We start from the raw sequence: 115,343 nt of genomic DNA, 5'->3' as shown, positions 1-115,343 counted from the left end.
ACAATCCGCCCGTCACCCGGGCGCATGTCGCGCGCCATCGACAGGGCCTGCCGCGCGCCCTCCACGTCCCCCAGCGCCATGAGGGTCAGGCCAAGGTTATTGAGGCAGTCCGCGTTCGGCATGACATCGGCACATCGCCGCAGCCATGGCAGGGCGCCCGCGAAATCGCGCTGCGCGAACAGCACCGCGCCAAGGTTTCCCGCCGCCAGCGCGTCATCGGGCAGATGCCGCAGCCATGCCTCGAGGCTAAGGCGCGCCTCCCCCAGATGGCCGCAGCCCAGCAGCATCTCCACCAGTTCGTGAAACATCGCCGTGTCTTCCAGCGGGGAAAGGCGATAGGCCTCGCGCATCCATGACAGGGCATCGTCGCGCCGGTCGCGCCGCCACAGGAAACGCGCCATGTCGGCGCGGGGCCGCCATGCCGCGCCACCGGCGGCGGCAATCGCCTGGGCGCAGGCGGACTCGGCGGTGGCAAAATCGCCGCATGCCTCGGCAATGCGGGCCTGCGCGGCACAGGCCATCGGGTCGCGCGGGGCCTTGAGGATCGCGATGTTCACCGCCGCGCGCGCCTGCGCCAGATGACCGCGCGCCATCAGCGCGAGGGCAAGCGTCACGTAATAATGCGCTGCCCCCTCGATTTCGATCGCGCGTCCCGCCAGCCCGATCGCAAGGTCATCGCGCCCGCAGGCCCGCACCACGCACGCCATCCCGTGCAACGCCCCGGCATTATGCCCGTCACGGCGCAGCACCCGGCGGAAATGTCCCGCCGCCGCCACCGTCTGGCCACGCGCCAGCATCCACATGCCCTGATCGATCGCGTTGGCTGCGTTTCCCGGCATGGATCAAGGCCACTCCTGCTTGTGCTTGCGTGTTGCGTCTGACGCCGCCACGCTAGGGCGCAATGAATAACGACTCCTTTACGCCGGAAAATCGCCCCATGCCTGATGCCGCCCCCACCACCGCCGCGCTGGCCGCGTATGAAACCCTGACCCGCCGCTTTGCGCAGATGGGCCATATCACCAACGCGCTGGGCATCCTTGGGTGGGACAGGGCCACCATGATGCCGTCAGGGGCGGCGCACAGCCGCGCCGAAAGCATCGCGACGCTGTCGGTCCTGCAGCACGGGATCATGACGGACCCGGAAATGGCCGGACTTCTGGACGCGGCGGATGTCGCGGATGATCCGTGGAAGGTCGCGAACCTGCATGAAATGCACAGGGTCCACGCCCATGCGGTCGCCGTGCCGTCGCGGCTGGTGGAGGCGATGTCGCGCGCGTCCTCCCGCTGCGAAATGGCATGGCGCACGGCGCGGCGCGACAATGATTTCGCCTCCCTCCTGCCCCTGCTGACGGAGGTGTTGGACCTTACCCGCGAAGCCGCGCAGGCCAAGGGGGCGGCGCTGGGCCTGTCGCCCTATGACGCGCTGCTGGACCAGTATGATCCCGGCACGCGGCAGGACGATATCGACCCGGTCTTTCACCGCCTGTCCACCGAACTGCCCGGCCTGATCGCCGGCGCCCTCGATCATCAGCGCGGATACCACGTCCCTGCCCTGCCCGGGGGACCATTCGATACGGCGGCGCAGGCGGCGCTGGGACACACGATGATGCGCACGGTGGGATTCGACATGTCGCGCGGGCGGCTTGACGTCAGCCTGCATCCCTTCTGCGGCGGGGCGGAAGACGACGTCCGCATCACCACCCGTTACGAGGATGGCGACTTCCTCAACGCCCTGATGGGCGTCCTGCATGAAAGCGGGCATGCCCTGTATGAACAGGGACTGCCGCGCGAATGGCATGCGCAGCCGGTTGGCGCCGCGCGCGGGATGAGCCTGCATGAAAGCCAGTCGCTGCTGATGGAAATGCAGATCTGCCGGTCGCATGAATTCATGACATGGGCCGCGCCCGTCGTGGCGCGGGCGCTGGGCGGGAACGTGGATGATCCCGCATGGTCGGCCGACACGCTGTACCGGCAGGTTACGCGCGTGCATCCCGGTTTCATCAGGGTGGATGCGGATGAAATCACCTATCCGGCCCATATCCTTGTCCGTTACGAGATGGAGACCGCGCTGATCAACGGACAGATGTCCCTGCGCGACCTGCCCGCGGCCTTCAATGAACGCATCCACGACCTGCTGGGCCTGACGGTGAAGGAAGACCGTCTGGGCTGCCTGCAGGACATTCACTGGCCTTCGGGGGCGTGGGGCTATTTCCCGACCTATACGCTGGGCGCGATGATCGCGGCACAGCTGCGCGAGGCGGCGCAACGCGACAATCCCGCCCTGATGGAGGAAATCGGGCGCGGGGATTTCACGTCGCTACTGTCATGGCTGCGCACGCATGTCCATCATCGCGCCAGCAGCGCATCCACGCGCGACATCGTGGCCGACGCCACGGGCGCGCCACCGGGACCGGACGCCTACCTGCGGCACCTGCGCGGCCGGTATTGCGGGGAATAGGATCGCAGCCCTTTCCCGGGAGAGGGTTTGAAATCAACCCTTTGATAAAAACCGATAAATGTTTTCGGGATGTCGCCTTTTTCCAGACAGGCGACGTCTTACGAAGCTTTTTGCAAAAAGCTTCACCAAAAACTTTCATGATCTGAGGGTATCATCGGCCTGGTCCTTTCAAACAGTCTTCTCAAACAGTCTTCCGCCTGTCCCCCAACGGCCTTGCGCGTGACATCCCCTGTGGCGATGCCCGTCATTCCTTCGCCCCCCTTGCCTTCCGGGGCGGTTCATGGCGACATGCGCACGATGTCCAGCCATGCTTCCATACCGTCGCGTCCGCACCGCGCCTGCCGTGCGGGCGTCGCCTTCGCCCTTGTCGGGGCGCTTGCCATGATGAACGCCACCGCCGCGCGGGCGGCCAAGCCGGCGCCGCCGCTTGATCCCTCCGCCCCGATGGAGGAGGTTGCGACATCGACGGCCGCGACATGGGACCGCGTGGTCGTCCTTCCCGACAGGCGGATCATCGCCGAAGCCCCCGCATGGACTGGCGTGAAGCAGGGCGGGCTTGTCATCCTCGATTCCGCGAAACAGCCCCATCCCTATCCCGACGCGGCATGGAACGATCCCGCCACGCCGGAAGGACAGCGCCTGATAGCGCCCGCGGACATCCAGCTGCAGGACGACGGAACGTTATGGGTGCTGGACAGCGGCATCCCCGCCGATGGCGCGCGCGGCCAGCCGAAGGTCGTGCGGATCGACACCCGCACCGCGCAGGTCACGGCCACGTGGAACGTCGATGCCGCCGCCCTGCGTCCCGACAGCCGCCTTGCGGCCATGCGGGTGGGCAATGGCCATGCCTATATCGGTGACGAAGGCGTGCCCGCGATCATCGTGGCGGACCTTGACGGCCATGCGCAGCGCCGGCTGATGGAACACAACCCGGCGCTTACGGCCGGGCGGCCCATCATCGGCCCCGACGGACGGGTGATGAAGAACGCGGCAGGCCACACCGCCATCGTCAATGTCAGCCAGATGGCAATCAGCCCGGATGAAAAATGGCTGTATTTCGAACCGCTCAGCGGACCGATCTACAAGCTGGGAACCGATGTGCTGATCGATCCCAAGGTCACCCCGATCGAGCTGGAGGACAGTCCCACCCTGTGGTACAAATCCCCCCCCTATGGCGGGATCGCGGTAGGGCCTGACGGGACGCTCTACCTCAATGACGTATCGACCGGCAGCATCTTCCGCCTTACCCCCGGACGCATCTATCAACGCATCGTGATGGATGCGCGCCTGCAGTGGCCCGCCGGTTCCCACGTAACCCCGCAGGGGATGCTGTATGTTCCCGCGGCCCAGCTTGACCGCACCCCCGCGCTCAATGGCGGCCAGATGCAGGTGGCGTGGCCGGTCCATGTCTATCGCATCAACGTGGCGGCCCTGCCCGAGGCGAAATTCTGACACACCTTCGGCAAAATCGTTCAGGATAGGGCAATCGAACCCCACGCGCCCCCTTCGCGCGGTGGGATGATGGCATTATGATCGGATCCATGCGTTACATTTCCACCCGGGGACAAGCCCCTGTCCGCGATTTTTCGTCCGTGCTCCTGGCTGGCCTGGCCGAGGATGGCGGCCTTTTCATGCCCGAAAGCTGGCCGACATTTTCCGTCCAGCAGTGGCGGGAACTGCGCGGGCTTGCGTATCCCGAACTGGCCGCGCGCGTCATCGCGCCGTTCACCGAAGGCTCCATCGCGCCGGACGTGCTGCTGGGCCTGTGCCGGGACGCCTATGCCCATTTCGACCATGCCGCCATCGTGCCCCTGACGCAGCTGGAGGACGGACTGTTCGTCCAGGAACTGTTCCATGGCCCGACGCTGGCGTTCAAGGACATGGCGATGCAGCTGCTGGGCCGCCTGTTCGACCATGTCCTGACGCAGCGTGACGGGCATGTGACCATCGTGGGCGCGACCTCGGGCGATACCGGATCGGCCGCGATCGAGGCCTGTCGCGGGCGCGAACGCCTGCGCGTGGTCATCCTGCATCCCGAAGGCCGCACATCGGACGTGCAGCGCCGGCAGATGACCACCGTGCTGGAACCCAACGTCACCAACCTTGCGGTGCAGGGGACGTTCGACGATTGCCAGGACATGGTAAAGGCCATGTTCGCGGATGCCACGTTCCGCGCGGACATGCATCTGTCCGCCGTCAATTCCATCAACTGGGCGCGGATCGCGGCACAGGTTCCCTATTACGTCTATTCCGCCCTGGCGCTCGGCGCGCCCGACCGGGAGGTCGCGTTCGCCGTGCCCACGGGCAATTTCGGCAACGTGCTGGCCGCATGGGTGGCGCGCCAGATGGGGCTGCCGGTCCGCGCGCTGTGCGTGGGGTCGAACCGCAACGACATCCTGACGCGCTTCCTCAACGAAAACGACATGAGCATCCATGGCGTCGTGCCCAGCCTGTCGCCATCGATGGATATCCAGGTGTCGTCGAATTTCGAACGGCTGCTGTTCGAACTCCTCGACCGCGACGCGGGCGCATGCGCACGGATCATGACGGAGTTCCGAAAGACCGGGCGCATGCACGTTTCCACCCCCGTATGGGACCGGGCGAACGCCCTGTTCCACGGCGTGGCACTGGATGACGATGCGACAATGGCCGAAATCCGGCGCATTCATGCCGAAAGCCATTACATGGCGGACCCGCATACGGCCATCGGCATCGCCGCCGGACATGCCTTCCGCGAACCGGGCATCCCCATGGTGGCCATGGCGACGGCGCATCCGGCCAAATTCCCCGATGCGATGGAAAAGGCCATCGGGATCCGCCCGGCGCTGCCCGATGCGCTGGCGGACCTGTTCGACCGGCCGGAGCGTTACGAGGTCGTCCCCGCCGACCTTGGCGCGATCGAGGACAGGGTTCGCGCCGCCGTGCTGAAAAACGGCTGACTCCTTCGCGCGTTCTCCTTTTTCATGATTTCTTAAAATGGCCCCGCCGGCACGGATGCCGGCCGGCCCCGCAGGATCCGAATGACTGACCTCATCAATGTTACCCGCCTGCCTTCCGGGCTGACCGTCGTCACCGAACGGATGGAGCGCGTCGAGACCGTTTCGTTCGGGGCGTATGTCGCCGCCGGCACCTGCAACGAAGCCGCGAGCGAGAACGGGGTTTCCCATTTCCTCGAACACATGGCCTTCAAGGGCACGGCAACGCGCACGGCGGCGGGCATCGCGGAAGAGATCGAGAATGTCGGCGGCCACATCAACGCCTATACCGCCCGCGAACACACGGCCTATTACGTCAAGCTGCTGAAGGAGGACCTTCCGCTTGGCGTGGACATCATCGGCGACATCCTGACCCACAGCAGCTTCGCCCCCGAGGAGCTGGAGCGCGAACGCGGCGTGATCCTGCAGGAAATCGGGCAGGCGAATGACACGCCCGACGACATCGTGTTTGACCATTTCCAGGAAACGGCCTTTCCGGACCAGCCGATGGGCCGCCCCACCCTGGGGACCGAGGACGGCATCCGCGAAATGAGCCGCGAGACGCTGGTGACCTACATGCGCGCGCATTACACCGCGCGCAACACCATCATCGCGGCGGCGGGCAACCTGCATCACCACAAGGTGGTGGCGCTGGTTGAAAAATATTTCCAGGACCTGCCGCAGACAGACGTCCCCCCGCGTCCCGCCGTGACCTATGTCGGGGGCGATTTCGCGCAGCAGCGCGACCTTGACCAGACGCATATCGTGCTCGGCTTCCCCTCCGTCGGGTATGGCGATCCGGACTACTACCCTACCCTGCTGCTTTCGACCCTGCTGGGCGGTGGCATGTCGTCGCGCCTGTTCCAGGAAATCCGCGAGAAGCGTGGACTGGTCTATTCCGTCTATTCCTTCAACGCCCCGTTCCGCCAGGGCGGCCTGTTCGGCATTTACGCCGGCACGGGCGAGGCGCAGGTGGCCGACCTGATTCCCGTAACCCTGGAGGAACTGCGCAAGGTGCAGGGACAGGTGGCGCAGAATGAGCTTGACCGCGCGCGCGCGCAGCTGAAATCATCGCTGCTGATGTCACTGGAAAGCACCGGCAGCCGATGCGAACAGCTGGCGCGGCAGCTGCAGATTTTCGACCGCCTGATCCCCACCCATGAAACGGTGAAACGGATCGACGCCGTCACCATCGCCGACGTGCAGCGCGTGGCCGCGCGGATTTTCCATGGCACGCCCACCCTGACGTCGCTGGGACCGGTCCGGCACATGCCCCCCGTCGCCACCGTCGCGGAGATCCTTGCCCGATGAATGCACAGCCGCTCGACCTCGTCTCGACCCTGCTCAGCCGGGCACGCGCCGCCGGCGCGGATGCGGCCGATGCGGTTTACATCACCCGGACCGCCCATGCGGCGCAGGTGCGCAATGGCAAGGCGGAGGATCTGGAACGTTCCGAGACATGCGACCTTGGCCTGCGTGTTTTCGTGGGACAGCGTTCGGCCATCGTTTCGGCCACCAGCCTTGACCCCGCGCGCTTCGACCCGCTGGTGACACAGGCGCTTGCCATGGCGCGCGTCGTGCCCGAGGACCGCTTCGCCGGGCTGTGCGACCAGGCGGCGCAGGGACGCCTCGACGCGGCGGGGCTGGACCTTGTGGATACGGCAGCACCTTCGACGGCGGACCTGATCGAACGCGCCCGTGTGGCCGAGGCCGCGGCACTTGCGGTCAAAGGCGTGACCAACACCAACGGCGCGTCCGCCAGCGCGGGACATACCGACATCGTCCTGATGACCTCCGCCGGGTTTGCGGGCGAATATTCACGCACCAGCCACTCCGTCTCCGCCAGCGTGGTGGCGGGCCAGGGCACCGCGATGCAGCGTGATTACGATTATCATTCGGCGGTGCACCTGTCGGACCTGGAGGACGCGGCGACCATCGGGCGGCGGGCGGGCGAACGCACCGTGGCGCGCCTGAACCCGACACGGCCGCGTACCGGCCGCCTGCCCATCGTGCTGGACCCGCGCATCTCCACCAGCCTGCTTGGCCATCTGTCGGGCGCGGTCAACGGGATTTCCATCGCGCGGGGGACCTCCTTCCTCAAGGACCGGCTGGACCGGAAGATCATGGAATCCGGCATCACGATCATCGACGATCCCCTGCGCCGGCGCGGTCTGGGCGCGCATCCGTTTGATGGCGAGGGAATGCGCACGCGTCCCCTGACGATCGTGGAAAACGGGGTGCTCAGGACATGGGCGCTCGACGCGCGCAGTGCGCGGCAGCTGGGGCTGGCATCGAACGGATGCGCCAGCCGGGGCGCCTCCTCCCCGCCGTCGCCGTCGCTGGGCAATCTGTACATGCAGCCCGGGCAGGTGACGCCGCGAGACCTGATGGCGGATATCGGCGAAGGGATTTACATCACCGAGATGATGGGATCGGCCATCAACGGCATCACGGGCGATTACAGTCGCGGGGCCGCCGGTTTCATGATCCGTAACGGGGAACTGGCGGAACCTGTGGCGGAACTGACGGTGGCGGGCAACCTGCTGGAAATGTTCGGCCGCATGCAGGTCGCCAGTGACCTGGAATTCCGTCGCGCGACCAACGCCCCGACCGTGCGGATCGATGACATGATGATTGCCGGGGCATGAAATCCACGTCAGAAGGCAGGATAATACGGCCCGCCCCCTGTTTATCCGCCCACCGATACCCCATATCTGGATAAACTCTGGTCCGGTCGGTCATCGACGGGATCGCCCTATCGCAGGATACCAGATACCCTGACGCAGATGAAACAGACCCATACGCGACAGATGCCACGTAAACGCATCATCCTGAGCCTCAGTGCCGCACTCGCAGTGCTGCCGTTGCTTGTCCATTCCGTGCCCGCCGATGCGCGGGCCGGCGGTGGCATGTCGATGGGCAGCCGGGGGTCACGCACATATAGCGCGCCTCCCCGGTCGGCCACGGCCCCGTATGGCGCGACCCCGTTCCAGCAGACGATGACGCCACGCAGCAGCCCGTCAGCACCCTATGGCACGGCCACACGCATGCCTTATGGCGCAGGGGCGGCGGCGATGATGGGACGGCCCCGCCACCCCTTCCTCAGCGGCTTTGCCGGTGGCCTGCTGGGCGCGGGCCTGTTTGGCATGATGTTTGGTCATGGGATGTTCGGTGGCGGCATGGGGGGCAGCGGAATCTTCGGCCTGCTTATCCAGCTTCTGCTGATCTTCTTCGTGGTGCGCTGGCTGGTCCGCCGCTTTGCCGGGAATGGCGCCTCCGGCGGTCCGGTGAGCATGCCGGGCCTGTCCAGCCTGACGGGCAGCAGCCCCGCGCAGCCGATGGGGGCCAGCCCCGCCACCAGTCCGCAGCCCGTCATAACGGCAGCGGATTATCAGGCGTTCGAGCAGGCGCTGATCAATGTGCAGACCGCATGGAGCCAGCAGAATCTGGGCGCGCTGCAGCACATGGCCACGCCTGAGATGGTCAATTACTTCAGCAACCAGCTGAACGAACTGGCCAGCCGGGGGGCGCGCAACGTCGTATCGGACGTACGCTTCGAACGGGGTGACCTGACGGAAAGCTGGCGGGAAAACGGCATGGATTACGCCACGGTGGCCATGCGGTATTCCCTGATCGACATCACCACCGACATGACCGGCCGTGTGATTGACGGCAGCTCCACCGAGCGCACGACGGTCACGGAACTCTGGACCTTTGTTCGCAGCGCGCGTGGCGGCACGTGGCTGGTGGCGGCCATACAGCAGGCCGCCCGCTAACGAACTCGGACATGACAGGGCAGTAAAAAGGGTGGCGGGACATAATGTTCCGCCACCCTTTTTCATATGTCGTGATCGGGATTCCTGCCTGAAAGGGAAGTTGCCCTCAGGGATCCGGAAAGTCATGAAAGTTTTTGGGTGCCGCCTTTTTTCAAAAAGGTGGCGTCTCTTCGAAGCTTTTTGGAAAAAGCTTCACCAAAAACTTTCCTATGATTACATCAGATCCTGATAAGGCTCAGCACATACAGGATCGTTGCCAGCGCCCCCAGCGTCAGGGCGACACCATAGATGCGTCCTTTGTGACGGCGGGCGGTTTCCTCGGCCTCGGTCCGTAAGACGGGGGCATTATCCGATGACATTGCGCGATCCCTTGCAAGACGTGGCGAAAGCGGAAAGCGACAAACGCCCCCTCACCTTCGCGCCGTCGGATTTCATTTCAGTGCATGATCAGGAAATGATCGGCCAGCAGCCCACAGAACAGCAGGAACAGATACGCAAGGGAATAGCGGAACGCCTTGCGCGCCGGCAGGTCGCCTGTCTGGCTTACGCCCTGCGCATCCTGCCTGTCACGCAGCACCCCGATGGCGCGATAGATGAATCCCAGCCCCAGCACCGTGGCCGTCAGGGTATAGAGCCATCCGGCCAGATGCATCACGGAGGGCACCAATGTTACGGCCATCAGGATGATGGTGTACCACAGGATCTGCCAGCGTGTATGCCGTGCGCCCCGCACCACCGGCAGCATCGGGATCCCCGCCCGCCCGTAATCCTTGCACGCGTAAAGCGACAGCGACCAGAAATGCGGCGGCGTCCACAGGAAAATGATGCCGAACATGACAATCGGCAGGACCGACAGCGACCCCGTCGCCGCCGCCCATCCGATCATGGGGGGAAAGGCACCCGCCGCGCCGCCGATGACGATATTCTGCGGCGTGGAGCGTTTCAGCCACATCGTATAGACAACGGCATAGAAAAAGATCGAGAAAGCCAGGATGCCCGCCGCCAGCGCATTCGTCGCCAGCCACATCAGGATGACCGACGCGACCGACAGGCCGATGCCAAAGCCAAGCACCTCGTCCGGGGCCATGCGTCCATCGGGGATGGGACGGGTGGCCGTCCGCTTCATCACGGCGTCAATGTCACGGTCATACCACATGTTGATCGCGCCCGCCGCACCCGACGCCATGCAGATGCACAGGATGCTGATGGCCGCGATCACGGGATGAATCGACCCCGGCGCCATCGCGAGGCCCGCGGCCCCGGTAAAGACCACAAGAGAAATCACCCGTGGCTTGAGCAGCACGAACCAGTCACGCGCCTGCGTTCCCACGACAGAAAGGCGATAGGCCGGCTTTTCGCCGGCAGATGCGACCGAGCCACTCATGACCGGTTCCCTTTCGCGTCCATGTTCAACGCGGTCCCGACAGGCGAAGGCAGGCTCCATTCCAGCGTCCGCGCCCCGGCACCCCAGTAATTGGCGGCGACATGGCCCTGTCCGCGCATGCAGGTCGCGACAAGCACGCCCGCGAAGACAAGGATGGAAACCCCCATCATCACCGCGCCCGCAACGGCCAGCGGTCCCTGATGCGTCATCAGGGAAACGGCCGTGCCCACCGCCGTCAGGGCGAAATGGATATTCCCGGCCATCCGCGGGACAAGATGACCGCTCATCTTGCCAATCCAGTAATAAAAGCCGGCAAAGGTCGCGAAAACCGCGGCGAACACGGTGGCCGCATGCACATCACCCGTTCCACCGGACAGCAGCGACATCACGCCGCCGACCACCAGCAGGACGGCGCATCCCCCGGCCCAGGCCATCGGCAGGCGGAAAGATACCTGCCCGGCCGCGCCAAGGGTCGCCCCCCATGCCGCCATCACGACCACGACAGGGGCAAGAATAACGATCAGTTCCCCCGTCGTCCGGAACGCATCCGCCGTGTTCAGCAGGCCATCGAACAGGTCATGGGTCCAGATGGAGGCCCCGCCCACGGACATGACCGTCAGCGCCATGACAACCGGCATGCGCCAGCGCAGGGAAACGCCGCAGAAGGTTTCGACGACCTGACTGACGATCCCCATGGACGGCAGCAGCAGCAGCGCCACCTCGGGACCGGAAAAGGCATGCAGCACCGTATCGACATGGGCAAGGACATCGCCGCCATCCAGCACGATGCGCGTCAATGCGGCCGCCAGCACCGGCACGACCATGACCAGCATGAACGCCGTCAGCACCTGAGCCCAGACAAAGACCGGCATGTCGCGAAGCCGCATGGCGGGCGCGCGCATGTTCAGGACGGACGCCACCATGTTGATGCCCATCCCCAGCATGCCGACGCACCACAGCAGCAGGGCGGCAACGGACACCAGCGGCGACGTCGCCACCGACAGGCCGACCAGCGCCATCACGAAACTGCCCGCGACCGCGCACCAGCAGGCCATGTTGAACCGGGGGAAGGCCATGTCGCGCGCGCCGGTCAGCAGCGGCACGAACCAGTTGCCGAACCCGCCGGACAGGGCGGGCAGCACGCAGAAAAAGACCATCATCATGCCGTGGCGCGTGGCGATGCGTTCCCACATTCCGGCAGGGTCGCCCCCGCCCCAGCGCGCCAGCACGTCATGGGGCAGCAGCCCGGCCTGCAGCGCAACCGCAAGCATGCCGCCCACGATCCCCGCCACGACCGAGAGGGAGAGATACAGCGTTCCCACCTTCCGGTGGCCATCCGCATGGCCCCGCTGTCCCGCCAGCCGCGCAGGCAGGCCAGCGTTTCCGCCATCGATCCGGTCCTGACCGACTGTCGGCATATATGTCTACTCCCCTCGTGACGCGGGGATTGCGCCACTGCCCTGATATAGCATTTCAGGCGGCAATATATCGCGGCATATCCGCAAAAACGACCCCGTGATCGGGCCTGTCGGTCGCGCGAATGTCATTACAGCCCTGCCGTCAGGACAGGGCTGCATGCAGGTCCGGCATCCCGATCAGGGATGTTCAGGCCACCAGCGACTCAGTTTTCTCATCCAGCCGGTCGAGCGTGACAAGCGTGAACAGGCCTGCGGGCGGCACGGGACGGATCACCGCGCGCGCCATGTCCTCAGGCGGGAGAAGGCTTTCCATCGCGAAATCCGGATGCCAGCCCAACGAGCGCGAGGCCCGCGCCATGCCGCGCTCCACAGCCAGCCGCACGCCGCCGGTCGCAAGGAAATGGTTGACGAACAGGATATGCCCGCCCGGCTTGACCACGCGCTTGAGCTCGCTGAGCAGGCGACGCGGATGCGGCACGACGGACGCCACGAACATCGCCACCGCGATATCGAACGACGCATCGGGGAACTTCGTTTCCTCCGCATCCATTTCCAGCAGCGCATCGACGTTCGTAAGGTGCATCTTCGCCACGCGCTGACGCGCGCGTTCCAGCATGTCTTCCGACAGGTCGATCCCCGTGATCTGCTTGTCACGGCGGTAATAGGGCAGCGCCAGCCCCGTGCCGACCCCGACCTCCAGCACCTGCTGGCCCGGCAGGGCATTCACCGCCTCGACCGCCCGCTTGCGCGCAAGGGCCGATATGCCACCGAAAAGGGTGTCATACACCGCCGCCCAGCGACGATAGGCGACCCTGACGGCATCGGCGTCCAGGGCGGAACGCGGCGACGGAATCTCGACCACTTTTTCGGCAGTGGCATTGCGCAGAACGTCACTCATCAGATGCTACCCATCCCCTTGATGCAAACCATCTTCAGGGTCCGGCCCTGCCGTTGCGCGTCTGGCATAATCAAACCTGTCCCGTTCTGCTGCATTAGATTCCCATCCTGTATCCCGGAACGGCGCCCGGAATCTTCCCTGTGCAATTACGCCAGACGGCATACGTCACGGCAAGGGCGCGCAACGGCATAGCATGTTCATCCGCCAGCCGATACGTTCCGTCCGCATTCCCCGATCCCATCATCCGTTGCCGCCAAGGCGGGCAAGAATGCAGTCCCACAGCAGCCCTGCGGTATTGACGCCGTCGAAACGATCGATTTCCTGCAGGCCCGTCGGCGATGTCACATTGATTTCCGTCAACCATTCGCCAATGACATCGATGCCGACGAAAATCAGCCCCTGTTCACGCAGCATCGGTCCGATGGCGGCGCAGATTTCCATATCACGCGGCGTCAGGGACGCCTTTACCGCCCTGCCCCCGACATGCATGTTCGAACGCGCCTCCCCTTCGGCGGGGACGCGGTCGATCGCGCCGATCGGCTTTCCGTCCGCCAGGATGATCCGCTTGTCCCCCTGGCGCACGGCGGGTTCATAGCGCTGGATCATCAGCGGTTCGCGCGAACGGGCGAAATGCATTTCCAGCAGCGCGTTGAGGTTGGGGTCATCCTCGCGGATGCGAAAGACCCCCGCCCCGCCATTGCCGAACAGCGGCTTGACGATAATGTCGCGCCACCGGGCGCGGAAATCATGGATGGCGCGGATGTCCCATGTCACCAGCGTCGGCGGCATCAGGTCGGGATAGTGCGTCACCAGCAGCTTTTCCGGGGCGTTGCGCACGGCGGCCGGGTCATTGACCACCAGCGCGCGTCCCGGCCCGACGCCATGGACATGTTCCAGCATATGGGTGGCGGTGATATAGGCCATGTCGAAGGGCGGATCCTGGCGCATCAGGATCACATCCATCCCCCCGAGGTCGAGGACCTGTTCTTCCCCGAAGGTGGCGTGTGCGCCCTTCACGCGCTGCACATGGACGCGCCGCGCGCGCGCGACAAGCCGTTCCAGACGCGAACCATCGGGGGAAACACGCCCCTCGCTCAGCGTCAGCGTCTCAACCTGATAGACGAACAGTTCGTATCCACGGGCCTCGGCTTCCAGCATCATGGCAAAGGTGGAATCGCCGTTGATGTCTATGGCACCAAGCGGGTCCATCTGGACCGCTACTTTCAATGGGCGCGACATGACTGGACCTCCGGACGGCACACAGAGCGGATACTCCGACCGTGTAATAATACGAAATACCGCTTTTGAAAAACGTCATAATGTGTAAACGGCCCGGCAGCCACCGTCACCGGGCTTTTTTCATGGACGCGCATCGACGGCCGGCGGATATGAAATGGAAATGATTTCAAGCATTTCGTCCCCGCGCGGCGTCCGCAGCCGGACCTCGTCACCCACCTGCGCGCGCATCAGGGCACGCGCCACAGGCGACAGCAGGCTGATCTCGCCCCGCGCGGTATCGGCCTCGTCCACGCCCATGATGGTGACGACGCGCGTTTCATCGCGTTCCGTAAGATAGGTGACGCTGGCCCCGAAAAAGACGCGGTCGCGCCGGGGCTGTGCCCCCGGATCGACGACAATGGCCTTCTCGATGCGTTTCGTCAGGAAACGCACCCTGCGATCGATTTCCCGCAGGCGCTTCTTGCCATAAAGGTAGTCCCCGTTTTCCGAACGATCGCCATTGCCCGCCGCCCATGACACGATTTCCACGATGCGGGGGCGTTCATCACGCAAAAGGGTATTGAGTTCGCGGCGCAGCGTCTCCATCCCGACGGGGGAGATATAGCGCGCCAGATCGCCCCCGCGCCCGGCATCGGCGGCTGGCCGCGCCTGCGTCAGCATGTGGCGACGGTCATGCGGACATGTCCCTCCAGCTTTTCGCCGGGATGCAGGACATGCACGCCGCCATCGCCCACCCCCGGCCGGTTGAAGGCGTCATTCATGTTGGACACCGGTTCCACCGCGATGAAAGGCTGCTGCCTAGGGGTATAGAGGACAAGGTGGCTGAAGATTTCGCTGGCCTCCAGCGTCAGGGACATACCCAGGCGCGGCCAGCGCAGGAAGGCGCTGCGGGACCATCCGGCATAGCAGTTGTCGATGTTGATATCCTCCACATCGCGCATCCTCTCGAACGACCAATCGCCCTGCGCCGGCACGCGCAGCAGCGGCAGGTGGCTGTCGTCGTTGGTCCAGACGGAGTCCGCCGAAAACCCCAGCCGCAGGCCATTATGCCGTGGGAAATAGGGATGGAACCCCAATCCCACCGGCTGGTCGCGCGTATCGGTATTCTCGATCATCATCCCGATCGACAGGCTGCATTCACGCAGGTCGAAACGCAGCAGCGCGCGATAGGAAAACGGCCATTGCGCCACCGGGTCGCCGGGGGGCATGTGGTCCAGTTCCAGCGTCGCGCTGTCATCCGACAGCAGGTCGAGCCGCCAGCGCCGTTCCCACCCGTTGCCATGGATGGTGTTGTCCTCGCCCGCGAAATTATGTTCCAGCTGGTAATCCTGTCCCTCGAACCGGAACTGCCCGTCGGCGATGCGGTTGGAAAACGGCAGCAGAGGATATCCGCCCACCGCCCGTCCCCGCTGCGCCACCAGATGCGGATCGGCGACGGGATGCAGGAACGACATGTTCCCCCGTCGCCAGAAGGAGATCGCCCCACCCACTTCAGGCAGAAGGCCCAGGCGTGCCTCGCCCGCCTTAAGTTCGATCATCCCCGCTCCTCTTGTCGCTGCTGGCATCCGTAACGATCCTGCCCGTTTTTGCAGCGTACGGAAAGGGATACCCCGATCAGGCCGGATGGAACGTCAGCGCCCCCTGCGCCGTCCGCCCCGGCGGGCGGCGGGATCATACCCCCCGCCACCGGGACCCAGCGGCTCTGGCGTGCGGGCGCGCCGGGCATCCGCGCGCGAATTGCCGCCCGCGCGTCCCGCCACGGACTGCGGCAGTGGCGGTGGCTCCAGCCCCAGCTCCAGCGCCTCCAGCCTGCGGATTTCGTCGCGAAGCCGCGCCGCCGTCTCGAACTCGAGGTCGGCGGACGCCGCGCGCATGCGTTTTTCCAGATCGGCGATCGCCCCCTTCAGGTCCTTGCCCACCATTTCGGTGATTTCGCCGTCATTGGTCGGGGCGACGGTCACGTAATCCTGTTCGAACACGGACGACAGGACCTCGCCGATATGCTTGCGCACCGAACGCGGGGTGATGCCATGTTCCTCGTTCCACAGGGTCTGCTTTTCACGACGCCGGGCCGTTTCCTCGATGGCGTAGGCAAGGCTGTCGGTCATCTTGTCGGCATACAGCAGGACGCGCCCGTCCACGTTGCGCGCCGCGCGCCCGATGGTCTGGATCAGGGAGGTGCGCGAACGCAGGAACCCTTCCTTGTCGGCATCAAGGATCGCCACCAGCGAACATTCGGGGATATCCAGCCCCTCACGCAGCAGGTTGATGCCGATCAGCACGTCAAACGCGCCAAGGCGCAGGTCGCGGATGATTTCGATGCGTTCCAGCGTATCGACGTCCGAATGCAGGTAACGCACCTTGATCCCGGCTTCGTTCATGTATTCGGTCAGGTCTTCGGCCATGCGCTTGGTCAGGGTCGTCACCAGCACGCGCCCGCCACTGGCGATGGCCTGCCGGCATTCCGCCAGAAGGTCGTCCACCTGATGGGCGACGGGACGCATGTCGGTCACCGGATCGATCAGCCCGGTGGGACGGATCACCTGTTCCGCGAACACGCCGCCCGTCCGCTGCAGCTCCCACGGTCCCGGCGTCGCGCTGACGAAGATGCTCTGCGGGCGATAGGCGTCCCATTCACCGAATTTCAGCGGACGGTTGTCCAGGCACGACGGCAGGCGGAAACCGAATTCCGCCAGCACCGACTTACGCGCGTAATCCCCCCGTTCCATGCCGCCGATCTGCGGCACGGTCACGTGGCTTTCATCCACGATCAGCAGCGCATCCTCGGGCAGGTATTCGAACAGGGTTGGCGGCGGCTCCCCCGGCTGGCGTCCCGACAGGTAGCGTGAATAGTTCTCGATCCCCTTGCACACCCCTGTCGTCTCGATCATTTCCAGATCAAAGGTCGTGCGCTGCTGCAGCCGTTCCGCCTCCAGCAGCTTGCCTTCCTTCGTCAGATGCTCAAGCTGCGTGCGCAGCTCCGCCTTGATGCCGCTGACCGCCTGGTTGAGGGTGGGGCGCGGGGTGACATAGTGACTGTTGGCGTAAATGCTGATTTCCGCCAGATCGGCGGTCTTTTCCCCGGTCAGCGGATCGAATTCCACGATCTCGTCAATCTCGTCGCCGAACAGGGTGACACGCCACGCGCGGTCCTCGTTCTGGACGGGAAAGATGTCCACGCTTTCGCCACGGACACGGAAGGTGCCGCGCTGAAAGGCCGCGTCGTTGCGGCGGTACTGCAGTTCCACCAGCGCCTTGACCAGTTGGTCGCGGTCGATTTCCCCACCGCTTTCCAGCCGGACCACCATGCGCGAATATGTCTCGACCGAGCCGATACCATAGATGCACGAGACCGACGCGACGATGATGACATCGTTGCGTTCCAGCAGCGCCTGCGTCGCGGCGTGGCGCATGCGGTCGATCTGTTCGTTGATCTGGCTGTCTTTTTCGATATAGGTGTCGGAGCGCGGGACGTAGGCCTCGGGCTGGTAGTAATCGTAATAGCTGACGAAATATTCCACCGCGTTGTCGGGGAAGAATTCCTTCATCTCCGCATAAAGCTGCGCGGCCAGCGTCTTGTTCGGCGCGAGGACAAGGGTGGGTTTCTGCGTCGCCTCGATGACCTTGGCCATCGTGAAGGTCTTGCCCGACCCGGTAACGCCCAGAAGGACCTGATCGCGTTCCCCCGCCTCTATCCCGGAGACCAGTTCCCGGATTGCCGTCGGCTGGTCGCCTGCCGGTTCATAGGGGGAGTGTATCTTGAACTGCCGGGTCTTGGGCTTGGCCGGCTGGCGTTCGGGCTGAAAGACGACCGGCCCCTCGACACGATCGGTAATCCGTTTTTTCTTACGCGGTGCTGCTGCCATGATGTGATGACAGTGGGGAGCACGGGCAGGCGGCGCAAGGGCGCGCGCCAAAGATATTACGCATCCCGTCGCATCCGCCCGCCCCGGCGACCGGCGGGAAAGCCGTCACCCGTTCCCCAGCGGCGGGGGCACGCGTGCCTCCCGCAGGGCCTGCGCCTGGCGTTCCGCCAGCCTGGCGCGATCGAAATCCTCGATCATTTCCTGGAACAGGCGATACCAGTTCAGCCGCGCCTTGAGCCGCAGGAAAACGCTGCCCAGCCCGATGGCCGAACGGTCCACCAGCACGAACGGACGCGGCGGCCGCACCCCGCCGGTGCGCTTCAGCCCGGCATAGACCCGTTCCGCCACCGCGCGGCCATATTGCGGGTCGTTGTCTTCCTGAATGGCCCGCACGCGATCCTGCATCAGCGGTTCATAGATGAAACGCGCCCATTCGTTGAGCACCCGCATCGTCTCGCGCGACATGCCGGTGAACCCCCACCCCTGATAGGCGTGATAGGCCAGGTCCTCGTCATTGGTTTCCAGCGCGCGGTACAGGTCGATGATGCCCTGGACGAAGGAAGGCGGGAAAACGCGGATCGCCCCGAAATCCAGCAGGTTGATGCCGTAATCGTCGCGCACGGTGAAATTGCCCATGTGCGGGTCGCCATGGATGACGCCGTAACGGTACAGCGGGATGTACCATGCATGGAATAGCGAACGCGCCATCATGTTGCGCTGTTCCTGATCGGGATCGGTGTCCAGCACCTTCTGTATGCCGCGACCCGTCACCCATTCCATCGTCAGCAGCCGCTTCGTGCATAACGGCTCGATCGGGGCGGGAACCGTCACGTCCGGCGATCCCGCCAGCATGATACGGTAGAGCCGCATGTTCGCGGCCTCACGCGTGTAATCGAGTTCCTCGTACAGCCGGGCCTCAAGCTCCTCCAGCACGTCGTCCTGCTGGATGGTGCTGTCGATGCGATAGAACAGGCCCACGGCCATGCGGAACTGGCGCAGGTCGGATTCGACCGTCGCCTTCATGTCCGGATACTGCAGCTTGCACGCGACCACCCGGCCATCGGGCAGGACGGCGCGATGCACCTGCCCCAGGCTGGCCGCCGCCGCCGCCTCGCGCCCGAAACTGCGGAAATTGCGTTCCCAGTTCGGGCCAAGTTCGCTCGCCATGCGGCGGCGGACGAAATTCCATCCCATCGCCGGGGCATTCGCCTGCAGCTGCGCCAGTTCTACGGCATATTCCTCGGGCAGGGCGCCGGGAATGGTGGACAGAAGCTGCGCGCCCTTCATCAGCGGCCCTTTCAGCCCGCCCAGCGCGGTCTTCAGGTCGCCCGCGTGCATCGTCCTGTCGGAGCGGAAGCCCATCTTGTGCCCGGCGATCCGGGCCGCGATTCCCCCCATCGTGCCGGAGGTGCGGACCATGCGGCGAAATTCGCCAAACAGTCCGCTGTTATCGAGATCCCGTTCTTCCGCCACGTCAGGTACGCTCCAGTTCATCAATAAATCCGGCGATCACATCCAGCCCGCGATTCCAGAAACCGGGGTCGGCCGCATCCAGCCCGAAGGGCGCCAGCAGTTCGCGATGCCGTTTCGTCCCGCCCGCGCGCAGCATGTCCAGGTACTTGTCCTGGAACCCCGGATGCCCGGACTGAAACACATCATACAGGGCGTTCACAAGACAGTCTCCAAACGCATAGGCATAGACGTAGAACGGCGAATGGATGAAATGCGGCACGTATGTCCAGTAAACATCATACTCCGGCGCGAATTCGAACGCCGGACCAAGGCTTTCTGCCTGCGTCTGTCGCCAGATTTCGCCGATGCGCTCCGGCAGGAGTTCCCCTTCGCGGCGTTCGTCATGGACCAGCGTCTCGAACCGGTAGAACGCGATCTGGCGCACGACGGTATTGAGCATGTCCTCCACCTTCGCCGCAAGCATCAGCCGCCGGCGCGTGGGATCGGTCTGGGCGTCCAGCAGCGCGCGGAAGGTCAGCATCTCGCCAAACACGCTGGCGGTTTCGGCCAGCGTCAGCGGCGTGCCTGACATCAGGTAACCCTGCTGCCCCGCCAGCACCTGATGCACGCCATGGCCCAGCTCATGCGCCAGCGTCATCACGTCGCGCGTGCGCCCGCGATAGTTGAGCAGGAGGTAAGGATGCGCCGATGGCACGGTCGGATGGGCGAACGCGCCGGACGCCTTGCCCGGAACCGGCGGCGCGTCGATCCACGGATTGTCGAAAAACCGGCGCCCGATTTCCCCCATGCGCGGGTCGAATCCCTCATACGCGCCCAGCACCTGCGCGGTTGCGTCCTTCCACGGGATAAGGGGTTCCGCCTGCGTGGTCAGCGGCGCGTTGCGGTCCCAGTACTGCAGCTTTTCCACGCCCAGCCATTTCGCCTTGAGCGCGTAATAGCGGTGCGACAGACGTGGGTAGGAGGTCGTGACGGCCTGCACCAGGGCGTCGACCACCGCGTCCTCCACCATATTGGCGCAGTTGCGGGCCGATGTCGGGCGCGGGTAATGGCGCAGCGTATCGGTGATGGCCTTGTCCTTGGCCAGGGTGTTCGTCACCAGCGAAAACAGCCGCAGCCGTTCCGTCAGGGTTTCGCCCACCGCCTTCGCCGCGCGCGCGCGCGCGTTGCCGTCGGGCGAGGACATGCGGTCCAGCGCCGTGCCCAGCGTCAGGTCCTCCCCGTCCAGCGATACGCGCAGGCTGGCCATCGTCTCGTCAAACAGGCGGTTCCACGCGGCCGCCCCCGTGACGGATTTTTCATGCAGGACCGATTCGACCTCATCGGACAGCTGATAGGGACGGAAAACCCGCAGGTCGCGGATAAACGGTTCCCAATGGGCCAGCGCCGGGTCGGAAAGCTGCCGGGCGAGGACATCATCGGGGATGCGGTTCATCTCCAGCGTGAAAAACAGCAGGTGGGTGGAAATGGCCGTCAGGCGCTCGTTCACCGACTGGCTGAAGCGCGCGATCCGGACATCGGCCGAATTGGCGGCGAACAGAAGCTGGGCATAGGACGCGGCCCGGCCCAGCACCTCGTCAATGCGCTGGTATTCCGCGATGGCCGAGGCCACCGCCGCGCCGTCCGCCTGCGCCAGTTTCCCGCGCCATGCCTGCGCGAAGGCACGCGAATCCTCGTCCGCCTGCTCAAGATCCGTCTGCAAGCGTGGCGATTCGGGGCTTTCATACAGGTCACGCAGGTCCCATCGCGGCAGGGCCTCGTCCCACGCCGACGCGGCGGCCCCATCCGCCCCTTCGTGCGCGGGGGATTGCGCGTGCGCGCCGCGCGTGAGGAAACGGGAAAAATACAGATCGGACATCGGACCAACACCAGTCATCACAAGCGGCCTTCCGCGAACGGGTCACGGAAATCCCGGGTTCCAGTAATGGGAATCTAGTCCCTCTGCCCCGCCAGTGCGACCCCCTGATGCCACATTCCGTGAAAACGGACAGGGCCGGGGACAAAACCCCCGGCCCTGTCACAATGTTTCCCGATGACGAAGCAGACGACACCCCGGCGGAACCCCGGCAGCGTGCCCGGCTGCGCGTCAGGCGCTGCGGGGCAGTTCAACCGGGGCAAAGCCGATGACCCTGGCATATTCGCGCGGCACGACATGCCAGAAACGCGGCAGCACCTTGTCCCAGTTATGCAGCAGCAGTTCGGCATAGCGGCTGCTGGTCTCACGCACATGGGTTTCCACCTGCTCACGCAGCGCGGCCTCCCATTTCGGGTCCTCGACACGGCTCCATGTCAGGGTGTCGGGATTGACCCGCTCCTCGAACGTGCCGCTTGCGTCATAGACAAAGGCCATGCCGCCGGTGAAGCCCGCGCCGAAATTGTCCCCGATTTCCCCCAGGATCACGACAAGGCCGCCCGTCATGTATTCGCACCCGTTGGAGCCACATCCCTCCACCACGCCGATCGCGCCGGAATTGCGCACGGCAAAGCGTTCGCCCGCCTGCCCCGCCGCATACAGCGCGCCTGCGGTTGCGCCATACAGCACGGTGTTGCCGATGATGGCATTTTCGTTGGACACCAGGTTGGACGAAGGCGACTGCCGCACGATGATCGTCGCGCCCGACAGGCCCTTGCCGACATAATCGTTAGCATCGCCCAGCACCTCGAGCTTGAGGCCCTGCACCGCGAACGCGCCCAGCGACTGCCCCGCCGAGCCGCGCAGGCGCACCGTCAGGTGCCCCGGCACCAGCCGGTCCATGCCGAACTGCCGCACGATCAGCGAGGAAATGCGCGTGCCGATCGCGCGATGCGTGTTCTGCACGTTGTACTGCAGCTGCATCTTCTCCCCATGATCGAACAGGGGACGCGCATCGGCGATCATCTGCGCATCCAGCGTCTCCGGCACCTCGTTGCGGCCTTCGCGCGTGCAGTAACGCGCATGCGGCCCCGGATCGGCCTGCGCCAGCAGGGAATTGAGGTCGAGGTCATCGAGGTAGTCCGCCCCGCGCAGCACCTGATGCAGGAGGTCGGTGCGGCCGATCACCTCGTTAAGCGTCGCAAAGCCGAGGGATGCGAGGATGTTGCGCACGTCCTCCGCGATGAAGGAGAACAGGTTGATGACCTTCTCCGGCGTGCCCTCGAATTTTTTGCGCAGGTCCTCGTCCTGCGTGCACACGCCCACCGGACAGGTGTTGGAATGGCACTGCCGCACCATGATGCAGCCCATCGCGACAAGGCTCGCGGTGCCGATTCCGAATTCCTCCGCCCCCAGCATGGCGGCGATCACCACGTCGCGCCCGGTCTTCAGCCCGCCATCTGTGCGCAGCTTCACCCGGTGGCGCAGGCGGTTGAGCATCAGCACCTGATGCGCCTCCGCCAGGCCAAGTTCCCACGGCATGCCGGCATACTTGACCGAACTCTGCGGGCTTGCGCCCGTGCCCCCGCTATGCCCGGAAATCAGGATCGCGTCCGCCTTGGCCTTCGCCACGCCCGCCGCGATCGTGCCGATGCCCGAACGCGCCACCAGCTTGACGGTCACGGTGGCCTCCGGATTGATCTGCTTGAGATCGTAGATCAGCTGGGCCAGGTCCTCGATGGAATAGATGTCGTGGTGCGGCGGCGGCGAGATCAGCGTCACACCCGGCGTCGCGTGGCGCAACTTCGCGATCAGGCCCGTCACCTTGAAGCCGGGAAGCTGCCCGCCCTCGCCCGGTTTCGCACCCTGCGCCATCTTGATCTCGATCTCGCGGCAGTCATTGAGGTACTGCGCGGTCACGCCGAACCGGCCCGATGCAATCTGCTTGATCGCGGACGACGCGTTATCGCCGTTGGAACGCGGCTTCGCACGGGCGGGATCCTCCCCCCCTTCGCCTGAATCGGACTTTGCCCCGATGCGGTTCATCGCGATCGACAGCGTCTCGTGCGCTTCGGGCGACAGCGCGCCAAGCGAAATCCCCGGCGCGATCAGGCGTTTGCGCAGTTCGGTGATGCTTTCGACCGATTCCACCGCGATGGGCGTGCGGCCGCCCCGGAAATCGAGCAGGTCGCGCAACGCCACCGGCGGCTGGCGCCGCACCGCGTCGGCATAACGCTGATAGATGGAGAAGCTGTCGGTCGCCACCGCCGTCTGCAGCATGTGGATCAGCGTGCCGTCAAAGGCATGCACCTCCCCCGTGCGGCGCAGCTTGTAACGTCCCCCCACCGGCAGGGATTCGATCTGGCGGTCCCATGCCTTTTCATGGAAGCTCAGCACATTGCGCGCGATGCCCAGCAGGCCGATGCCCGAAATGCGCGAGGGCATGCCGGGGAAGAATTCCGCCGTCAGGGCGCGCGACAGGCCGATCGCCTCGAAATTGTAGCCTCCGCGATAGGCCGCGACGACGGAAATGCCCATCTTGGACATGATCTTCAGCAGGCCCTTGTTGACGGCCTTGCGGTAACGCTCCACCGCCTCGCCAAAGGACATGTCGCCAAACAGGCCGCGACGGTGCCGATCGGCGATGCTTTCCTGCGCCAGGTACGGGTTGACCGTCGTGGCCCCCACCCCGATCGTCACCGCGATGGCATGGACATCCAGCGCCCCGGCCGACCGCACGTTCAGCGAGGTGAAGGTACGCAGCGACTGCCGCACGAGATGCGTATGCACCGCCGCCGTCGCAAGGATCATGGGGATATAGGCGCGTTCCGCCGACTGGTGTTCGTCGGTCAGGAAGACATGCGTGCATCCGCGCCGCACATGATCCTCCGCCTCCGTGCGGATGCGCGCAATCGCCTCGCGCAGGCCGGCCTCCCCATCCGCCGCGGGGAAGGTGCAGTCGATGACGCAGGCATTGTCGCCACAGAACTCCCTCAGCGCCTGGAACTCGCCCGTCGTCAGCACCGGCGTCGGAAGCTGGAGCAGGTCGCACTGCGTCTCGCTTTCCTCAAGGATGTTGCCAAGGTTGCCCAGACGGGTCACGAGGCTCATCACCCGGGTTTCGCGCAGGCTGTCGATGGGGGGGTTGGTAACCTGGCTGAAGGCCTGGCGGAAATAATGCGCAAGCCCGCGATAGCGCGTGGACAGCACCGCAAGCGGCGTATCATCGCCCATGGAGCCTATGGCCTCGGCCGCATTTTCAACCATGGGCTGGAGAATGACCTCCAGTTCCTCCAGCGTGGTGCCGACCGCAAGCTGCCGGCGGCGCAGGTTCTCGCCCTCGTACAGGCTCAGCTCCCGGCTGCCCGCGCGCACGAGGCAGGAGATGTCGCGCGTGCGCTTCACCCAGCCCGAAAAGTCCTGCCGCGCGGAAAGCATGTCCAGAAGCTGGTCATTGTTGTAAAGCCGCGCCTCTTTGAGGTCGAGCGCCAGCGACTGCCCCGGCCCGAGGCGGCCACGACTGACGATGTCGGCCTCCGGCACCTTCACCATGCCGGTTTCCGAACCCACGATCAGCAGCCCGCCCGACGTGATGGTATAGCGCAGGGGACGCAGGCCGCTGCGGTCCAGCCCGGCCAGCATCCACCGCCCGTCCGTCGCGCAGATCGCGGCCGGCCCATCCCACGGTTCCATCACCGCGTTGCAGTACGAATACATGTCCTTGTGCCGCTGCGGCATGGCGGAATTGCCGCCGATGCTGGCGGGCACCATCAGGCAGCGCGCCATCGGCGCGTCACGCCCCGCGAAGGTCAGCAGTTCAAAGACATTGTCAAAGCACGCCGTGTCCGACCCCTGCGCCTGCACCACGGGCTTGAGGTCATCCATGTACGCATCCAGCGCCGGATCGGCCAGCCGCGTCTCGTGGCTTTTCATCCAGTTGACGTTGCCCGAAATGGTGTTGATTTCGCCATTATGGGCAAGGCGGCGGAACGGCTGCGCCAGCTTCCATGTCGGGAAGGTATTGGTGGAATAACGCTGGTGATAGATCGCAAAGCGGCTGACGAAACGCGGGTCCAGCAGATCGGGATAGAACTCCGTCAGGTGCTCCGCCAGGAACATGCCCTTGTAGATCAGCGAACGGCACGACAGCGAACAGACATACAGGTCAACCTGGTTGGCGATCGCGCTTTTCTCGATCCGGCGGCGGATGACATACAGGTCGCGCTCGAACGCGTCCTCCTGCGTGCCGGGCGTGTTGCGGATCAGGATCTGTTCGATTTCCGGCCGCGTGGCGTTCGCCTTGTCCCCAATGCAGTCGGTGTTGATCGGCACCTGACGCCAGCCATAGATCGCATAGCCGAAGGCAAGGATCTCGCTCTCGATGATCTGGCGGCAGCGTTCCTGGGCCGCGATGTCGGTCTTGGGCAGGAAGATCATGCCCACCGCGATCTGGCTGTCCACGCTGGCGTCGCCGCCGATATGGATGGCATCGGCAAAGAAATCCTGCGGGATTTCGACATGGATGCCCGCACCGTCGCCGGTCTTGCCATCCGCGTCGACCGCGCCACGGTGCCATACGGCCTTCAGCGCGGCGATCCCCGCCTCCACCACGTCGCGACGTGGTTTGCCGTCAAGGGCGGCGACCATGCCGACGCCGCACGCGTCATGTTCCTGCGCGGGATCGTACAGGCCCGAAATCGCCTGGGCATTGTCATGCCATTCGCGCACGAAATCGTCCGAAGGGGCCGTGTGCTGTGCTGTGTGCTGGTCCATTGTCGTTACTCCGCCGCTTCGGCGCGCACGGCCGCCACGGTCTCAAGCCAGCGGTGCATCTGCGCCGCCGCGTCCCGTCCATCGCGGATGGCCCACACCACAAGGCTGGCCCCCCGCACGATATCGCCCGCGGCGAACACGCCGGGCAGGCTGGTCATGAATGTCTGCCGGTCCACCATCAGGGTGCCCCAGCGCGAAACCTCGAGATCCGGCTGCCCCCACAGGGTCGGCAGCGGTTCGGGATCGAAGCCGAGGGCCTTGACCACGAGGTCGGCCTCCAGCGTGAAGGCGCTGCCTTCCACCGGCTCCACCGACTGCCGCCCGCTGGCGTCTGGCAGGCCGAGCTTCATGCGCACGGCGCGCACGCCGGTGACATGCCCGTCGCCCAGGAAGGCCTCCGGCCCGGCGAGCCAGACGAACTCCACGCCCTCTTCTTCCGCGTTCTTCACCTCCCGCACCGAGCCGGGCATGTTGGCGCGGTCGCGGCGATACAGGCATTTCACCGACCGCGCGCCCTGCCGGATGGCGGTGCGCACGCAGTCCATCGCCGTGTCGCCGCCGCCGATCACGACCACGGACTTGCCCGCCGCGTTCAGCGCGCCGGATTCGTACTCCGCCACGCTGTCGCCAAGGGAGACACGGTTCGACGCGGTCAGGTAATCCAGCGCCCGCACGATCCCGCCAAGCCCCGCGCCGGGACCGCCGATATCGCGCGATTTGTACACACCCGTCGCGATCAGCACCGCGTCATGGCGGTTATGCAGGGTGGAAAATGCGATGGTATCGTCACCATCCACATCCGCGACCCCTTTGCCCAGATGGAAGGTGACGCCGGAATCCTCCAGAAGGCGATGGCGGCGCAGGACGATGTCCTTTTCCAGCTTGAAGCCGGGAATGCCATACATCATCAGACCGCCGATCCGGTCGTAACGGTCATAGACATGGACCTGAAAGCCGAGTTCGCGCAGCTGCACCGCCGCGGCAAGGCCACCGGGACCGGCCCCGATGATGCCCACCGTCTGCGTGCGCTCGGCCACGGGACGGACCGGCCTGACCCAGCCCTGCTCGAACGCGGTGTCGGTGATGAAACGCTCCACCGCACCGATGGTAACGCTTTCGAATCCCGGCTCGATCACGCAGTTGCCTTCGCACAGGCGGTCCTGCGGGCAGATGCGGCCACAGATTTCGGGAAAGTTGTTGGTGGCGGAGGAGACTTCATACGCCTCCTCCAGCCGTCCGGCCGCCGTCATCATCAGCCAGTCGGGAATGTTGTTGCCCAGCGGACAGTGCACCGAACAGAACGGCACCCCGCACTGTGAACAGCGCGAGGACTGGGTCTGCGCCTGCGTGAGGGGCAGTTCGTCATAGATTTCGTTGAAATCCCTACGCCGTGCCTCGGCAGGCCGTTTTTCGGGCTGCTCCTGCGCAACAGAGACGAATTTCAGCATGCGCTCGGTCATCGGGCTGCCCCTCGGGTCTGGAAATCATGCGAACGCACCCCTGTGCGCCTTTGGTGGGTCACACCTACGCAAGGCGGGGGAGGAATAAAAGACAGCATTGCTGTCATTTTTACAAAAAATACGCAAAATGACGCCGCATGTCTTCTGAAACATCCTCAGCCGGAGCGAAAACGCGCCAGATATTGCGCGGCCATCATTTCCAGTGACACGGGCGTGATCCCCAGCAGGTCGAAGCCACGCATCCCCTCCCCCACCACATTGTCGGAACAGAGCATCGAAAGCTGGTCGCGCGTCAGCACCCGTCCGGGCAGGTGTTCGAGGAACAGCGCCTGGATCCGCGCCAGCCACATCGGCACCGGCAGGACGGGACGCGGATGTCCCGCGGCATCCGCGATCCAGCGCACCATGTCCTCCATGCGCCACACGCGCGGGCCGCCAAGCTCGAAAATGTCGCCCGCCGTATGGCTGTCGCGCGCGATGCGGCGAATCGCCTCGGCCACGTCGCCCACGTATACGGGCTGGAAACGCGTCGCGGCGCCATAGACAGGCAGGACCGGAAGATAGCGCGCCATGCGCCCGAACATGTTGGTGAAATGGTCCTCCGCCCCGAAGATGATGGAAGGACGCACGATCACGGCCTCCGCCATGTGACGGATGACCTCCGCCTCCCCCAGTCCCTTGCTGCGGCCATAGGCGGAAACGGACCCCGCCGCCGCGCCGATGGCCGACATGTGGACCAGCGCCCCCACCCCGGCGGACGCGCACAGGCGCGCGACGCGCCCGGCACCCTCGACATGCACGGCGGTGAACGAGGCATGGCGCCCGGGGGCGAGGATGCCGACCAGATTGACCACCAGATCGCTTCCCTCGATGGCCGCCACGCTCGAACGCTCCTCCAGCACGGAGGCATAGATGGGAACGATCTGCCCCACGTCGCCCATCGGGCGCATCTGCGCCGCGCGGTCCGGGCGGCGCGACGCGACGCGCACCACGTAACCGTCGCGCGCAAGGCGACCGACCAGATGCCGTCCCACAAATCCGGTCCCGCCAAAGACCGTTGCGACCCTGCGAATCCCCATCTGGCGCCTCTCCCCCTGTTTTTTCGTTCCAGTTTTTCGCCCCGGCTTTCACACCGGCGTTTCAGGCCGGATTTCCGTGCCGGTCCGCGATCATGACGCACCCACGCCACGCATGCACCTCATTCCGGCGGGATCGCCAATCATGCCGCAAAAGGGCCGTCTGCCGCGGGGGCGCAAAAAAAACGTCATCGAATTCAAAAAAATACACCAACACCTGTTGACCGCGCGATGGGCTCAGACTAGAAACCGCTTCACACCACCCCGGCAACGGGGAGCCTCTGAGCCCAGATGGCGGAATTGGTAGACGCGCAGGTTTCAGGTACCTGTGGCCGCAAGGTCGTGGAAGTTCGAGTCTTCTTCTGGGCACCAGATTTTTCCAAAAAAAAGTCAGGCTGAAAATCCTACCGGACTGTTGTCCGGCCGGTTTTCCCGGCACGCCGGAAGGCCAATGCCGCCAAATAGTGGCGCATTCGCATCAATCCCCCCTGTTCCCGATACGAATTTGGTGTAAACCGCGACAATGTTCACACCGTCGGCATATCGCCGTCTGGATGCTGGCAAAGTGGCATGGTGCGCGCCCCGGCCTGGATTTCGCGATCCCGACCGCGTGGAATCGTCTTTTGCATCCTGTCGCTCCATACCACATGCCACGGACCGACACCGTTACGGAGCATGACGCACGATGCCTGAGACCGCCGTCCCCGACACAATCCATTTCCATCGTGGCGACCTGCCCGCCGCCGTGGGCTTTTCGGGCATGGTGGCCGTCGATACGGAGACAATGGGCCTTAACCCGCATCGTGACCGCCTGTGCCTGGTGCAGCTGTCGGGCGGTGACGGGCATGCCCATCTGGTGCAGATCCCCGCAGGCGCGAAGGCGGCGGACTTTCCCAACCTGATCCGCGTGCTGTGCGATGCAACGGTGCCGAAACTGATGCATTTCGCCCGCTTTGACGTTGGCATCCTGCAATATACCTTCGACATCACGGTGGCACCCGTCATCTGCACCAAGATCGCCTCGAAGCTCGTGCGGACCTATACCGACCGTCACGGGCTTGCGAACCTGTGCCGGGAACTTCTGGGCATCGAACTGAGCAAGCAGCAGCAGAGTTCCGACTGGGGCGCGCCATGCCTGACCCCGCAGCAGCAGATCTATGCCGCCTCCGACGTGCTTTACCTGCATGCGCTGTGGGCGAAGCTGGAGGCCCTGCTTGTGCGCGAGGGACGCCGCGAACTGGCGCAGGCGTGCTATGACTTCATGCCCACGCGCGCGCGTCTGGACATCCTTGGCTATGATGAACCGGACCTGTTCGCCCACCGGGCGGCGTGACACACCTTTCCCACCAGTTTCCCGGCATGCGCGGGAACGCTTTACATAACGATACAGAAAAAACCGGCATGACCCACAGCCTTCCGTCCCTCTCGAACGCGTGTCCCGTCACCGCGGACCAGGCTGCCATGATCGAAGGCGCCTGCAAGGTGCTGCAGACCGAACGTAACGGCCTGACGCTGCTGATGGAGGCACTGCGCCAGGCGCTGGGGGACAGGGGGGACGCCACCATCGCGGCCTCGGGGCTGGGGGATGCCTTCATCCGCACGATAGAAGTACTTTCCACCCCGGCACGGCGTGTCGTGGTGACCGGCATCGGGAAATCCGGCCATATCGGGCGCAAGATCCAGTCCACGCTGGCCTCGACCGGCACGCCGTCGATTTTCGTGCACCCTGCCGAGGCCTCGCATGGGGATCTGGGCATGCTCCAGCCCGGGGACGCGATCCTTGCGCTATCGAATTCGGGCGAGACATCGGAACTGGCGGACATCGTCTCGCACGCGCGGCGCTTCGGGCTGCTGCTGATCGCCATGACAGCGCGTGCCGAATCGACACTGGCGCGGGCTGCCGACATTTCGCTGGTCCTTCCCCACGCGTCAGAGGCCTGCCCCATGGGGCTGGCGCCGACCACCAGTTCGACCATGCAGCTTGCGCTGGGCGATGCCCTGGCCATCGTGCTGCTGACGCGCCGTGGTTTCGGGGCGGACGATTTCGGCGTCTTTCATCCCGGCGGCCGTCTGGGCGCGCAACTGCGCAGCGTGCGTGAACTGATGCATACCGGACCAGGAATGCCCCTGGGCGCGCCCGACCTGCCGCTGCGCCAGGTCATCATGGAAATGACGCGCAAGGCCTTTGGCTGCATGGGGGTGGTGGGGGCCGATGGCGCGCTGGTGGGCCTGATTACCGATGGCGACCTGCGCCGCGCGCTGGAACAGGATATCGACGGGACCCGCGCCGCCGACATCATGAATACGAATCCGCAGACCATCAACCCTGACGCCCTGGCCGTCGATGCGCTGCGGATCATGAATGACCGTCCGCGCCCGATCACCAGCCTGTTTGTCCTTAATGCGGAACACCAGCCCATCGGCATCCTGCATATCCATGACCTGTTGCGTGCCGGGGTTGCATGACCGGAACAGCGCCAGACGATCCGGACTTCCCCCCTTCGGATGACGATGATCAGCGCGACCGGCCCGTACAGCGCGAGGATTATGCCCGTTCGGCCGAGGATGTCGCACGTCAGCGCAGCATCTTTAACAACCGCACCATCAGGCAGCGGCTGCTGCCCAATGAAAACGACCTGGCGCGACGGCGCGCGATCATGCGGTCGGCCAAATGGGCGCTTCCGCTGACGGCGCTGGTCCTGCTGGGATCCATCGCCGCGTGGCCCGCGGTGGAACGCGCGGTCATCATGCATCGCGGCACGATGGCGCAGATGTCGCGCGTGCACGTCAAGAGCGGCAGCATGCTCAACGCGACCTATCGCGGGCTGGACGATCACGGCCATCCCTTCATGGTCACCGCCGATGAGGCCCGCCAGATTTCCCCCGAACGCATCGACCTGACCACGCCGCAGGCCGACAGCCTGCTGGGACCGGGAAACTGGGTCTATGTCACCGCCCGCAATGGGGTCTATATCCAGCACAGCCAGCTTCTGGACCTGACACAGGACGTGATGCTTTATCGTAGCGACGGAACCACCATGTACAGCCCAACCGCGGATATCGACATGAAACACGGCATCATCGTGTCGGACAGCTGGATCCATTCCGAAGGTCCGTTCGGCGTCCTCGACGCGCAGGGGGCGATGCTGCTGATCCGTGACGGCATCATGCAGTTCCGGGGGCCGGGGCGGATGCTCCTCAATACCGGCCATGACGGACGGACGGGCGCGCAACCACCTTCCCCCACAGCCCCGTCCGGGGGGAAACGCTGATGCGCAGGCATGTATCCGCCCTCCTGCTGCTGGCGGGGGGGACGACCGGCGTTGCCTGTCACCACGATGCCCGCGCGCAGGGGCTGGACATGTCGCAGGGCGGTCAGGTGAGCGTGACGGCGGCGGGCGGTTTCGACTGGGACCAGAACAGCCAGACCGTCACGGCCTATGACCGGGCGCAGGCCGTGCGCGGCAATGTCACGGTCCGCGCGGACAGGCTGATCGCCTATTATCGCAAGAAAAATCCCACGGCGCATCCCGCGCAGTCCGCCCCGCCATCCGCCTCCGCGACCGGGAATGCCCCCGCCGCGCCGCAGGCTGCAACACGGCAGGAGGCGCCGGTTCCGGCTGCCACCGCGACGCCTGCGCCCACCCCCGCCACACAGTCCCAGGCCACACAGTCAGCCGCGCAGTCACAGGCCGCCGACGCGGTCCCGGACGCCTCGATACAGGCGCCACGCACGTCCCCCGCAAAACCGGGGGCGGCTTCCACGCCATCGTCACAGCCAGCCACCCGATCCACGGCGCAGGCCGCCACGAACAAGCCCGCGCCATCCCCCGCCGCGGCGAACCCTCCGCCGGCTCCCGTCCCGGCCGTACCGCCATCCCCGGCTGCCAGAGGACCGATCCCCCCGACGACGACGGCGGCAGCCGGGGGCGATCCGGACGTGGATACGAGCCTTGCGACCCATTCCGACACCCTGCCCGAGGATCTGCCCCCGCCCGACCGGCCCATGCCGCAGTCATCGGGACATGCGGCCGGACCGGGCGGCGAGGGATCCGGGGGCAATGGTGGCAGCGAGGTCTATCGGCTTGAAGCGGTGGGTCATGTCCACATCTTCACCAACACCGATCAGGCATGGGGGGATCGTGCCGTTTACGACATGGACCAGGCCGTCCTTGTGATGACCGGCACGAACATGAAGATGACCACCCCGCAGGACATCCTGACGGCGCGTGACACCATGGAATACCATTCGCGCGAACACATGTCCGTCAGCCGGGGCAATGCCACCCTGACCACCAATGACGGACGCCAGATGCGCGCGGATATCCTGGTGGGATATGACAGGCCGAAGAATTCCCGCACGCCCCGTTCGACGACCGGCCATGACGCCAGTCCCGGCGCGGGGGCGATCGATCGCGTCGATGCCTTTGGCCATATCCTGATCCGCACACAAAGCGAGGCCGTGACAGGTGATCGTGGCGTATATGTTCCCGACAGCGCGATCGCGCGGATTGTGGGCAATGTCCACATTTCGCGTGGCCTGAACCAGATCAGCGGCGCCGCCGCGATCGTGAACATGCGCACGGGAATCGCCACCCTGACCGATACGCCGGGATCGCGCGTCAGCGGGCTTGTCGTGCCCAACCAGGCCGGAAACGGCAACAAGGGAACCACGAAATGAATACGTCTGCCGTCCCGAAGGACGCATCCGTGCAACAGCCCCCCGCCGCCGGACCGGCAACGGGCGGCCTGATCGCCAGCGGCATCGGCAAGAGCTATCGCAAGCGCTCGGTCGTGCGTGATGTCTCGCTCCAGGTGCAGCGGGGCGAGGCCGTGGGCCTGCTGGGACCCAATGGCGCGGGCAAGACCACCAGCTTTTACATGATCGTGGGGCTGGTGCGGCCCGACATCGGCACCATCACACTGGATGGCGCGGACATCACGCAGTTGCCGATGTATCGCCGCGCGCGCATGGGCATCGGCTACCTGCCGCAGGAATCCAGCATCTTTCGCGGCCTCAATGTCGAACAGAACATCATGGCCGCGCTGGAAATCGTGGAACCGGACCCCGACCGCCGCCAGACGATGCTTGACGGTCTGCTGGGGGAATTCGGGATCACGCGGCTGCGCCACTCCCCCTCCCTCGCCCTGTCGGGCGGTGAGCGGCGACGCCTTGAAATCGCGCGCGCACTGGCCAGCCAGCCGCATTACATCCTGCTGGACGAACCGCTGGCGGGGATCGATCCCATCGCGGTGGGCGAAATCCGCGACCTTGTCGCCCATCTGAAGGATCGCGGCATCGGGGTGCTGATTACCGACCATAACGTGCGTGAGACGCTGGAGGTGATCGACCGCGCCTACATCATGCACAGCGGGCAGGTCCTGACGGAGGGACGGCCCGAGGAAATCGTCGCAAACGAGGACGTGCGCCGCGTCTATCTGGGTGAGAAATTCACCCTCTGACGCCCTTTGCGCCGCCTGCGGAAAGGTTGCATGGAAAATCCTGATGCCCTTCATGCAAAGAAGGAATGGACAGAAGCGACCCAAGCATGTCCAATGGTCTTTCCGGCTTTCCCGTGGAGGGGGCCGGAACTGGTGCAACAGAGTGAACCTGAAGCCACAGCAGGCCGTGCATGCGGAACGGGGCAGTTCCTGACCTCAGACGATAATGGCCCATCGCTTCCGTCATTGCGCACGGCTCCTTTGGCGATAAGAAGGAGTGGTCCCTTATGCACATCAGCGTTTCTGGCAAGCAGCTTGACCTGTCCGATGCCCTGAAATACCGCGTGACCGATCATCTGGACCGCATTTCGGAAAAATATTTCGGACAGGCGATGGAGGCGCGCGTCACCTTTGGACGCGCACGTTCCTTTTTTACCTGTGACATCAACCTCCATGCCTCACGCGGGCTGACCCTGCGTGGCGAGGGCGAGGCCGCGGATGCCCATGGCGCGTTCGACGATGCCGCCGAACATATCGCCAAGCGGCTGCGCCGCTATCACCGCAAGGCCACCAACCACGGCCATCTGCGCGGCGCCCGCGCCGTCCCGACAGAAACCGGCCGCAGCTATGTCCTGCGGCCCGGAAGCGACATGCCGGAACGCGACACCGCGTCGTCCCCGTCACAGGCGGCCACCGCCGACGGGATGGACGAGGATACGGACCCAGCCATACCGGAGGCCGGTCCCTATGCCACCGTCATCGCCGAACGTCCGGCGGATATCGCGACGCTGAGCGTGAGCGAGGCCGTCATGCGGCTTGACCTTGCGAATACGGCGCTGATGATGTTCCGCAACAGCTGCAATGACGAAATCAACGTCATCTATCGCCGCGACGACGGCAATATCGGATGGCTTGACCCGTCGCCACGCCCCTGAAAACAACATATGCCCAATAAAAAACCGCCCCGTCGATGAACGGGGCGGTCCTCAGGCAGGGCAGGACGGCTTCGCGCGCGGTCCTGTCCGGTCAGACCCCGGTTCAGTGGACCAGGGCTGGCACCATTTCATGTTCCAGCACGGCGGTGATCGCCATGTCACGGTCCGGTGTCAGGGCCATGGGCGTGCCATCGGCGGCGTGGATGGCGAACGCCTCCTCCCCATCGACCACGACTTCCTTGATATAGGCGACATATTCCATTCCCAGCGCACGCATCTGGCTGTCGCTCAGCGTGCGCACATCCATCGGCAGGCTGTTGCCCGGCTCGCATGGCACAATCCGCCCGTTACGGAGTGTTGTCCTCAATTGCATGCCCTCCAGCAGCCGGGAGATCCGTCCACAGGGACGTCTCCCGCATTCATATGATAACATGGGTGGGCGGCATTCCCCCTATTCGTCATCAATGACCCTGACGACATGCTGCTTGCGCATGCCGGGAACATCGACGACCGGGGCCGCGCGATCGCGGATCGACGGTCCTTTCGTAATCTCGATCTTGCGCACGCGCACTTCGGGCTGGGGCCGGTGCAGTTCTATGTGCAGCAGGCCGTTATCCATCCATGCGCCGCCAATCTCGATCCCTTCGGCCATGACAAAGGCTTTCTGGAACTGCCGCGCGGCGATACCGCGATGCAGGAACACCCGTCCCTGTCCGTCGTCGTTCTGGCGCCCCCGGATCACAAGCTGGTTGTCCTCCTGCGTGATATGCAGGTCTTCCATCATGAACCCTGCCACCGCCAGCGTGATGCGCAGTGTCGTGGGGCTGACCTGTTCTATGTTGTATGGCGGATATCCGTCGGACGCATTCTTTGACGCGCGTTCCAGCATCTGTTCCAGATGATCAAAACCAAGAAACATGGGGGATCCGAACACTCTTCCCGACACTCAGGCCTCCTCAATTCTCGAGCGAGACGACAATGAAAGACGGACCCATCATGGCATCCGCCCCCTTTGACGATATGGGACATTGGCCGCGATACGCAAGGGAACCCCCGCCCGCCCGCATGACGCAGCGTTCGCCAGGGCCGGGAAAATGGCATGCGGAAGGTAAAAAACACGTATCCCGGCGCACGGAACCTCTGGCATCCGGGGCGCAGGATCGCTAAATCGCGAACATGATTGATCAAGACGTCATTTCCACGGCCACCCCGATGCCGATCCTTGTCGCCCCGCAGGCGATCCTGCGCCAGAAAACGCGCCTTGTCCGTCCCGAGGATGTCGCCGGACTGCGTGAAACCATCCCGCGCATGTTCGCGGCGATGTACAAGGCCCCCGGAATCGGGCTGGCCGCGCCGCAGGTGGGTCTTGGCCTGCGTTTCGCCATCGTCGATGTCGCCGACAAGGACGAGGCCCGCAACCCGATGGTGCTGATCAATCCCGACGTCATTGCGGAAACGGAAACCATGTCGGTGCGGGAGGAAGGCTGCCTGTCGCTTCCCAACCAGTATGCCGAGGTCGTGCGCCCCGAAAGCGTCCGGGTGCGTTACCAGGACCTTGAGGGCAAGCGTCACGAGATCGAGGTCGATGGCCTGCTGGCGACCTGCATCCAGCATGAAATCGACCATCTGGAGGGGATTCTCTTCGTCGATCACCTCTCCGCGCTCAAGCGCAACATGATCATGCGCCGGCTGGCCAAGGAACAGCGCCAGAAACACTGATCCGCAGCCACGCCTGTCCCTGCAGTCCATGAAAGCCCGCAGGGACAGGTGGGCACGCCGCCCCCCTCCCCATGCCATCGCGCGCCCGCAGGCTGTTTTTCGCGCCCGGCGCGCCCCATTCCCGACGGACCGACATCATGCGCCTTGCCTTCATGGGAACGCCCGACTTTTCCGTACCGGCCCTTCATGCCCTGCATGAAGCGGGGCATGAAATCGCCGTCGCCTATACCCAGCCCCCACGTCCCGCCGGACGGGGCAAGGCCCTGCGTCCCTCCCCCGTGCAGGTCGCGGCGCAGGAACTGGGGATCGAGGTCCGCACCCCGCTTTCCCTGCGTCGCAACACGGCGGAACATGAATATTTCACGGGCCTGAAACTCGATGCCGCCGTGGTCGCCGCCTATGGGCTGATCCTGCCTTCGGCCATGCTCGATGCCCCGGCGCATGGCTGCCTGAACATCCATGCCAGCCTGCTGCCGCGCTGGCGCGGCGCGGCACCGATCCAGGCCGCGATACTGGCGGGCGACAGCGAAAGCGGCGTGACCATCATGCAGATGGACGCGGGACTGGATACGGGCGCGATGCTGACGCGCGATCGCGTCGCCATCACGCCCCGCACCACGGCATCAAGCCTGCATGACGACCTTGCCGCCATGGGCGCGCGCCTGATTGTCGAAACCCTGCGCGACATCCCGCCCCCCCGCCCACAGCCAGAAGAGGGCGTGACCTATGCCGCGCGCCTGACGCGCGAGGACGGGCGCCTGGACTGGAACCGACCGGCCGACGCACTCGACCGGCAGGTGCGCGCCATGACTCCATGGCCCGGCACGTTCACCATGCTTGGCGGACAGACGATCAAGGTCGGGGCGGTCGCGGTGGAAAAAGCCACAGGCAGCAGCGGCACCGTGGCTGGCGCCACGCTGGATGACCGGCTGCTGGTGGCATGCGGGGATGGCACGGCGCTGCGCATCACCCGCCTGCAGCGTCCCGGTCGCGGGATGATGGAGGCCGAAGCCTTCCTGCGGGGACAGCCCGTGCCGGCCGGAACCCGATTCGACGTGGCCGGGGCATGATCGGCGGTCTGCCCCCCGGCGTGGTGCCCCCACACGCCGAAGCCCCGAAAAACATACGTCGCTGGGCCGTCAGGATCGAATATGACGGGCGCGGCTTTGTCGGCTGGCAACGTCAGGCGACGGGTCTGGTCTCGGTCCAGAGCGTGCTGGAGGCCGCGGCGACACGCCTGACGGGTGGCCGCCCCGTCAGCAGCATCACCGCCGGACGCACCGATTCGGGCGTGCATGCGACCGGACAGGTCGCCCATCTTGATTTCCCCGATGACATCCCGCTCAGCAGTTCGGCCGTCCGCGATGCGCTGAATTACCATATGAAGCCACATCTGGTGGCGATCCTGATCGCGCGGCCCGTCCTGCCGACATGGAGCGCGCGATTTTCCGCCATCCGCCGGTCCTATCGCTACCGCATCCTGAACCGCCCCGCGCGCCCGACGCTCGACGAAGGACGCGTGTGGCATGTCCGCCAGCCGCTGGATGTCGAACTGATGCAGAAGGCCGCACAATGCCTGCTGGGACGCCACGACTTCACCACCTTCCGTGCCTCCGCCTGTCAGGCCAGAAGTCCCGTCCGCACGCTCGACCGGCTGGATATCCATCGGGAAGGCGATGAAATCGTGCTTGTCACCGAAGCCCGCGCCTTCCTGCACCATCAGGTGCGCAACATGACCGGGACGCTGAAGATGGTCGGGGAAGGCAGCTGGTCCGTCGAACGGGTGGCACAGGCACTGGCGGCATGTGACCGCCGCGCCGGTGGCCCCACCGCCCCGTCGGAAGGGCTTTACCTGACGGGCGTCGGGTATAACGAGGACCCGTTCGTCAAATAGGGGCAGCTTGATCCGGCCCGCCTTCGGGAAGGCCAGAAAAATCAGGAAATTTCAGGAAAGGCCGCCTTTTTGAAAAAAGGCGGCCCCGGAAACGTCTGTCATTTTTACCGGGGGGCAGTTTTCAGATGCTCCCCCCTGCCCGGCATGACAGGACGCGGGGGATCAATGTTTCGCCGCAGGTCCCGATCCCGGCAGGGACATGAAGTCGTGCCATGGCACGTAATGCGGTGGCAGGAGGGCGGTGATTTCCGCCATGAGCGCAAGACTGGCCAGCACCGCGCCAACCAGTATCAGCGCACGTCCCGGCCGCAGCCCCAGCCCGATGCGCGCGATGAACCACGTCATCCACAGGCTGTAGGCAAAGCCGACCAAGTTGACGATCAGGCCGCCATAAAACGTCTCGAGCAGGGCAGGCGATCCCAGCGCCATCAGCAGCGCCACGCCCAGCATGACGAACGGCGAAAGCCAGTCCGTCCACCAGGCCGCCGTGATATAGCGGTACCACAATGCCGCGCGCTCCCACCGTTTCGCCAGCGCATAGGTCACCGCCGCGGGCAGCAGGATCATGCACAGCGAAAACAGCAGGCGTGTCACGCTGGTGGTATCGGGCGCATGCAGGCAGGTCAGGAGTCCCCCCACCAGCCACAGCGCGATACGCGGCGCCAGCGCCGTCAGGACCGCATCGCGCGTGTTGCCGAAAAAGGCGATCCCTTCGGCCCGTCCCCGTCCCAGCAGCAGCATCCCGCGAATGATATTGCCGAACCCGGCGGGCGAGGATCGGGGCGTCATGCCGTTATCCGCCATCAGCCCATCAGCCTTTCCAGAAATGAGTCATAAATCCGCGTCAGCTGCGCCAGATCCGCAACCGCCACATGTTCGTCAACCTTGTGCATGCTGGCCCCCACCAGACCGAATTCCGCAACCGGGCAATAACGGCTGATGAAACGGGCGTCGGATGTGCCGCCCCCCGTATCCAGCCGTGGTTCGTGGCCCGTCACGTCGGCAACCGCCTGACGCAGCGCCTCCACCCCCGCCGTGGGCTGCGTCAGGAAGGATTCGCCACTGATATTGACGGTGACTTCCGCCCCCGGGGCATGCCGGGCGCATACGGTGCGTATCCACCCCGCCAGGTCTGCGCCCGAATGCAGGTCGTTGAAACGGATGTTCAGCCGCGCACGGGCCGTGGCGGGGATGACGTTCGTCGCCATGTTCCCCACGTCGATGCTGGTGACCTGAAGGCTGGAGGGTTCGAACCAGTCGCTGCCCGCATCCAGCGGACTGGCGGTCAGTTCATGCAGGATCGCCAGCAGGCGATGCACCGGATTGTCGGCCCGATGGGGATAGGCCACATGTCCCTGCACCCCGTTGACCGAAATCGTGGCATTCAGGCTGCCGCGCCGCCCGATCTTTATGACCTCGCCCATCGCCTGGGGATTCGTCGGCTCCCCCACCACGCAGAAATCGGGGATCTGCGCGTGTTCGTCCATCCATTGCAGCACGCGCACCGTGCCGTTCGTCGCCGGGCCTTCCTCATCACCTGTGATCAGCAGGCTGATCGATCCCCGGGGCGTGCCCTGATGACGCGCGAGATAGGAACGGACCGCCGCGACAAAGGCGGCGATCCCCCCCTTCATGTCACACGCCCCGCGTCCGTACAGAATCCCCTCATGCACCTGCGCGGCGAAGGGATCGCTGCTCCACGCGCCCTCGCCCACCGGCACGACATCGGTATGGCCGGCGAAACAGACATGCGGATGCGTCGTACCCAGACGCGCGAACAGGTTCGGGGTCCGGGCGCTTCCTTCCCCGAACGGCAGGGACGTAACCGTAAACCCCATTCCCCGCAGCACGTCCGCCAGCACGTCGATCGCACAGCCATCATCGGGCGTGACCGAAGGACAGCGGATCAGGTCCCGCGCCAGTGCTACGGCCCCCCCGGCATCATCCTGCCCCCCGAGGGTTGCGTCGCCGTGGGGTGCGTCAGTCATGTCCCCGCGCCTCAGCCGCGCAGCAGGTCGTTGATGGAGGTCTTGGAACGCGTGCGCTCGTCCACGCGCTTGACAATCACGGCGCAATCCAGCGACGGCAGCGGCCGTCCCTCGGCCGAGGTCGCCTGACGCGGCGGCAGCGTGCCGGGCACCACGACGGAATAGGCGGGCACGCGGCCCATGAACACCTCGCCGGTCGCGCGGTCCACGATCTTGGTCGAGGCGCCAAGGAAGACGCCCATCGACAGCACGCTGCCGCGTTCGACCACGACGCCTTCGGCCACCTCGGAACGCGCGCCGATGAAACAGCCATCCTCGATAATGACGGGCGCGGCCTGCAACGGCTCAAGCACGCCGCCGATGCCGACGCCGCCACTGATATGGCAGTTCTTGCCGATCTGCGCACAGCTGCCGATCGTGACCCACGTATCGACCATCGTGCCGCTGTCGACATACGCGCCCGCGTTGACGAAGCTCGGCATCAGGACCACGCCCGGCGCGATATGGGCGGAACGGCGCACGATGGCGCCCGGCACCGCGCGGAAGCCCGCCTGCGTGAACGCGGCCTCGTCCCAGCCGGCGAATTTCAGGGGCACCTTGTCAAAGGCCGGCGCGCCCGCGCCGCCGCCCGCGACGATGCGATTGTCATTGAGGCGGAAGGACAGCAGGACCGCCTTTTTCAGCCATTCATTGACCACCCATCCATCCGCGCCCGGCATCGCCACGCGCAGGCGACCGGCATCAAGTTCGGACAGTGCGGCATCAACCGGCGCGCGCTCGGCCGCGCCGGACGCGGGGGACAGCGTATCGCGCCGTTCCCACAGGGCCTCGATCTGGCTCTGGAGGGTTGTATCAGTCATGAATTCCAAATCCTGTTGCGGATCACGCCATCGCCCCGGCATCGGGGACGACGACAGCACGAAAGGGGGACGATCGCGGACCATGCGGGGGATGCTCGCCCATGTCAACGCATCCCTCAATGCATTCCCGATCCCCGCCCGTTCGGGCGGGACGCCTCATTCCCCGCGGATCAGCGTGCCCAGCCCGGCCTCGGTAAACAGTTCCAGCAGACAGGCATGCGGCACGCGGCCATCCAGGATGACGGCGGCCCTGGCGCCCGCCTTCACCGCCGCAAGGCAGGTTTCCACCTTCGGGATCATGCCGCCCGAAATCATGCCGCTTGCGATGCCGCGACGCGCGTCTTCCGCCGTCAGTTCGGGGATGAGGTTGCCGTTTTCATCCAGCACCCCCGGCACGTCCGTCAGCATCAGCAGGCGGCTGGCATTGACCGCGCCCGCGATCGCGCCGGCCGCCGTATCGGCGTTGATGTTATAGGTTTCCCCATGTTCGCCACTGCCCACCGGGGCGATGACCGGGATCAGGCCCGATCCCGACAGGGCGTAGATCACGCGCGCGTCGATGCGCGTGGGTTCCCCGACAAACCCCAGGTCCAGAAGGCGATCGGTCTCCACCCCGTTTTCACGGGCGCGACGCTCCAGCCGCCGGGCGGAAATCAGGCCGCCATCCATGCCCGAAATCCCGACCGCCAGCGCGCCGGCACGGTTGATCAGGCCCGCGACCTGCTTGTTCACCTTGCCCGCCAGCACCATCTCGATCACGTCGATCATGGCGGCATCGGTCACGCGCAGCCCGTCGATGAAGGTCGATTCGATCTGCAGGCGCCGCAGCATCGCGCTGATCTGCGGGCCGCCGCCATGCACGACGACCGGGTTGATCCCCACCTGCTTGAGCAGGGCGATGTCATGGCCGAAGGCATCCGACAGCGAGGCATCCACCATCGCGCTGCCGCCATATTTCACGACAAGCGTATCGCCCGCATAACGTCGCAGGTACGGCAACGCCCGCGCCAGAACATCCGCCTGTTCACCGGCATCCTGACTGCCTGGTCCTGTTAACGTCATCCGATCGTGCCTCAATCCATCAAACACAATATGGCCGTGCCCATCGCCACGGCCCGCCCCTTCATGCCCGCGCGGGGGGCGGATTTGCAAGCCGGGCAAGTTCCGCGCGAAGCTCCACGATCCCCTCGCCATTCGCGCTGCTGGTCGCAAGGACGATGGGATAGGCGGCGGCATGCCTGCCTGCGATCTCGCGCGCCTCACGCAGTTTTGCCGCAAGCGCCGGCGGCTTGGGGACATCACATTTTGTCAGCACAATCTGGAACGTCACCGCCGCGCGGTCGAGCATCTGCATGATCTGACGGTCATTCTCCTTGACCTCCACCCGCGAATCCAGAAGCAGCACGACCCGCTTGAGGGTGGGGCGACCGCGCAGGAACGAAAACATCATCCCCTGCCAGTCCTCCTTGACCGCCTTTGCCGCCCTGGCGAAGCCATAGCCCGGCATGTCCACCAGCGTCAGGCGATTCGCAAGCTCGAAGAAATTGAGCTGCTTGGTCCGTCCCGGCTCCGAAGAGGCCCGGGCTAGGGTGCGGCGGCCCGTCAGGGCGTTGACAAGGCTGGATTTCCCCACATTCGAACGTCCCGCGAACGCGACCTCCGGCAGATGCGGATCAGGCAGCTGGCCCAGCTTCTGCGCGCCAAAGACGAAGTTGCATTCGCCCGCGAACAGGAGGCGCCCTGCCTCCCGGTCGCGTTCGATTTCCTCCGTCGTGGGAGTATGGGGTGTGAAATCGACCATCGCCGCCTGTCTTACTTGTTCTTCTTCGGGTTCTTTTTCGTCGGCGGGATCACGACGGGGGCCTTGGTCTCCGCATTGACGCGACGCTGGATCAGGCTCTGCTGCGCCATCGTCAGCAGGTTGTTCCAGCAATAATAGATCACCAGCCCCGAAGGCTGCCGCGCCATGAAGAAGGTGAACAGGATCGGCATCAGCTGGAACATCTTCTGCTGGGCCGGATCCGCTGCCGGGGCGGGATTGATCTTCTGCTGCGCGAACATGGTCAGGCCAAAGGCGATCGGCCACAGCCCAAGCTGGAAGAAGGTCGAGATATGGGTGGGATCCCACGGGATCAGCCCGAACAGGGTGAATATGTTCGTCGGATCCGCCGCCGACAGGTCATGGATCCAGCCAAAGAACGGCGCGTGACGCATTTCGATCGTCACATACAGCACCTTGTACAGGCACCAGAAGACCGGAATCTGCAGCAGCATCGGCAGGCAGCCGCTGGCGGGATTGACGCCCTCCTGCTTGTACAGCGCGATCATCTGCTGGTTCAGCGCCATCTGATCGTCCTTGTAGCGTTCACGCAGCGCTTTGATCTTGGGCTGAAGCTGGCGCATCTTGCCCATGGAGCGGAACTGCTTGGTCGCAAGCGGGAAGAACAGCCCCTTGACCACAAGGGTAAAGGCCATGAGCGCCAGGCCGAAATTGCCCAGCAGCGTGTTCAGCCAGTCCAGCACCGTAAAGATCGGGTGCGTCAGGAACGCGAACCACCCGAAATCCACCGCCTTCCAGAAGGAGGGGATATGCAGGCTGGATTCATACTTCTCCAGCAGCGGCACTTCCTTCGCGCCGGCGAAGACATGGCTTTCGGTCACGCCCTCCCCGCCCGCGGCGATCACTTCGGGCACGCGCGCGGTAAAGCCGACCTGATACACGCCATCATGACCGGGAACCGGCACGTAGCCATAGCTGCCCGTTACCTGCGAATCCTGCTGCGGGATCACGGCCGTCAGCCAGTACTTGTCGGTAATGCCTGCCCATCCGCCCGTACCCGGCTTGTTCCATGACAGGTTGGCAGGCGGCACCGCGCCATTGCGCAGGGATTTGTACGAACTTTCGTCAAGGCGTCCGTCAATGACGGAAATCGGCCCCTCATGCACCAGATAGCCGCCGGTTTCCGTGGGCGTGTAACCGCGATCGACACGCGAATACGGATAAAGCGACACGGCTTCCCCGGACTGGTTGCGCACCTTCTGCGTAACGGAGAACATGTAGTTCTGGTCGATCGCGACCACGATCTGGAACGTCTGTCCCTGCCCGTTATCCCATGACAGGGTGACCGGGTGGTCCTGCGTCAGGGTGGGCTGGTCCGCCGTCCATACCGTACTGGCGTCAGGCACGGCCACCTTGCCACCCGCCACGTTGAGCCAGCCGACCTCCACCAGATTGGACTGCGGATCATGCTGGGGATCAAGGATACGGACCAGCGGACTTCCGGGCTGGACCGTCTCGTGATAGTTCTTGAGCACGAGATCGTCGAGCCGCGCGCCACGCAGGTCAAGCGATCCGCTGACACGTCCCGCATCGATCTGCAGCCGTGGGTCATCCCTGGTTTCGGTCGCGGGCTGCGCCTCCCCCCCCGCCGCAGGGATGGGCGAAGCCGCGGCAGGCGTATCCGGCCCGGCGCTGGCCGCAGTCTGCGTGGCCGTCTTGTGATCCGGATGCGGCATGAAATATTCAAAACCGACCAGAACCACGGTAGACATCACCGTTGCCACCATAAAACGCTTGATATCCATCAGCGACCAGCCAGACTCTCGTTATTCAGGGTTATGGATGCAGCGGCAGGAGCGATCGCCACGGCGCGTTGCGGGCACCGGATCATATCCCCCCGCATTCCAGGGATTGCAGCGCAGGATGCGCCATGCCGACATGACCCCGCCATGCCACGCGCCATGACGCGCCAGCGCATCGCGGGCATAATGACTGCATGAGGGAGTAAAACGGCAGTTCGCGCCGATCACCGGCCGTATGACCAGTTGATAGGCACGGATCATGCCTCGCAGCACGGCAACGACCGGACCATGGGAAGGAGTGTTCACGCGTCCCCCACGACCCCGGCCCTGTTCAATGCCTTGCGATAATCAGCCAGCAGCGACGCGAACTTACGATCGATTGTGGCGCTGCGGCCAATAACCACAAGATCAACGCCCGTCAGCGGCATTTCCCGCCCGACCTGGCGGACCACTTCGCGCAGGCGCCTGCGCACGCGGTTGCGAACCACCGAATTGCCAACCTTTTTCGTCACGGTGAACCCATGACGCGCCGCGTCATCGTCACCGCGCCGCAACGCCTGCAAAACCATTCCGGACACCGGGGCCTTGCGCCCCTTTGACGCGACCTTCAGGAATTCCGCACGTTTCTTGAGACGTATTGACTGGTCGGCCACGTTCAGCAGCCCCTGTTGATGCAGAGTGTCATTCCGGAACGCATGGTCCCGGAACGTGAACCAGGACGCAATTAAGCGGAAAGACGCTTGCGGCCCTTGGTGCGACGGTTCGCAATCACCTTGCGGCCACCGACGGTTTCCATGCGGGAACGAAAGCCGTGACGGCGCTTGCGGACCAGCTTCGAGGGTTGATACGTGCGCTTCACGACGGCACTCCCAGATTGACTATGACAGGTTACGGATGAATATCAGGGGCACAGGCAATTCACATGCACATCCCCAAGGCGGGCCTTATACTGCCCGTTATTCCCAGCGTCAATGCGCAACGCACGACGCACGCATCGGGCATTGCCCCGTGACCGCCACACCACAGCATGGAACCATGATGCCCGATACGCCAGACACCACGCCCGCCTCCCCCGATATTGCCGCGCTGCGCAGGCAGCTGCACGATATCCGTGGCATCCTGTCGCCCGCCATGATGAAGGCGGACCAGCTTGCCACCCATCCGGACGAGAAGGTGCGCGCTGGCGCGGAACTCATCATAAAAGCCATAGAGGCCACGGTCGACAGGCTGGATGACATGCGCCGCACCTGCCTGCCCGCGCCCCGGGGAAAATGAGTGGACGGTGGCGTCTAGCGCCGTTCGATCAGTTCGATCTTGTAGCCATCGGGATCCTCGACGAACGCGATGACGGTGGTGCCGAACTTGACCGGCCCCGCCTCCCGCGTGACCTTGCCCCCGCCGGCCCGGACGGTTTCCACGACAGCCGCGACGTCTTCCACTCCGACAGCGAAGTGACCGAATCCGGTGCCGACCTCGTATCCGTCATCCTTGCCCCAGTTATAGGTCAGCTCGATTTCGGCCTGACCCGCCGCATTGTCCGCATACCCGATGAAGACAAGGGTATATTTGCCCTCGGGGACTTCCCGGCGGCGAAGTTCGTGCATGCCCAGCAGTTTGTAGAACGCAATGCTGGCGTCCAGATTACGGACGCGGACCATTGTGTGCAGATAGGTGCCCATGACGTTTCTCTCCTTTTTTATGGATGGGATTCCTCCGTCCCGTCCGCCGTGATTCCCACCAGAAAGACGCCTGCCTCGTCCGCCTGCGCGATGCAGCCTTCCGGGTCGGTCATCAGGGTGGCCCCGGCTTCGAACGCGATGCCACGCAGGCCCGCGCGAACGACACGACGGATGGTTTCCGGCCCGATGGTCGGCAGGTCGGCGCGCCGTTCCTGCCCGGGCTTCATCATCTTGACCAGAACCCCGCCGGGACGACCATCCTGACGGTATCGCCCGACGCGTTCAAGCATCTCGTCCGTGCCCTCGATCGCCTCGACCCCAAGGACAAGCCCGTCCTGCACCACGCAGCCCTGACCGATATCAAGCGCGCCCAGCGCATGGACCACGCGACGCCCCCGCGCGATATCCGACAGCGCGACCCGGTCGGGATGGATACGTCCCATAACCCCGCGCCGCCCGACCGAGGCATGAAGGTATTCATGCGCGCCACGCACGACGAATCCCTCTTCACCCAGCACGCGGACAATCGCGCCCAGCAGCCCGTCATCGCCTGAAAACAGGGCGCGGCCAACCCGTGCGAGAATCCGCGCCCCGACGGCATCGGGACGCAGCGTGGCAAAGGAAGGACGGCGGACCGGCCCGATCAGGACCAGTTCACGGCACCCGTGCTGGCGAAGGGTCGCAAGGATATCCCCTGCCGCGGCCAGACGGATGAAACGATGGGGCCATGGCCCGATGACGTCGGGGTCGGCGAATCCCTCGAATCCAATGATGAAAACACTGCCGCCCGCGGCAGTGATGGAACGCGCCACCTGCGCGGGAAGCGGACCGCCCCCGGCAAGGATACCTATGCAGGGCGGGGAGGCACGGGAATGGGACGGCGGCTGATCCGTGACGGGATCAGGCGCCATCGGACTCGATCATTTCAGAGGAGCTTCTCTGCACGCGCACCAGTCCGCGATGCGTCGGCGCGGCGATGAAATCGAGGATTTCCGCCACCCGCGCGTCATCGCCATAATGCACGCGCACATAGGCCAGGCGTTCCTGGAACACGGCGTCGCTGGCATGCGCGGCCTTGGGATACAGTGCGCGGAACGCCAGCCGCATGCGGCGGATGTCGTCAGGGGCCACGCCATTGCGACGCAGCCAGATCCAGTGCAGCCCGACAAGGCGCGCGCGGTTTCCCAGCACGCTGCCATAGGGGATGACGTCGGCTTCCACCCCGCAGACGCCCCCGACCAGGGCGGCATGGCCAATCCGCACGAACTGGTGCAGCGCGGCCGACCCCATGATCCGGGCATTGTCGCCAATCATGACGTGGCCGCCCATGACGACATTGTTGACGATGATGACGCCCTTGCCCAGCGTACAGTCATGCGCCACATGGGAATTCGCCATGATCAGGCAGTTTTCCCCGATACGGGTGATCCCTACCCCCGTGGCGGTCCCGCGATGGATGGTGACGTTTTCGCGGATGATGGTTCCCGCACCCACGACACAGCGGGTGGGCTCGCCCTTGTATTTGAGGTCCTGCGGCTCCATCCCCACCGTGGTGAAGGGATAGCAGACAACCCCCGCGCCGATATGCGTATGCCCGTCGATCACGACATGGGAAATCAGCCGCACACCATCATCGATCACCACATCCGGACCGATGGTGCACCACGGACCGATGGATACGCCCCGGCCAATCCGCGCGCCAGGGGCAACAATGGACGAGGGATGGATTTCAGCGGCGCCCAAAGGTTCCGCATCCCTCGTCGCGCCGGTAGATGCGCTCTGTGCCAGAACAGCCTCCATTTCGACGGCCTCCCGGCAGACAGCCGCCGGAGATAAAGCCTTGAACACAACGCCGCATGCCCCCTGCGGGTGCTGCCGGCGCCGGTCGATCATTTCCGTTGCGCGGGACGGGCCTCAGCCCATGATCATCGCGCTGAACGTGGCTTCGGCAACCGAAACGCCGTCCACCCGCGCGATTCCCTTGAACTTCCACACATTCGCGCGGCTGCGTTCCTTTTCAACGGAAATCCGCAGCTGGTCGCCAGGTCCCACGGGACGGCGGAATTTCGCGCCGTCAATCGTCATGAAATAGACCAGCTTCCCCTCGAACGCCTCACCCAGCGTCAGGACCACAAGGGTCGCCGCCGTCTGGGCCATCGCCTCGATGATAAGCACGCCGGGCATCACGGGCCGCGCGGGGAAATGCCCCTGGAAGTGCGGTTCGTTGACGGACACATTCTTGATGCCGACCGCCGACTGCCCCCGAACGATATCGACCATCCTGTCAATCAGCAGGAAGGGATAACGATGGGGAATCGCCTCCATGATGCGCATGATATCGATTGCCTCGACACTCTGCGGCGCCTGTGCTGTCGGTAATGCCTCTACTTCTTTATCCACGTCGTCCAACCATCTATTCGGCATGGGCGGCAGCTGCGAACTGACTGGGCAGCCATGCCCCCTGCCGGTTGAATGTTCCTTGCCGCGCCCGGGCGCCTAGTCGTCTTTCTCACGACCCCGGTCCTGCGCCGGCTTCTTCGCCAGACGACGCAGGAACGCCACGTTTCGGAAAAACTCCCTGAACGGCATCGCCGGGCTTCCGATGACATCGGCCCCGGCCTCCACATCGGACATGACGCCACATTGTGCGCCGATCCGTGCCTTGTCACCGATCTTGATATGCCCGATCAGCCCGGCCTGCGCCGCGACCGTGACAAAATCACCCAGTTCCGTCGAGCCCGAAATACCGGCCTGGGACACCACGATGCAGCACCGCCCCAGACGCGCATTATGGCCGATCTGCACCAGATTGTCGAGGCGCGAACCCGCGCCGATCAGGGTATCGCGAATCGAACCACGGTCGATGGTCGAATTGGCCCCGACCTCGACCCCGTCCTCCAGGATCACACGGCCAAGCTGCGGCACGGTCTCGAACCCGTCCGGCCCGACGGCAAAGCCGAAGCCCTCCTGCCCGATCCGCACACCCGGCAGCAGCGTCACGCGTTCGCCCAGCAGGGCATGCGACAGGCAGACATGGCTGCCGATACGGCTGCGCGCGCCGATTTCCACGCCATCGCCAACCGTGACATGCGTCCCGATACATACGCCCGCCCCGATGCGCACCCGCGCGCCGATCACGCTGAAGGCGCCGATGGCGGCGGACGGGTCGACCACCGCCCCGTCCCCGACAATCGCGGTGGGATGGATGCCGGGATCGACCGGCGGCGCGGGATAGAAACGCGACGCCACCCGCGCCCATGCGAGATAGGGCGTCTTCGACACCAGCGCGACGGCATGGGCCGGAACCTTGTCCACGAAGGCGGGCGCGACGATCACCGCACCCGCCCCCGTCTTTTCCAGCAATGGAAGATAGCGCCGGTTATCAAGGAAGCTGACCTGCCCGGCCCCTGCGGACTGAAGCGGTGCTATGCCGGAAAAACGCGCCGCGCCATCCAGCGCTGCATCGGATCCCCGAAGCTCGGCCCCGGCGCAACGCGCAAGTTCGGCGGCGTCAAACGGACCGGCCGAGACAAAGAAACGCGTATCGCCCGGCCCGCTCTGCTCCTGCACATGCATGGATCTGTCCAAGTCCCCGACTTTACCGCTTCGCCTTCGCGGCGGCGGCAGCCGGAGCGGCCGGAGCAGCAGCGCCACCCTGTTCGGCGTCGGCGGTGGTGGGCATGGTGCCCGACTTCGCCAGCACTTCCGGATCAACGTTCGCGGCGGGGATGAAGACACTCGGCAGGACCGAGTTCAGCTGCGTCGCGACCTGCTGGGTGATGTCCAGGCTATCCTGACTCAGCGCCACCTGCTCGCGATGCAGGACAAGGTTCATGCTGCGGCTTGCCGCCACCTGGCGGATGATCTGCACCAGCTCACGCTCGATCTGCCCCAGCGAAACCTGGGCCGCTTCCTGAATGATGCGGTTGCGGTTGCGGAAGTTCTTCTGCGCCGCGATCACGCGTTCCTGCAGCTTGCGCTCGTTCGCCTGGATCTGGTCCGACGTCATGCTGCGCGCCTGACCCTGCAGCTTCTGCTGCTCGTCACGCCACGACGCCTGTTCCTTCTGCGCATCGCGGGCCAGTTCGTCACGACGCGCGCCCAGCACGCGTTCCGCCTGCTGCGCCGCGGTGGACAGGCGCATCACGTCAGGAACGCTGATGACGCCGATAACCGGCGCGGGCGGCGGAGAACCCTTGGGCAGGTCGGGGGATGCGGGAATCTGCGGCAGCGGCAGGACCGGCGGCGTCTGGGACTGGGCCTCGTCGCTGTCGGCGGGCGGCGCGGGCAGGGGCACCGGCTGCGGAGCGGGCTGGGCCGCATGGCCGGCCGCGTGCTCCGGTTGCTGCTGGGACGCCTTGGGCACGAACCAGCCGGAATTGTTCTGCGCATGCGCAGCAGATCCGACCAGACTGCCGCACCCGAGCGCAACAGCGGCAGCAAATAGACGAACGCCGGAATAACGCAACATTATCACCTCAGAATTGTTGGCCGAAGCCGAAGCGGAGCAACTGGGTACGGTCATGCTTCTGTTTGATGATCGGCACACCCAGATCAATGTTAATCAGACCAAACGGGCTTTTCCAAGAGAAGCCGACACCGGTACTGACACGCGGGATCAGTGTATCGCCATATACCGGCGTGTATTTGTAACCGTCATTGGGCGAGGTATAGCGATTGCGCACGCGCAGGCCGTCCAGTCCGCCCACATCGACGAAGTACCGCCCCTTGATCCCCATGTCCGCCGCGAACGGCATCGGGAAGTCGACCTGCGCCGACGCCGTGTACAGGAACCGGCCACCCAGGAAATCTTCCTGCGAATGCATGGGATAGGTCACGCCATCGATCGTGCGCGAATGGATACCCATCGAACGCGGTCCCGCGCCACCGTCGAGGAAGCCGCGCAGCGACGTGCCGCCAAGGTAGAAGTTATCGATGATGTCGCTGCGCCCACCGCCCCAGTTGGCGATGTCGCCGGCACCGGCCTTGAATTCGACGGTCCAGTCGTGGTTGCCCATCAGGTTGTCGAGCGGCAGGTAATAGGCCGCGTCGATCTTGCCACGGACATAGCGTTCGTTGCCGCCGATACCCGCGAAATCGCCGCCGATGCGCACGACGTACCCGCTATGTGGCTGCGAGCGGCGATCGCGCGTGTCATAGGTCAGCGTGGTGCTGAGCTGCGACAGCAGCGACCAGCCCGCCTGATCCAGAACATACCACGAAGAATCGGACCAGGTATCGCCAACGTCTCGGTCCGTCAGCGTATAGCTCCACGACTGCGACAGGTGGTTGTTATACGAATACCCCATGCGCAGCGTCATGCCGTACCGGCCTTCGGAGTAGTTCTGGTACGTCATGTAACGGTTCTGGATGCCGTAGATGTCTATGCCGGCCACCAGGTTGCGGTTGAGGAAATACGGATCCGTTACCGAAATATCCGCCTGGTCCTCGTAATACGCTGCCGTACCCGAGAAACCGGCGTCAATGCCCGTTCCCAGCAGGTTATGCTGTTTCAGGCCGATATTGCCCAGCACGCCCGCATCGGTCGAATACCCGCCGCCCAGCGAGAATTCGCCCGTCGGCTTTTCCACCACGTCGGCGGAAATGTTGACCTTGTCGGGCGAGGATCCCGGCGTCTGGTCGATCGAGACGGTCTTGAAGAAGCCCAGATCCTCCAGAATCGCCTTGGAATACTTGCGGTCCATCGGGGTGTACGGATCGCCTTCGGACATGGGCAACTGCCGGCGGATGACCTTGTCCTCCGTGATGGTGTTGCCGTTGATGTCGACGCGCTCGACATACATGCGCGGGCCTTCGCTGACATCGAACAGAAGGTTGACCGTCCGCTTTTCCGGGTTACGCGCGATTTCGGGGTGGACCATCGCGAACGGATACCCCTTCGCCTGCAGGATTTCCTGCATCGCCGTCGCGTTATGCTGGATCGCGCTGCCGTCATACCACTGGTTGTGGAACAGCGAGATGTACTTGTGCAGGGACGCCGCGCTGACGTGCCGCAGCGAGGAACGGATGTCCATCTTGTTCAGGCGGTACCGCGGTCCCTCTTCCATCGTATAGGTGATGTAGAACGTCTTGCGGTCGGGCGAGAGTTCGCCGGTCGCGTTCTTGACCTGAAAATCGACAAAACCGTTCTTCAGATAAAACCGGTGCAGCAGTTCCGCGTCATACTTTATGCGTTCGGGGTTGTACTGATCGCTGGAAGAGAAAAAGCGGTACCATGCCGTTTCCTTCGAGGACACGATCCCGGCAAGCCGCGTGCTGGTGAAGGTACGGTTCCCCACGAAGGTCACCTTGCGGATCAGCGTCTTCTGGCCCTCGTTGATGCGGAAGATGACATCGACGCGGTTATGGGCCAGCCGGATGACCTGTGGCGTGACGGTCGCGGCGTATCGCGCCTTTTCCGCATAGACGCCCAGTATCTTCTGCCGGTCGGCAGCAATCGTCTTGGCGGAAAACACCGCGCGCGGACGCAGCGATATGACCTTCGTGAGGTCTTCGTCCTTGGCGGTATGGTTCCCCTCGAACACGATCCGGTTGACGATGGGGTTTTCAACGACATGCACGACAAGCACGTTGCCCGAACGCTGCATGCTCACGTCCTTGAACAGGCCGGTGGCATAAAGCGTCTTGAGCGAACGGTCGAGGAGGTCCTGGTCAAAGCGGTCGCCGGGCTGCACCACCATGTAGGACAGGACCGTGCTGGTCTCGATACGGTCGTTACCCTTGATGTCCACCGCCTCGATCGGGTCGGCCAGCGGCGGTGGCTTGATCGCTTCGACTTCGGGCTGCTGCTCCGGCATCATTTCCGGCGAGGGCGCCATACCGGTGGCCGGGGGAGCATCCGGGGCAGCTTCCTGCCCTGCGTCCTGAGCGCGGGCTCCTGCCGTCCAGAACAGCGGCACAACACAAACGGATGCAAGCAGCGCTGAACGTTTACTCGACAAAATCGGCATTCCTCACCATTCGGTAGGCGGACTGGCCCCACTGCCAGCCATGCGGAGAAGTGATCTCCGTGCTGTCATGCATTATCCGCATGGGCGGACGTATCCGATATCGCCCCTGTCGTGCAAGCACTTGTCTCATGCTGCCATTCTTACGTCATCCGACATGTGACGCCAGCCATTGAAACAGGCCGAAATGCGAAAGATCGTTAAATGTCGAAAATAAAAACAGACTGGCGATCAGCGCGAATCCCGCCTGGAAGCTGACCTGCTGGACCCGGCGCGACACCGGACGGCCCATTATTCCTTCGAGGATATAGAACATCAGCCGCCCCCCATCGAGAATCGGTATGGGAAACAGGTTTATCAGGCCCAGATTAATCGACAATAGCGCCATGAACGAAACGATACTGGACACGCCATATTGCGCCACCTGTCCGGACATCTGCGCGATGCGCAGCGGACCACCCAGATCCTTCGTGCTATGCTGTCCCGTCAGCATCTGCCACAGCCCCGCAAGGGTCTGGACCGAAACGTTCCATGTCTCCTTCACGGCGGAGACGAAGGCATGCGGCAGGGACTGCGGCGCGCCCATTTCCGCAAGGAAGGAAACCCCGAGCTGCCCATGCGGCGCCTGCCCCTTGGCGCCGGCCACGCTACCGACCGTCAGGGGCATGGTCAGGTCCCTGCCATCGCGACGCACCGTGACATCGATATGCGCACCGGGTTCGGCAGCCACCCGCGCCTGCAGGTCCGCCACGTCGGAAATGGGATGATCGCCCAGCCGCACGATGGCGTCATGCGGGACGATGCCCGCGACTGCCGCGGCGCTGTTGGGCATGACATCGGCCACGACATTGCGGATGTGCGGCTGCCCCGCAAAGGCGAACAGACCGGTGAACAGGATGATCGCCAGCAGGAAATTGAAAACCGGCCCCGCGACGATCACGATCGCCCGTGACAGCACGGGCTTGTCATGGAACGTCCGGCCCGGCTGCCATGCCGCCATCTGTTCCGGGGTCGCGTCTTCCGGCCCCTCGAACCCGTGCGGCTTGACATAACCGCCCAGGGGAACGGGACACAGCCGCCATTCCGTGCCGACGCTGTCGTGCCAGCGCAGGAGCGGCTTGCCAAAACCGATGGAGAACACCTCCACATGCACGCCCCGCCAGCGCGCGGCCAGGTAATGGCCAAGTTCGTGGATGAAAACCAGCACACCCAGAACCAGGGCGAACGCCAGCACGGTCCGCAGCAGATCATGCATGATGATTATGTATTCCCCTGATGATCACGCGCGGTCGTCCTCCTGCCCGGCCGGGCCTTACGCGGCCCGGGCGGTTATCCGGGCCAGAGCAAGGCGTCGCGCCTCCCGGTCCCAGTGCAGGACCTGCTCCAGCGTATCCGCGCTCTGGTTCCCCAGTGATTGCATCACATCCTCGACAACCCGCGCAATATCCCGGAAGCCGATTTCGCGATTCAGGAAGGCCTCCACCGCGATTTCATTGGCGCCGGACAGGATCGTGGAGGCCGCCCCGCCCGCGCGCAGCGATTCCCGCGCCAGGCGCAACGCGGGGAAACGTTCCTCATCCGGGGCCTCGAAATCCAGCCGCGACAGCGCGGCAAGGTCAAGGCGCGGCGAATTGGTCGCCATCCGCCTGGGCCAGGCCAGGGTGTGGGCGATGGGAATGCGCATGTCGGCGGAACCAAGCTGCGCTATGATGCTGCCATCGGTGTACTGCACCATGCTGTGCACCACGGACTGGGGATGGATGATGACATCGATCCGGTCTTCCGTCATGTCGAACAGGCGCGCCGCCTCGATCAGTTCCAGCCCCTTGTTGAACATCGTGGCGGAATCAATGGTGATCTTGGCGCCCATGCTCCATGTCGGGTGTTTCAGCGCGGCTTCCAGCGGGGCATTTTCCATCTCCTCGATGGTGGCGCGGCGGAACGGGCCGCCTGACGCGGTCAGCACGATCTTTTCAACCTGATCGACCTGCCCGTCGGCCATCGACTGGAAAATGGCGTTATGTTCCGAATCGACCGGCAGCAGCGTCGCGCCCGCATCGCGCACCGCGCGCAGCATGACATCGCCGGCACAGACCAGCGCTTCCTTGTTCGCCAGCGCCACGGCACGCCCGTTGCGGACCGCAGCCAGGGTGGGTTCCAGCCCGATGGCCCCGGTAATCGCCGCCATGGTCCAGTCGACAGGCACGCCCGCCGCCCGGATCACCGCCTCGCGCCCGCCGGAAACGCGTGTGTCCGTTCCCGCCAGCAGGGTTTCCAGTTCCCCCACCAGGGATTCGTCGGCAATGACCGCATATTCCGCGTCCAGGGCGCGCGCCTGCTCCGCCAGGCGGGCAACATTGCGCCCCCCCACCAGGGCCACGACACGGAACCGCTCCGGCGCCTGCAACAGCAGATCCACAGTGGAACAGCCGATACTGCCGGTACTGCCCAGAACGGAAACTGTCTTCATCCTACCGATTTCCCCAATTTGCTTTTCATCTCGACCGTCCTTGCGGTCAGTGCAGGCCGACATACCAGAAAGCAGCGCCCGCCGCTGCCCCCAGTGAAATCAGTGCCGCCAGGGGCGCCGCCACCAGCAGGCCGTCAAAACGGTCCAGAAGCCCCCCGTGACCCGGGATCAGCGCCCCCGAATCCTTGACGCCGCGCGCCCGCTTGAGCGCACTTTCGGCCAGGTCGCCCGCCTGCGCCGCAATCGCCATCACCCCGCCCATCATGGCGCCACGCCATGCACAGCCGGGCAGCGCGTCAGGCAGCAGGGCAGCGATCACGGCCCCGCCCGCCACCGCGCACAGCAGGCCGCCACATGATCCCGACCATGTCTTGGCCGGTGAAATGCGCGGCGCCAGCTTCGGGCCGCCCACGGCGCGGCCGGTCAGGTAGGCGCCCGTATCGCTCAGCGCGACGCAGGCCACGACAAACAGCACGACACCCGCGCCGGGATGGGTCATGAAACGCAGCCACAGCAGGGAAACACCCGCACACCCGACCGCGACCTGCCCCGCCCACAGCGCGGGACCGAACACGAACGCCACGCCCATCACCAGAAAGGCGCCGCCCCACTGCCCCGTCAGGGCGCAGGCCGCACACGCCAGCGGCCAGAGCAGGTAAAGGATCCCCCGCCAGCTGCGCGCGGACAGGGAAAACAGGCGTCCCCATTCGGACGCCATTCCCACCATCGCCAGCACGATCATCGCGGCATAGGCCACACCACCCGCCCACACGCACAGGGCCGCCAGCGGTATGATTACCGCGGCCGACAGCACGCGCGCGCGCAGGTCCTTCCACCCCCGGCCGGAATTCTTTCCCGGCGGGGTCCGCGTGGCGGAAGAAGGAAACGGGACCACGGTTGGCGTGGGATCAGACCGGTCTTGCACCGAAGCGCCTTTCGCGCCGGGAAAAGATTTCAAGCACGGCATTGAAATGCCCCGCGTCGAAATCAGGCCACGGCGTCTCTATGAATATCAGTTCGGCATAGGCCGACTGCCACAACAGGAAATTGGACAGGCGGCTTTCACCGCTGGTCCGCACCACGATATCAGGGTCAGGCATGTCCGCCGTCATCAGGAAGCCGCCAAAGACGTCCTCATCGACCTGATCGACCGCCAGCGTCCCGTTGCCGATATCCGCCGCCATCCGCAGGGCCGCCTGCACGATATCGGCCCGCCCGCCATAGGACAGCGCAAGGACCACCGTCAGGACCGTATTGGACGCGGTTTCAAGCTCCGCGCGGCGGGCTTCGGCCCGGACGTCGGGGGCAAAGCGCGACAGGTCGCCAATGATGCGGATGCGCACGCCCTTCGCCGCCAGTTCCGCGACCTTGTAGCGCAGGTAATAACGCAGGAGGCTGGTCAGGTCGGCCACCTCCTGCGGGGTGCGCCGCCAGTTTTCCGAGGAAAAGGCGTAAAGCGTCAGCCATTTCACGCCCGCCGCGACAGCCGCGCGGATGCAGCGCTGCACCGCCTCCGCCCCGGCGCGGTGGCCGGCAAGCAGCGGCAGCCCGCGCGCCGTGGCCCACCGCCCGTTGCCATCCATGATGATCGCCACATGGACCGGCACGCCCCCGGCTCGTCGTTCCCCGACAACTGGGTACATGCGGGGTTCAGACCTGCTTGATCTCGCGTTCTTTTTCCGCGAGCAGTTCGTCAACACGCTTCACATACTGGTCCGTCAGCTTCTGGATCGCATCCGACCAGACCTTGACGTCATCCTGGCTGATTTCGCCCTTCTTTTCCTGGCCGCGTGTCTGTTCCATGCCATCGCGCCGCACGCCGCGCACCGCGATCTTGCCATTTTCGGCGTACTTGCCCGCCGCGCGCGCCAGTTCGTTGCGGCGTTCCTCGGTCAGCTGGGGGATGGGCACGCGCACGGTCTGGCCATCCGCCGCCGGATTCAGGCCCAGCCCGCTGTCGCGGATGGCACGTTCGACCGCACCGACCAGCGAACGGTCCCATACCTGCACCGTCAGCATCCGTGCCTCCGGCACCGCGATGGAACCTACCTGCGTCAACGGCACCTCGCCGCCATATGCCTCAACGCGTACCGGCTCCAGCAGGGCCGGGCTGGCGCGGCCCGAACGCAGGCCGGCAAAATCACGACGCAGGCTTTCCAGCGCCCCCTCCATGCGGCGGGTTACATCCGCCAGCAAACTTTTCTGATCGACAGACACCTTGGCCCTCCCAACATTCCTGAGACGGCCGTATCCGACCGCCATGCGACTCCTTAGCGCGGGGCTTGGACCTCAGTCCGAGGCCACGATGGTGGTAAAGCGTCCCTCACCCCGCATAACGCGCGAAAACGCGTCTTTTTCATGGATATTGAACACCACGATCGGCAACCTGTTCTCGCGCGCCAGGCTGATGGCGGCCGCGTCCATGACATTGAGGTCATTGGCCAGCACATCACGATAGGTCAGCGTATCGTAGCGACGCGCGTCAGGCACCTTGCGCGGGTCGGCGGAATAGACGCCATCGACCTGCGTTCCCTTGAACAGGGCGCTGCATTCCATTTCCGCCGCCCGCAGCGCGGCCCCCGTATCGGTGGTAAAGAACGGGTTGCCGGTACCGGCGGCGAAAATCACCACGCGTCCCTTTTCCATATGCCGCACGGCGCGGCGACGGATATAGGGTTCCGCGATCGAGGACATCTGGATCGCCGTCATCACGCGGGTCGGGATTCCCTGGCGTTCCAGCGAATTCTGCATCAGCAGGGCATTGATGACCGTAGCCAGCATCCCGGCGTAATCGCCCTGGGCACGGTCCATGCCGCGCGCCGCGGCCGCGACGCCGCGAAAGATGTTGCCCCCCCCGACAACCAGACACACCTCAACACCCGTGCGCGCGACGGCGGCCACGTCGGCCGCGATGCCATCGACGGTCGCGGGATCGATCCCATAGGACCCGGCGCCCATCAGGGCCTCGCCCGAAACCTTCAGCAGGACCCGGCGATAGGTGGAGGGTTTGTCTGGGGCATGATCTGTTAGCGGATTTGTCATTGGCCCTCGAACACAGCAGGAATAAAGACACAGCCGCAGACCGCCGCCCGCCAGTGACCGCGCGCCCACGCAGCACATGTCATATAGGGGGTTCGCCCCCCTCACAAGCACACGATGTTGATAATACGGCGATGGGATCGCGGCCCGCGCCGCGCCCGCGCCACGTGGGCCGTCGCCGGCGCGGGGGACGAATCCTCAGGAAGCGTCGTCCAGCCCGATGGCCCGCAGGCGGGCACGCTCCTCGTCCCAGCCGGAACGTTCCTTCACATTCAGGAACAGGTGGCACGGACGTTCCAGCAGGCGCGACAGCTCCAGACGCGCGCGTTCCCCGATGCTGCGAATCCGCGAACCGCGTTCCCCGATCAGGATCGCCTTGTGCGATGCCCGCGCCACATAGATCGTCACCTCGATCCGCACGGACCCGTCGGGACGTTCCTGAAAGCTTTCCGTCTCCGCCGTGGCGGAATAGGGCACTTCCTCATGCGTCTGCAGGAAAATCTGCTCACGCACCAGTTCGGCGGCCAGCAACCGGTCGGGCAGGTCCGTCAGATCGTCCTCGGGGTACAGGTACGGCCCCGCGGGCAGTTCCGCCGCGATACGGTCCAGCAGGTCCTCGACCCCCTGCCCCGAGCGCGCGCTGATCATGAAGACATGTTCGACCGGCAGCAGGCCCGACAGTTCCGCCGTCAGCGGCAGCAGCACCTCGCGCCGCACGAGGTCGGTCTTGTTCAGCACCAGCCACACCCGGCGCTTGCGCTGCGCCAGTTCCGCGATGATTTCACGCACCGAATCCGTCAGGCCCGCGCGCGCATCGACGATCAGCAGCGTGATGTCCGCGTCCTCCGCCCCGGTCCACGCGGCCGCGACCATCGCGCGGTCCAGCATCCGGCGCGGGCGGAAGATGCCCGGCGTGTCCACCAGCAGGATCTGCGCATGATGACGCATCAGGATCCCCAGCACCCTGAAACGCGTCGTCTGCGCCTTGGGGCTGACGATCGACAGCTTGGTGCCCGCCATGCGGTTCAGCAGCGTGGACTTGCCCGCGTTGGGCGCACCCACGATGGCGACGAAACCACAGCGGGTCGTCATGTCTTCATGTTCCGGCATTTTTCATTCCCACGGCCGCGACAGCCGCCCCGATTGTTCCGATTCCGTGCCCGTCGCGCCAATCGCCGTCCGGCAACCTGTCACCTGGCAATCAGCCGTCAGCCAGCCGTCAGCCAAACTGGCTGAGCAGCCGGGCCGCCGCCTCGCTTTCGGCCGCGCGCTTGCTTCCGGCGACGCCTTCGCCGCGCCGTCCCGATGCCTCCACCGAAATCACGAAACGGGGCGCATGCGACGGCCCGTCGGTGGACACCACCTTGTATACCGGCAGCGGCAGCCCGCGTGCCAGCACCCATTCCTGCAACGCCGTCTTGGGATCCTTGGGCGGCCGGGCCTGCGCCACGATGGCGTCATTCCATGCCCGCCGCACAAAGGCGCGGGCGGGTTCAAGGCCACCGTCGAGGTAGATCGCCCCCAGGATGGCCTCCACCGCGTCCGCCAGCACGTTGGCCATCTGCCGCACGCCGGCGCGGGCTTCATGCTCCGCCACGTCAAGGGCGGATGGCAGGGCCATTTCCTCGGCGATCTGCGCCAGCACCGTGCGCGACACCAGATGCGCGTGACGCGGACCCAGCGCGCCTTCCTGCTCGTCGGGGAAGCGTTCGAGCAGCCATTCCGCCATCAGCAGACCCAGCACGCGGTCGCCAATGAACTCCAGCCGTTCGTTGGATCCCGCGCCACGGCGCGCCACCGACTGGCGCGTGCGCCGCCCGCCCGCGCTGCTGCGCTGGTGTGCCGCGGAACGATGCGTCAGCGCCTCGCGCAGCAGCGCGGGATTACGGAAGGAATAGCCGACATAGGCCTCGATCCGTTCGGATTCAGGGGCCGCGCTGCCGGATGCGGCATTACCGGGGACCTGCATGATCAGTGCACTCCCATGAACAGGCGCCCCCAGCGGATTTCCGTGGGCCAGCGCCAGAATTCCCATGTCGGATACTGCGAGTCCACGGACAGGAATATCCACTTGGCCTGCCCGATCAGGTTTTCCATCGGCACGAAGCCAAGGTCCTGCGGCGCGTCGCCCATGAACCGGCTGTCCGCGCTGTCATCGCGGTTGTCGCCCATGACGAAGAAATATCCCGGCGGCACGACGTATTCGGGGGTGTCGTTCTTGTCCCCCTCGTCCGTCAGCTTCAGGATGTCATGCGCCACGGACGGGCGACCCGCGCTTCCCGGCAGGTCCTCGCGATAACGTTCGCCCTCCATGCGGGTATGATGTTCGTCGATGGCGACATACTCGCCCTCGGGCGTGCGGGGCACGAGTTCCCCGTTCAGGTAAAGCTGCCCCTCGCGCATCTGGATGCGATCGCCCGGCAGGCCGACGACCCGCTTGATGTAGTCAATCGACGTATCCTTGGTAAAGCGGAAGACGGCAACGTCGCCACGATGCGGCTCGCTGCCGAAAATACGGCCGCTGAACAGGTTGGGCGACAGCGGCAGGGAGAAATGCGAATAGCCGTAGCTGTATTTGGCGACCCATACGTAATCCCCCACCTGCAGGGTCGGGATCATGGAGCCGGACGGGATGTTGAAGGGTTCGAACAGGGCCGTGCGGACGAAAATCGCGATCGCGCCGGCCACCACGACCGTGCGCAGAAGTTCCAGCATGCCGCGCGTTCCCGTGGCCGGGGCGGTCGTCAGGGTAGATGGCGTATGGGGATCATCGCTCGACATGTTATCCATAAATCCGGCTTCGTGCTCGACCGGGCGCAGTAATGGACCGGACGCATATTCTGGCGATCAAGCCCACGGGGCCACCCCCTGTCAAGCATGGTCGGCCATGCGCGCGGGTCTGAATGGATCAGGCCGGCGGCGCTTCATCCGCCACGATGGTGACCTGGGCAAAGGCATAGGGGTATTCATCCGTCATCGTCACCATGATGCGCGGGCGGTATCCCGCCGGCACGATTTCATGCAGGCGCAGGCGCGCGCCACCCGACAGGACCATGACCGGCTGCCCCCCCGGCAGGTTTTCCACCCCAAGGTCGCGATGATGCACGCCGCGCGCGAATCCCGTGCCCAGCGCCTTGGCGCAGGCTTCCTTCGCGGCCCAGCGCTTGGCATAGGTCCCCAGCCGTGCCTGTCCTGAACGCCTGTCGGCCGCCTGACGTTCCCGCGTGGTAAAGACGCGGGCCTCGAACCGGGGGCCATGGCGTTGCAGGACGCGCTCGATCCGGCGGATATCGCACAGGTCGGACCCGATCCCGATAATCATGCAATCAGCGCCTCATCCCTTGGCGCGCTCGACCTGGACCACGCCGGTTTCCGCCCGCAGCGCCGCCATGATCGATGACAGGTGCCGCAGGTCACGGACCTCGATATCGGCAAGGATCTCCATGAATTCCAGCTGCCGGTTGACGATGCGCAGGTTGACCATCACGCCTTCATGCTTGGTCGCGATATTGGTCAGCGTCGCAAGGACGGACGGTTCGTTGGCCGTCACGACACTCAGCCGCCCGACATGCGTGCCTGCCGCGTTGCGTGCGATCAGGTCATAATCCCAGTTCAGGTCCATGAAGCGTTCGGGCGTGGCGGCGAAGGTTTCCAGCGTCTGGCATCCCTGCGCATGGACCGTGATGCCCTTGCCGGTGGATACGATCCCCACGATGCGGTCACCCGGCAGCGGATGGCAGCAGCCCGCGAAATGCACCGCCATGCCCGCGCCGACGCCCGCCAGCGCCATGCCCGCCGCGTTCTTGTGCCGCGCGGCGGAAAATGACGTGGTGCTTTCGGCCGAGCGCATCGAAAGACCCGGCACCATGCGCGGCGCGCGCGGCGCGCGACGCAGTTCGGGATAGGCGGTCTGCACCACCTCACGCGCGGACAGGTTGCCATTGCCCACCGCCACGTACAGGTCCGCCACCGAGGACAGGCGCAGTTCCTTGAGCAGGCTTTCCAGCACCTTTTCCGAACCGTCCACCCCTTCCTGACGGAAGGACTTGGCCAGCGCGACGCGACCGCTGTCGAGATGCGATTCACGCTGCTGGAGCGCCACGTGCCGGCGGATGCGCGCCCGCGCCTTGCCCGTGACGACAAACCGCTCCCACGAGGGCGAGGGCGTGCCCCCGCGCGCGGTCATGATCTCCACCTGATCGCCGTTCTGCAGTTCGTGACGAAGCGGCATCAGGCGGCCGTTGATCCGTGCGCCGACGCAGCTGTCGCCCACCTGGCTGTGCACGGCATAGGCGAAATCGATCGGTGTCGCGCCACGCGGCAGGGAAATCAGCTGTCCCTTCGGCGTGAAGCAGAACACCTGATCCTGATAGAGTTCCAGCTTGGTATTTTCGAGGAATTCGTCCGGGGCCGCCGAATCCTCCAGGATGTCGAGCAGGTCCTGAACCCATGGCAGGCCGGAGACCACCTGCGACGCGTCACCGATCTTTCCATCGCCACCCTGCTTGTACAGCCAGTGGGAGGCGACGCCGTTTTCCGCGACATCGTGCATTTCCGACGTGCGGATCTGCACCTCGATCTTCTGGTTGCGCGGATGGCGCAGGGTCACGCCGGTATGAAGGCTCTGGTATCCGTTCACCTTGGGGGTGGAGATATAGTCCTTGAACCGCCCCGCGATGACCGGATAGGCCGCATGCACCGCGCCGAGCGTGACATAACATCCCTCCCGCGTGGGCACGATGATGCGGAACGCCATGATGTCCGAAAGCTGTTCAAACGCCACGTTGCGGCGCTGCATCTTTTCCCAGATGGAATAGGGCGTCTTTTCCCGGCCGGTGACCTCGACACCATGCAGCCCGGCTTCGGTGCACAGGTTCTGCAGCTCGTGCCGGATTTCCTCGATCACGTCCGCACCCTGCCCGCGCAGGTAATTGAGGCGGGCGCGGATGGTGGCCATCGCCTCGGGCTCAAGCTCCGCGAAGGAAAGGTTCTGCAGTTCGACCTTGACCTTCTCCATGCCGATGCGATCAGCCAGCGGCGCATAGATTTCCATGGTCTCGCGCGCGATGCGCTGCCTGCGGTCAAGACGCTGCACGTAATGCAGGGTGCGCATGTTGTGCAGGCGGTCCGCCAGCTTGACGATCAGGACGCGGATGTCCTTCGACATCGCCAGGACCAGCTTGCGGAAATTCTCGGCCTGCTTAGTGCGGTCGGACTGCAGTTCCAGCCGCGTCAGCTTGGTCACGCCATCGACCAGTTCCGCGATGGTCGGACCAAACTGCGCGCGCAGCTGGGCCTGCGTTACGCCCGTATCCTCGATCGTGTCATGCAAAAGCGCGGTGGCGATGGATGCCGTATCCAGCCGGAACCCCGCCAGGATATTCGCCACCGCCAGCGGATGGGTGATGTAGGGATCGCCGTTGTCGCGGGCCTGCCCCTCATGCGCGCGGTTCGCGACGTCGAACGCGCGGCGGATCAGATCGATGTCGGCGTTGGGGTCATAGGCCTGTATGCGCCGGATCAGCCCGTCGCATGAAATGACGCGCCCGGCATGGCCATCAGGCGCGTCCTGCCCCATGACGGGGACGACGCCCTTCCCCTCTGGTGGAGGCGTCAGCGCGGGGGACGTGGTGGGGGAAGCCGTCGTTTGTGTGCCAACCCGATCCGTCACATCCGTCCCCTATCGCCAGAAGAAGCCTATCGCGAACCCCGACCGCCGAGTTCCGCCTCGATGGTGGCCTCAAGTTCCTCCGCCGTCATGCCAGCGGTGTGGCGGGCCTCTTCCTCGGCCGAGACATCCTGGAGGCCGAAGATGTTCTGTTCCGTCGGGATGAGGTCGACCACCTCCTCATCGGCGGGCTCGGGCTCGGGGGCGCGGGCCAGCGAACGCAGCAGATCGCTCTTGACCTGATCCAGACTGATTGTCTGGTCCGCGATTTCACGCAGGGCGACAACAGGATTCTTGTCGTTGTCGCGATCGATCGTCAGTTCCTCGCCGCGCGACAGGGCGCGGGCGCGCTGGGCCGCCAGCAGCACCAGTTCAAAACGGTTGGGAACCCGCTCAACGCAGTCCTCGACAGTGACGCGTGCCATCAGGCCAGACTCCGGTTTTCTATGAAACAATATATCGGTTGAACCACATCAGATACCCCCACCCGCCCTGCAACGCAAGCACGCTGTTGCATCATGTCAGTCCGGCAGGCGGGCGATGGGCTGGTCCGCGACGCGGGCAAGCAGGGTGCCAAGCGCGTCCCCGCTGACGGGATCGCGCCAGTCCGGCGCGACATCGCGCAGCGGCAGCAGCACGAAGGCGCGCTGGCATGCGCGCGGATGCGGAAGGATGGGGTCGGGCCTGGCGCGGACAATGTTGCCCATCGCGATGATATCAAGATCCAGCGGCCGCGCGGCATTGATATATGTACGTACGCGCCCGGCCCGTGCCTCGATCTCCTGCAGGGCCGACAGCAGTGCTTCGGGGCGGATGTCGCCATGTGCGCGCACGACGCCATTGACGTACGGGGGCTGTCCCGACGGCGGGACGGGCGCGCTTTCATACCAGTGGGAAACGGCATCGACATGGATGTCCGCAATCCGCCCTATTTCCGCCACAGCCCAGTGGCATGTCTGGAGTGGCCCCTCCCCCGTGCGGCGGGGCAGGTTCGCCCCTATCGCCACGAGGATGCCAGTTGACCCCCCATTGCAACCGGGCACCTTATCGTGCGTATCCATGTCGTGATTAATAACATGATTGGATGATTTGTTATCTCTTGGATGATTTGTTATCTCAAAGTTTATGACTAAATCGGTACGGATACCGTCGCGCCGGGGATCACCGCCATGACACATCCCTGCGAACATCCGGCGAACCGGATCGCAGGGATCACAGAACATGGAATTTCAATTGTCCGCCGCGCATGCCGGGTTACCTCTTTCAGGGACGCTTACTAATGTTCTTTCAGCCTCAGGAACGGCTTTGTCTTTTTATTGACGGAACCAGCCTGTATTCAGCCTCGCGCAACCTCGGGTTCGAGGTTGACTATCGTAAACTCCTGTCCTTTTTCAGATCGAAATCGAATGTCCTGCGTGCCTATTATTATTCCGCGGTGCTGGAAACCGAGGAGTATTCGCCGCTCAAGCCGCTGACGGACTGGCTTGTCTATAACGGCTATTTCCTGGTGACGAAGACGGCGCGCGAATATACCGACCATGCCGGGCGCCGCCGTGTAAAGGGCAACATGGACATCGAACTTGCGGTGGACATGCTGGAAATGGCGCCGAAGATCGACCATGCCGTCCTCTTCAGCGGCGATGCGGATTTTCGGCGTCTGCTTGAGGCCGTGCAGCGTCAGGGCGTGCGCACGACGGTGATCGCGTCCATCAAGACGTCGCCGCCCCTGATTGGCGACGAACTGCGACGTCAGGCCGACCAGTTTGTCGAACTGGCGGACATCGCATCGCACTTTACCCGGCGCCAGATCGAAAGCCGCACGTCGCGTCCGTCCGCCCCGGCGCCAGTGCGGCATCCGGCCGACCACCTGAGCGACCTGCCGGAAGAATAGGAAGAATAAGGAAACGAAGGCGGGAATTCCTTTCCATGGCCCTTCCCCGACCGGGAAGGGCCATGGAATTCATTCCGCTCCTCAGCCTTCGAGCTGAAGGGTCTCACGCGTCCAGTCGCGGGTCTTGGCGCACAGGTCGGGATTGTCCGACAGGCGCTTGCCATAGGACGGGATCATCTTGCGCAGGCGATCCTCCCACTGTGGCAGGCGATCGGCAAAGCAGCGCTGGATGACCGACAGCATGATCGGCGCTGCGGTGGACGCCCCCGGCGATGCCCCCAGCAGGCCCGCGATCGAACCGTTCGCCCCGGTCACGACCTCCGTCCCGAACTGCAGCACGCCCCCCTTCGCGGCGTCCTTCTTGATGACCTGGACGCGCTGGCCCGCAGTGATCAGTTCCCAGTCGCTGCTGCGCGCGTCCGGCACGAAATCACGCAGCGCCTTCATCCGGTCCTCGTTCGACTGCATGACCTGCTGGATAAGGTATTTCGTCAGCGGCCAGTTGTCGCGGGCCACCGCCAGCATCGCGCCGATATTGTCCATGCGGATCGAACGCGGCAGGTCCAGCCACGACCCGTTCTTGAGGAACTTGGTCGAGAACCCGGCATACGGCCCGAACAGCAGCCCTTCGCGCCCGTCGATCACGCGGGTATCGAGGTGCGGGACCGACATTGGCGGCGCGCCCACCGATGCCTTGCCATAGACCTTGGCATGGTGGCGGGCCACGATGTCGGGGTTGGTGCAGCGCAGGAACTGCCCGCTGACGGGGAAGCCACCGATGCCGCGCGCCTCCGGAATGCCGCTTTTCTGCAGCAGCGGCAGCGCGCCGCCACCCGCGCCGACGAACACGAAACGCGCCGACACGTCGCGCGCCGCCCCGTCATGCATGCCACGCACCGACACGGTCCATCCCGACCCCGCCTGGCGCAGGTTGGTCACTTCGTGGGCGAGGTTGAGGTCAAATCCCGGCCCGGCGCACAGCACGTCCACCAGCTTGTGCGTCAGGGCCCCGAAATTGACGTCGGTTCCGGCAGGGTGATGCGTCGCGGCCAGCGGCGTGCCCGGCCTGCGCCCGTCCATCACCAGCGGCATCCATTGCGCCAGCTGCGCGGTGTCGGTGGAATACGCCATGCCCGCGAACAGCGGATGATCCTTCAGCGCGTCATAGCGACGCTGGAGGAAATCGACATTCTCCGGCCCCCAGACGAAGCTCATGTGCGCGATGGGGTTGAGGAAATCGCGCGGGGAGGCAATCAGGCCGGCATCCACAAGATAGGACCAGAACTGCCGTGAAACCTGAAAGGCCTCGTTGACGTTGACCGCCTTGGAAATATCGATTTCGCCACCCGCGCCCATGGGGGTGTAATTCAGTTCGCACAGCGCGGAATGGCCCGTGCCGGCATTGTTCCAGCCGTTGGAGCTTTCGAGCGCGACGTCATCAAGACGCCCGAACAGCGCGATCGACAGTCCGGGCTCCAGTTGCTTGAGCATCACGCCGAGCGTGGCGCTCATGATACCGCCGCCGACAAGGACGACATCATAGGTGGAATCGGCAGTGGTAGGCTGAGAGGTCATGATATTCTCCGCTTCGGCGTCGGACAGTGATGTCATGGCTGCGATCGTGCGTTCCGGGCAGCCTGCCGGTGGCGCGGGACAGGCCGGTCCGGGGCGTCCCCGATTGGCCATGCCACGCCGGATTTCCTGCTTCCGCGTTCCGACATGCCCGGCGCGCGGATACCGTCCGGCCCATGCCTGCGTCCCGCGTGCGTTTCCCCCGGATTACGGGGGGACAGGCACGCCGGACGCTGGCGGGCATGACAGCGATAGTCATTCCTCATGCCATTGGCGACGTCATTGTGGCGCATCATCTTTGTGCGAGGGCGAAGGATCGGGACGCATCCCTGCATCCCGTGCATGGCATTCATGCGGCATCCACGCCCGGCCCCGCGATGCGATAGCCGTTGCGGATCATGGAGATGGCCACCATGCACGACAGGACGCGCGTGGACAGGGAATCCGCACGGCTGGTCAGGATCACGGGCACCCGCGCGCCAAGGACGATGCCCGCCGCCTGCGCCCCCCCGAGGAAGGTCATCTGCTTGGCGAGGATATTGCCTGCCTCCAGGTCGGGAACGATCAGGATGTCGGCCTGCCCCCCGATGGGGGAATGCACGCCCTTGCATCGCGCGGCCTCCGGGCTCAGCGCGTTGTCGAATGCCAGCGGGCCATCGACGATGCCGCCGGTGATCTGTCCCCTGTCCGCCATCTTGCAGATGATCGCGGCGTCCAGCGTTGACTGCAGGCCGGGATTGACCGTTTCCACCGCCGACAGCAGCGCCACGCGCGGGCAGGCGATTCCCAGCATGTGCGCAAGGTCGATCGCGTTGCGCACGATGTCGCGCCGCACATCGAGGTCGGGGGCGATGTTGACCGCCCCGTCGCTGACCAGCAGCGGCCGCCCCACCCCCGGCAGGTCGAGGACATAGACATGGCTCATCCACCGATCGGTGCGCAGCCCGCCTTCATGATGGCCGATTTCATGAAGGTAGACGCGCGAATGCAGCGCCCCCTTCATCAGGACGGCGACCTCCCCGTCGCGGGCCATCCGTACCCCGCGCTGCGCCGCCTGCGCGTCATCGATGGCCTCCACGATGCGGCAGGGCGTGATGTCGAGGGCCTCTTCTTGCGCGATCTCGCGGATCCGGGCCGCAGGTCCGATCAGGACGGGCTGGGCCAGCCCACGGCGCAGCAGTTCGCACGCGGCACGCAGCGACACCGCGCTGCAGGGATAGATGATGCCGACCGGCAGCGGCGGGGTGCCATGCAGCGTGGCGGCGAGATCATCGAAAAAATGCAGCGCGGGCGTCGTGGCAGACGTCGTCATGGGACTTTCCAGCAGACAGACAGAACAGGAAGCGTCCCCTTCCTTGCCACACAGTGGGGGGGGCCTCGCGCATCATCTTTACGCGACCACTCCGCCACCCTGACCACCCCGCCGTGACATCCACGCCCCCATTGGGCAAGCTTGTGACAACCTTCTGCCCGCATTGCGGGTTTTCATAGGATGCTTGAACCATTCAGGAGCCCTGACATGTCTTCTCTGGTCGGTTTTATCGGTTTTGGCGCGATGGCCTGCCGCATGGGTGCCAACCTGCGCAAGGCGGGTTACGACATCGTGGCCTATACCCCCTCGGGCAAGGGGGGCGACGGCAGCGTGCGCTTCCTTCCCACGCCCCGCGCGCTGGCGCAGGAGGCCGATATCGTCCTCGTCTCCGTCCCCGATGACGAGGCGCTGGACAAATCCATGTCCGGCCCCGACGGGGCGCTGGCGGGCATGAAATCCGGCGGCCTGCTGATCAACACCAGTTCCGTGGCACCCGAAACCTCGGTCGCGCTGGCGAAACAGGGGGCCGCGTCGGGCATCACGGTGCTCGACGCCCCTGTCGCGGGCAGCACGCCAGAGGCCGAATCCGCCAATCTGGTGGTCCTGGTGGGGGGGAGCGCGGCCGATGTCGCGCGCGCGCAGCCCATTTTCGACGCCATCGGGCGGCTGACCATCCATGCCGGCCCGTCGGGAAGCGGATCGAAGCTGAAGCTGGTCATCAACGGCATCATGGGTGCCACCCTGTCCGTCGTGGCCGAAGGCGTGGCCTATGGGCTGGCGTCCGGGCTGGAACGCGGCATGCTGTTTGACGCGCTGGATGCGGTGCCGGTCATCTCCCCCCATCACAAGCGCAAGCTCAAGGCGGCGAAGGCCGGTGATTTCAGCCCGCAGTTCCCCACGCGCCTGATGCAGAAGGACATGCGCCTGCTGATGACCGACGCCGCGCGGCAGATGGCCCCGATGCCCGCCACGGCCGCCGCGACACAGTCGCTGAGCCTGACGCGACGCCGTTACCCGAACGAGGATTATTCCGCCCTGTTCGCCATCATGGAAAAGATGGTCGCCAACGACACGCCGTAAATCCCCCTCCCGTCACGCCATGCGGATCACGTCAGATCCGTCCGCGCGCCATCGCCGCCATGACCGCCAGCCGGTCGCCGATGCCGCGCGCGGCCACGGCGTCGGGGTCCCGCGCAACACCGGCCCGCAGGTCGCGCCGCCCCAGCACCGTAGGCAGCGCGGCCGGCAGCACGGCACGCGGCAGGCGGGGCGCCGCCTGCATGGCCTGCGTGTAAAACGCCTCCCCCTCGGTCCGCAGCGCATCGTGCAGTGCCGCCAGCTGCCGGGGCGTGGCATGGCCCTCACGCGCGCCATCGCGGGTCAGGGATACGGCCTCCAGCGCCGTATCCGGCAGGGGACAGCGCCCCGAACGCAGCACAACAGCCAGATGCCGCGCCAGCGCACCCGCGCCGTAAAGCGCCCCCATGTCCGCGACCGCGGCCCGGCATGCCGCGTCATCGCAGCCGATCGCTTCGGCCATGGCGCGCTGCACCCCGCCCGCCCCCAGGCGCATGTTCGCGCGCCACGCATCCCAGTCCGGCAGGCCGTCAAGTTCACATTCGCGCGCATCGACAATCCCGCGCACGGTGTCCGCGTCCACCCTGCCGCGTGACAGCAGGTCCACAAGGGCGATCGCCACCGGATGGCGCTGCGGGTCGCCGCCATCGATCACGTCGCGCCACCACTGCAGCCGGATCATCCCCGCGATCGGCCCCGCCACCGCCCATGATGCAGGAGTCGACAGCGCGCGAACGCACTCGTGATTGAAGGCGATCAGGGTCATCGCCGCCTCACGCGCGGGGGCGGGGACAAACAGGGCGCACAGGAAACGGTCCGGATCGAAACGCCGCGCGATCGCGCCACATTCGGACAGGCCATCGGTGGATTGTGCTGCATCCTGTGCAGTGGTCATGACGTTAGGGATCCATGCGTTACGATGAAGCCACGCCCGCGTGCGTGACTTGACGCACCCGCCGTGCGCCCATAGCTGTTTAGGGGTAGCGGTGAGATACCGCCTTTTGCAATTGCCAGGAGAACGTTCATGGCCTTCGAATTGCCCTCCCTTCCCTTCGCCTACAATGCGCTTGCCGCGCGTGGCATGTGCCAGGAAACCCTGGAACTGCATCATGACAAGCATCATCAGGCTTATGTGACGGCGCTGAACGGATTTGTCGAATCCAAGCCTGCCCTGCAGGGCAAGTCGCTGGAAGAGATCATCCTGATGGTCAAGGGCGACCCGGCGCAGGCCCCGGTGTTCAACAATGCGGGACAGCACTGGAACCACATCCTGTTCTGGCAGAACCTGTCGCCCAAGGGCGGCGTGATGCCGGATTCCGTGTCCAAGAAGCTGGTCGAGGATTTCGGCAGCATCGAAAAGTTCAAGGCCGACTTCAAGGCGGCTGCCGCCTCGCAGTTCGGTTCGGGCTGGGCATGGCTGGTCCTTGGCCCCGATGGCAAGCTGGCGGTGACGAAGACGGCCAATGGCTCCAACCCGCTGGCCGAAGGCCAGGGCAAGGTGCTACTGGGCCTCGACGTGTGGGAACATTCCTACTACCTCGATTTCCGCAACCGTCGTCCCGACTATATCGTCAACTACCTCGACAAGCTGGCGAACTACGAATTTGCCGAAGCGCAGCTCAAGGCCGCGTAAGGCATCGCCACGGCATTGCCGGGCGGCCCCGCGGTCGCCATGATGAAGCCCGGTCGCAAGCGCGGCCGGGTTTTTTGTTTCCCCCTTCCCCCGCATCCAGACGGGGCATGACAAAGGCATGCAGGATTCCGCGATGACCCTTCATTCATGGTGGCTGTTTTCCGTCGCCGTCTTTCTTCTCTGCGCCATTCCCGGTCCCAACATGCTCCATGTCCTGACACGCAGCGTCTATTTCGGCGTGCGGCGCACGACCGCGACGATGGCGGGCTGCCTGCTGGCGCTGCTGGTGGCGCTGGGCGCGTCCGTGGCGGGGCTGAGCGCCGCGCTGGCGGCCTCACCCCGGCTGTTTGGCGCCCTGCGCGTGGTGGGGGCGTGCTATCTCGTCTATCTCGGGATCAGGGCATGGCGGGCGCATGACGGGTCCGACAACCCGGCGCAGGGGGCACTCGACGCGGTGCCGGACGTCGGGTCGGGCACCGCGTTCGCGCTGTTTCGCGGCGGCTTCCTGGTGGCGATCAGCAACCCGAAGCTGCTGCTGTTCGCGGCGGCGTTCTTTCCGCAGTTCATCAACCCCGCGGCCCCGCGCCTGCCGCAGTTTTCCATACTTGTCATAACGTTCGCGACCATCGAGACGGCATGGTACATGGTCTATGCGGTGGGCGGCCGCAAGATGGCGACCTATCTGGCGCGACCGGCGCTGAAACGGACCTTCAACCGCCTGACCGGGGGGATTTTCATCGGTTTCGGCGCGATCCTGCTGCGCGCGCGCGCCTGATCCCCCCGATCCTTCCGGCTTCCAGCCGCGTGGCGTCAGCCCTTGGCGGGCGGCGTCACGTCATTGGCGGGCTTGGCGACGCTGGTGATGACGCTGGTGATGGTATCGCGCAGGACGGTCACGCGCACATTGGGGGCGATTTCGACCTCGACCTCGTTCGATCCCTCGGCCACTTTCTGGACGACCGCGACGATACCGCCCCCGGTCAGCACACGATCCCCCCGGCGCAGGGAGGAAAGCTGGCTGCGCAGCTGCTTCTGCTTGAGCTGCTGCGGGCGGATCAGCAGGAAGTAGAAAATCCCGAACATGGCCACATAAGGCAGGATGGACACCAGGCCCTCGGCGCTGAATCCACCGCCACCAGCGGACTGGGCATAGGCCGGTGTGGTCAGGAAATTATCAAAAAGAGAACTCATCGGCAGGTTTCCGGCATGATACGGGTTTGAACGGGTTGCAGGGTTGCGATGCGGACCATAGTTTTCGCCTGTTTCCCGTCAAGGCGTCAGTTCGCCATTCAACATGGTCCGACGCGCTCCGGATATCAGTCAGCTTACGCTGTCGCCTTCATGTCCATGAATCAGGATCGACGATGGATTCCAATCTGCTCCCAGTTCTCGAACGCATTGCCTCCGCGCTGGAGCGCCTGTCCCCGCCCGCCCCCAGCCTGAAGGGGCTTGAGGCCGCCGATGCCTTCATCTGGCACCCGTCGCTGGGGCGGCTGTCACCCGTGACGCAGGTGGCGCATGTCGATATCGGCCTGCTGCGCGGTGTGGAACGCCAGCGTAACCTGCTTTTGGACAATACGCTGCACTTCGCCAAAGGGTTGCCCGCCAACAACGCCATGCTGTGGGGCGCGCGCGGGATGGGCAAGTCGTCGCTGGTCAAGGCGGCGCACGCGCAGGCGAACCTTGTGGACGGAAAGCCCGCGGCACCGGGCAGCGGCCGGCTGGCGCTGGTGGAAATCCAGCGCGAGGACCTTGCCACGCTGCCGGAGCTCCTTGTCCTGCTGCGTGACAACACGCGCCGCTTCATCGTCTTTTGCGACGACCTGTCGTTCGAGCGGGAGGACGCGGATTACAAGGCGCTGAAGTCCGTTCTTGATGGCGGCATTGCCGGACGTCCGGAAAACGTGCTGTTCTATGCCACGTCGAACCGCCGTCACCTGATGCCGCGCGAGATGATCGAGAACGAGAGTTCGACCGCCATCAACACCGCCGAGGCGACGGAGGAGAAGGTCTCCCTCTCCGACCGCTTCGGGCTGTGGATCGGTTTCCACAACTGCGCGCAGGATACCTTCATGGACATGGTGCGCGGATACGCCCGCGAACGTCACCTGCAAATCGATGACGCGGAACTGGTGCGCCGGGCCAACGCATGGTCTCTGGCGCGGGGCGGACGTTCGGGCCGCGTGGCATTCCAGTTCATCGAGGATCTTACGGCAGAACTTTCCGCGCGGGAATGATCCATCACATGGTTCACATCGCGGCGATGATGCATAATGACGCGCTGGCAGGGGTCAGGACGCCCCTGCCGGGCGGATGTCGTTGCCACACGACAGGGACAGGGGAGATGTGACAAAGTATGATTGCGCGGAACCATTCATGCTTCCCGCGAAAAAGATCCTTATATACCGTTGGGCCATCATCCCGCCCGCGCATTCGACAGACGCAACGCCACACCATGTGATCCCTGGCACGTCCGATCGCCACGGCCATCTTCAAAACCAAGAGAGACAATGGACAAATTGCTTTCGTCAGACAGCGTGCCGCCCGTGACCACAGGCCGACGTGACCTGCGTCGCATCCATGCGCACCCTGACAACTGGTATCCCGTTGCATGGTCACGTGAACTGCGCCCCGGGAAAACAATCGGAACGCGTTACGCCGGGCTGCCGATCGCGCTGGTGCGCCCGCGCGAGGGAGGAAGCGTCTTTGCGCTGGAAGACCGCTGCGCCCACCGGCAGGTGCCCCTGAGCAAGGGAACAGTCAAGGGCGACTCGGTGCAATGCTGCTATCACGGCTGGGCCTATGGCCGGTCGGGCCGCTGCATCGACGTGCCCTATCTGGGCAAGGGCAAGCTGCCCAACGGCGTGCGCACCTATCCATGCCGTGAACAGGACGGCCTGATCTTCATCTTCCCCGGAGACCCCGAAAAGGCCGGGGCACAGCCCCTGCCCGCGCTGGCGCAGGTGGCGAACCCCGCCTACAAGACGCGCCGCTTTGGCCGCACCATCAAGTGCCATTACAGTTTCATGCATGAGAACCTGATGGATATGAACCACCAGTTCATGCACATGAAGCAGATGGGCGAGATGAAGCCACGCTTCCTGGGTCAGGAACGCACGCCCAACATGGTGGAGGCGCGCTACAGCTTTGCCCGCACCGGTGGCAAGCAGCCGATCGGCGAGGCGCTGATTTTCGGGCAGAAGCGCGACAACAGCGAAAAATATGCCCATCGCGACGTCATGACGATCCGCACCGTCTATCCCCACCAGACGCTGTCGATTCGCACCGGCGACAACGACCCGGTCATGGACCTGTGGATTTCCTATGTCCCGCAGGACGCGAAACAGCTGACGAACCGGGTCTTTGGCCTGCTGTCGATCAAGCGTCCGGGCATACCGGGCCTGCTGGATCTGGCCTGGCCCTTCCTGACCGCCTTTACCGAGCGGATTTTCCGCGAGGACCGCGAAATCGTGGAAATGGAACAGGAAGCCTGGAACGAGCAGAACGGCGATCGCAACCAGGAAATTTTTCCCGTGATCTGCAACCTGCGCGAACTGCTGGCGGAATGCGGGCTGCCGGCCAGCTACGACACCCCCGTGGACGCCACCGTGGCCGATGACATCCCCGCCGATGTCCCCGAACAGGCAGGCATATGACAACCGGCGGACAGTCACGGTTTTCAGGCACGGCGCTGGAGGCGGGCGAGTACCGCCTGCGTGAGGTCCGGGCCAGCGATGCGCCCGTCATGCATCGCCTGATCAATGACTGGAGCGTGGTGCGCATGCTCAGCCGCGTGCCGTTTCCCTATCCGCGCGGACTGACGGATGAATGGATCGCCTCCACCATCGAACAGTCGCGCAATGGCGATGCCTATCACTTCGCCATCACCTGTCCGCAGGCGGCAAGCCCGGATGAGCTGATCGGCTGCATCGGGCTGCGCATCGACCGCGCGGGCCGGACGGGAACGCTGGGATACTGGGTGGCGCGGACACACTGGAACCGCAAGGTCGCCACCACCGCGGCGGGGCGGCTGGCGCGGTGGGCCATGGCCAACCTGCCGATTGAACGGCTGACGGCGTCGGCCGCCCATGACAACCATGCCTCCATCGCCGTGCTGCGCCGCATCGGCTTTCGGGAGGTGGGGACCGGCCATCAGGAATTCGTCTCCCGCGGGGGGGAATATCCCGTCCTGTGCTTCGAGGCACGGCATGCCGACCTGTCCGGCACGGGCGCCCCCGCGCCGGGGGAGGAAAGCGACCTTCCCCGCCAGAAGAAAAGCGTGCTGGTCGCCGCCGTCGCGCTGATCGACACGGATGGCCGCATCCTGCTGGCCCGCCGCCCCGAAGGCAAACCCATGGCGGGGCTATGGGAATTTCCGGGCGGCAAGGTCGAACCCGGCGAAACGCCGGAAGCAGCCCTGATCCGCGAACTGGACGAGGAGCTTGGCATTGACGTCGCGCGTTCCTGTCTGGCGCCGTTTACCTTCGTCTCCCACGATTATGGGCATTTCCACCTTCTGATGCCGCTATATGTCTGTCATCGGTGGAAAAACACCCCGACCCCGCGTGAGGGGCAGACCCTGGAATGGGTCGCGGCGAACCGGCTGCATGAATATGCCATGCCGGACGCCGACAGGCCGCTGGTGCCGCTGCTGCGCGACCTGATCTGAACCGACCCCGCGACAGGGCCGGTTTCCCCATGGACCCGACCTCAAGACCGGGTATTCATCTCCCTGCCAAGTTCACGCACTTCCCGCGCGGGAAAGCATGCCTGCGCCTGGCCGGGCACATCGACATGGAACGTGAACAGGCCGCCCGTCAGGGGCTGCTCCGCCAGGATTTCGGGCGTCAGTCCCTTGCGCGCGGTGGTCACGAACACGGTGCGGTAATCCGGGCCGCCAAAGGCGATTTTGGTCACGTTGCGCGCGGGCACCGGTACCGGGGCCAGGCGTTGCGCATCGGGGGCGAACCGCTCGATCCTGCTGCCCCCCCATACGCCAACCCACAGGCACCCCGCGCTGTCGACCACGACGCCATCGGGATATCCCTCCGCAAGGCGGGCAAAGACGCGTCGGTTCTTCAGGGTGCCGTCATCATGCACATCGAACGCATAAATGCTCTGCCGATGCGAATCATTGTGATACAGCGTCCGCCCATCGGGGGAGAGCGCGGGACCGTTGGTAACCACGTATCCCTCGTCATGACGGACGATGCGCAACGCGCCATCCGCCGCGCGCGTTACGGAATACAGCGCACCCGATGGCGTGGTCTCCCCATCATCCATGGTACCGAACCACAGCCGCCCCCGTGGATCGACATAACCGTCATTGATGCGGTTGCCGGGACGGTCGGGTTCGACGACCGCCTGCGCGGTGAACTGCCCGGTGGCGGGATCGAACCCATGCAGGCCGTCCTTCAGCCCGCACATGAACGTGCCGTCTGCAACCGGCACCAGAAAGCCGGGCGGACGCGGGGCCGCCCATGATTTCGTTTCCCCCGTTTCGGGAACATAGCGATGAATGGCCGAGCCAACGATATCCACGAAATAGAGCGCCTGTTCCGCCGCCGCCCAGACGGGGCCTTCACCCAGTTGCGCCTTAAGGTCCCATACGCACCGTGGCGCTGGTGTCGTCGTATCCATGCGGTTTTCCTTTGCGGATATGGCTGATGGGGGGACTCTATCCCAAAAGCGGGACATCCCGCACCCCGACGGGCCGCCCCCGCATGCCGGATGGGGGTCCCGCGCCGCCATGGGCGAGACTTCCGCCCTGCTCTGCTGCTAGGCTGCGGCCTGTCTTTTTCATTTCCAGACCTGATGGATGACGCCCCATGAATCCGACTGCCTGTATCCTGGTTATCGGTAACGAGATCCTGTCCGGCCGGACACAGGACGTAAACGTGCAGTATATTGCCCGCCGTCTGGCGGAAATGGGCATTTCCCTGCGGGAAGTCAGGATCATTCCCGACATCCGCCCGGTGATCGTAAGCGCGGTGACCGAAGCCCGCGCCGCCTATGACCATGTCTTTACCACCGGGGGAATCGGCCCGACGCATGACGACATAACATCATCGTGCGTGGCCGATGCCTTTGGCGTGCCATGGGCGCCACATCCGGAAACGTTCGAGCTTCTGGAGAAGCATTTCGCCCCCGGGGAGTTCAATGCCGCGCGCCAGCGCATGGCGACCCTGCCGGTGGGGGCGACGCCCATCCGCAACCCCGTTTCCATCGCCCCCGGCTTTACCATGGGCAACGTGCATGTCATGGCGGGCGTGCCGCGCATCATGCGCGCGATGTTCGAGGAAATCGCCCCCACCCTGCGTTGTGGCAAGCCGGTGACGTCACGTAGCTGGCACGCATTCGGCCTGTATGAAGGGGGGCTGGCGGAAAAGCTGGAAAAGATCCAGGACCGGCATCCCGATGTCGATATCGGTTCCTATCCTTTCCACGACCATGACGGGCATGGCGGCGTGGCGCTGGTCAGCAAGGGGCTGGATGCGGACGAAGTGGCGCAGGTCGCGCAGGATATCAGGCAGATGATCGAAAAGCTGGGCTTCACCCCCATAGAGGGCGAACCCGCGCACAAGGCCTGAAAGACAGCTTCAGACCATCAGAAGTTTTTGGTGAAGCATTTTTCAAAAAGCTTCGAAGAACACCGCCTTTTTGAAAAAAGGCGGCACCCAAAAACTTCTGATATTTTCCATCCGCAGGTTGCCTTCAGGCAACCTCCAGAAAAAACCGGATTTCAAAGTTCACTGGCAGGCGCTGAAACAATCCGGTTTCCCGGAACAGACACCCCCACCCGCAGGAAAGGACTGTCTGTTCCCTTTTTCCTTCAGGCGAGTTTCTCGCGCCCCATGGCAAGGAATTTTTCCCGCCGCTGCGCCTTGAGCAACGTGGCGTCCTTGGCCAGCAGGCCCGGAAGTTCGGCGGCGATGGCATCACCCACCGCGCGGATCGTCGCCTTGGGATCGCGCTGTGCGCCACCCAGCGGTTCGGGAATGATGCGGTCGATCAGTTCAAGCTGCAGCAGGTCCTGCGCCGTAAGCTTGAGTGCATCCGCCGCCGTGCTGGCCTGCTTGGGATCGCGCCACAGGATCGACGCGCAGGCTTCGGGCGAAATGACGGAATAGATCGCATGTTCCAGCATCATCACGCGGTCGCCGGCACCCAGCGCCACCGCGCCGCCGGATCCCCCTTCGCCGATAACCGTGGCGATGACCGGCACCGGCGCGGACAGGCAGGTATCGATGGAACGCGCGATGGCTTCGGCCTGTCCCCGTGCCTCGGCATCGATGCCGGGCCATGCGCCCGACGTGTCGATGAAAGTCAGGATCGGCAGGCCGAACTGTCCCGCCAGCTTCATCAGGCGCTGCGCCTTACGATAGCCTTCGGGCCGGGCCATGCCGAAATTATGGTGCAGCCGGGTTTCGATTTCCGCCCCGCGCTCCGTCCCGATCACGACCACGGGCTGACCGCCGAAACGCCCCAGCCCGCCGATGATGGCCTTGTCCTCGCCAAACAGACGGTCCCCCGCCAATGGCGTGAATTCGCCGATCAGCCCGGCGATGTAATCGATCGTGTGCGGACGCTGCGCATGACGTGCGACCTGTACTTTCTGCCATGGCGTCAGCTTGGCATAGGCCGCGCGCAGCTGGCGGTCGGCCTTTTCATTCAGGCGCGCGATCTCCTCGGCGATGTTAATGCCGTCGGGACCGGACATCTTGCGAAGTTCGTCGATCTTGTTTTCAAGCTCGGCGACGGGCTTTTCGAAATCTAGAAACTGGCGCATGGCCTGCCGATAGCACAGCCCGTCACACAGCCAAACACATTCCGTCGCGATTTTTCACGGCCATGGCATTTTTTGCCCATCCCCCCCCGCATACCTCAGCCAACGGCGTGCTCCGACAGGGGATGATGCTGCCGCAACGCCTGCTGCAGCCGTTCCGTCAGGACATGGGTGTAAATCTGGGTCGTGGCGATGTCGGCATGTCCCAGCAGCATCTGCAGCGCGCGCAGGTCGGCCCCGTGCGACAGCAGGTGCGTGGCGAAGGAATGACGCAGCACGTGCGGCGACAGGCTCTGCGGGTCCAGCCCGGCCTTCAGCGCCACGTCATGCAGGATGCGGTCGAATCCCTGCCGCGTCATCGCGCGCTGCGGATTGCGGCCGGGAAACAGGAACGGGCTGGACAGGGGACGGTCCATGCGCATCAGGTCGTCCGCCGCGTCGCGCGCCCGCGACGACAGGGGGACCATGCGTTCGCGCCCGCCCTTGCCCCGCACCACCAGCATTCCCCCCGCCCGTTGCAGCGCCGCGCGCGGCAGCGACAGCAGTTCCGAAATGCGCAACCCCGAGGCATAGAGGATTTCCAGCGCGGTCCGCGCGACCAGCATGCGCCGCGTCTCCTGCTGTCCCGCATCGGCGCGCGCCACGCAGGCGGCCAGAAGGGATTCGACATCGCCTTCCGACAGGAAGCGGGGCAGCGCCGCCGTCTGGCGCGGGGCCTCCAGCATGCTGGCGGGATTGTCGGGACGCCTGCCCTCGCGCGCAAGGAACAGGTAATACTGCCGCATGCATGACAGGCGCCGCGCCTGGGTGCGGGCCGACAGCCCCGTGCGCGCCAGATCCGCCAGATAACCGCCCAGCTGTCCGGGCGATGCCTGCGCCAGCGTCGTGCCCTGATGCGCAAGGGCCGCCGCCAGGTCATCGAGGTCGCGGCGATAGGCCTTCAGCGTATTGAGCGCGGCCCCACGTTCGGCCGCAAGCATTTCAAGAAAGGCATCGATCCCGGCCGCGCTCATTGCGCGGCGGCGGGCTTTGCCATCGGCACGACAGGCAGCGCCGCGGGGGTGGCAAGTGCCGTGGGCGGCGCGGCGGGCGGAGTCGCCATCGACAGTTCCTTATGGACATCCTGCTGCATCAGTGCCGGCGGGAAGACGCCCAGCGACAGGAACCCGCCGACCATGCAAAGCAGCAGGACCGCGGATATGGCGACAATGATACGGCCCATGACTTTTCCCTTTCCCGCGTCAGGAACGCGATGGATACGACATGACGGGATGGCCGGGAAAACGCCCATCGCATGGCACCGCCACGCCAATGGGGATCCTTCCCCGCTATCCGTTTTTTTCCGCTCTATGTTAGGTTGGGCATCATGTCACGCCCGATTTCATCCGATACGCCCCCGATGGCGTCCCCGACGCCGCCAAATGGCGACGCCCCGGCCCTGTTCATTCCCCTCGACCTGGACGCGCTGGGGCACGACCGTCGCCCCGACGTTCCCTTTCCGCAGGGGCGCAGCATCGTGCTTGTCGGGCTGATGGGGGCGGGCAAGACGACCATCGGGCGCATGCTCGCGGCGCGGCTGAACCTGGCGTTCGTGGATTCGGACGAGGAAATCGAACGCGCTGCCGGATGTTCCATCGCCGACCTGTTCCAGAAATACGGGGAGGCCGAATTCCGGCGTGGCGAACACATGGTGATGCGCCGCCTGCTGTCCGGGCCGCCGGTGGTGCTGGCGACCGGTGGCGGGGCCTTCATGGACCCGCGCACCCGCGCCTGTGTGCGCGAAAATGCGACGTCGGTCTGGCTGCGCTGTCCCCTGCCGGTACTGCTGCAGCGCGTGCAGGAGCGCACGCACCGTCCGCTGCTGAATGTCACATCGCCCGCGACGGTGCTGTCGGGCCTTATGCAGGTGCGCCATCCCGTGTATGCGGAGGCGGACATCATCGTCGATTGTGGAGATGACAACGTGGAGCACAGCGCCGAAAAGGTCTTCCGCACCATCAGCGCCGCTCGGCCGCCCCTGCTGGTGCCGGTCCGACTGCAGCGCGCGGGATATGACGTGCAGATCGGCGCGGGGCTGATCGGCCGCGCGGGCGCGCGTCTGGCGCCCCTGCTGCCGCAGAAACGCGTGATGATCGTCACCGATGAAAATGTCGCGGCCCTGCACCTGCCCGCCCTGATCGCGGGGCTGGATGCAACGGGCATCCAGCACCAGACCATCACCGTCCCCCCCGGCGAGGGGTCGAAGATCCTCGCCCAGTATGGACGCGTCACGAATGCCCTGCTGGAGGCCGGCGTGGAACGGGGCACCACCGTCGTTGCGCTGGGCGGCGGCGTGGTGGGCGACCTGGCCGGTTTCGCCGCCGCCACGACGCTGCGCGGGCTGCCCTTTGTCCAGATTCCCACCACGCTGCTGTCGCAGGTCGACTCGTCCGTGGGGGGCAAGACGGGCATCAACACGCCTTTTGGCAAGAACCTGCTCGGCGCGTTCCACCAGCCGATTTCGGTCCTGATCGATACCGGGGCGCTGGCGACGCTGCCCGCGCGCGAAATCCGCGCGGGATATGCGGAAATCGTGAAATCCGGGCTGCTGGGCGATGCCGAGCTTTTTGAATGGTGCGACCGCCACGGACAGGCCGTTCTGGCGGGCGACCCCGACCTTCAGGCCGAGGCCATCCGCCGCGCCTGCGCCTTCAAGGCCGCCGTCGTCGCCGATGACGAGCGCGAGGAACGCAAGACCAACGGACGCGCGCTACTGAACCTTGGCCATACGTTCGGCCACGCGCTGGAGGCGGAGCTTGGCTATGACGGACGCCTGCTGCATGGCGAAGGCGTGTCGATCGGCCTGCGGCTGGCGTTCATGCTGTCGGTGCGGCTGGGATACTGCGCGCAGGCGGATCTTGACCGGGTGACGGCGCACCTTGAACGGCTGGGCATGCCCGCGCGCATCAGTGACACGGGACATGAATTTTCCGCCGCGACGCTGGTCCGCCACATGCGGCGCGACAAGAAGATGCGCGACGGACGCCTGTCGTTCGTGCTGGTGCGCGGCATTGGCAAGGCGTTTACCTGCCGTGACGTCCCGGACGAGGCGGTGCTTGCCACCCTGCGCGAGGATGGCTGCCGTCCCTGAGCACGTGCGCCCGGCGGGGCGTGACGTTTATGCAACAGCAGGCAGGATGATGGCCGCAGGTGCCATCATCCATACAACATTTACCTTATTTCAACCTGTCTCCCCCAAAACAAGGCGGCCAAGGGTCGTATCGGGAGATTGGGCAAGAAATATTCCCGCAATATTCCCCTCGGCGTCGCAAAACAAAGCACAAGCTTTATTCGATCAACATTGTACCGCCCTTGTGGAGTTGCCCCCATCTTCCACGAACACAGGCGTACGATCAGGTTTAAGGACGGGAATATGCGTCTGCGTACGGCGTTACTGGCAACGACCCTGATGGCCGCTGCCCCGGCGGCATCCATGGCCACGACAATCACGGGCCCCTATGTCGGAATCGGGGGTGGTTACGACCTCACCCAGGTCCAGCATGGCCACGGTGTGGACAGGGACGGCCCCGCCTCCCATCAGGAAACCGAGTCTGGGACACGCGACCGGCTGCACCATCACAATGGCTGGACCGGCTTTGGCGCGGTTGGCTGGGGTTTCGGTAACGGCCTGCGTGTCGAGGTCGAGGGCGATTACAACTGGTCGCAGATCGACCGTGAAACGATCGGCGGGGGTACGAACACCTTCTCCGGCCGGACCCGTGGCGCCGACCGTTCCTATGGCGGTTTCCTGAATGTCCTGTATGACATCGACCTGAAGCGCCTGTTCAGCATCGACGTCCCCGTCACCCCCTTCGTCGGTGTCGGCGCGGGTTATCTGTGGCAGGATGTCGGCACGTCGACGAACTACAACATCAGTGGCGTGAACGCGAATGTCCGCCATGATGGCGGCAACCAGGGCTTCGCCTATCAGGGCATTGTCGGCGCGGCCTATGACATCCCGGGCGTCCCGGGCCTGCAGATGACCACCGAATACCGCATGATCGGTCAGCCGCAGTCCTTTACGATGGGCGATGCGGGCAGCCGTACCACCATCGGCAGCCCGTGGAACGCGGAACGCCACGGATATGTGCATTTCGACCACCGCTTCAACCATCAGTTCATCGTCGGCGTCCGCTATGCCTTCAATCATGCGCCGCCGCCGCCGCCGCCGGCCCCTGCCGTCGTGCCGCCCGCGCCGACCGCGGCCCGTACCTACCTGGTGTTCTTCGACTGGGATGGCGCAGCCCTTACCGGACGCGCGCGTGAAATCGTGTCGGAGGCCGCACAGGCATCCACCCATGTCCAGACCACCCGTATCGAGGTCAACGGCTACACCGACAACTCGGCCGCCCATCCCGGTCCGCGTGGCGAGAAATACAACATGGGCCTGTCCATGCGCCGTGCCGACAGCGTGAAGGCCGAACTGATCCGTGACGGCGTCCCCGCCAACGCCATCGACATCCACGGCTATGGCGAAGCCCACCCGCTGGTCCCGACCGGACCCGACACGCGTGAGCCCCAGAACCGCCGCGTCGAAATCATCCTGCACTGATCCCGGATCAGGTCACGGTGACGTCACGAAAAGGGAGTGCCCCGGCACTCCCTTTTTTCTTGGCCGGTTTTCATGCCCGGGCCGATTCCTGTGTCAGCCGTGAGGATTGGCGACTGAAATAAGGCAAAAATACCACATAGCGTTCACTATATATTCTTATGCATGGATGTGATGAAATTTATGGGATTTTCGCCTTAAATTTTAATATCCCCTTCATATGAAACAGGAAAACAGAATTATACCTTTCGGTATCTTTAGGGTTTTGTGTTTTTTATGCAACACTCCTCCCGATTGAGCGAAACATCCCTTCTCAACCCTATCGAGACACGCTATCTGACGGTCAGCAAAAGTTAACGGATGGTGCGTCGCATATCCTTGCCGAACAAGAATGCGCTTCATCCCTTTGAGACTCCATGAAGTTCTGACACTTCATTTTTTAAGGACGAGAATATGCGTCTTCGCACGGCGTTACTGGCAACGACCCTGATGGCCGCTGCCCCGGCGGCCTCGATGGCCACGACGATCACCGGTCCGTATGTCGACATCGGGGGTGGTTACAACCTCACCCAGACCCAGCACGGCCATTTCGCCGACACCGATGGCGGCACGGAACCCGGACGTGAAAAGCTTGGCCACCGTCATGGCTGGACCGGCTTCGGCGCGGTTGGCTGGGGTTTCGGTAACGGTCTGCGCGCCGAGGTCGAAGGCGACTACAACTGGTCCGAAATCTACAGCGGCAGCCGTGGCGACCGTGGGCATGACCAGTCCTATGGCGGCTTCGTCAACGTCCTGTATGACATCGACCTGAAGCGTCTGTTCAGCATCGACGTCCCCGTCACCCCGTTCGTCGGTGTCGGCGCGGGCTATCTGTGGCAGGGCGCGCATGACGTGACCGTCGGCGGCAACAACCCGGGCGGCGCACGCAGCCTGAGCGGCACCAAGGGCGGCTTCGCCTACCAGGGCATCGTCGGTGCGGCCTATGACATCCCTGGCGTCCCGGGCCTGCAGATGACCACCGAATACCGCATGATCGGTCAGCCGTCGTCCTTCACGATGGGCAACTTCACGGCGGGTGACGGTCACGCAAGCTTCGACCACCGCTTCAACCACCAGTTCATCGTCGGCGTCCGCTATGCGTTCAACAACGCGCCGCCGCCGCCGCCGCCGGCCCCCGCCGTCGTGCCGCCCGCGCCGACCGCGGCCCGTACCTACCTGGTGTTCTTCGACTGGGATGGCGCAGCCCTTACCGGACGCGCGCGTGAAATCGTGGCGGAAGCCGCGCAGGCATCCACCCATGTCCAGACCACCCGTATCGAGGTCAACGGCTACACCGATAACTCGGCCGCCCATCCCGGTCCGCGTGGCGAGAAATACAACATGGGCCTGTCCATGCGCCGCGCCGAAAGCGTGAAGGCCGAACTGATCCGTGACGGCGTCCCCGCCAACGCCATCGACATCCACGGCTATGGTGAAGCCCACCCGCTGGTCCCGACCGGACCCGACACGCGTGAGCCCCAGAACCGCCGCGTCGAAATCATCCTGCACTGATCCCCGATCAGCTCACGGTGACGTCACGAAAAGGGAGTGCCTCGGCACTCCCTTTTTTCTTGGCAGGGGAAGATGGCGGCACATTAACATCGTCCCGATCCGCAATGCCGCCCCAACCCCGCGATAATGAAGACTCGTATTGTGTCCGAAAGGTTTTCCAACCGTATTTCCCAGCTCTTCCGCTTCGGAATTGTCGGCGTCATGGGACTGGGATGGGATACGGCGAGCGTCTATACCCTGCGTCCCCTGCTGGGCCTGGGCTGCGCCACGATCGCAGCCTATTTTGTCGCCGCGACAGCAAACTGGCTCTGTAATCGGGCATGGACCTTTCGCGACAGCCAGGCCCGACATCATTTCCTCATGCAATGGCTGCGCTTTCTCGCGGGCAATACGGTCGGATTCTGCCTGAACAGGGGATGCGTCTTCCTGCTGTTCCACTTTTTCCCGATCTGCCGAGTCTATCCCTTCATGGCATTGGCCGCAGGCGCGCTCAGTGGCATGACGGCCAATTTCCATATCAGCCGCAGATATGTCTTCCAGTGCGATGCAAAGGATACGGAACCGTCCGGTTCCCCTGAATCCATGCCTGAAAGCCAGCCTTCGCGCACGCCAGATGACGGGGTCATGACGATTGCGAATAAAAATCCCGGCATCTGAGGGACAATGCCGCCATCCATTGTGTTATTATGGCCACGTTATAGGAAAACCGACATTTCCGCTCCATGTGCACCCTGGCCCACCCCCACCCGAATTTCTTAAAATAACCTTTATTATCAGGCGATTATAATATAACGTGCATATATGTTAGAAGTGTAATATCAGCCCTGCCAAACTGATGGGTTTCTAAAACGAAACCGATAGCGGTATAGGGTGTTACGCATGAAGCTGATTACCGACCGCAATGTAGTGCGGCCCGACTATAAAGAACGAGTCTTAAGGAAGGACGAAAATATGCGTCTTCGCACGGCGTTACTGGCAACGACCCTGATGGCCGCTGCCCCGGCGGCCTCGATGGCCACGACGATCACCGGTCCGTATGTCGACATCGGGGGTGGTTACAACCTCACCCAGACCCAGCACGGCCATTTCGCCGACACCGATGGCGGCACGGAACCCGGACGTGAAAAGCTTGGCCACCGTCATGGCTGGACCGGCTTCGGCGCGGTTGGCTGGGGTTTCGGTAACGGTCTGCGCGCCGAGGTCGAAGGCGACTACAACTGGTCCGAAATCTACAGCGGCAGCCGTGGCGACCGTGGGCATGACCAGTCCTATGGCGGCTTCGTCAACGTCCTGTATGACATCGACCTGAAGCGTCTGTTCAGCATCGACGTCCCCGTCACCCCGTTCGTCGGTGTCGGCGCGGGCTATCTGTGGCAGGGCGCGCATGACGTGACCGTCGGCGGCAACAACCCGGGCGGCGCACGCAGCCTGAGCGGCACCAAGGGCGGCTTCGCCTACCAGGGCATCGTCGGTGCGGCCTATGACATCCCTGGCGTCCCGGGCCTGCAGATGACCACCGAATACCGCATGATCGGTCAGCCGTCGTCCTTCACGATGGGCAACTTCACGGCGGGTGACGGTCACGCAAGCTTCGACCACCGCTTCAACCACCAGTTCATCGTCGGCGTCCGCTATGCGTTCAACAACGCGCCGCCGCCGCCGCCGCCGGCCCCCGCCGTCGTGCCGCCCGCGCCGACCGCGGCCCGTACCTACCTGGTGTTCTTCGACTGGGATGGCGCAGCCCTTACCGGACGCGCGCGTGAAATCGTGGCGGAAGCCGCGCAGGCATCCACCCATGTCCAGACCACCCGTATCGAGGTCAACGGCTACACCGATAACTCGGCCGCCCATCCCGGTCCGCGTGGCGAGAAATACAACATGGGCCTGTCCATGCGCCGCGCCGAAAGCGTGAAGGCCGAACTGATCCGTGACGGCGTCCCCGCCAACGCCATCGACATCCACGGCTATGGTGAAGCCCACCCGCTGGTCCCGACCGGACCCGACACGCGTGAGCCCCAGAACCGCCGCGTCGAAATCATCCTGCACTGATCCCCGATCAGCTCACGGTGACGTCACGAAAAGGGAGTGCCTCGGCACTCCCTTTTTTCTTGGCCATTCAGGAAAGCGGGAATTCGCTTCCGGCATCCCAGAATGCCGCTTCCAGCCGGGTTGCGGTGCTGAACTCCGCCTTCAGCATGGGATAGCGGGCATCCGCCCCATATTGCTGCCCGATCCTGTCGAGCCGCCGGATTCCATCTTCCACCAGGGTGGTGAATTCATCACCGCCATACAGCGCGATCCATGACCAGTAGGGATTGCCCTCCCGCCGGGTCGCGGGATCGGCATGCAGGCGTGCGCCGATTTCGCCATACCCGACCATGCACGGCGCCAGCGTCACCAGCAGGTCAAGCAGGTCCCCCGTCTGCGCCCGGTCAAGGATGAAACGGCTATAGGCCATCAGCTGCAGCGATTCCGGGGCCTTGCGCAGCATGTCCTCGTCAATGCCCCATCCCTTGCAGTACCCGACATGCAGGGGAAGTTCCTTATCAAGGATGCCCGAGACAAGGGCCGCCGCCTCGCGCATGTCCGCCACCGTCGTCGATTTATGAACCGACAGGGCGCAGGCGCGGGTGTACTGGATCAGGTACAGATAATCCTGGATCAGGAAACGCTGGAATGTTTCGGGCGGCAATGTTCCGCTCGCCAGTCCCTTTACAAAGGGATGATGGATGAAGCGCGTCCAGTCCTCCATGCAGTCACGGCGCAACCGTCCCGCCAGTCCCGATTCCAGAATGGGCCAGTCGCGTTGTGCATGCCATGCCATGTCCATTTTCCTTGTCTTCATACAGGGCTACATAGTGTTGACGATTCCGCCACACGACATCATGTGACGGACCGGATCATGTGTACCCTTCCTGTGACGTTCCGCCTGCGCTAGGTGAAGGGAACCGAGATCGCCATTTCTTTCACCACAGGATCGTCTGTTTTCCGCCATGCCAACAACAAATGACATTCGCGCCACATTTCTGGACTATTTCGCCGCGAACGGACACCAGATCGTTCCATCCTCGTCACTGGTTCCCAACAACGATCCGACGTTGCTGTTCACCAATGCGGGCATGGTCCAGTTCAAGAATGTCTTTACCGGCCAGGAAACGCGTCCCTATTCCCGCGCGACCACGGCGCAGAAAGTCGTGCGCGCGGGCGGAAAGCATAACGACCTCGATAATGTCGGCTATACTGCGCGGCACCATACATTCTTCGAAATGATGGGGAATTTCTCCTTCGGCGATTATTTCAAGGCCGAAGCCATCGAACTGGCGTGGAAACTGGTGACCGGCACGTTCGGCCTGCCCAAGGACCGGCTGCTGACCACCGTCTATTCCGAGGACGAGGAAGCCGCCGCCCTGTGGCGCAAGATCGCGGGCCTGCCCGACAGCCGGATCATCCGGATTCCCACCACGGACAATTTCTGGCGCATGGGCGATACCGGTCCCTGCGGACCGTGTTCCGAAATCTTCTACGACCACGGCCCGGAGGTCGCGGGCGGCCCCCCCGGCTCCGCCGATGAGGATGGCGACCGGTTTACCGAGATCTGGAACCTCGTGTTCATGCAGTATTTCGAAAACCCGCCGGGCGTGCGCTCCCCCCTGCCCCGTCCGTCGATCGATACCGGGCTGGGACTGGAACGCTTTGCCGCGATCCTGCAGGGCAAGCGCGACAATTATGACATCGACACGTTCCGCGCGCTGATCCTTGCCTCTGCCGAGGTCACGGGACAGGACCCGGACGGCCCGTTCAACGCCAGCCATCGCGTCGTGGCGGACCATCTGCGCTCCACCTCCTTCCTGATCGCCGATGGCGTCCTGCCGTCCAAGGAAGGGCGCGGATATGTCCTGCGCCGCATCATGCGCCGCGCCATGCGCCACCTGCACATGATGGGCACGACGGAACCCACCTTCTACAAGCTGGTTCCCGCGCTGATCCGCCAGATGGGGGGGGCCTATCCCGAACTGGTGCAGGCCCGCGCCCTGATCGAGGAGACGATGCGTGGCGAGGAGGAACGTTTCAAGGCGATGCTGGAGCGCGGCCTCGCCCTGCTGGAGGACGAGACGGCGCACCTGGCCGAAGGCGCGCCCCTGCCCGGCGCGGTGGCGTTCAAGCTGTATGACACGTTCGGTTTCCCGCTGGACCTGACGCAGGACGCGCTGCGCAACAGCAATCACACAGTGGACGTCGCGGGCTTTGACGAAGCGATGAACGTCCAGCGCCAGCGCGCCCGCGCGGCATGGAGCGGATCGGGCGACAGCGCCACCGAAACCATCTGGTTCGAGGCACGCGACAGGTTCGGCGCGTCGGAATTCCTTGGCTACACGACCGAGATCTCCGACGCCGAGGTCCAGGCCGTCATCGTCGATGGCATCAGCGTGGAGTCGGCCGGCCCCGGCACAAAGGTGCAGATCCTGCTGAACCAGACGCCCTTTTATGGCGAAAGCGGCGGACAGGTGGGCGATACCGGAACGATTACCGCGGCCGGCCTCGAAATCGCCGTCACCGATACCCAGAAGAAACTTGGCGACCTGCTGGTGCATACCGGCACCGTCATCAAGGGCACGGTCCATCCCGGCGACGCCGTCACCGCGCGGGTGGATCATGAACGGCGCAGCGCGATCCGCGCGCACCATTCCGCCACTCACCTGCTGCATGAGGCCCTGCGCCGTCGCCTTGGCGCGCATGTCACGCAGAAGGGCAGCCTGAACGCCCCTGACCGCCTGCGCTTTGACGTCAGCCAGCCACGCCCGATCACGCCGGAGGAACTGGCCGATATCGAGGCGGAGGTGAATGCCCGCATCCGTGAAAACAGCGAAGTCACGACCCGCCACATGACGCCCGAGGAAGCCATCGAGCAGGGCGCCATGGCCCTGTTCGGGGAAAAATACGGCGATGAGGTGCGCGTCGTGTCCATGGGCGCGCCGGAGGAGGGACGCCCGGCATGGTCGATCGAACTGTGTGGCGGCACGCATGTGCGCCGCACCGGCGATATCGGCCTGTTCCGCATCACCTCCGAAAACGGGGTGTCCGCGGGCGTGCGCCGGATCGAGGCCGTCACGGGCAAGGCCGCCGAAACAGCCGCCGTCACCACGGAACAGCGTCTGGTGCAGATGGCCGCAATGATGCGCGTCACCCCCGCCGAAGCGCCAGAGCGCCTTGCCGTGCTGCTGGAGGAACGCAAGGTGATGGAACGCCAGCTTTCCGACCTGCAGCGCAAGCTGGCGGCGGGCGGCGATGGCACGCCAAAGGTCGAGCACGTGGCGGGAACAAGCTTCGTCGGGCGCAATGTGGGCGATCTTCCGCCCAAGGAGCTCAAGCCACTGGCGGATTCCCTGCGCAAGGAAATCGGCTCCGGCGTTGTCGCGCTTGTCTCCACCGCCGATGGCAAGGGCAGCATTGTCGTCGCCGTCACCACGGATCAGGCCGAAAAGGTCGACGCCGTGGCGCTGGTGCGGCTGGCGAGTGCCGCCATGGGTGGCAAGGGCGGCGGCGGACGTCGCGACATGGCGCAGGCCGGCGGCCCGGAGGTGGGCAAGGCGCAGGCGGCCCTGGACGCGATCCGCGCGGCCCTGCCCAAAATGCTGGAAAACTGACGGGACACAGCGCCTGTCGAGGAGGAATGCAAAAGGCGGGGCCACATGGCCCCGCCTTTTTTACGTTTTGTCCAGCGGATGAATTATTAAATACTATACATCCAAACGAATTCTCCTTTATTGAAAAAATCCTTCGGATATATGAACATTTTTTAACTACATTAACATAGTATTTCCAGATCACTTCGCAATGGAACGCTTATTTACTTCGGACATTAAAATGTCTAGGAAACAGACAGACACTTCATATCAGGACCCCGTTCATGATTGAGTGTTACCATTCCGGACATAACGTGACAGGAGTGCCGACATGACCGATACGAATGCCCGCGAAACCCTGATTGACCTTCTGCATGGCGTGGAACGTTTCAATACCGAGGTCTTCCCCAAGAACCGTGAGCTGTTCGCCAGCCTCGCGGACCAGCAGTCCCCCGGCACCCTGTTCATCGCCTGCGCCGACAGCCGCGTGAATCCGGGGCTGATCACCCAGACGAAGCCGGGTGAGCTGTTTGTCCTGCGCAACATCGGCAATATCGTCCCCGCCTATGGCGAAATGCTGGGCGGTGTTTCGTCGGCCATCGAATACGCGGTCCTCGCGCTTAAGGTTTCGCACATCATTGTCTGCGGCCATTCGGACTGCGGCGCGATGAAGGCGCTGCTGGATCCCGATCCGTCAAAGCTGGCGAAGATGCCCACCGTGGCCTCATGGCTGCGCAATGCCGAAGCGGCGCGCGCCGTGCTCGAAGTCTCAGACGCGGGTCCGGCCTCGGTCCGCAGCCTGGCGGAACAGAATGTCCTGCTCCAGATCTCGCACCTGCGCACGCATCCCGCCGTCGCGGCGGGGCTGGCGCGCAATACGCTTACGCTTCAGGGCTGGTTCTATGACATTCCCAGCGGGGAGGTCGTGATCCTTGACGAGGCGGCACGGCATTTCATCAGCGTCCATGACGCGATAGAGAAACTGCGCGCCGTCACGGCTCAGGCAGACACGCAGGCGGCACAGCCGGCCTGATCCCGCCTTCCGTCATTTCCATGCTGCCTGATGGCGGCGGACGCGGTAAGGTCGGGCATATTATGTCCGTCCTGCCGCGTCCGTTCCCATCTCTGCTGATTACGGCGCTGCTGGCGGGATGCATGACAGGGCACGCCATTACGGCGGGCGCCACGACGCTGCGCCTATCCACGTGGAACCTCGACTGGCTGACGCAACGCAGGACGGGTGATCCCGCCCTTCCCCCCGACGTGCATCCCCGCGACATTACCGACATTGACCGGCTGGCACGTTATGCCGCGCGCCTGCATCCCGATATCGTGGCGCTGGAGGAAATCGACACGCCCGAACTCGCGGCGCGCCTTTTCCCCGCGCCACGATACCGCATCCTCATGTCCCATGACGGCGTGGTACAGAAAACCGCCCTTGCCGTGCGGGCCGGGCTGAATGTAACCCGCAATCCGGACCTCGACGCGCTGGATGTCTATCCCCCCGATGCCCCGCGCCACCTGCGCGGCGGGCTGGATGTCACGATCGACGACGGGCATGCCACCCTGCGCCTGCTGGTCGTACACCTGAAGGCGGGATGTCGCGACGGCACGGCCGGGGACCGGCGTCCGGCCTGCCGCACGCTGTACCGGCAGGTCGCCATCCTGACCGACTGGATCATGGAACGGCAGGACGAAGGCGAACCTTTCGCCGTGCTGGGCGATTTCAACCACATGCTGGGCACGGGCGATCCCATGCTGAGCATGCTGGATGGCAATGGGCCGTTGACGGTGCCGACCGTGGGAATGGCAAGTCCCTGCTGGGGCGGCGAATATTTCATCGACCACATCATCCTGGGCGACCGGGCGCGGCAATGGCTGCGTCCCGGCAGCCTGCGCGTCATGCCTTATCAGGAACGCGATCCTGCCCTGCGGTCGCGCCTGTCGGACCACTGCCCGGTTTCCATCGGGCTGGACATGCCATAACCCGGTGGCGGACAGCATTTCCGGCTGGCATCGTTCTGGCTGGCATCGTTTCATGGAAAGGACATTGCATGCAGATGCGTCATCTGGGCCGATCCGGCCTGCGGGTTTCGGCCATCGGGCTGGGCTGCAACAATCTGGGCGGACGCATCGACCTTGAAACCTCCCGCGCGGTCGTGCATCAGGCGCTGGATTGCGGGATCACGCTGTTTGATGTCGCCGATGTCTATGGCCGCCGCGATGCTTATGCCGGTGCCTCGGAAGAGGCGCTGGGCGCGATCCTTGGCCCGCGTCGGCGCGATATCGTGCTGGCGACGAAATTTGGCATGCGGATGGACCCCGATGGCCGGTTGCAGGGCGCGTCACGCCAGTATATCCGCCGCGCGGTGGAGGACAGCCTGCGCCGCCTGCGCACGGATTACATCGACCTGTACCAACTCCACGCCCCCGATCCCGATACCCCGATCGAAGAAACGCTGCGCGCGCTGGACGATCTGGTCCGCGCGGGAAAGATCCTTTACGCGGGCTGTTCCAACCTGCCCGCATGGCAGGTCGCCGATGCGCAGCACACGGCGCGCGCGGCAGGCGTCAGCGGCTTCATCAGCTGTCAGGACGAACTCTCCCTTCTGGCGCGGGGCATCCACCGCGACCTGATCCCGGCGATGCGGCATTTCGGGCTGGGGCTGCTTCCCTATTTCCCGCTGGCAAGCGGCATCCTGACGGGAAAATACCGCCGCGACGTCCCGCCCCCCGCCGGCAGCCGGCTGGCGGCATGGACCTACCTGCGCGAACGCTACCTGACAGACGCCAACTGGGCATTGCTGCAGAAGCTGGAGCATTTCGCCAAAGAGCGTGGGCTGGGCCTCACCGAACTCGCCTTCGGCTGGCTGCTGTCGCACGATATCGTCGGCTCCGTCATCGCCGGCGCGACCAGCCCGGGCCAGGTCAGCGGGAATGTCGCGGTGGCACGTCCACTCCCGCCCGGGGACTTCAGGGCGCTGGAAGCCCTGCTCGGGGAAACGCCGCCGGCCTGAAAGAGCGTTTGAAAACAGCTGGAGTTTTTGGGTGCTGCCTTTTTTCAGAAAGGCAGCACCTTTCGAAGCTTTTTGCAAAAAGCTTCACCAAAAAACTTCTATGATTTCAGTATATTATTTGATCTACCATCCCGGTTGCGGAAAACCCGCCAGGGTGAAAGGCCTGCCTTCCCCGTTACGGCCCGGCCTATTCCGGCCAGATGCCGGATGCGTGGGCGGCGGTCCATCCGATCGCCAGAAGAACCATCACGAAGATGATCGCGCCCATCAGCTGCAGCAGTTCCTTGATCGGCATGAGTTCCGGCGCGGTGGCGACCCCGGCCCCCACCGTCGCGCCTGTCGTCATGGCCGCGGCGGCGTCAGCGGCGTCGCCCGCGGCATCGCGCGTTTCCGGGGCCAGTGGCTGGGCACCCGGCACGGGGCCGGGGTCTGGAACATCCGTCGAGGCCGCCTGTCCCTGTGCGATATCGGCGGCAACGGACTGGGGATGAGCGGACAGGGGATGATCCGCATGACTGTCGGCGTCGGGCATCTGCGTCTCTCCTGCGGGCATGAATCATCAAATGACGTGATGCAATATATCCCACCACCGTCAAAGCACCAACCGCATCCCCCGTCCGCAAGGGCATGATTTTTTCATTTCAAAGCAGCCGGGGGCATCGCATACTCCCCGCCACACATCCGGGCGCATCGCCCCGTCAGGCCATTGCCCATGGCCTGCGTCCCCACATAACAGGATCAGGTATCAGGCCCCGATGTCTTTTCGTCCGCTGACCCGCCGCATGGCCCTTGGAACGTTCATCGGGACGGCCGCCCTGCTGTCCCGCGCGATCCGTCCCCACGGTGCCCGCGCCACCACGCCGCTGCGCATCGGGATGATCGGCTCGGGCCATGTGGGCGAAACCCTGGGCCGGCTATGGACGCATGCGGGGCACCAGGTCATGTTTTCCGCCCGCGACATGGAAGGCCCCAAACGCCTGGCGCGGGAGATGTTTCCGCTGGCCCGGGCGGGAACACCGCCCGAGGCCGCGCGCTTTGGCGATGTCATCGTGCTGGCCGTGCCTTATGGCGCCCTGCCGCAACTGGCGCATGCGCTGGGCGGCTATGCCGCGGACAAGGTCATACTCGACGCCACCAATCCCTATTCATGGCGCGACGGGAAGATCGCGCGGGTGGCGATGAAACAGGGGGCGGGCATCACCACGCGCGACCTGTTCCCCGACAGCGCGGTGGTCCGTGGCCTCAATTCCGAGGACATGACCACCATCGCCGCGCAGGCATGGCGCAAGCCACCCCGCCTGGGCATCCCGCTGGCGGGGGATTCACGCGCGGCACTTCAGGTGGCGCAGGGGCTGGTATGGGATGCGGGCCTTGATCCGGTGATCGTCGGCCCCCTTGCCCTCGCGGGGGAATTCCAGCCCGGCGGCGCGGCGTTCGAGGCCGCGACCACGGCGGCCAACCTGCGCAGGATGCTCAATCTGCCGCCCGATACGCAATCGGCTTCCGGCGGAAGCGGAAACGGATAGGCCCCGCATTGCCTGCCGGTCGCACGGGACCGGTCATTTCAGGGCATCCATAAAAAAAGCCCCGTCCGGCAGGTAGCCGGCGGGGTCTGAACCATCTGCCGGGTCGGTGATCACGCGCCACCGGCCCGGAAATCCGGCACTGCTTACAGGTCCGTGCCCGGCGGAAGATAGGCGGCCTGACGCAGGGCCAGCCCGAACTGGATCCAGCCGATTCCCGCCGCGATCAGTTCCACCGCGATGAACGTCCCGATCAGCCACAGTCCCGACCAGGGCAGCGTAATGTACAGGACCACGCCGACCAGAAGGCTGATGACACCCCCCATCAGGATCATCCACCATCCGCTCAGCCCGCGCTGCTGGATCGCCATGATGATGCGCCCGATACCCGAGACGACAAGACAGGCCGACAGGAAGATGGTGATGACCATGGAGCCGGTGGCTGGTTCCTCCATCATCAGCGTGCCGCCAAGGATATAGAGCGCGCCGCCAAGGATCGACATCAGCCGTCCGCCCCATCCCCGCACGACAAAGGCATGCACAAGCTGCACCGTGCCGCCAAGGAACAGCAGGAGGCCCAGCAGGATCGTGCTGGCCATCGTGACCGTGATGGCATCGACCCACGCCACGAACCCCAGCAGAACCAGCACCACGCCCAGACCGGCAAACAGGCCCCAGCGCTGCGTAAATGGCGTGTCCATCGTGAAAATCCCTCAACTTGCTGTACGCATCATGCGGATGCCCCGTCCCTCACGGGGGCAGGAAAGCTGAAACATAACAGGCAACCCCACAGGGCGATACCGGGTTTTGACGGGACGGGGCCGCACGGGAATTGACATTGACAGCCCGTACCCCTATACGCGCCCGACTGCCGGGAACGCGGACGGACCGGCTGGCGCCATGTGATGAAGGGGTGATTGCTCCCCCGGCGCCGGTTAATGCGGGACGCGCCCGTCCTGTTCATGGGGAACAGGACCTACCGGTGCCACACCATGACGCGGTGTTCATGGCCCATGCCAGACATCGCGCCATGCAGACGAAGAAAGAGAGCGCGCAATGAGCAAGCGCCTTGAGAGCAAGTACAAGATCAACCGCCGCCTTGGCGTCAACCTGTGGGGCCGCGCGAAGTCCCCGGTCAACAAGCGCGAATACGGCCCCGGCCAGCATGGCCAGCGCCGCAAGCAGAAGCCGTCGGACTTCTCCATCCAGCTGATGGCGAAGCAGAAGCTCAAGGGCTATTACGGCAACATCGGCGAAAAGCAGTTCCGCAAGTATTATGACGAAGCCGTCCGTCGCAAGGGCGATACGTCCGAAAACCTGATCGACCTGCTGGAACGCCGCCTGGACGCGGTGGTCTATCGCATGAAATTCGCGATCACCCCCTTCGCCGCGCGTCAGTTCATCAGCCACGGCCACGTCATGGTCAACGGCCGCAAGGTCAACATCCCGTCCTATCTGGTGCGTGATGGCGACGTGATCGAAGTGCGCGAAAAGTCCAAGCAGCTGGCGATCGTGCTCGACGCGGCGCAGAGCGGTGAACGCGACGTGCCGGAATACATGGAAGTCGACCATCGCCAGATGAAGGGCACCTTCCTGCGCACGGCAAAGCTGTCGGACGTTCCGTATCCGGTCCAGATGGAACCGAACCTGGTCATCGAATTCTACTCTCGCTGATCCACACCCGGAACCGGGCTGTCATGGCGCCGGGCGTGGGGCATTGCCTCCACGTCCGGCGTACGTGTTTGTGGGGTCCCGTTTCTTCGCGGCCCACGACATGCTGGCCCGCCATGCCCTGCCCCGGTATCCTGTGGCCCGCCGTGCGCGCCCGTGTGGCGCGCGCCCCTGTCGTGCCGTCGCATGGCGCGACGCACGAAGGTATATGCACATGAACGCCGCTGCCCCCGACACCGACACCACGTCCGACGCCACCACGCCTGCCGCGCCCGGCACCATCGCGCACGAAATCGCACGGCGGCGGACATTCGCCATCATCTCCCACCCCGACGCGGGCAAGACCACGCTGACCGAACGCATCCTGCGCGCGGGCGGCGCGATCCAGATGGCGGGCAACGTGCGGGCCAAGGGCGAACGGCGGCGCACGCGTTCGGACTGGATGGGGATCGAGCGCGATCGCGGCATTTCGGTCGTGACCTCGGTCATGACGTTCGAATATGGCGACTGCATCTTCAACCTGCTCGACACGCCGGGCCATGAGGACTTTTCCGAAGACACCTACCGCACGCTGACGGCGGTGGACGCGGCGGTGATGGTGATCGACGCGGCCAAGGGGATCGAGGCGCGCACGCGCAAACTGTTCGAGATCTGCCGCCTGCGCGACATTCCCATCGTCACCTTCATCAACAAGATGGACCGCGAGGCGCAGGACCCGTTCGCGCTGCTTGACGAAATCTCGTCCTCGCTGGCGCTCGATACCTCGCCCGCGACATGGCCGGTGGGACGGGCGGCGAAATTCGTCGGCACCTATGACCTGTACCGCCGCGAGCTGCACACGACCGAAAAGCTGGAGCAGTCGGACCCGCGCATGATCCAGCTGGCTGAAGAGCTGGAACTGGCGCAGGCGGCGCTGCCGGAATTCGACCGCGAAAGCTTCAACGCGGGCCACCTTACCCCCGTGTTCTTCGGCAGCGCGATGAAGGAAATCGGCGTGACCGACCTGCTCGACGCGCTGGCGTCGTTCGGGCCGCCGCCACGCGACCAGGCGACCGAAACCCGCAACGTCCACGCGGACGAGGAAGCGATGACCGCGCTGGTGTTCAAGATCCAGGCGAACATGGACCCCAACCACCGCGACCGCATGGCGTTCGCGCGCATCTGTTCGGGCAAGCTGCAGCGCGGCATGCGCCTCAAGCATGTGCGCATCGGCAAGCAGTTCGCCCTGCACACGCCACAGTTCTTCTTCGCGCGCGACCGGCAGCTGGCCGAGGAAGCCTTTGCCGGCGACGTGGTGGGCATCCCCAACCACGGCACCCTGCGCATTGGCGATACCCTGACGGAAGGCGAGGACCTGCGCTTTACCGGCGTGCCCTACTTCGCGCCTGAAATCCTGCGCCGCGTGCGCCTTGATGACGCGATGAAGGCCAAGAAGCTGCGCCAGGCCCTGACCGAACTGGCCGAGGAAGGGGTGGTGCAGCTGTTCCGCCCGCAGGACGGTTCCCCCCCGATCGTCGGTGTGGTCGGCACGCTGCAGCTGGATGTGCTGCAGTCCCGGCTGAAGGGGGAATACGGCGTGTCGATCGGCTTCGAATCGACGCCCTACAACCTTGCCCGCTGGGTCACCGGCCCGCGCGACCGGCTGGAGACGTTCTGCAGCGTCAACCGCAGCGCCATGGCCGATGATATCGATGGCGATCCGGTCTTCCTCGCCTCCTCCGCGTTCATGATGCGGCGCACGGCGGAAGGCCAGCCCGAGCTTGCCTTCCACGACATCAAGCAGATCGGGCAGGAAATCGGCTGAGGCCGCGCACCACCGTCCCGTTTTCCACCCCACAAGAGTATTGCGTCAGGCCCGCTGTCTGGCGCATCTAGGCGCATCATGTCCGACACAATGCCCCGCCTGAGCCTGCATGACAGCAAAAGCCGCAAGACGGTTGCGTTCACGCCGCTCGACCCTGAAAATGTCCGTGTCTATTACTGCGGGCCGACCGTCTATGACCTTGCGCATATCGGCAACCTGCGCGCGATGGTCACGGCGGACGTGCTGGTGCGCCTGCTGCGCCACCTGTATCCGCGCGTCACCTATGTCCGCAACATCACGGACGTGGATGACAAGATCAACGCCCGCGCGCGCGAAAACAACGAACCGATTTCCGCCCTGACGGCGCGGACCATCCGTGATTTCCACGAAGACCTTGCCGCCGTCGCCATCCTGCCACCCGACATCGAACCCCGCGCCACCCACCATATCGAGCAGATGCAGCGCATGATCCGCGAACTGATCGACAATGGCCACGCGTATGAGGCGGGGGGCCATGTCCTGTTCTCCGTCGCGGACTATCCCGATTACGGTGAACTGTCGGGCCGCAGCGCGGATGAGCTGATGGCCGGCGCACGGGTGGAGGTCGCGGATTACAAGCGCGCGCCGGGCGATTTCGTGCTGTGGAAGCCCTCCGACGCGGACACGCCGGGATGGGACAGCCCATGGGGCCGGGGACGCCCGGGCTGGCATATCGAATGTTCGGCCATGTCGTATCACTACCTTGGCGAAAGCTTCGACATCCATGGCGGCGGGTCGGACCTGCTGTTCCCCCATCATGAGAATGAACGCGCGCAGAGCATGTGCTGCCATCCGCACGGACGTTTCGCCAACCACTGGGTGCATAACGCGATGCTGCTGGTGGATGGGGAGAAGATGTCGAAATCCCTCGGCAACTTCCTGACCGTGCGCGACGTGCTGCGCGATACCCCGGCAGAGGCGCTGCGCCTTCTGCTGCTGCGCGCGCAGTACCGCTCCGTCCTGAACTTCACGCGCGACGGGCTGGATGACGCGCGCCAGACGCTCGACCGGTTCTATCGCGCGCTGGAGACGCTGCCCGATGGCGATGCGGCGGACACGCCCCCGCCCTTGGGCTTCGTGCAGGCTTTGTGCGACGACCTCAATACCCCCCGCGCGCTGGCGGAAATGCATGCGATGGCCGATCGGGCGCTGGCGGGGGACGTGCAGGCGGCACGGGAACTTCATGCCTCCGGACGGCTGATCGGGCTGCTGGGCAGCACGCCCGACGTATGGTTCCGCAGCGATGCGAACGTTGACGAAAAAGAGATACAGGCCCTGATCGATGAACGGCTGGCGGCACGCAGGGCGCGTGATTTCGCCCGCGCCGACGCCATCCGCGAGGAACTGGCGCAACAGGGCATCGTGCTGGAGGATGGGCCATCCGGTACGACATGGAGGAAGGCATGACCGGACGTGATGGCGGGGCGGATATCGGCCCCATCGGCAACAGTCCGGTTGTCATCCTTGTCCGCCCGCAGATGGCCGAAAATATCGGCACCACCGCGCGCGCGATGGCCAATGGCGGCCTGTTTCACATGCGCCTTGTCGCGCCACGCGACGGCTGGCCGCAGGAGCGGGCATGGCGGGCGGCATCGGGGGCGGACCGCATCCTTGAATCCGCGACCGTACATGAAACGGTCGATGACGCGGTGGCCGACCTGCACCATGTCTTTGCCACCTGTCCGCGTCCACGCCATATCGTCAAGCCGGTCATGACCGCGCGGGGCGGGGCGGCCGAACTGCGTGCCATATCGCAACGGGGACTGCGCACAGGGCTGCTGTTCGGACCGGAACGCGCGGGACTGGATAACGAGGACATGGCCCGCGCCGATGCGCTGATCCGCTATCCCCTCAATCCCGCGTTCATGTCGCTCAACCTGGCGCAGGCCGTGATGATCATGGCCTATGAATGGTGGATGACCGAAGACACGACCCCGCCGCGCACCCTGATGACCAACGAAACCCATGTCGCGACCAAGGGGGAGCTGGACAATTTCATGCGCCACCTGATCGGTGACCTTGATGAATGCGGATTCCTGCGTAACGAGCAGAAGCGCCCCGGCATGGTACGCAACCTGCGCCATTTCTTCCTGCGCGGCGAGGTGACGGAACAGGAACTGCGCACCCTCCACGGCGTGGTGACCGAACTGGCGCGCGGGCGCAAGGCACGGCAGCAGTAAGTGGCTGCCGTGAATAACCTATTGAAAAGTAATAAAAGTTTTTGGTGAAGCTTTTTTCAAAAAGCTTCGAAAGACGCCGCATTTTTGAAAAAAGGCGGCACCCAGAAACTTTTTCCTGATGCCTTCCCCTTCTACCGCGCCGCGATCCGCAGGCGCCCGGCCACGCGGTCATATCCCATCAGCGGCAGCAGGTCGCGCATCTCCGGCCCCTTTTCCTCGCCCGTCAGGGCAAGGCGCAGGGGATGGAACAGGGCCTTGCCCGTGCGTCCCGTTGCCTCCTTCAGGGCGGTGGTCCAGGATTTCCACGTCTCGGCATTCCACGGCTCCGCAGGCAGCAGGTCCACGGCCCTGAGCAGGTAGTCACGGTCCTGCGCCTCCATGACGGGGGGGACAATGGACCCGGCCACCACGTCCCACCAGTGACGCAGCTCGCCGATCATGTCCACATTGCCGCGCACCGCCAGCCAGAAGGCCTCCGTCGCGCCCTCGGGCAGGCGCGGGCGCACCTCCTCGAACGACATGGTGTGCATGATGCGACGGTTCAGGCCCAGCAGCTGACGCATGTCGAACCGCGCGGCGGAGCGCGAGACACGCGACAGATCGTAAGCCGCCGCCTGGTCGGCAAAGGACATGGGTTCGGGGTCGTCCGCGCTGCCCAGCCGCGCGAGGTAGGAGACGATGGCGGTCGGTTCGATCCCGTCCTGCCGCAGGGAGCGCAGCGACAGCCCATCGAAACGCTTCGACAGCTTGCCACCCCCTTCATCAAGCAGGAGCGGCAGATGCGCGAATCGGAAACGATCCGGTGCCGCGCCCAGCGCCGTGGCGATGTCGATCTGCACGCCGGTATTGGTCAGGTGATCCTCGCCACGCACGACGTGGGTGATGCCGGTTTCGATATCATCAACGACGGAGGCCAGCGTGTACAGCACCGTCCCGTCAGCACGCACCAGCACGGGATCCGAAATCGCCGTCAGCTTGACCCGGCTTTCGCCCATGACCATGTCGTCCCAGCGCACCGTGCGGTCCGACAGGCGGAAACGCCAGTAAGGCACCTTGCCGTTGGCTTCGGCCTGCGCGCGCTGCTGCGGTGTCAGTTTCAGCATGGCGCGGTCATAGATCGGCGGCTTGCGCGCGCGAATCCGTGCCTCGCGCTTGGAGGCAAGCTCCTGCTCGCTCTCGAAACACGGATACAGCCGTCCGGTGGACTTGAGGTGTTCCATCGCCAGCGCATAGCGGTCCAGCCGGTCCGACTGGCGCACGAATTCGTCCCATTCGATGCCCAGCCATTGCAGGTCCGCCTGCAATGCCGTGACGTATTCCTCCTTTGAACGGGCCACGTCCGTATCGTCGATACGCAGAAGGAACCGGCCGCCATAATGGCGGGCATACAGGGCGTTGGCGATCGCCTGCCGGGCGTTGCCAACATGGATCAGTCCGGTCGGACTGGGCGCAAAACGGAGTTTCATGCGCCCTTTATGCGGTGATCGCGCCAGAAAAACCAGTCACCAGATGCGTCATCCGACGCCCATCCGGATGGGGTCACTCCACCTCGTCCTCGTCGTCCGCACGGCGCGGGTCGAGCGCACGCCAGTCGCGTTCCATTTCCGATGCGCGATGGGCGGCGAAATCATCCAGTTCGTTGGCTGAACGCCAGCCATTTTCCCCGGATTCCAGCACCTCCGCATCCTCGCCATAGGCGAACCACGCCTGCAGCACTTCCTTGGGCGACAGTCCGGCGCTGCGGCAGCGTTCGATGCTGTCGCGGACATAGGCGCGGGCGAAGGCGTTGGCGTGGATCAGGTCGGGAAAGCCGCCGATCTCCTCCACGATATTGTCTTCCGCGCCACCGGACAGGTCGATGATACGCACACGCCAGCCCCCTTCGGGAGCAAATAGAGTTTCCGACACGATCCGGCCTTTCGTTGGAATGAAGGGCGAGCCCACGGGAAAGGACGTCACGATCTGCGCGACATCCCCGGGGCCGCCGGGTCAGGAAGGACGCGCCGTATCGCGCCCATGCGCATGACGCAGCAGGAATTCCCGTCCGACCTTTACCCGCGGTTCCCCGTCATAGGCAACAATGTCCGCGGTGGCATAGGTTTCGGACCAGTGGTCGGGAATGAACGATCCCGTGCCGATGACGTCCACCGGCGCGTGGGCATCCGCCATGGTCAGGCATTTTTCCACGCTGAATCCGGAAGAGGCGACAATGCGCACATGCGGGAAGCCCGCGGCATCCAGCACCTCGCGCATGCGCCAGATGGCGGCGGCCGACACGCCCGTCCCTACAAGATAGCGCAGTTCCCTGTCCGAGCGATAGCGGCGGATCGTACCCGGCGTGTTGCGTTCCAGTGCGGCATAGGATCCCTGCGGGTCCAGCCCCTCCAGAAAACGGCCACCATGGGTATCAAGCCGCAGGCTGAGCCGTCCCGCCGCCGCAAGGTCGGGAAAACGGCGGCACACCTCCAGCCCGTCCGTCAGTTCCCGGCCGAAATAATCCACCAGCACGACCAGGTCGGAGTCGGGATAGACCTCATGGAACATCTCCGCCGCGCGCAGGGTCGATCCGGCATACCCGATCAGGGCATGCGGCATCGTGCCAAGCCCGAAGGCGGTATCGAAATACGGCGCGGTGGCATCGTTGGCGCCCCCGATGAACCCCAATGCGCCCTCGGCCTGCGCGGCGCGGCTGCCGACCGATGCGCCATAGGCCATCTGGACCTGCATTTCATACCCGGCGCAGTGCCGCGCCTCCATCGCCATGAAACGCACGTTCGGAAGCGCCAGCGCCATCTGGTAGGCATTATGCGCGGCGACGCACACCGGCCCCAGCTGCTGCAGGAGCAGCGTTTCCAGATCCGCAAGCCGCGCGAACGACCCCGTGACATAGACCAGCGGTTCCCCCGCGCCGACCCATGTCCCCTCGGGGAACATGACCTCGCACGTCACCTCCATCCCGCGCGCCCGGGCCACGCGCTCCAGCCAATCGACCATCAGCCGTGGGGCGGAAACGACCGGACGGCGCAGGAACAGCGCATAGGTGACGGTGCAGTCCCCGAAATGGGTGACGATGTCGCGCGTGCGGTTGAAATAGGCATCGGTGCGCGCCCTGATCGTCGCGTCATCCGGCACGTCGCAGGACGACAGCGGGGCTGCCGCGGCCTGCCCCGATGATGTGTCCCCGCCGGGAATGGACATGTTCCCCTCCGTCACTGCCACGATGGCGGATGCCGCGCGGCACGCATGGCTTTTACTTTTCGCCTTCGGCGGCGCGCACCCTGTTCATGCGCGTCTTCAGCTCTTCCGACAGCAGGAACGCCATTTCCAGCGACTGCTCGGCATTCAGGCGCGGATCGCAGAATGTCTCGTACCGCTCGCCCAGGTCATCTTCGGTCAGGCATTGCGCCCCGCCGGTGCATTCCGTGACATTCTGGCCCGTCATTTCGAAATGCACGCCGCCGGGCACGCCGCCCTCTGCCTCGAACACATCGAAAAAGCCCTTGATTTCCCCCAGGATGGCGTCGAACGAGCGGGTCTTTACCCCATTCGCCGTCGAACTGGTATTGCCATGCATGGGATCGCACAGCCATGTGACCGTGCGTCCCGTCGCCTGCACCTTGCGCAGCAGCTGCGGCAGGTGGTCATGCACCTTGCCCGCCCCCATGCGCGAAATGAGCGAGATGCGCCCCGCTTCGTCCGTGGGGTTGAGGATATCGAGCAGGTGTTCGAGATCGCCGATCGTCGTCGTCGGGCCGACCTTGATCCCGATCGGGTTGCGCACGCCGCGCAGGAATTCCACATGCGCGCCGTCGGGCTGGCGCGTCCGGTCCCCGATCCATACGAAATGCGCCGAGCAGTCATACCATTCGCCCGAGGTCGAATCGATGCGCGTCAGCGCCTGCTCATACCCCAGCAGCAGCGCCTCGTGCGAGGTATAGAACTCCGTCTCGTCCAGCTGGGGCGTGGTTGCGGTCGTAAGCCCGCACGCGGCCATGAAATCCAGCGTCTCGCCAATGCGTTCGGCAAGCTGCCCGTAACGCTGCGCCAGGGGGGAGCGTTCGACGAAGCCAAGGTTCCAGCGATGCACCTCGTGCAGGTTGGCATAGCCGCCGCTCGCGAACGCGCGCAGCAGGTTCATGGTGCCGGCCGACTGGAAATAGCCGGTCTCCATGCGGGCCGGGTCGGGAATGCGCGATTCGGCCGTAAAGGCGGAGCCGTTGATGTTGTCCCCGCGATAGGACGGCAGCGTCACGCCATCGCGCGTCTCGTTGTCGGAGGAGCGCGGCTTTGCGTACTGCCCGGCCATACGGCCGAGCTTGATGACCGGAACCTTGGCCCCGAATGTCAGGACCACCGCCATCTGCAGCAGCACGCGGAAGGTATCGCGCACGATATCGGCCGTGAACTCGCTGAAGCTTTCGGCGCACGCGCCCCCCTGCAGGACGAAGGCCCCGCCCCGCGCCGCCTGCGCCAGATGGGATTTCAGGCGTCGCGCCTCGCCCGCGAACACCAGCGGGGGATAGCGGCGCAGGCGCGCCTCCACCGCCTCCAGCGCGACGGGATCGGGATAGGACGGCATCTGCCGGATCGGAAACGACCGCCAGCTTCCGGGCGTCCAGTTCTGCCGCGCGGTGCTGTTCTTGGTGTGCGTCACACTCATTGGTCGTTTCCTGTATCCTCTGGTCGAAACAATCTTTTCCCGCCGGCCGGAAAGGGATCATCCGGCCCTCTGCCGGCAAGGGGGTTGCCTTTATGTCGAAAAACCCACCCTTGGCAAAGCATCTTGTGATGCAAAAGGCATATTCCCTGTTATTATATGACCCGCGCGGCGTTGCCCGATCGCCACATTCACGTAACAAGATGTCATGCCCGGTCGCATTCTCGCCCGGTTCGTTGCATATGACACATCAACATGGATGGCCTGCTGTCATGCGCCTTACCCCGCGTGGCAGGACTTGGCATTGTAACGGGCTGCAAGCGGAAGGAAACCGAACCATGCTCATGTCGCGTGGAAAACTCATGACAGCACTGGCCGCCGGGCTGTGCCTGTTCAGCATCAGCGCCAACGCCGCCCCTCCCCCGGGCAATTCCGATCAGGATTCCGGTTCTGACAACAGTGACGACCGCATGACCGTCCATGGGCAGCGCAACCGCCTGCCGCCGGGCTATCAGGATGCGCCGTCCATGGAACTGAACCATGGTCCCGACCCCGATCACGCCGAACATGTCCATCGCGATTCCGTAACGGGCACCGACCTGTCGCGCTTTGGCTCGTCCTATCAGTCCAGCGGCATCAATGGCGACGGGCAGCTGGGCGACTCCACCGGCAATGGCTGGGTGGCCCCGCGCTAGGACATCGTGTCCTGATCCCCGTTCCGCAGGATACGGGAAAACGATACCGGATTTTTCCGCCCCCGGCCGTGCAATGGCACCCGCCGGGGAAGATGCTCCTTACGCGCCTTTTCCGGGGGGCGTACGGGGCGTTTCGCGCGTACGGGTGCGCATGGTCACGAACTCCTCCGCCGAAGTGGGATGAATCCCGATCGTGCGGTCCCAGTCCTGCTTGGTCAGGCCGGCGGTCACGGCGATGGCCAGCCCCTGCATGATTTCCGGCGCGTCATCGCCCAGCATATGCGCACCCAGCACCTTCTGGCTTTCCTGATCGACCACCAGTTTCATCACCGTGCGCTGCGGGCTGCCGCCCAGCGTGTTGCGCATGGGACGGAAACGGCTGAGATAGATGTCAACCGCCCCCTGCCGGGCGGCTTCCTCTTCCGTCAGGCCGACGCTGGAGACGGGCGGGGAGAAGAAGACGGCCTTGGGCGTGGTGGCGAACGACCATTCGCGGATGTGATCGGCAAACAGGTAATCCGCAAGGATGTGGCCTTCCGCAATGGCGACCGGCGTCAGGTTGAGGCGGTTGGTCACATCCCCGATGGCATAGATCCCCTCCACCGAGGTCTGGCTGTGGCGGTTCACCTCGATCCTGCCGCCCGCGACCGTCCTGACCCCGGCCTGTTCAAGGCCGAGTTCCGCGACCTTGGGGCGTCGCCCGGTGGCGAAAAAGACGCAGTCCGTTTCGATCGGCTCCCCATGGCTGAGGGTGACGGCAAAGTCACGCTCGCCCCTTCGCGTGATGGCGGTGGGGGTATTGCCGCGATGCTGGCGGATGCCCCGCAGGTCGATCGCTTCATGCAGGGCGCTGCGGATATCGGCGTCAAACCCGCGCAGGGGCTGGTGGGGGCGGTAGACAAGATCCACGGACGAACCAAGGCCCGCGAAAATCCCCGCGAATTCGACCCCGATATACCCGCCCCCCACGATGCAGACCCGTTCGGGACGTTCCGGCAGGTGAAAGGCCTGGTCCGAGGTGATGGCATGTTCAATGCCCGGAATATCCGGCACGAAGGGCGTTGACCCCACCGCGATCACGATCCGCTGCGCGGTGATGCGGCGCGGCGCGGCATCGGGATCAAGGGGCGATGGCCCGATTGACAGGGTATGCGCATCCTCGAAGCGGGCATGCCCCGTGAACAGTTTCACGCCGGCATTTCCCAGCATGGAGACATAGATATCGTTCAGGCGCGAAATCTCGCGATCCTTGGCGGCAATCAGCGCGGCCCAGTCATGGTGGCCGGGCTGCGTGTCCCAGCCGAATCCATGGCTGTCCTCGACCCACCTGCCATATTCGCTGGCCTGGACCATCAGTTTCTTGGGCACGCAGCCAAGGTTGACGCAGGTGCCGCCCCAGTGGCTGCTTTCGGCCACCGCGACGCGCGCGCCATGCGACGCGGCGACGCGCGCGCACCGCACCCCGCCGGAACCGGCGCCAATTACAAACAGATCGAAATCATAAGGCATGGAAACTGCTGCACCTTGTCATGCCGGATGGGCGAACGCCGTAACACCTGCCGGCGTGACGCCCGGTCCGGGCAGGGCGCCAGAATCCCGCGACCGCCATCCACCCGACCCATGCATGCCACATACGCGCAACAAGCATAACCGTCGGACGGATGACGGTCCCTTCGCGATCAACGCTCGGCAAACGCCTTTTCAACGACATAGGCGCCCGGCTTCGAATTGTTGCCTTCGTCGAAGCCACGATCCTGAAGCATCTTTTCCGTATCGGCCAGCATTTCCGGCGAACCGCAGATCATGACGCGGTCATGTTCGGGATCCAGTTCGGGAATGTTCAGATCCTTGAAGATCTTGCCCGTCTCGATCAGCTTGGTGATGCGGTCGGTCACGGCAAACGGCTCACGCGTGACGGCGGGATAGTACAGCAGCTTGCCCGAAACGTCCTCGCCCAGGAATTCATGGTGCGGCAGTTCGTGGCGGATATGGTTGGAATAGGCCAGTTCACCCGAAATGCGGACCGTATGGCTCAGGATGACATGGTCATAGCGTTCATAGCATTCCGGATCCTTGATCAGGCTCATGAACGGGGCCAGCCCGGTGCCGGTGGACAGGAAATACAGGTTGCGGCCCGGACGCAGGTTGTCCAGCAGCAGCGTTCCCACCGGCTTGCGCCCGATCAGCACCTTGTCCCCGACCTTGACGTGACGCAGGCGCGAGGTCAGCGGACCATCCGGCACGGCGATGGACAGGAATTCGAGGTTGTCCTCGTAATTTGCGCTGGCGATGCTGTACGCACGCAGGAGCGGCTTTCCCTCGACCTCGATCCCGATCATCGTGAACTGCCCGTTTTCGAAACGGAGCGCGGGGTCACGCGTCGTGGTGAAGGAGAACAGGCGATCCGTCCAGTGATGGACCGTCAGCACCGTTTCCGCGTTCAGGTGGCCATATTCCTTGACCGGCGGGGCAAGGTGAAAAACACCCGGCTGACCCGCCACCGGCTCCAGCCCGGACGGGACGACATCAGCGGCGGGCGTGATCAACGTATCGGACATAAGGTCTTTCTTCTCCCGACTGACGCGGACATATGACAGGCACCCCTGTCATATGTATCCGACGACAATTTTTCCAAGGCGGGAATGTTTAGGCATCTGGCGCGTTGTATTCCAGCATAAACCTGCATAATTCGCCCCAAAGGAAGCAGAATTGCGTCTGACGCGCCCCATATCGCCTGCCTGGAGGTGAGTTCGGTCCCTTTCGCGCCTTCTTTCGCGCGCGGATTCCACCCGATATCGCATGCGCGGGTGATTGTCGGACGCCCGCGAATGACGCACATAGAGCCATGACTTCTGATCTTCCCGCCCGCGCGGCCCCTGCCCTGATCGCCATGGACGCCGCCATCGCGGCGACGGGCCTGAACGTGGAAACGCGCGAACGGCCCAAGCTTGAACGCATCATCGCGCGCCTTCTGCCGCCGGGCGCGGAGCATATCGACGACGCGACGTTCCGCGCGGCGCTGTGCACCCTGCGGCGCAAGCCGTGGGGATCGCGCCTGATGGACCTGACCCGTCGGGCGGGACAGGTCTGGATCACCCGCGCGGACGCCGAATCCGCGGCGGGAACCATTGATGTGCCCGAACCCGACGACGCGCGCCTGCTGGCCAGCCTGCGCCCGGTGGTCCGCGCGCGCCTGCGCGATCAGGGCGACAGCGCGCAGGCGGCGGTGGAAAATGTGCGCACCGACCTGTTCGACGGCACCGGCCGCATGCTATCGCCCGCGGAACTGCGCACGCTGGCCCTTGCGGCGGCGGACGCGTTCGACATCGCGGACCCCGACACCTTCGCCCGCCAGGTCGAGGACGCCGACCAGCGCACCCGGACCCGGCGCGAGGAAATCGAACAGACCGCCCGCGCCCGCCGCAAGGAAGAGGTCCAGCGCCTGCGGGAGTGGGAGACGAAGCTCGTCCCCTTTGCCGAAGTCCCCGGCCTGCTGCGCTGCTCCCACCGGGAGGCGCTGCGCTGGATCGCGGAAAAGCGGCTGCCGGTGGCCCGCCGCGTGCCGCAGAAGGACGGGCAGGAGCGATGGGAATTCGACCCCGCCGAACTGATTGCCCTGCGTCCGCAGGTTCAGCTGTGGCGTCAGGACCGGACCGAACGCGCCACCCCGCCCGCCCCCGATCTGGGCGACCGCCGGGTGGGGAACGCCGTGATCGCGCAGGTCGCCGCCCTTGACCGCTATGCCGCGCATTTCACCACCGCGCGCGCGCTCAAACGCCGCATCACGCTGGTCACCGGCCCCACCAACAGCGGCAAGTCCCATACCGCGCTGGACGCGCTGGCCCGCGCCGAAAGCGGTCTGGCGCTGGCGCCGCTGCGCCTGCTGGCCCATGAATTCCGCGAATCCCTGACGGCGCGCGGCGTCCCGACCTCGCTCGCCACCGGGGAGGAACGGATCGACATCCCCGGCAGCCGTCACCTTGCCGCGACGGTGGAGATGTGCCCGCTGAACAATCCCGTCGATGTCGCCATCATTGACGAGGCCCAGATGCTGACCGATCCCGACCGCGGGGCGGCATGGACGGCGGCGATCATGGGCGCCCCCGCGCGGCACCTGTTCATCCTTGGCGCGCCAGACTGCATCCCGATGGTCCGCCGCATCGCCGAACTGTGCGGCGACCCGATCGACGAAGTGCGCCTTGAGCGCAAGAGCCCGCTGGTCGCCGCGGATTCGCCCGTGCGCATACAGGACCTTCAGGCGCATGACGCGCTGATCGCATTTTCCCGGCGCGAGGTACTGGACCTGCGCGCGCTGCTGCTGGCGCATGGCAAGCGCGTGGCCGTCGTCTATGGCGCGCTGAGCCCCGAGGTCCGCCGCGCGGAAGCACAGCGTTTCAACCGGGGGGAGGCCGATATCCTGATCGCGACCGACGCCATCGGCATGGGCCTGAACCTGACGATCCGCCGCGTGGTCTTTGCCGCCCTGCGCAAGTTCGACGGCACGCAGACACGCGACCTCAATGCGCAGGAGGTCAAGCAGATCGGCGGTCGCGCCGGACGCTTCGGCAAGCATGAAAAGGGCGTCGTCGCGGTGCTGGAGGGGGTGGGCAGCCCCTCTTTCATCCATGCGAAGCTGTCGGCCCCGCCCGAACCGCAGGACGACCTGCGCCCGCAGGTGCAGCCCGACGCGGACATCGTGCAGGCCGTCGCCGCCGAAATCGGATCCGACAGCCTGTTCGGCGTGCTGGTGCGCATCCGCCGGGCGGTCCTGCGCCGTGACGATCCCAATTACCGCCTTGCCAACATGGAACAGGCCTTTGCCATCGCGACCGCGCTGGAAGGGGTGGAAGGGCTGACGCTGGCGCAGCGCTGGGTTTACGCGATGTGCCCGGTCGATGACCGCGACAACGGCATACAGCGCCTGGTGGGATGGGCGGCCGACCATGCGGCCGGACACCCCGTGCCGCCACCGGGCACGGGTCGCCTGCCCCCCGCCGAACGGGCGGAGCGCAGCGAACTGGAACGCGCGGAAAAACGGCACAAGCGGCTGGTGGCATGGCGATGGCTGGCCCTGCGCTTTCCCGATGCCTATCCCGACCGCGAAAACGCGGAAATCGCGACCACGCGCCTCAATGACTGGATCGAGGACGTGCTGCGCCAGCAGAGCACGCGCACACGCGCCGAAATGCCGCAGATGCCCCAGCGCCGGCGCGGCCATGACCGCCCGGATCGCGGCCCGCGCGCCGAAGACAGGCCACGCGGCAGGTCACGACGCAGGAAATGACCCCTGCCCCCGCAGCGCCATTGCGGGCATGAAACATCTGGATCCTGATGCTTGTTAAGGCTACCTGAAAATAATCTGCTGATAGAAACGACAGAGGTTTGCGGGTGTCGCCTTTTTTCAGCAAAGGCGACGTCTTTCGAAGCTTTTTGCAAAAAGCTTCACCAAAAACTTTTACAATTTCAGTGTATTACAGGGACAGCCCTTTCAGGAAATCCCTGTAAAAGCAGTGGTTTCCAAAGGTCCGCGACCTTTGGTGGGGGGTGGGGGGTCGGGGGCAACGCCCCCGAGGACAGGCGCCTATTTCGCGCCAGCCGTGATGACCTGCGTCCCGCCCATATAGGGCCACAGCACCTCTGGCACCGTGATGGAGCCATCTTCGTTCTGCCCGTTTTCCATCACCGCGATCAGGGTGCGCCCGACCGCAAGTCCCGAACCGTTGAGCGTATGGACAAAGGCCGGCTTCCCATCCGCCGCGCGATAGCGGGCGTTCATGCGGCGCGCCTGAAAATCGCGGGTGGTGGAACACGACGAAATCTCCCGCCATGCCTTCTGCCCCGGCAGCCATGCCTCCAGGTCGAAGGTACGGGCCGCGCCGAACCCTGTATCCCCCGCGCACAGCAGCATCCGGCGATAGGGCACGCCAAGGCGTTCGAGCACCATCTCGGCACAGCGGGTCATGCGTTCATGTTCCGCCTCGCTGTCCTCCGGCGCGGTGATGGACACCATCTCCACCTTCTGGAACTGGTGCTGGCGCAGCATGCCGCGCGTATCGCGCCCCGCCGCCCCGGCCTCGCTGCGGAAACATGACGACAGGGCGACCATGCGGCGCGGCAGCGTATCGGCGGACAGGATTTCTCCCCCTACCGAGGCCGTCAGCGGCACCTCCGCCGTGGGGACCAGCCAGCGGCCATCGGTCGTGCGGAAGGACTGGTCCGCGAATTTCGGCAGCTTGTCGGTGCCGTACATCGCCTCGTCATTGACCAGAACGGGGACGGAAGTCTCGTCATAGCCGTTTTCGCGCGTATGCAGGTCCAGCATGAACTGCCCCAGCGCGCGTTCCATCCGCGCCAGCGCCCCGCGCAGGACGACGAAGCGCGCGCCCGACAGGCGCGACGCGGTTTCGAAATCCATCAGGCCAAGCGCCTCGCCCAGCTCGAAATGCTCCTTCGCCGCGAAATCCATGACGCGCGGCGTCCCCCACGTGTGCCGCACGACATTGCCGCTTTCATCGCGGCCATCGGGCACGTCGGCGGCCAGACGGTTGGGCAGGCATTCCAGCGTACCGCGCAACTTCGCATCCAGATCCGCCACCTGCGTCGACAGCGCCTCCATGCGCTCACGCAGGGCGGCTGAACGCGCCTCCACCTCCGAACTGTCGGCGCCGGTGCGCCGCAGGGCGCCCACCTCCTTCGACAGGGCCTTGCGCTGGGCCTGGCATTCCTGCAACGCGGTTTCGGCGGCGCGACGTTCCCTGTCCAGTTCGACAATGGCGGCGGCCACGGGTGGTTCGCCCCGGCGCTTCAGGTCGGCGTCGAACGCGTCGGGATCGGCGCGAAGGGCGCGCAGGTCGTGCATCAGGAATCCTCCTCGGTCTCGTCCACGCGGCGGGGGGCTACCATACGCGCGCAGACGATGGAAATTTCATAAAGTCCGATCATCGGCACCGCCAGGCCGGTCTGGGTGATCACGTCGGGCGGTGTCAGGATGGCGGCAATGACAAATGCCCCGACATAGGCATAACGCCGCACCCGCGCCAGACCGTCGGCCGTCACCAGCCCCACCCGCGCCAGCAGCGTCAGCACGACCGGCAGTTCGAACGCCGTGCCGAACGCCAGGATCAGCTTCATCACCAGCGACAGGTATTCCGATACCTTGGCCTGCAGTTCGATCTGGATGCCGTCATGTCCCTGCGCCCCGTTGCTCTGGAACGAGAGGAAGAATTTCCACGCGGCGGGAAAGACGAAGTAATACGCCATCGACGCGCCCAGCAGGAACATCACCGGGGTCGCGACCAGGAATGGCGCGAAGGCGCGTTTTTCGCTGCGGTACAGGCCGGGCGCGATGAATATCCATGCCTGTATGGCGATCATGGGAAAGGACAGGCAGGCCGCGCCGAAAAACGCCACCTTCATGTAGGTGAAGAACGCCTCCGCCAGCGCGGTATAGATCAGGTGCGGCTGTTCCCCCTGCTGGCGCATGATGTCCGCCAGCGGCCGGGCAAGGAACATGTAGATCTGCGTGGAATAGTAATAACAGATCGCAAAACACACCGCGAACGTCGCGACCGACCACAACAGGCGACGTCGGAGCTCGACCAGATGGTCAAGCAGTGGCATGGGCTGGTCATCAAGCGTATCGTCGTTCAGCGTCGTATCCCCCGGCATGGGCCAGACATTCAGGAACTGGGCGCATCGCCTGCGCGCGACGGGGCGACGCGGCGGCCCGCATGGATCACGCGCACCGGCGGCAGGAAGGCGGGCGGGTTGAGGCGCGCGCGTTCATCGGCAATCCGCCGCGCCACCTGCGGCGGCAGGAAATCCGGCGCGGGCG

Annotated in this window: 106 protein-coding genes and 1 tRNA gene (2 of these 107 cut by a window edge); 41 read left to right on the top strand and 66 right to left on the bottom strand. The window is 64.6% G+C overall.

Annotation, left to right across the window (positions count from 1 at the left end):
- On the bottom strand, nt 1-839 hold the 5' portion of the coding sequence (locus tag CFR71_RS03415; RefSeq protein WP_110526975.1) for a tetratricopeptide repeat protein. Its footprint begins 1,111 nt before the window's first position; only the first 839 of its 1,950 coding nucleotides appear in the window; its start codon is at nt 837-839; its stop codon lies beyond the left edge, outside the window.
- Nucleotides 840-937: 98 nt separating this feature from the next.
- On the opposite strand from CFR71_RS03415, the gene CFR71_RS03410 reads away from it, so the two are divergent.
- From CFR71_RS03410 to CFR71_RS03385, 6 genes are all read left to right on the top strand, one after another.
- Nucleotides 938-2,458, top strand: coding sequence for a carboxypeptidase M32 (locus CFR71_RS03410; protein WP_110526973.1), 1,521 nt, complete (start codon nt 938-940; stop codon nt 2,456-2,458).
- Between the two features lie 219 nt (nt 2,459-2,677).
- The gene (locus CFR71_RS03405) at nt 2,678-3,910 is read left to right on the top strand and encodes a major royal jelly family protein (protein WP_239020247.1); all 1,233 of its coding nucleotides are present in this window, start codon (nt 2,678-2,680) and stop codon (nt 3,908-3,910) included.
- Nucleotides 3,911-3,999: 89 nt separating this feature from the next.
- Complete coding sequence (gene thrC / locus CFR71_RS03400; protein WP_110527560.1) at nt 4,000-5,397, top strand: threonine synthase; 1,398 nt, start codon at nt 4,000-4,002, stop codon at nt 5,395-5,397.
- A gap of 81 nt (nt 5,398-5,478) precedes the next feature.
- The gene (locus tag CFR71_RS03395; protein ID WP_110526970.1) at nt 5,479-6,744 is read left to right on the top strand and encodes a M16 family metallopeptidase; all 1,266 of its coding nucleotides are present in this window, start codon (nt 5,479-5,481) and stop codon (nt 6,742-6,744) included.
- A complete protein-coding gene (locus CFR71_RS03390) occupies nt 6,741-8,081 on the top strand; it encodes a TldD/PmbA family protein (protein ID WP_110526967.1) in 1,341 nt (446 codons plus the stop codon). Before CFR71_RS03395 ends, CFR71_RS03390 begins: the two co-directional genes overlap by 4 nt.
- Nucleotides 8,082-8,219: 138 nt before the next feature.
- Nucleotides 8,220-9,209 (top strand): Tim44 domain-containing protein, encoded by a 990-nt coding sequence (locus CFR71_RS03385; protein ID WP_110526964.1) that lies wholly within the window; start codon nt 8,220-8,222, stop codon nt 9,207-9,209.
- A 218-nt stretch (nt 9,210-9,427) separates the two neighbouring features.
- On the opposite strand, the gene CFR71_RS16390 is transcribed toward CFR71_RS03385, so the two are convergent.
- The 13 genes from CFR71_RS16390 to CFR71_RS03325 all read right to left on the bottom strand — a co-directional run bounded on the left by CFR71_RS16390 (nt 9,428) and on the right by CFR71_RS03325 (nt 28,648).
- A complete protein-coding gene (locus CFR71_RS16390) occupies nt 9,428-9,568 on the bottom strand; it encodes a hypothetical protein (RefSeq protein WP_165829187.1) in 141 nt (46 codons plus the stop codon).
- A 77-nt stretch (nt 9,569-9,645) separates the two neighbouring features.
- The gene (gene cyoE, locus CFR71_RS03380) at nt 9,646-10,593 is read right to left on the bottom strand and encodes a heme o synthase (protein WP_110526961.1); all 948 of its coding nucleotides are present in this window, start codon (nt 10,591-10,593) and stop codon (nt 9,646-9,648) included.
- The gene (locus CFR71_RS03375) at nt 10,590-12,011 is read right to left on the bottom strand and encodes a cbb3-type cytochrome c oxidase subunit I (RefSeq protein ID WP_110526959.1); all 1,422 of its coding nucleotides are present in this window, start codon (nt 12,009-12,011) and stop codon (nt 10,590-10,592) included. The genes cyoE and CFR71_RS03375 overlap by 4 nt, the downstream gene beginning before the upstream one ends.
- A gap of 187 nt (nt 12,012-12,198) precedes the next feature.
- The gene (locus CFR71_RS03370; protein ID WP_110526957.1) at nt 12,199-12,909 is read right to left on the bottom strand and encodes a class I SAM-dependent methyltransferase; all 711 of its coding nucleotides are present in this window, start codon (nt 12,907-12,909) and stop codon (nt 12,199-12,201) included.
- Between the two features lie 240 nt (nt 12,910-13,149).
- Nucleotides 13,150-14,148, bottom strand: coding sequence for a glutathione synthase (gshB, locus tag CFR71_RS03365; RefSeq protein ID WP_110526955.1), 999 nt, complete (start codon nt 14,146-14,148; stop codon nt 13,150-13,152).
- Between the two features lie 120 nt (nt 14,149-14,268).
- On the bottom strand, nt 14,269-14,808 hold the full coding sequence (gene greB, locus CFR71_RS03360) for a transcription elongation factor GreB (protein ID WP_110526953.1): 540 nt from the start codon (nt 14,806-14,808) through the stop codon (nt 14,269-14,271).
- Nucleotides 14,802-15,686 (bottom strand): aldose 1-epimerase, encoded by an 885-nt coding sequence (locus CFR71_RS03355; protein WP_110526951.1) that lies wholly within the window; start codon nt 15,684-15,686, stop codon nt 14,802-14,804. The genes greB and CFR71_RS03355 overlap by 7 nt, the downstream gene beginning before the upstream one ends.
- Before the next feature lie 93 nt (nt 15,687-15,779).
- Nucleotides 15,780-18,014: an excinuclease ABC subunit UvrB gene (gene uvrB / locus CFR71_RS03350; RefSeq protein WP_110526949.1), complete on the bottom strand. Its 2,235-nt coding sequence runs from the start codon at nt 18,012-18,014 to the stop codon at nt 15,780-15,782.
- Between the two features lie 105 nt (nt 18,015-18,119).
- Nucleotides 18,120-19,508 (bottom strand): ABC1 kinase family protein, encoded by a 1,389-nt coding sequence (locus tag CFR71_RS03345; RefSeq protein WP_110526947.1) that lies wholly within the window; start codon nt 19,506-19,508, stop codon nt 18,120-18,122.
- On the bottom strand, nt 19,489-21,342 hold the full coding sequence (locus CFR71_RS03340; RefSeq protein WP_408891643.1) for a M3 family oligoendopeptidase: 1,854 nt from the start codon (nt 21,340-21,342) through the stop codon (nt 19,489-19,491). The genes CFR71_RS03345 and CFR71_RS03340 overlap by 20 nt, the downstream gene beginning before the upstream one ends.
- Nucleotides 21,343-21,570: 228 nt before the next feature.
- Nucleotides 21,571-26,109 carry a glutamate synthase large subunit gene (gene gltB / locus CFR71_RS03335; RefSeq protein WP_110526943.1) on the bottom strand — a complete coding sequence of 1,513 codons (4,539 nt, stop codon included), beginning with the start codon at nt 26,107-26,109 and terminating at the stop codon, nt 21,571-21,573.
- 5 nt (nt 26,110-26,114) lie between these two features.
- Complete coding sequence (locus CFR71_RS03330) at nt 26,115-27,569, bottom strand: NAD(P)-dependent oxidoreductase (RefSeq protein ID WP_110526941.1); 1,455 nt, start codon at nt 27,567-27,569, stop codon at nt 26,115-26,117.
- Nucleotides 27,570-27,724: 155 nt separating this feature from the next.
- Nucleotides 27,725-28,648 (bottom strand): complex I NDUFA9 subunit family protein, encoded by a 924-nt coding sequence (locus tag CFR71_RS03325; RefSeq protein ID WP_110526939.1) that lies wholly within the window; start codon nt 28,646-28,648, stop codon nt 27,725-27,727.
- Nucleotides 28,649-28,930: 282 nt separating this feature from the next.
- Here CFR71_RS03325 and CFR71_RS03320 point away from each other — a divergent pair.
- The 7 genes from CFR71_RS03320 (at nt 28,931) to hpf (ending at nt 35,022) form a co-directional block, all read left to right on the top strand.
- Nucleotides 28,931-29,017: transfer RNA gene (locus CFR71_RS03320), tRNA-Leu, on the top strand.
- A 313-nt stretch (nt 29,018-29,330) separates the two neighbouring features.
- Complete coding sequence (locus CFR71_RS03315) at nt 29,331-29,978, top strand: ribonuclease D (RefSeq protein WP_110526937.1); 648 nt, start codon at nt 29,331-29,333, stop codon at nt 29,976-29,978.
- Nucleotides 29,979-30,046: 68 nt separating this feature from the next.
- Complete coding sequence (locus CFR71_RS03310) at nt 30,047-31,111, top strand: KpsF/GutQ family sugar-phosphate isomerase (RefSeq protein WP_110527557.1); 1,065 nt, start codon at nt 30,047-30,049, stop codon at nt 31,109-31,111.
- Nucleotides 31,108-31,917 (top strand): LPS export ABC transporter periplasmic protein LptC, encoded by an 810-nt coding sequence (lptC, locus tag CFR71_RS03305; protein ID WP_239019231.1) that lies wholly within the window; start codon nt 31,108-31,110, stop codon nt 31,915-31,917. The genes CFR71_RS03310 and lptC overlap by 4 nt, the downstream gene beginning before the upstream one ends.
- Nucleotides 31,917-33,326 (top strand): hypothetical protein, encoded by a 1,410-nt coding sequence (locus CFR71_RS03300; protein ID WP_110526935.1) that lies wholly within the window; start codon nt 31,917-31,919, stop codon nt 33,324-33,326. The genes lptC and CFR71_RS03300 overlap by 1 nt, the downstream gene beginning before the upstream one ends.
- The gene (lptB, locus tag CFR71_RS03295) at nt 33,323-34,108 is read left to right on the top strand and encodes an LPS export ABC transporter ATP-binding protein (RefSeq protein ID WP_110526933.1); all 786 of its coding nucleotides are present in this window, start codon (nt 33,323-33,325) and stop codon (nt 34,106-34,108) included. Before CFR71_RS03300 ends, lptB begins: the two co-directional genes overlap by 4 nt.
- 266 nt (nt 34,109-34,374) lie before the next feature.
- Nucleotides 34,375-35,022 carry a ribosome hibernation-promoting factor, HPF/YfiA family gene (gene hpf, locus CFR71_RS03290; protein ID WP_110526931.1) on the top strand — a complete coding sequence of 216 codons (648 nt, stop codon included), beginning with the start codon at nt 34,375-34,377 and terminating at the stop codon, nt 35,020-35,022.
- A 103-nt stretch (nt 35,023-35,125) separates the two neighbouring features.
- Here hpf and CFR71_RS03285 read toward each other — a convergent pair whose 3' ends face one another.
- Together CFR71_RS03285 and CFR71_RS03280 are read right to left on the bottom strand one after the other, a co-directional pair.
- Entirely contained in the window at nt 35,126-35,395 is a 270-nt protein-coding gene (locus tag CFR71_RS03285; protein WP_110527554.1) for a DUF1150 family protein, read from the bottom strand.
- Nucleotides 35,396-35,473: 78 nt separating this feature from the next.
- Entirely contained in the window at nt 35,474-35,941 is a 468-nt protein-coding gene (locus tag CFR71_RS03280) for an Hsp20 family protein (RefSeq protein WP_206057848.1), read from the bottom strand.
- Between the two features lie 257 nt (nt 35,942-36,198).
- On the opposite strand from CFR71_RS03280, the gene def reads away from it, so the two are divergent.
- The 3 genes from def to truA all read left to right on the top strand — a co-directional run bounded on the left by def (nt 36,199) and on the right by truA (nt 38,635).
- The gene (gene def / locus CFR71_RS03275; protein WP_110526927.1) at nt 36,199-36,741 is read left to right on the top strand and encodes a peptide deformylase; all 543 of its coding nucleotides are present in this window, start codon (nt 36,199-36,201) and stop codon (nt 36,739-36,741) included.
- 137 nt (nt 36,742-36,878) lie between these two features.
- Nucleotides 36,879-37,811 (top strand): methionyl-tRNA formyltransferase, encoded by a 933-nt coding sequence (gene fmt, locus CFR71_RS03270; protein WP_110527551.1) that lies wholly within the window; start codon nt 36,879-36,881, stop codon nt 37,809-37,811.
- Nucleotides 37,808-38,635: a tRNA pseudouridine(38-40) synthase TruA gene (gene truA / locus CFR71_RS03265; RefSeq protein WP_110526925.1), complete on the top strand. Its 828-nt coding sequence runs from the start codon at nt 37,808-37,810 to the stop codon at nt 38,633-38,635. The genes fmt and truA overlap by 4 nt, the downstream gene beginning before the upstream one ends.
- A gap of 162 nt (nt 38,636-38,797) precedes the next feature.
- Here the strand turns inward: truA and CFR71_RS03260 are convergent, their stop codons facing one another.
- The 9 genes from CFR71_RS03260 to rpmH form a co-directional block, all read right to left on the bottom strand.
- Complete coding sequence (locus CFR71_RS03260) at nt 38,798-39,424, bottom strand: hypothetical protein (RefSeq protein WP_165832027.1); 627 nt, start codon at nt 39,422-39,424, stop codon at nt 38,798-38,800.
- Between the two features lie 14 nt (nt 39,425-39,438).
- Nucleotides 39,439-40,623, bottom strand: coding sequence for a succinyl-diaminopimelate desuccinylase (gene dapE, locus CFR71_RS03255; protein WP_110526923.1), 1,185 nt, complete (start codon nt 40,621-40,623; stop codon nt 39,439-39,441).
- An 11-nt stretch (nt 40,624-40,634) separates the two neighbouring features.
- Entirely contained in the window at nt 40,635-41,483 is an 849-nt protein-coding gene (gene dapD, locus CFR71_RS03250; protein WP_110527544.1) for a 2,3,4,5-tetrahydropyridine-2,6-dicarboxylate N-succinyltransferase, read from the bottom strand.
- 156 nt (nt 41,484-41,639) lie between these two features.
- On the bottom strand, nt 41,640-42,545 hold the full coding sequence (gene argB / locus CFR71_RS03245; protein ID WP_110526922.1) for an acetylglutamate kinase: 906 nt from the start codon (nt 42,543-42,545) through the stop codon (nt 41,640-41,642).
- Between the two features lie 61 nt (nt 42,546-42,606).
- A complete protein-coding gene (gene yihA, locus CFR71_RS03240; RefSeq protein ID WP_110526920.1) occupies nt 42,607-43,284 on the bottom strand; it encodes a ribosome biogenesis GTP-binding protein YihA/YsxC in 678 nt (225 codons plus the stop codon).
- A gap of 11 nt (nt 43,285-43,295) precedes the next feature.
- On the bottom strand, nt 43,296-45,068 hold the full coding sequence (yidC, locus tag CFR71_RS03235; RefSeq protein WP_110526918.1) for a membrane protein insertase YidC: 1,773 nt from the start codon (nt 45,066-45,068) through the stop codon (nt 43,296-43,298).
- A gap of 21 nt (nt 45,069-45,089) precedes the next feature.
- Nucleotides 45,090-45,326, bottom strand: a complete 237-nt coding sequence (gene yidD, locus CFR71_RS03230; RefSeq protein WP_207781323.1) for a membrane protein insertion efficiency factor YidD — start codon at nt 45,324-45,326, stop codon at nt 45,090-45,092.
- A gap of 41 nt (nt 45,327-45,367) precedes the next feature.
- A complete protein-coding gene (gene rnpA / locus CFR71_RS03225; RefSeq protein WP_110526916.1) occupies nt 45,368-45,718 on the bottom strand; it encodes a ribonuclease P protein component in 351 nt (116 codons plus the stop codon).
- A 71-nt stretch (nt 45,719-45,789) separates the two neighbouring features.
- On the bottom strand, nt 45,790-45,924 hold the full coding sequence (gene rpmH / locus CFR71_RS03220; protein WP_003618086.1) for a 50S ribosomal protein L34: 135 nt from the start codon (nt 45,922-45,924) through the stop codon (nt 45,790-45,792).
- A gap of 149 nt (nt 45,925-46,073) precedes the next feature.
- Here rpmH and CFR71_RS03215 point away from each other — a divergent pair, with 149 nt between their 5' ends.
- Nucleotides 46,074-46,340 carry a hypothetical protein gene (locus CFR71_RS03215; RefSeq protein ID WP_239019230.1) on the top strand — a complete coding sequence of 89 codons (267 nt, stop codon included), beginning with the start codon at nt 46,074-46,076 and terminating at the stop codon, nt 46,338-46,340.
- A 14-nt stretch (nt 46,341-46,354) separates the two neighbouring features.
- Here the strand turns inward: CFR71_RS03215 and gloA are convergent, their stop codons facing one another.
- The 20 genes from gloA to folK form a co-directional block, all read right to left on the bottom strand.
- Nucleotides 46,355-46,744, bottom strand: a complete 390-nt coding sequence (gloA, locus tag CFR71_RS03210; RefSeq protein ID WP_110526915.1) for a lactoylglutathione lyase — start codon at nt 46,742-46,744, stop codon at nt 46,355-46,357.
- Nucleotides 46,745-46,761: 17 nt separating this feature from the next.
- Nucleotides 46,762-47,655, bottom strand: coding sequence for an LpxI family protein (locus CFR71_RS03205; protein WP_110526913.1), 894 nt, complete (start codon nt 47,653-47,655; stop codon nt 46,762-46,764).
- On the bottom strand, nt 47,645-48,544 hold the full coding sequence (gene lpxA / locus CFR71_RS03200; RefSeq protein WP_110559432.1) for an acyl-ACP--UDP-N-acetylglucosamine O-acyltransferase: 900 nt from the start codon (nt 48,542-48,544) through the stop codon (nt 47,645-47,647). Before lpxA ends, CFR71_RS03205 begins: the two co-directional genes overlap by 11 nt.
- A gap of 114 nt (nt 48,545-48,658) precedes the next feature.
- Nucleotides 48,659-49,144, bottom strand: coding sequence for a 3-hydroxyacyl-ACP dehydratase FabZ (gene fabZ, locus CFR71_RS03195; RefSeq protein WP_110527531.1), 486 nt, complete (start codon nt 49,142-49,144; stop codon nt 48,659-48,661).
- Nucleotides 49,145-49,240: 96 nt separating this feature from the next.
- Complete coding sequence (gene lpxD, locus CFR71_RS03190) at nt 49,241-50,320, bottom strand: UDP-3-O-(3-hydroxymyristoyl)glucosamine N-acyltransferase (RefSeq protein WP_110526911.1); 1,080 nt, start codon at nt 50,318-50,320, stop codon at nt 49,241-49,243.
- A gap of 22 nt (nt 50,321-50,342) precedes the next feature.
- Nucleotides 50,343-51,215: an OmpH family outer membrane protein gene (locus tag CFR71_RS03185; RefSeq protein ID WP_110526909.1), complete on the bottom strand. Its 873-nt coding sequence runs from the start codon at nt 51,213-51,215 to the stop codon at nt 50,343-50,345.
- A 7-nt stretch (nt 51,216-51,222) separates the two neighbouring features.
- On the bottom strand, nt 51,223-53,715 hold the full coding sequence (gene bamA, locus CFR71_RS03180) for an outer membrane protein assembly factor BamA (protein WP_165829185.1): 2,493 nt from the start codon (nt 53,713-53,715) through the stop codon (nt 51,223-51,225).
- Between the two features lie 145 nt (nt 53,716-53,860).
- Nucleotides 53,861-54,967 carry an RIP metalloprotease RseP gene (rseP, locus tag CFR71_RS03175; RefSeq protein WP_110526905.1) on the bottom strand — a complete coding sequence of 369 codons (1,107 nt, stop codon included), beginning with the start codon at nt 54,965-54,967 and terminating at the stop codon, nt 53,861-53,863.
- 57 nt (nt 54,968-55,024) lie between these two features.
- Complete coding sequence (gene dxr / locus CFR71_RS03170) at nt 55,025-56,182, bottom strand: 1-deoxy-D-xylulose-5-phosphate reductoisomerase (RefSeq protein ID WP_110526903.1); 1,158 nt, start codon at nt 56,180-56,182, stop codon at nt 55,025-55,027.
- Between the two features lie 46 nt (nt 56,183-56,228).
- Nucleotides 56,229-57,107 carry a phosphatidate cytidylyltransferase gene (locus tag CFR71_RS03165; RefSeq protein ID WP_408891597.1) on the bottom strand — a complete coding sequence of 293 codons (879 nt, stop codon included), beginning with the start codon at nt 57,105-57,107 and terminating at the stop codon, nt 56,229-56,231.
- Entirely contained in the window at nt 57,091-57,825 is a 735-nt protein-coding gene (gene uppS / locus CFR71_RS03160; protein ID WP_110526899.1) for a polyprenyl diphosphate synthase, read from the bottom strand. Before uppS ends, CFR71_RS03165 begins: the two co-directional genes overlap by 17 nt.
- 7 nt (nt 57,826-57,832) lie before the next feature.
- Entirely contained in the window at nt 57,833-58,399 is a 567-nt protein-coding gene (gene frr / locus CFR71_RS03155) for a ribosome recycling factor (RefSeq protein ID WP_110527528.1), read from the bottom strand.
- Nucleotides 58,400-58,471: 72 nt separating this feature from the next.
- Nucleotides 58,472-59,224 (bottom strand): UMP kinase, encoded by a 753-nt coding sequence (pyrH, locus tag CFR71_RS03150; protein ID WP_110526897.1) that lies wholly within the window; start codon nt 59,222-59,224, stop codon nt 58,472-58,474.
- A 195-nt stretch (nt 59,225-59,419) separates the two neighbouring features.
- Nucleotides 59,420-60,331 carry a GTPase Era gene (gene era, locus CFR71_RS03145; RefSeq protein ID WP_110526895.1) on the bottom strand — a complete coding sequence of 304 codons (912 nt, stop codon included), beginning with the start codon at nt 60,329-60,331 and terminating at the stop codon, nt 59,420-59,422.
- A 109-nt stretch (nt 60,332-60,440) separates the two neighbouring features.
- The gene (gene rnc / locus CFR71_RS03140) at nt 60,441-61,190 is read right to left on the bottom strand and encodes a ribonuclease III (protein WP_110526893.1); all 750 of its coding nucleotides are present in this window, start codon (nt 61,188-61,190) and stop codon (nt 60,441-60,443) included.
- A gap of 2 nt (nt 61,191-61,192) precedes the next feature.
- Nucleotides 61,193-61,936 carry a signal peptidase I gene (gene lepB / locus CFR71_RS03135; RefSeq protein ID WP_408889250.1) on the bottom strand — a complete coding sequence of 248 codons (744 nt, stop codon included), beginning with the start codon at nt 61,934-61,936 and terminating at the stop codon, nt 61,193-61,195.
- A gap of 193 nt (nt 61,937-62,129) precedes the next feature.
- Nucleotides 62,130-62,543, bottom strand: coding sequence for a holo-ACP synthase (gene acpS, locus CFR71_RS03130; protein WP_110526891.1), 414 nt, complete (start codon nt 62,541-62,543; stop codon nt 62,130-62,132).
- A gap of 12 nt (nt 62,544-62,555) precedes the next feature.
- Nucleotides 62,556-64,799, bottom strand: a complete 2,244-nt coding sequence (locus CFR71_RS03125; protein ID WP_110526889.1) for a RelA/SpoT family protein — start codon at nt 64,797-64,799, stop codon at nt 62,556-62,558.
- 119 nt (nt 64,800-64,918) lie between these two features.
- Nucleotides 64,919-65,314, bottom strand: a complete 396-nt coding sequence (rpoZ, locus tag CFR71_RS03120) for a DNA-directed RNA polymerase subunit omega (protein ID WP_110095458.1) — start codon at nt 65,312-65,314, stop codon at nt 64,919-64,921.
- Nucleotides 65,315-65,410: 96 nt separating this feature from the next.
- A complete protein-coding gene (gene folK / locus CFR71_RS03115; protein WP_110526887.1) occupies nt 65,411-65,950 on the bottom strand; it encodes a 2-amino-4-hydroxy-6-hydroxymethyldihydropteridine diphosphokinase in 540 nt (179 codons plus the stop codon).
- Nucleotides 65,951-66,168: 218 nt separating this feature from the next.
- Between folK and CFR71_RS03110 the strand changes: the two genes are divergently transcribed.
- Complete coding sequence (locus tag CFR71_RS03110) at nt 66,169-66,780, top strand: LabA-like NYN domain-containing protein (protein ID WP_110526885.1); 612 nt, start codon at nt 66,169-66,171, stop codon at nt 66,778-66,780.
- Nucleotides 66,781-66,861: 81 nt separating this feature from the next.
- On the opposite strand, the gene CFR71_RS03105 is transcribed toward CFR71_RS03110, so the two are convergent.
- The 3 genes from CFR71_RS03105 to CFR71_RS03095 form a co-directional block, all read right to left on the bottom strand.
- Entirely contained in the window at nt 66,862-68,355 is a 1,494-nt protein-coding gene (locus CFR71_RS03105) for a malate:quinone oxidoreductase (RefSeq protein ID WP_110527521.1), read from the bottom strand.
- Nucleotides 68,356-68,387: 32 nt separating this feature from the next.
- The gene (locus tag CFR71_RS03100) at nt 68,388-68,618 is read right to left on the bottom strand and encodes a hypothetical protein (protein WP_133250248.1); all 231 of its coding nucleotides are present in this window, start codon (nt 68,616-68,618) and stop codon (nt 68,388-68,390) included.
- Between the two features lie 83 nt (nt 68,619-68,701).
- Nucleotides 68,702-69,664 (bottom strand): bifunctional enoyl-CoA hydratase/phosphate acetyltransferase, encoded by a 963-nt coding sequence (locus tag CFR71_RS03095; RefSeq protein ID WP_110526881.1) that lies wholly within the window; start codon nt 69,662-69,664, stop codon nt 68,702-68,704.
- Between the two features lie 207 nt (nt 69,665-69,871).
- Between CFR71_RS03095 and CFR71_RS03090 the strand changes: the two genes are divergently transcribed.
- A complete protein-coding gene (locus tag CFR71_RS03090; RefSeq protein ID WP_110526879.1) occupies nt 69,872-70,744 on the top strand; it encodes an NAD(P)-dependent oxidoreductase in 873 nt (290 codons plus the stop codon).
- Nucleotides 70,745-70,775: 31 nt separating this feature from the next.
- On the opposite strand, the gene CFR71_RS03085 is transcribed toward CFR71_RS03090, so the two are convergent.
- Nucleotides 70,776-71,636, bottom strand: a complete 861-nt coding sequence (locus CFR71_RS03085) for a phytoene/squalene synthase family protein (protein WP_110526876.1) — start codon at nt 71,634-71,636, stop codon at nt 70,776-70,778.
- Nucleotides 71,637-71,765: 129 nt separating this feature from the next.
- Here CFR71_RS03085 and CFR71_RS03080 point away from each other — a divergent pair, with 129 nt between their 5' ends.
- On the top strand, nt 71,766-72,374 hold the full coding sequence (locus tag CFR71_RS03080; RefSeq protein ID WP_110526874.1) for a superoxide dismutase: 609 nt from the start codon (nt 71,766-71,768) through the stop codon (nt 72,372-72,374).
- A gap of 133 nt (nt 72,375-72,507) precedes the next feature.
- Nucleotides 72,508-73,149 (top strand): LysE family translocator, encoded by a 642-nt coding sequence (locus tag CFR71_RS03075; protein WP_110527518.1) that lies wholly within the window; start codon nt 72,508-72,510, stop codon nt 73,147-73,149.
- Nucleotides 73,150-73,184: 35 nt separating this feature from the next.
- Here the strand turns inward: CFR71_RS03075 and yajC are convergent, their stop codons facing one another.
- On the bottom strand, nt 73,185-73,565 hold the full coding sequence (gene yajC, locus CFR71_RS03070; protein ID WP_110526872.1) for a preprotein translocase subunit YajC: 381 nt from the start codon (nt 73,563-73,565) through the stop codon (nt 73,185-73,187).
- A gap of 173 nt (nt 73,566-73,738) precedes the next feature.
- Here yajC and CFR71_RS03065 point away from each other — a divergent pair, with 173 nt between their 5' ends.
- The 3 genes from CFR71_RS03065 to mutT all read left to right on the top strand — a co-directional run bounded on the left by CFR71_RS03065 (nt 73,739) and on the right by mutT (nt 77,043).
- Nucleotides 73,739-74,611: an ATP-binding protein gene (locus CFR71_RS03065; RefSeq protein WP_110526870.1), complete on the top strand. Its 873-nt coding sequence runs from the start codon at nt 73,739-73,741 to the stop codon at nt 74,609-74,611.
- Nucleotides 74,612-74,884: 273 nt separating this feature from the next.
- Nucleotides 74,885-76,030 carry an aromatic ring-hydroxylating oxygenase subunit alpha gene (locus CFR71_RS03060; RefSeq protein WP_110526867.1) on the top strand — a complete coding sequence of 382 codons (1,146 nt, stop codon included), beginning with the start codon at nt 74,885-74,887 and terminating at the stop codon, nt 76,028-76,030.
- Complete coding sequence (mutT, locus tag CFR71_RS17115) at nt 76,027-77,043, top strand: 8-oxo-dGTP diphosphatase MutT (protein WP_110526865.1); 1,017 nt, start codon at nt 76,027-76,029, stop codon at nt 77,041-77,043. The genes CFR71_RS03060 and mutT overlap by 4 nt, the downstream gene beginning before the upstream one ends.
- 41 nt (nt 77,044-77,084) lie before the next feature.
- On the opposite strand, the gene CFR71_RS03050 is transcribed toward mutT, so the two are convergent.
- Nucleotides 77,085-78,014 (bottom strand): SMP-30/gluconolactonase/LRE family protein, encoded by a 930-nt coding sequence (locus tag CFR71_RS03050; RefSeq protein ID WP_110526863.1) that lies wholly within the window; start codon nt 78,012-78,014, stop codon nt 77,085-77,087.
- A 188-nt stretch (nt 78,015-78,202) separates the two neighbouring features.
- Here CFR71_RS03050 and CFR71_RS03045 point away from each other — a divergent pair, with 188 nt between their 5' ends.
- On the top strand, nt 78,203-78,964 hold the full coding sequence (locus CFR71_RS03045) for a competence/damage-inducible protein A (RefSeq protein WP_110526861.1): 762 nt from the start codon (nt 78,203-78,205) through the stop codon (nt 78,962-78,964).
- Nucleotides 78,965-79,206: 242 nt separating this feature from the next.
- Here CFR71_RS03045 and CFR71_RS03040 read toward each other — a convergent pair whose 3' ends face one another.
- The 3 genes from CFR71_RS03040 to CFR71_RS03030 all read right to left on the bottom strand — a co-directional run bounded on the left by CFR71_RS03040 (nt 79,207) and on the right by CFR71_RS03030 (nt 81,382).
- Nucleotides 79,207-80,163: an acetyl-CoA carboxylase carboxyltransferase subunit alpha gene (locus CFR71_RS03040; protein ID WP_110526859.1), complete on the bottom strand. Its 957-nt coding sequence runs from the start codon at nt 80,161-80,163 to the stop codon at nt 79,207-79,209.
- A 95-nt stretch (nt 80,164-80,258) separates the two neighbouring features.
- Nucleotides 80,259-81,173: a tyrosine recombinase gene (locus tag CFR71_RS03035; RefSeq protein WP_110526857.1), complete on the bottom strand. Its 915-nt coding sequence runs from the start codon at nt 81,171-81,173 to the stop codon at nt 80,259-80,261.
- Nucleotides 81,170-81,382: a hypothetical protein gene (locus CFR71_RS03030; protein ID WP_110527516.1), complete on the bottom strand. Its 213-nt coding sequence runs from the start codon at nt 81,380-81,382 to the stop codon at nt 81,170-81,172. The genes CFR71_RS03035 and CFR71_RS03030 overlap by 4 nt, the downstream gene beginning before the upstream one ends.
- A 144-nt stretch (nt 81,383-81,526) precedes the next feature.
- On the opposite strand from CFR71_RS03030, the gene aroB reads away from it, so the two are divergent.
- From aroB to CFR71_RS03005, 5 genes are all read left to right on the top strand, one after another.
- Entirely contained in the window at nt 81,527-83,290 is a 1,764-nt protein-coding gene (aroB, locus tag CFR71_RS03025; protein ID WP_110526854.1) for a 3-dehydroquinate synthase, read from the top strand.
- A gap of 282 nt (nt 83,291-83,572) precedes the next feature.
- Nucleotides 83,573-84,751, top strand: coding sequence for an OmpA family protein (locus CFR71_RS03020; protein WP_110526852.1), 1,179 nt, complete (start codon nt 83,573-83,575; stop codon nt 84,749-84,751).
- A gap of 450 nt (nt 84,752-85,201) precedes the next feature.
- On the top strand, nt 85,202-86,299 hold the full coding sequence (locus CFR71_RS03015) for an OmpA family protein (protein ID WP_110526847.1): 1,098 nt from the start codon (nt 85,202-85,204) through the stop codon (nt 86,297-86,299).
- A 141-nt stretch (nt 86,300-86,440) separates the two neighbouring features.
- Nucleotides 86,441-86,956: a GtrA family protein gene (locus CFR71_RS03010; RefSeq protein WP_239020246.1), complete on the top strand. Its 516-nt coding sequence runs from the start codon at nt 86,441-86,443 to the stop codon at nt 86,954-86,956.
- Nucleotides 86,957-87,250: 294 nt separating this feature from the next.
- Nucleotides 87,251-88,348 (top strand): OmpA family protein, encoded by a 1,098-nt coding sequence (locus CFR71_RS03005; RefSeq protein ID WP_110526847.1) that lies wholly within the window; start codon nt 87,251-87,253, stop codon nt 88,346-88,348.
- Nucleotides 88,349-88,415: 67 nt separating this feature from the next.
- On the opposite strand, the gene tenA is transcribed toward CFR71_RS03005, so the two are convergent.
- The gene (tenA, locus tag CFR71_RS03000) at nt 88,416-89,129 is read right to left on the bottom strand and encodes a thiaminase II (RefSeq protein ID WP_207781318.1); all 714 of its coding nucleotides are present in this window, start codon (nt 89,127-89,129) and stop codon (nt 88,416-88,418) included.
- Between the two features lie 163 nt (nt 89,130-89,292).
- Here tenA and alaS point away from each other — a divergent pair, with 163 nt between their 5' ends.
- The 4 genes from alaS (at nt 89,293) to CFR71_RS02980 (ending at nt 94,940) form a co-directional block, all read left to right on the top strand.
- Nucleotides 89,293-91,944 (top strand): alanine--tRNA ligase, encoded by a 2,652-nt coding sequence (gene alaS, locus CFR71_RS02995; RefSeq protein ID WP_110526845.1) that lies wholly within the window; start codon nt 89,293-89,295, stop codon nt 91,942-91,944.
- Nucleotides 91,945-92,254: 310 nt separating this feature from the next.
- A complete protein-coding gene (locus tag CFR71_RS02990) occupies nt 92,255-92,956 on the top strand; it encodes a carbonic anhydrase (RefSeq protein WP_110526843.1) in 702 nt (233 codons plus the stop codon).
- A 122-nt stretch (nt 92,957-93,078) separates the two neighbouring features.
- Nucleotides 93,079-93,909, top strand: coding sequence for an endonuclease/exonuclease/phosphatase family protein (locus tag CFR71_RS02985; protein ID WP_110527510.1), 831 nt, complete (start codon nt 93,079-93,081; stop codon nt 93,907-93,909).
- Between the two features lie 68 nt (nt 93,910-93,977).
- Nucleotides 93,978-94,940, top strand: coding sequence for an aldo/keto reductase (locus CFR71_RS02980; RefSeq protein ID WP_110526841.1), 963 nt, complete (start codon nt 93,978-93,980; stop codon nt 94,938-94,940).
- 187 nt (nt 94,941-95,127) lie between these two features.
- Here CFR71_RS02980 and CFR71_RS02975 read toward each other — a convergent pair whose 3' ends face one another.
- Entirely contained in the window at nt 95,128-95,472 is a 345-nt protein-coding gene (locus CFR71_RS02975; protein WP_110526839.1) for a hypothetical protein, read from the bottom strand.
- A gap of 223 nt (nt 95,473-95,695) precedes the next feature.
- Here CFR71_RS02975 and CFR71_RS02970 point away from each other — a divergent pair, with 223 nt between their 5' ends.
- On the top strand, nt 95,696-96,466 hold the full coding sequence (locus CFR71_RS02970) for an NADPH-dependent F420 reductase (RefSeq protein WP_110526836.1): 771 nt from the start codon (nt 95,696-95,698) through the stop codon (nt 96,464-96,466).
- A gap of 143 nt (nt 96,467-96,609) precedes the next feature.
- Here CFR71_RS02970 and CFR71_RS02965 read toward each other — a convergent pair whose 3' ends face one another.
- Entirely contained in the window at nt 96,610-97,164 is a 555-nt protein-coding gene (locus CFR71_RS02965; RefSeq protein WP_110526834.1) for an HdeD family acid-resistance protein, read from the bottom strand.
- A 355-nt stretch (nt 97,165-97,519) separates the two neighbouring features.
- Between CFR71_RS02965 and rpsD the strand changes: the two genes are divergently transcribed.
- From rpsD to CFR71_RS02945, 4 genes are all read left to right on the top strand, one after another.
- Nucleotides 97,520-98,137 (top strand): 30S ribosomal protein S4, encoded by a 618-nt coding sequence (rpsD, locus tag CFR71_RS02960; protein ID WP_110526832.1) that lies wholly within the window; start codon nt 97,520-97,522, stop codon nt 98,135-98,137.
- Nucleotides 98,138-98,348: 211 nt separating this feature from the next.
- On the top strand, nt 98,349-99,938 hold the full coding sequence (locus tag CFR71_RS02955; RefSeq protein WP_408889218.1) for a peptide chain release factor 3: 1,590 nt from the start codon (nt 98,349-98,351) through the stop codon (nt 99,936-99,938).
- A gap of 78 nt (nt 99,939-100,016) precedes the next feature.
- Nucleotides 100,017-101,384: a cysteine--tRNA ligase gene (cysS, locus tag CFR71_RS02950; protein WP_110526830.1), complete on the top strand. Its 1,368-nt coding sequence runs from the start codon at nt 100,017-100,019 to the stop codon at nt 101,382-101,384.
- On the top strand, nt 101,381-102,157 hold the full coding sequence (locus tag CFR71_RS02945) for an RNA methyltransferase (RefSeq protein WP_206057845.1): 777 nt from the start codon (nt 101,381-101,383) through the stop codon (nt 102,155-102,157). The genes cysS and CFR71_RS02945 overlap by 4 nt, the downstream gene beginning before the upstream one ends.
- Nucleotides 102,158-102,288: 131 nt before the next feature.
- On the opposite strand, the gene gltX is transcribed toward CFR71_RS02945, so the two are convergent.
- From gltX to CFR71_RS02925, 4 genes are all read right to left on the bottom strand, one after another.
- Nucleotides 102,289-103,623 (bottom strand): glutamate--tRNA ligase, encoded by a 1,335-nt coding sequence (gene gltX, locus CFR71_RS02940; RefSeq protein WP_110526826.1) that lies wholly within the window; start codon nt 103,621-103,623, stop codon nt 102,289-102,291.
- A gap of 73 nt (nt 103,624-103,696) precedes the next feature.
- Nucleotides 103,697-104,065 (bottom strand): hypothetical protein, encoded by a 369-nt coding sequence (locus CFR71_RS02935; protein ID WP_110527504.1) that lies wholly within the window; start codon nt 104,063-104,065, stop codon nt 103,697-103,699.
- Nucleotides 104,066-104,146: 81 nt separating this feature from the next.
- Nucleotides 104,147-105,355, bottom strand: a complete 1,209-nt coding sequence (locus tag CFR71_RS02930) for a beta/alpha barrel domain-containing protein (RefSeq protein ID WP_239019226.1) — start codon at nt 105,353-105,355, stop codon at nt 104,147-104,149.
- Nucleotides 105,356-105,407: 52 nt separating this feature from the next.
- A complete protein-coding gene (locus CFR71_RS02925) occupies nt 105,408-106,817 on the bottom strand; it encodes a class II 3-deoxy-7-phosphoheptulonate synthase (RefSeq protein WP_110526824.1) in 1,410 nt (469 codons plus the stop codon).
- A 335-nt stretch (nt 106,818-107,152) separates the two neighbouring features.
- Between CFR71_RS02925 and CFR71_RS02920 the strand changes: the two genes are divergently transcribed.
- Nucleotides 107,153-107,509: a hypothetical protein gene (locus CFR71_RS02920; RefSeq protein WP_110526822.1), complete on the top strand. Its 357-nt coding sequence runs from the start codon at nt 107,153-107,155 to the stop codon at nt 107,507-107,509.
- 99 nt (nt 107,510-107,608) lie between these two features.
- Here the strand turns inward: CFR71_RS02920 and gorA are convergent, their stop codons facing one another.
- Nucleotides 107,609-109,018 carry a glutathione-disulfide reductase gene (gene gorA, locus CFR71_RS02915; protein ID WP_110526819.1) on the bottom strand — a complete coding sequence of 470 codons (1,410 nt, stop codon included), beginning with the start codon at nt 109,016-109,018 and terminating at the stop codon, nt 107,609-107,611.
- Nucleotides 109,019-109,188: 170 nt separating this feature from the next.
- Nucleotides 109,189-110,067: a ferredoxin--NADP reductase gene (locus tag CFR71_RS02910; RefSeq protein WP_110526817.1), complete on the bottom strand. Its 879-nt coding sequence runs from the start codon at nt 110,065-110,067 to the stop codon at nt 109,189-109,191.
- A 287-nt stretch (nt 110,068-110,354) separates the two neighbouring features.
- Here CFR71_RS02910 and CFR71_RS02905 point away from each other — a divergent pair, with 287 nt between their 5' ends.
- A complete protein-coding gene (locus tag CFR71_RS02905; RefSeq protein ID WP_110526815.1) occupies nt 110,355-112,793 on the top strand; it encodes a helicase-related protein in 2,439 nt (812 codons plus the stop codon).
- A 297-nt stretch (nt 112,794-113,090) separates the two neighbouring features.
- On the opposite strand, the gene serS is transcribed toward CFR71_RS02905, so the two are convergent.
- The 3 genes in view from serS to tatB are tightly spaced (at most 11 nt apart) and all read right to left on the bottom strand, a layout consistent with a single transcriptional unit that may run on beyond the window.
- On the bottom strand, nt 113,091-114,368 hold the full coding sequence (serS, locus tag CFR71_RS02900) for a serine--tRNA ligase (protein WP_110526813.1): 1,278 nt from the start codon (nt 114,366-114,368) through the stop codon (nt 113,091-113,093).
- The gene (tatC, locus tag CFR71_RS02895; RefSeq protein WP_110526811.1) at nt 114,368-115,177 is read right to left on the bottom strand and encodes a twin-arginine translocase subunit TatC; all 810 of its coding nucleotides are present in this window, start codon (nt 115,175-115,177) and stop codon (nt 114,368-114,370) included. The genes serS and tatC overlap by 1 nt, the downstream gene beginning before the upstream one ends.
- Nucleotides 115,178-115,188: 11 nt before the next feature.
- Nucleotides 115,189-115,343 carry the 3' portion of a Sec-independent protein translocase protein TatB gene (gene tatB, locus CFR71_RS02890; protein WP_110526809.1) on the bottom strand. Its footprint extends 457 nt past the window's final position, so only the last 155 of its 612 coding nucleotides appear in the window; its start codon lies off the right edge, out of view; the stop codon is at nt 115,189-115,191.

It is taken from the genome of Novacetimonas pomaceti (assembly GCF_003207955.1).
GTDB classification, from domain to species: Bacteria; Pseudomonadota; Alphaproteobacteria; order Acetobacterales; family Acetobacteraceae; genus Novacetimonas; species Novacetimonas pomaceti.
The sequence above is the reverse complement of the archived record's forward strand: the minus strand, read 5'-3'. Positions and strand labels throughout refer to the sequence as shown.

Excerpts from the sequence above, each read along its gene's own strand:
- CFR71_RS03410 (WP_110526973.1), top strand. The coding sequence starts at position 938 with ATGCCTGATGCCGCCCCCACCACCGCCGCGCTGGCCGCGTATGAAACC.
- thrC (WP_110527560.1), top strand. The coding sequence starts at position 4,000 with ATGCGTTACATTTCCACCCGGGGACAAGCCCCTGTCCGCGATTTTTCG.
- CFR71_RS03395 (WP_110526970.1), top strand. The coding sequence starts at position 5,479 with ATGACTGACCTCATCAATGTTACCCGCCTGCCTTCCGGGCTGACCGTC.
- CFR71_RS03390 (WP_110526967.1), top strand. The coding sequence starts at position 6,741 with ATGAATGCACAGCCGCTCGACCTCGTCTCGACCCTGCTCAGCCGGGCA.
- CFR71_RS03385 (WP_110526964.1), top strand. The coding sequence starts at position 8,220 with ATGAAACAGACCCATACGCGACAGATGCCACGTAAACGCATCATCCTG.
- CFR71_RS16390 (WP_165829187.1), bottom strand. The coding sequence starts at position 9,568 with ATGTCATCGGATAATGCCCCCGTCTTACGGACCGAGGCCGAGGAAACC.
- cyoE (WP_110526961.1), bottom strand. The coding sequence starts at position 10,593 with ATGAGTGGCTCGGTCGCATCTGCCGGCGAAAAGCCGGCCTATCGCCTT.
- CFR71_RS03375 (WP_110526959.1), bottom strand. The coding sequence starts at position 12,011 with ATGCCGACAGTCGGTCAGGACCGGATCGATGGCGGAAACGCTGGCCTG.
- CFR71_RS03370 (WP_110526957.1), bottom strand. The coding sequence starts at position 12,909 with ATGAGTGACGTTCTGCGCAATGCCACTGCCGAAAAAGTGGTCGAGATT.
- gshB (WP_110526955.1), bottom strand. The coding sequence starts at position 14,148 with ATGTCGCGCCCATTGAAAGTAGCGGTCCAGATGGACCCGCTTGGTGCC.
- greB (WP_110526953.1), bottom strand. The coding sequence starts at position 14,808 with ATGCTGACGCAGGCGCGGCCAGCCGCCGATGCCGGGCGCGGGGGCGAT.
- CFR71_RS03355 (WP_110526951.1), bottom strand. The coding sequence starts at position 15,686 with ATGATCGAACTTAAGGCGGGCGAGGCACGCCTGGGCCTTCTGCCTGAA.
- uvrB (WP_110526949.1), bottom strand. The coding sequence starts at position 18,014 with ATGGCAGCAGCACCGCGTAAGAAAAAACGGATTACCGATCGTGTCGAG.
- CFR71_RS03345 (WP_110526947.1), bottom strand. The coding sequence starts at position 19,508 with ATGAACTGGAGCGTACCTGACGTGGCGGAAGAACGGGATCTCGATAAC.
- CFR71_RS03340 (WP_408891643.1), bottom strand. The coding sequence starts at position 21,342 with ATGTCCGATCTGTATTTTTCCCGTTTCCTCACGCGCGGCGCGCACGCG.
- gltB (WP_110526943.1), bottom strand. The coding sequence starts at position 26,109 with ATGGACCAGCACACAGCACAGCACACGGCCCCTTCGGACGATTTCGTG.
- CFR71_RS03330 (WP_110526941.1), bottom strand. The coding sequence starts at position 27,569 with ATGACCGAGCGCATGCTGAAATTCGTCTCTGTTGCGCAGGAGCAGCCC.
- CFR71_RS03325 (WP_110526939.1), bottom strand. The coding sequence starts at position 28,648 with ATGGGGATTCGCAGGGTCGCAACGGTCTTTGGCGGGACCGGATTTGTG.
- CFR71_RS03315 (WP_110526937.1), top strand. The coding sequence starts at position 29,331 with ATGCCTGAGACCGCCGTCCCCGACACAATCCATTTCCATCGTGGCGAC.
- CFR71_RS03310 (WP_110527557.1), top strand. The coding sequence starts at position 30,047 with ATGACCCACAGCCTTCCGTCCCTCTCGAACGCGTGTCCCGTCACCGCG.
- lptC (WP_239019231.1), top strand. The coding sequence starts at position 31,108 with ATGACCGGAACAGCGCCAGACGATCCGGACTTCCCCCCTTCGGATGAC.
- CFR71_RS03300 (WP_110526935.1), top strand. The coding sequence starts at position 31,917 with ATGCGCAGGCATGTATCCGCCCTCCTGCTGCTGGCGGGGGGGACGACC.
- lptB (WP_110526933.1), top strand. The coding sequence starts at position 33,323 with ATGAATACGTCTGCCGTCCCGAAGGACGCATCCGTGCAACAGCCCCCC.
- hpf (WP_110526931.1), top strand. The coding sequence starts at position 34,375 with ATGCACATCAGCGTTTCTGGCAAGCAGCTTGACCTGTCCGATGCCCTG.
- CFR71_RS03285 (WP_110527554.1), bottom strand. The coding sequence starts at position 35,395 with ATGCAATTGAGGACAACACTCCGTAACGGGCGGATTGTGCCATGCGAG.
- CFR71_RS03280 (WP_206057848.1), bottom strand. The coding sequence starts at position 35,941 with ATGTTTCTTGGTTTTGATCATCTGGAACAGATGCTGGAACGCGCGTCA.
- def (WP_110526927.1), top strand. The coding sequence starts at position 36,199 with ATGATTGATCAAGACGTCATTTCCACGGCCACCCCGATGCCGATCCTT.
- fmt (WP_110527551.1), top strand. The coding sequence starts at position 36,879 with ATGCGCCTTGCCTTCATGGGAACGCCCGACTTTTCCGTACCGGCCCTT.
- truA (WP_110526925.1), top strand. The coding sequence starts at position 37,808 with ATGATCGGCGGTCTGCCCCCCGGCGTGGTGCCCCCACACGCCGAAGCC.
- CFR71_RS03260 (WP_165832027.1), bottom strand. The coding sequence starts at position 39,424 with ATGACGCCCCGATCCTCGCCCGCCGGGTTCGGCAATATCATTCGCGGG.
- dapE (WP_110526923.1), bottom strand. The coding sequence starts at position 40,623 with ATGACTGACGCACCCCACGGCGACGCAACCCTCGGGGGGCAGGATGAT.
- dapD (WP_110527544.1), bottom strand. The coding sequence starts at position 41,483 with ATGACTGATACAACCCTCCAGAGCCAGATCGAGGCCCTGTGGGAACGG.
- argB (WP_110526922.1), bottom strand. The coding sequence starts at position 42,545 with ATGACGTTAACAGGACCAGGCAGTCAGGATGCCGGTGAACAGGCGGAT.
- yihA (WP_110526920.1), bottom strand. The coding sequence starts at position 43,284 with ATGGTCGATTTCACACCCCATACTCCCACGACGGAGGAAATCGAACGC.
- yidC (WP_110526918.1), bottom strand. The coding sequence starts at position 45,068 with ATGGATATCAAGCGTTTTATGGTGGCAACGGTGATGTCTACCGTGGTT.
- yidD (WP_207781323.1), bottom strand. The coding sequence starts at position 45,326 with ATGATCCGTGCCTATCAACTGGTCATACGGCCGGTGATCGGCGCGAAC.
- gloA (WP_110526915.1), bottom strand. The coding sequence starts at position 46,744 with ATGGGCACCTATCTGCACACAATGGTCCGCGTCCGTAATCTGGACGCC.
- CFR71_RS03205 (WP_110526913.1), bottom strand. The coding sequence starts at position 47,655 with ATGGCGCCTGATCCCGTCACGGATCAGCCGCCGTCCCATTCCCGTGCC.
- lpxA (WP_110559432.1), bottom strand. The coding sequence starts at position 48,544 with ATGGAGGCTGTTCTGGCACAGAGCGCATCTACCGGCGCGACGAGGGAT.
- lpxD (WP_110526911.1), bottom strand. The coding sequence starts at position 50,320 with ATGCATGTGCAGGAGCAGAGCGGGCCGGGCGATACGCGTTTCTTTGTC.
- CFR71_RS03185 (WP_110526909.1), bottom strand. The coding sequence starts at position 51,215 with ATGTTGCGTTATTCCGGCGTTCGTCTATTTGCTGCCGCTGTTGCGCTC.
- bamA (WP_165829185.1), bottom strand. The coding sequence starts at position 53,715 with ATGCCGATTTTGTCGAGTAAACGTTCAGCGCTGCTTGCATCCGTTTGT.
- rseP (WP_110526905.1), bottom strand. The coding sequence starts at position 54,967 with ATGCATGATCTGCTGCGGACCGTGCTGGCGTTCGCCCTGGTTCTGGGT.
- dxr (WP_110526903.1), bottom strand. The coding sequence starts at position 56,182 with ATGAAGACAGTTTCCGTTCTGGGCAGTACCGGCAGTATCGGCTGTTCC.
- uppS (WP_110526899.1), bottom strand. The coding sequence starts at position 57,825 with ATGTACCCAGTTGTCGGGGAACGACGAGCCGGGGGCGTGCCGGTCCAT.
- pyrH (WP_110526897.1), bottom strand. The coding sequence starts at position 59,224 with ATGACAAATCCGCTAACAGATCATGCCCCAGACAAACCCTCCACCTAT.
- era (WP_110526895.1), bottom strand. The coding sequence starts at position 60,331 with ATGCCGGAACATGAAGACATGACGACCCGCTGTGGTTTCGTCGCCATC.
- rnc (WP_110526893.1), bottom strand. The coding sequence starts at position 61,190 with ATGCAGGTCCCCGGTAATGCCGCATCCGGCAGCGCGGCCCCTGAATCC.
- lepB (WP_408889250.1), bottom strand. The coding sequence starts at position 61,936 with ATGCTGGAACTTCTGCGCACGGTCGTGGTGGCCGGCGCGATCGCGATT.
- acpS (WP_110526891.1), bottom strand. The coding sequence starts at position 62,543 with ATGATTATCGGGATCGGGTCCGACCTGTGCGATATCCGCCGGATCGAG.
- CFR71_RS03125 (WP_110526889.1), bottom strand. The coding sequence starts at position 64,799 with ATGGGGCAGGACGCGCCTGATGGCCATGCCGGGCGCGTCATTTCATGC.
- rpoZ (WP_110095458.1), bottom strand. The coding sequence starts at position 65,314 with ATGGCACGCGTCACTGTCGAGGACTGCGTTGAGCGGGTTCCCAACCGT.
- folK (WP_110526887.1), bottom strand. The coding sequence starts at position 65,950 with ATGGATACGCACGATAAGGTGCCCGGTTGCAATGGGGGGTCAACTGGC.
- CFR71_RS03110 (WP_110526885.1), top strand. The coding sequence starts at position 66,169 with ATGTTCTTTCAGCCTCAGGAACGGCTTTGTCTTTTTATTGACGGAACC.
- CFR71_RS03105 (WP_110527521.1), bottom strand. The coding sequence starts at position 68,355 with ATGACCTCTCAGCCTACCACTGCCGATTCCACCTATGATGTCGTCCTT.
- CFR71_RS03100 (WP_133250248.1), bottom strand. The coding sequence starts at position 68,618 with ATGAGGAATGACTATCGCTGTCATGCCCGCCAGCGTCCGGCGTGCCTG.
- CFR71_RS03095 (WP_110526881.1), bottom strand. The coding sequence starts at position 69,664 with ATGACGACGTCTGCCACGACGCCCGCGCTGCATTTTTTCGATGATCTC.
- CFR71_RS03090 (WP_110526879.1), top strand. The coding sequence starts at position 69,872 with ATGTCTTCTCTGGTCGGTTTTATCGGTTTTGGCGCGATGGCCTGCCGC.
- CFR71_RS03085 (WP_110526876.1), bottom strand. The coding sequence starts at position 71,636 with ATGACCACTGCACAGGATGCAGCACAATCCACCGATGGCCTGTCCGAA.
- CFR71_RS03080 (WP_110526874.1), top strand. The coding sequence starts at position 71,766 with ATGGCCTTCGAATTGCCCTCCCTTCCCTTCGCCTACAATGCGCTTGCC.
- CFR71_RS03075 (WP_110527518.1), top strand. The coding sequence starts at position 72,508 with ATGACCCTTCATTCATGGTGGCTGTTTTCCGTCGCCGTCTTTCTTCTC.
- yajC (WP_110526872.1), bottom strand. The coding sequence starts at position 73,565 with ATGAGTTCTCTTTTTGATAATTTCCTGACCACACCGGCCTATGCCCAG.
- CFR71_RS03065 (WP_110526870.1), top strand. The coding sequence starts at position 73,739 with ATGGATTCCAATCTGCTCCCAGTTCTCGAACGCATTGCCTCCGCGCTG.
- CFR71_RS03060 (WP_110526867.1), top strand. The coding sequence starts at position 74,885 with ATGGACAAATTGCTTTCGTCAGACAGCGTGCCGCCCGTGACCACAGGC.
- mutT (WP_110526865.1), top strand. The coding sequence starts at position 76,027 with ATGACAACCGGCGGACAGTCACGGTTTTCAGGCACGGCGCTGGAGGCG.
- CFR71_RS03050 (WP_110526863.1), bottom strand. The coding sequence starts at position 78,014 with ATGGATACGACGACACCAGCGCCACGGTGCGTATGGGACCTTAAGGCG.
- CFR71_RS03045 (WP_110526861.1), top strand. The coding sequence starts at position 78,203 with ATGAATCCGACTGCCTGTATCCTGGTTATCGGTAACGAGATCCTGTCC.
- CFR71_RS03040 (WP_110526859.1), bottom strand. The coding sequence starts at position 80,163 with ATGCGCCAGTTTCTAGATTTCGAAAAGCCCGTCGCCGAGCTTGAAAAC.
- CFR71_RS03035 (WP_110526857.1), bottom strand. The coding sequence starts at position 81,173 with ATGAGCGCGGCCGGGATCGATGCCTTTCTTGAAATGCTTGCGGCCGAA.
- CFR71_RS03030 (WP_110527516.1), bottom strand. The coding sequence starts at position 81,382 with ATGGGCCGTATCATTGTCGCCATATCCGCGGTCCTGCTGCTTTGCATG.
- aroB (WP_110526854.1), top strand. The coding sequence starts at position 81,527 with ATGTCACGCCCGATTTCATCCGATACGCCCCCGATGGCGTCCCCGACG.
- CFR71_RS03020 (WP_110526852.1), top strand. The coding sequence starts at position 83,573 with ATGCGTCTGCGTACGGCGTTACTGGCAACGACCCTGATGGCCGCTGCC.
- CFR71_RS03015 (WP_110526847.1), top strand. The coding sequence starts at position 85,202 with ATGCGTCTTCGCACGGCGTTACTGGCAACGACCCTGATGGCCGCTGCC.
- CFR71_RS03005 (WP_110526847.1), top strand. The coding sequence starts at position 87,251 with ATGCGTCTTCGCACGGCGTTACTGGCAACGACCCTGATGGCCGCTGCC.
- tenA (WP_207781318.1), bottom strand. The coding sequence starts at position 89,129 with ATGGACATGGCATGGCATGCACAACGCGACTGGCCCATTCTGGAATCG.
- alaS (WP_110526845.1), top strand. The coding sequence starts at position 89,293 with ATGCCAACAACAAATGACATTCGCGCCACATTTCTGGACTATTTCGCC.
- CFR71_RS02990 (WP_110526843.1), top strand. The coding sequence starts at position 92,255 with ATGACCGATACGAATGCCCGCGAAACCCTGATTGACCTTCTGCATGGC.
- CFR71_RS02985 (WP_110527510.1), top strand. The coding sequence starts at position 93,079 with ATGACAGGGCACGCCATTACGGCGGGCGCCACGACGCTGCGCCTATCC.
- CFR71_RS02980 (WP_110526841.1), top strand. The coding sequence starts at position 93,978 with ATGCAGATGCGTCATCTGGGCCGATCCGGCCTGCGGGTTTCGGCCATC.
- CFR71_RS02975 (WP_110526839.1), bottom strand. The coding sequence starts at position 95,472 with ATGCCCGACGCCGACAGTCATGCGGATCATCCCCTGTCCGCTCATCCC.
- CFR71_RS02970 (WP_110526836.1), top strand. The coding sequence starts at position 95,696 with ATGTCTTTTCGTCCGCTGACCCGCCGCATGGCCCTTGGAACGTTCATC.
- CFR71_RS02965 (WP_110526834.1), bottom strand. The coding sequence starts at position 97,164 with ATGGACACGCCATTTACGCAGCGCTGGGGCCTGTTTGCCGGTCTGGGC.
- rpsD (WP_110526832.1), top strand. The coding sequence starts at position 97,520 with ATGAGCAAGCGCCTTGAGAGCAAGTACAAGATCAACCGCCGCCTTGGC.
- CFR71_RS02955 (WP_408889218.1), top strand. The coding sequence starts at position 98,349 with ATGAACGCCGCTGCCCCCGACACCGACACCACGTCCGACGCCACCACG.
- cysS (WP_110526830.1), top strand. The coding sequence starts at position 100,017 with ATGTCCGACACAATGCCCCGCCTGAGCCTGCATGACAGCAAAAGCCGC.
- CFR71_RS02945 (WP_206057845.1), top strand. The coding sequence starts at position 101,381 with ATGACCGGACGTGATGGCGGGGCGGATATCGGCCCCATCGGCAACAGT.
- gltX (WP_110526826.1), bottom strand. The coding sequence starts at position 103,623 with ATGAAACTCCGTTTTGCGCCCAGTCCGACCGGACTGATCCATGTTGGC.
- CFR71_RS02930 (WP_239019226.1), bottom strand. The coding sequence starts at position 105,355 with ATGTCCATTCCCGGCGGGGACACATCATCGGGGCAGGCCGCGGCAGCC.
- CFR71_RS02925 (WP_110526824.1), bottom strand. The coding sequence starts at position 106,817 with ATGAGTGTGACGCACACCAAGAACAGCACCGCGCGGCAGAACTGGACG.
- CFR71_RS02920 (WP_110526822.1), top strand. The coding sequence starts at position 107,153 with ATGCTCATGTCGCGTGGAAAACTCATGACAGCACTGGCCGCCGGGCTG.
- gorA (WP_110526819.1), bottom strand. The coding sequence starts at position 109,018 with ATGCCTTATGATTTCGATCTGTTTGTAATTGGCGCCGGTTCCGGCGGG.
- CFR71_RS02910 (WP_110526817.1), bottom strand. The coding sequence starts at position 110,067 with ATGTCCGATACGTTGATCACGCCCGCCGCTGATGTCGTCCCGTCCGGG.
- CFR71_RS02905 (WP_110526815.1), top strand. The coding sequence starts at position 110,355 with ATGACTTCTGATCTTCCCGCCCGCGCGGCCCCTGCCCTGATCGCCATG.
- serS (WP_110526813.1), bottom strand. The coding sequence starts at position 114,368 with ATGCACGACCTGCGCGCCCTTCGCGCCGATCCCGACGCGTTCGACGCC.
- tatC (WP_110526811.1), bottom strand. The coding sequence starts at position 115,177 with ATGCCGGGGGATACGACGCTGAACGACGATACGCTTGATGACCAGCCC.